Consider the following 115,343-nt stretch of genomic DNA (forward strand, 5'->3'; position numbering starts at 1 on the left):
CCTCGAGCCGTGCCAGGGCATTGCCCTGCTCGTCGACGAGCGCAACCACAGTGGCGCGATCCTCGAGTCGATCATAGCCGGTGAAGTCGGTCTGACCCTCGAGCTCCAGCGCCGCGCCATAGTCGACGCCGAACTGACTTGCCGCCCGGGCGCGCTGACGCTGGGCCTCCAGCTCGCGCTCGAAACCGGCCTCGTCGAGCGAGACGCCACGCTCGCGGCAGACATCGGCGGTCAGGTCATAGGGAAAACCATAGGTGTCGTAGAGCTTGAACACCGTCTCCCCGGGCAGCGTGTCCCCCTCGAGCGCATCCAGCGCCTCACCGAGCAGGCCCATGCCATGCTCCAGGGTCCGCGCAAACTGCTCCTCTTCCTTGAGCAGAACGCGCTCGATCTGCCCCCGGGCCTCGCGCAGCTCGGGATAAGCCTCGCCCATCTCGGCGTCCAGCGCCGCCACCAGCTTGTAGAAGAAGCAGCCCTGGGCACCGAGCTTGTGGCCATGGCGCACGGCACGCCGGATGATGCGCCGCAGCACATAACCGCGCCCTTCGTTGGAGGGCAGCACGCCATCGGCCACCAGGAAGGCACAGGAGCGGATATGATCGGCGATCACGCGCAGCGAAGGCGCCGTGGTGTCGTCATGCCCCGTCGCCTCGGCGGCAGCGGCCAGCAGATTCTGGAACAGATCGATCTCGTAGTTCGAATGCACGCCCTGCATGACCGCGGCGATGCGCTCCAGCCCCATGCCGGTATCGATGGACGGCTTGGGCAGCGGGTTCATGTTGCCGGCGGCATCGCGATCGTACTGCATGAACACCAGGTTCCAGACCTCGATGTAGCGATCGCCATCCTCCTCGGGACTCCCGGGAGGGCCGCCCCACACCTCGGAGCCATGGTCGTAGAAGACTTCGGAACTCGGCCCGCAGGGGCCGGTATCGCCCATCTGCCAGAAGTTGTCCTCGTCGAGCCGGGAGAAGCGCTCGGGATCGATGCCGACCTCGTCCTTCCAGATACGCTCGGCCTCGTCATCGCTGACATGGACGGTGACCCAGAGCTTCTCCCTGGGCAGACCGAGCACCTCGGTGAGAAAGTTCCAGGCGAAGTGAATGGCATCGCGCTTGAAGTAGTCCCCGAAGCTGAAGTTGCCCAGCATCTCGAAGAAGGTATGGTGCCGCGCGGTGTAGCCGACGTTGTCCAGGTCGTTGTGCTTGCCACCGGCGCGCACGCAGCGCTGGGCCGAGGTGGCACGCACGTAGGGGCGTGGATCGCGTCCCAGGAAGACATCCTTGAACGGCACCATGCCGGCGTTGGTGAACAGCAGGGTGGGGTCGTTGTCCGGTACCAGGGAGCTCGACGGGACGATGGAGTGCCCACGCTCCTCGAAGTAGCTCAGAAAGGCCTGTCTGATGTCTGCACTTTTCATGAAATATCCGTGACGATGAGCATGGAGGCCCTCCGGACAGGGCTCGCCGCCCGGGGCACTGGGAAGCACTGATCGAATGCCTGCGCGCGTCTTGCCGTGTCATTCGGCGCTCGCACCGAGGCCGATACCCGTTCGGCGCCTCCGATCGAGCTGGCGGCCATCGCACAGGGATCGAAACGCCGCGAGCCAAGCAGGCATTGCGGCAGCGCTTCCTCCGCAAAGGGAGCCATTATAGCGCAGAGATCAAACAACGACAGGGCAGGAGGGGCGGGGCTGCCTCGGGGCGATCTCAGTTTTCGTCCCAGGCATGCGCCAGAGCGTGGCGAAGCTGCTCGAAATCGAATCCTCTGCCCGCAAGGAAACGCTCTCGCCGAGCCCGCTCCCGCGGCGTCTCGCCCGGCCCCGGAAAGCGGCGCGACAGCACGTCGCCGGCCAGCTGGAACCAGTCGACCTCGGACGCCAGCTCGGCAAAGGCCTGGCGCGCGGTATCATCGTCGATGCCCCGGCGTTCGAGTTCGGCGCGCAACTTGATTGGCCCCTGCCCACGGGCGACCCGGGCACGCAGGAAGCTTTCGGCAAAGCGCGCGTCCGATTGCAGGCCTTGCTCTTCGAGTTCTAGCAGGCAGGCATCGACGTCCTCGCCGGCATGCCCTTTCGCGGTCAGGCGTTCGCGCAGCTCGCGTCGAGCATACTCCCGCCTCGCCAACAGGCGGATGGCGTCTTCCCGGGGTGTGCTCTCGGCCGTCTCGCGCATCGTTTAGAGCAGGCCGTCCTCACGCTCGCCGCCTTCACCGATCGGGGCCTCGGCCTCGGCTTCGCCTTCTTCCTCGCGAGGTTCCGGCGTCGCCAGCAACTGGGCGCGAATCTGACTTTCGATCTCCTCCATCATCTCCGGATTGTCCTCGAGGAACTGAGCCGCGTTGGCCTTGCCCTGGCCGATCTTGTTGCCCTGATAGCTGTACCAGGCCCCCGCCTTGTTGACCAGGCCGCACTGAACCCCCAGGTCGACCACCTCGCCGGCATGGTAAATGCCCTTGCCATAGAGGATCTGGAACTCGGCCTGGCGGAATGGCGGCGACACCTTGTTCTTGACCACCTTGACCCGCGTCTCGTTGCCGACGACCTCGTCGCCCTGCTTCACCGAGCCGGTGCGCCGAATGTCCAGACGCACGCTGGAGTAGAACTTCAGGGCGTTGCCACCGGTAGTGGTTTCGGGGCTGCCGAACATCACGCCGATCTTCATGCGAATCTGGTTGATGAACACCACCATGCAGTTGGCGTTCTTCATGTGGCCGGTCACCTTGCGCAGGGCCTGGGACATCAGGCGAGCCTGCAGGCCGACGTGGGAGTCGCCCATCTCGCCCTCGATCTCGGCACGCGGCGTCAGGGCCGCCACCGAGTCGATGATGATCACATCGACCCCTCCCGAGCGCACCAGCATGTCGCAGATTTCCAGCGCCTGCTCGCCGGTATCGGGCTGGGAGACCAGCAGGTCATCCAGATTGACGCCGAGCTTCTCGGCATAGCTGGGATCGAGCGCGTGTTCGGCATCGATGAAGGCACAGGTCTTGCCCTGTTTCTGCGCCTCGGCGATGACCGCGAGCGTCAGGGTCGTCTTGCCCGAGGATTCAGGGCCGAAGACTTCCACCACACGACCATAAGGAAGGCCACCGATGCCCAGGGCGATATCCAGACCCAACGAGCCGGTGGAAACCGCTGGCATCGCCACACGCGGCGTGTCACCCAGCCGCATCACGGTTCCCTTGCCGAACTGTCGCTCGATCTGGGATAGCGCGGCGTTCAGCGCCTTGGAACGGTTTTCGTCCTGAGCCATGACAGGCCTCCTAAGCGATAGCGAATGATGGAGGGATGGCCGATGACCACACCCTCTTCACTGTATGATTGCACAGTAGTATGACGAAAAAAGCGCCGCTCGGCCAGCCCCGAAGGTCCGCTACCCATGCGGCGTCAGCCAGCGTATCAGGCCTACCAGCGCTTCGCGCACCGCCGCCTCGCGCACGGCATCGCGGTCGCCGGCGAAGTGTCGGCATTCGGCATCGCGCTGCCATCCATTCCCCCAGGCCAGCCAGACGGTCCCCACCGGCTTGCCGTCGGTGCCGCCTCCGGGGCCGGCGACACCACTGACGGCCACGGCCAGGTCGGCCCCGCTCTCGGCGCAGGCCCCGGCTACCATGGCCTCGACCACCTGCCGACTGACCGCACCATGTTCGGCCAGCACGGTCTCGGGAACCCCGAGCAGGCGCGTCTTGGCGGTATTGGCATAGGTGACGTAACCGGTTTCGAAGTAATCGGAGCTTCCGGCGACCCCGGTGATGGCGCTGGCCACGCCACCGCCGGTACAGGACTCCGCGGTACTGACCACGATGCCCCGTTCCCGGCACAGGCGTCCCAGGTATTCGGCAAGCCTTGCCGGATCAAGGGGCTCCGAGCTTTCGGCATGTACCGCCATGGCGTGTCCTCCAGGCCGCTGGTAACTGAGCGACGGCGCTCCTGACGCCGAACGTCCTTGAGCGTAGAATACTGGCTTTGTCCGCGACATGCATGACGTGTGCGTCGCCATGATTCCGCTGTCGTTCTTCGCTCCATCACCACCGGCAAGCCAAGGAAGCCCATGTCACAGGCCAGCGCTCAACATACTCCGATGATGGCTCAGTACCTGAAGATCAAGCGCGAGCATCCAGACGTGCTGCTCTTCTACCGGATGGGCGATTTCTACGAGCTGTTCTTCGATGATGCCAAGCGAGCCGCCGCCCTGCTTGATATCACCCTGACCCAGCGTGGCCAGTCGGCGGGCAAGCCGATTCCCATGGCCGGGGTGCCCTATCACAGCGCCGAGGGCTATCTGGCGCGACTGGTCGCTGCCGGTGAGTCGGTGGCCATCTGCGAGCAGATGGGCGACCCGAATACCACCAAGGGGCCGGTGGAGCGCAAGGTCGTGCGCATCGTCACCCCGGGCACCCTGTACGACGAGGCACTGCTCGATGCCCGTCGCGATAACCTGGTGGTCGCGCTGCACGCCGCCGGCGAACGCTGGGGGCTGGCCTGGCTGGAGCTCTCCAGCGGTCGCTTCAGCGTGCTCGAGGTCGAAGACGAGACCGAAGCCCTGGCCGAGCTGACACGCCTGGATCCGGCCGAGCTGCTGGTGTCCGAAAGCCTGACCCTGCCGCCCGGCCTGGAGGCACATCAAGGCCTTCGCCGGCAGAACGACTGGCTGTTCGACCTGGAAAGCGCCACCCGCACCCTGTGCGACCAGTTCGCCGTCCAGGACTTGAGAGGCTTCGGCTGTGCACACCTGGAATCCGCCATCACCGCCGCCGGCGTGCTGATCGACTACGCCCGCGACACCCAGCGCTCGCAACTGCCCCACGTCACCGCCATCGGCGTGGAAAGCCGCGACGACGCCGTGGTGATCGATGCCGCCAGCCGCCGCAATCTGGAGATCGGCGTCAACCTTGGCGGCGGCACCGACAACACCCTGGCCAGTGTGCTCGATACCACCTCCACCGCCATGGGCTCGCGCCTGCTCAAGCGCTGGCTCAACCGGCCATTGCGCGATCGCGCCCAGGTGTCGGGCCGCCAGGCCGCGGTTGCCGCCCTGCTCGACGGCGATGGCTTCGTCGCCCCCCGCGAGGCCCTCAAGGCAATCGGCGATGTGGAACGCATTCTGGCCCGGGTCGCCCTCTACAGCGCCCGCCCCCGGGATCTCGCCAGGCTGCGCGACGCCCTGAACGCCCTGCCCGAGCTCGAAACGGAGCTTGCCCGCTTCGAGGAAGGCACCGCCCTGGACGACCTCAAGCGGCGCATCCACCCCTACCCGACACTGGCCGATACGCTGAGCCGAGCCCTGGTGGAAAATCCGCCGGTGGTGATCCGTGACGGCGGCGTGATCGCCGAGGGATTCGATGCCGAGCTCGACGAGCATCGCGGCCTGGCCGAACACGCCGGCGACTACCTGATCGAGCTGGAAACCCGGGAGCGCGAACGCACCGGCCTGACCGGCCTCAAGGTCGGCTACAACCGGGTCCACGGCTACTATATCGAGATTCCCCGGGCCCAGGCCCGGGAGGCGCCGGTGGACTACATTCGCCGCCAGACGCTGAAGAACGCCGAACGCTTCATCATTCCCGAGCTCAAGGAATTCGAGGACAAGGCACTATCGGCCAAGTCCCGCGCACTGGCCCGCGAGAAGCTGCTCTACGACGGCCTGCTCGACGACCTCAACGCCGAGCTCGCCACGCTCCAGGCCACCGGCCAGGCCCTGGCGGCGCTGGACGTGCTCGCCACCCTGGCCGAACGCGCTCGGGCGCTGGACTTCGTGCGCCCCGAACTGCCCGAAACGGCAGGGTTCACCATTCGCGGCGGCCGCCACCCGGTGGTGGAACAGGTCAGCGACGCCCCTTTCGTGCCCAATGACCTGAACATGGACGATGAACGGCGCATGCTGGTGATTACCGGTCCCAACATGGGCGGCAAGTCGACCTACATGCGCCAGGCCGCCCTGATCACCCTGCTTGCCCACACCGGAAGCTTCGTGCCCGCCGATGCCGCCTCGATCGGCCCCGTGGATCGCATCTTCACGCGCATCGGCTCCTCGGACGACCTGGCCGGCGGGCGCTCCACCTTCATGGTGGAAATGACCGAGACCGCCAACATCCTGCATAATGCCACCGATCATAGCCTGGTACTGATGGACGAGATCGGGCGCGGCACCAGCACTTTCGATGGGTTGTCGCTGGCCTGGGCCAGTGCCGAACAACTGACCCGTAGCCGTGCATTCACGCTGTTCGCCACCCACTACTTCGAGATGACGACGCTGGCTGAACAGGCAGTAGGCGTGGCCAATGTCCACCTGACCGCCACGGAGCACAAGGACGGCATCGTCTTCATGCACCGGGTCGAGGATGGCCCGGCCAGCCAGAGCTACGGCCTGCAGGTCGCCCAGCTCGCCGGCGTGCCTCACAGCGTAATCGCTCGTGCGCGGGAAAAGCTTGCCAGCCTCGAGCAGCAGGAGATCGATCAGGGCCAGCGCCCCCAGCCCTCGGGCGAGGACGCTGCCTCGAACAGTGCCCCTCAACAGGCCGATCTCTTTGCCAGTGCCCCGCATCCCATGGTGGAAAGCCTCGGCAACCTGGGGCTGGACGACATGACACCGCGTCAGGCACTGGAATGGCTGTATCACTGGAAGGAAAGGCTCTAGCCGCCTTGCGGTCAGCGTGGCGGCCCGACTAGAATGGGGCCAATAAGCTCACTATATTATAAAAGTAACGGTTTTTATAACCTAAACTCATCATACGAGACCGATTGGCCGTGGCGCAAGCCGGCCCGAGGAAGGGAGACAGACATGACATTCGTCGTCACCGAAAACTGCATCAAGTGCAAGTACACCGACTGTGTCGAGGTCTGCCCGGTGGACTGCTTCTACGAAGGCCCCAACTTTCTGGTGATCCATCCCGACGAGTGCATCGACTGCGCCCTGTGCGAACCGGAGTGCCCGGCCGAAGCGATATATTCGGAAGACGAATTACCAGAGGGGCAGGAGCAGTTCATCGAGATCAACGCAGAGCTCTCCGAGACCTGGCCGAACATCACCGAGAAGAAGGATCCGCCGGAAGACGCCGAGCAGTGGGACGGCAAGGCAGGCAAACTGGAATACCTGGAACGCTGAGCCAGCACGGCAGGCGCGCCTGCCTGTGCCCCTGCGATAGTCGGCATGGACGACCGAGCACCGGCTCGCGTGCCCATGCCGATGGCGGAACACGAAGATGCCGGATGTCTCACGACATCCGGCATCTTTGCGTCTGCTGCCATGTCCAAGGAGAAACATCAGGCAAAAAAAGGCGGCCCGTAGGCCGCCCGCTCCTAGCCAATCCTTGAGCGAATCCCTTCGCTCTACATCCTGCGAGTGCAATCCTTGCTCGGAGGCGACCTCCTGTCACACCAAGCGCACTCGAGACTGCATCCCGTGGCATCCTGCCGGAAGAGCTCCGCTCTCCCTTGTCCCGAGTACATTGTGGCATGACTGAGAACCTTCTCAAGTGAGGCAAATTGCGCTGCCACTCTCGTGGCAGTGAATAGCCATGAGAAAATATCCTTTTATATCAATGGGATAAAAAAAGACCGATGCGCAAGGCACCGGTCTTCGTAGGAATTTTGTCGTCAATGTCTCCGGCCATCTGTAGGAAATCTCCTACAAGACGTCGAGCCAAAAACAACAGTGTTCGCTTATTGCCCCTTGATCGCACCACGCCCGGGGTAGTCCACACGCTCACCCAGATCGCGCTCGATCACCAGCAGGCGGTTGTACTTGGCCACCCGGTCACTGCGACACAGAGAGCCCGTCTTGATCTGGCCGGCACTGGTGCCCACGGCCAGGTCGGCGATGGTGGTATCCTCGGTCTCGCCGCTGCGATGCGAGATAACCGCGGTGAAGCCGGCATCCTGGGCCATCTTGATGGCATCCAGCGTCTCGGACAGCGAACCGATCTGATTGAACTTGATCAGAATCGAGTTGCCGATCCCTTCATCGACGCCACGCTTGAGAATCCGCGTATTGGTGACGAAGAGATCATCGCCGACAAGCTGCACCTTGTCACCGAGCTTGTCGGTCAATGCCTTCCAGCCCTCCCAGTCGGACTCGTCCATGCCATCCTCGATGGAGACGATGGGGTACTGGTCGCACAGTTCGGCCAGGTAATCGACAAAGCCTGCGGCATCATAAGACTTGCCCTCGCCGGACAGGGCGTACTGGCCATCCCGGTAAAACTCGCTGGAGGCGCAGTCCAGCGCCAGGGTGACGTCACGGCCGAGCTCATAGCCGGCATCCGCCACGGCCTGCTTGATCACCGCCAGCGCCTCGGCATTGGAGTCGAGATTCGGCGCGAAGCCGCCCTCGTCGCCCACGGCGGTCGCCAGGCCACGACCGGCCAGCACCTTCTTCAGGGCATGGAATACCTCGGCTCCCATGCGCAGGGCTTCGCGGAAGCTCTCGGCCCCCACCGGCTGGATCATGAATTCCTGGATGTCGACGTTGTTGTCGGCATGCTCGCCACCGTTGAGGATGTTCATCATCGGCACCGGCATCAGGTACTGGCCCGGCTGGCCGTAGAGCTCGGCAATGTGGGCGTAGAGCGGCATGCCCTTGGCATTGGCCGCCGCCTTGGCCGCTGCCAGGGACACGGCCAGAATGGCGTTGGCGCCGAGCTGTGCCTTGTTGTCGGTGCCATCGAGCTCGAGCATGGCGCCATCCAGGCCCCTCTGGTCACGCGCGTCCATGCCCACCAGGCGCTCGCGGATCTTGCCGTTGACCGCCGCCACGGCCTTCGACACGCCCTTGCCAAGATAACGGGACTTGTCACCGTCGCGCAGCTCGAGGGCCTCACGGGAACCGGTGGAAGCCCCGCTGGGCGCGCAGGCTTCGCCCACGGCACCACTCTCCAGGCGCACCTCGGCCTGTACGGTCGGATTGCCACGTGAATCGAGCACCTCGAGGGCGCGGATATCGACGATCTTGGTCATAGGTCGTGCCGTCCTTATACGAATCAGTCAGCGTTGAAGAAATCAGGCAATCTCGAGCGGGTCAAACCCCTTCACCAGGTCATCCAGTGCCTTGAGTTGCGCCAGGAAGGGCTCGAGCTTGTCCAGAGGCAAGGCGCAGGGACCATCGCATTTGGCATTGTCCGGGTCCGGATGCGCCTCCAGAAAGAGTCCCGCCAATCCCACGGCCACACCGGCGCGCGCCAGCTCGGCGACCTGGGCGCGGCGGCCATCGGCGCTATCGGCACGGCCGCCGGGACGTTGCAGGGAGTGGGTGACATCGAACAACAACGGATAGCCGGTCTGTTTCATGTCACCAAAGCCGAGCATGTCGACCACCAGGTTGTTGTAGCCGAAGCTCGATCCTCGCTCGCAGAGGATCAGGCGGTCGTTGCCGGCTTCCTCGCACTTGCGCAGGATGTGTCGCATCTCGTGGGGCGCGAGGAACTGCGGCTTCTTGATGTTGATCACCGCACCGGTTTCGGCCATGGCCACCACCAGGTCGGTCTGGCGGGCCAGAAAGGCCGGCAACTGGATGACGTCGGCGACTTCCGCCACCGGAGCGGCCTGCCAGGGCTCGTGCACGTCGGTGATCACCGGAACGCCGAAGCGTTCCTTGATCTCGGCGAGCATCGCCACGCCATCCTCCAGGCCGGGACCGCGGAAGGAGTGGATGGAGCTGCGATTAGCCTTGTCGAAGCTGGCCTTGAACACATAGGGCATGCCGAGCCGGGAGGTGACCTCGACATAGGCCTCGGCGACTTCCAGGGCCAGCTCTCGGGATTCCAGCACGTTCATGCCACCGAACAGGGTCAGCGGCAGCGAATTGCCGACCCGAAGGCCGGCGAATTCGATGGGGCGTTCGGGATCGGTCATCGATCACTCCTGCGGGGTGGACTGAGCGCGGCTGCGTACCGCCTTGTGCTCCAGCGCCGCACTGACGAAACCGGTGAACAGCGGATGGCCGTCACGGGGCGTCGAGGTGAATTCCGGATGGAACTGACAGGCCACGTACCAGGGGTGGTCGGGCAGCTCGATCATCTCCACGAGGGAGCCATCGACGCTCTTGCCCGAGACCACCAGGCCGGCCTTTTCCAGCGCCTCGACGAACTGGTTGTTGACCTCGAAGCGATGGCGGTGACGCTCGACGATCTCGTCGTCGCCATAGGCCTCGCGAGCCCGCGTTCCCGCCGCCAAGCGGCAGACCTGCCCGCCCAGACGCATGGTACCACCCAAATCCGAGGCCTCGTCGCGCAGCTCGATCTTGCCTTCCGGGCTGATCCATTCGGTGATGAGGCCCACCACCGGGTGCTGGGTCTCGCGGGTGAACTCGGTGGAATTGGCGTCTTCCCAGCCGGCCATGTGGCGGGCGAACTCGATCACCGCCACCTGCATGCCAAGGCAGATGCCCAGGAAGGGAATCTTGTTCTCCCGGGCGAACCGGGCCGTGGCGATCTTGCCCTCGACCCCGCGTTCCCCGAAGCCGCCGGGCACCAGGATCGCATCCTTGCCGGCCAGGCGCTCGGGGCCATGGCGCTCGATGTCCTCGGAATCGACATAGTCGATGTTGACCTTGATGCGGGACTGGATGCCGGCATGGGTCAAGGCTTCATTGAGCGACTTGTAGGCGTCGAGCAGTTCCATGTACTTGCCGACCATGGCGATGTTGATCGACTTGAGTGGATTGAGCTTGGCGTCGAGCACGCTGATCCATTCGCCGAGATCGGCCTCGCCGGCCTCCAGACGCAGCTTGTCGCAGACGATCTCGTCCAGGCCATGTTCGTGCAGCATCAGCGGGATACGATAGATGGTATCGGCATCCTGCAGCGGCACGACCGCTCGTTCCTCGACATTGGTGAACAGCGCGATCTTGCGGCGCTCGCTTTCCTCGAGATCGACCTCGCTCCGACAGATCAGGATATCCGGCTGGATGCCGATGGAACGCAGTTCCTTGACACTGTGCTGTGTCGGCTTGGTCTTGGTCTCGCCGGCGGTCTTGATGTAGGGCACCAGCGTCAGGTGCATGAAGATTGCTCGGCTGGCGCCCAGCTCACTGCGAATCTGGCGAATCGACTCGAGAAACGGCAGCGACTCGATGTCGCCGACGGTGCCGCCGATCTCGACCAGCGCCACATCGAAGCCCTTGCCACCCTCATAGACACGGCGCTTGATCTCGTCGGTGATGTGCGGGATCACCTGCACGGTGCCCCCGAGATAATCCCCGCGACGCTCCTTGCGCAGCACGTGCTCATAGACACGGCCGGTGGTGAAGTTGTTGGCCTGGGACATCTTCGTGCGGATGAAACGCTCGTAGTGCCCCAGGTCGAGGTCGGTCTCGGCGCCATCCTCGGTGACGAATACCTCGCCATGCTGGAATGGGCTCATGGTGCCCGGATCCACATTGATATAGGGATCGAGCTTGAGCATGGTGACCTTGAGGCCGCGCGCCTCGAGAATAGCCGCCAGCGAGGCCGACGCGATGCCTTTGCCGAGTGAGGACACAACGCCGCCGGTCACGAAGATATATCGTGTCATGGAGAACCTGTCGAAACGTGATCGGTAGGCCCGGCAGGAAGCCGCGCCAGGATGGGACCACAGAGTAGCAGATGACGGCCTCGTGCTCAATTTTGTCCTGCCACGGCTTCCCGGCGGCAGTTCTACGCGGAGGCGCTGTAAACCCTTCCCTGGGCGCTACCTTTTCCATCCATGGAAAAGGACCTCCGCTCCTAACTGCCACCGGCGCCGCCGACCATCAGTGCTTCCGCCGCAAACGTCGAGTTACAGACTGCCAGCTCGGTGTTCGGGTTTTCTTCCCCCTTCCAGCCCGGACAACGTCCGGGCGTTCTTCCCTCTTTTTCCCCCTTCCCTCTCCTGAACAGCGTCCAGGGCTTACACATCCAGATAATCGAGGATGCCTTCGCCCGCCTGACGGCCTTCGAACACGGCAGTCACCACCAGGTCCGAGCCACGCACCATGTCGCCGCCGGCGAAGATCTTCTCGTTGGTGGTCTGGAAGGCGTAGGCACCTTCCTCGGGCGCCTTGACCCGGCCCTTCTCGTCGAGCTCGATGCCCACGGTCTCGAACCAGGGCGCCGGACTCGGCTGGAAACCGAAGGCGATGACCACCGCATCGGCAGGCACCACCTCTTCGGAGCCGGGCACGACCTCGGGACGCTGGCGACCGTTCTCGTCGGGCTCGCCGAGACGAGTGCGCACCACCTTGATGCCCTCGACTCGATCCTCGCCGATCACCGCCACCGGCTGGCGGTTGAACAGGAACTCCACACCTTCCTCGCGAGCGTTCGCCACTTCCTTGCGCGAGCCGGGCATGTTGTCCTCGTCACGGCGATAGGCGCAGGTCACGGACGCCGCGCCCTGGCGGATGGCCGTCCGATTACAGTCCATGGCGGTGTCGCCGCCGCCCAGCACCACGACCTTCTGGCCCTCGAGGGACACATAGTCCCCCGGGTCGTTCTCGAAGCCCAGGCAGTGGTTGACGTTGGCAATCAGATAATCGAGCGCCTTGTGCACGCCCGGCAGGTCCTCGCCAGGGAAGCCACCCTCCATGTACTTGTAGGTGCCCATGCCGAGGAAAACGGCATCGTACTCCTCGAGCAGTTGCTCGAAGGGCATGTCGCGCCCGATCTCGACACCGAGGCAGAACTCCACGCCCATCTCTTCGAACACCGCCCGGCGCCGCTCCATCACGGTCTTCTCGAGCTTGAACTCGGGAATGCCGAAGGTCAGCAGGCCACCGATCTCGGGATACTTGTCGAACACCACCGGCTTGACCCCGTTGCGCACCAGGATGTCGGCACAGCCTAGCCCTGCCGGGCCGGCCCCGATGATCGCCACTTTCCTGTCGGTCCACTCTACCTTGGACATGTCCGGGCGCCAGCCCATGGCAAAGGCGGTATCGGTGATGTATTTCTCCACCGAGCCGATGGTCACCGCGCCGAAGCCGTCGTTGAGCGTACAGTCGCCTTCGCACAGCCGATCCTGGGGACAGACCCGGCCACACACCTCCGGCAGCGAATTGGTGCGGTGGGAAAGCTCGGCGGCCTCCAGGATGTTGCCCTCGCTGACCAGTTGCAGCCAGTTGGGGATGTAGTTGTGCACCGGGCACTTCCACTCGCAGTAGGGATTACCGCAGTGCAGGCAGCGGTGCGCCTGGGCGGCCGCGTCCTGGGGCTTGAACGGCTCGTAGATCTCGGCGAACTGCTTCGCTCGAGTGCGAGCCGGCTTCTTCTCGGGGTCCTGACGACCCACGTCGATGAACTGGAAATCGTTGTTCAAGCGGTTGGCCATGTTCTGTGCTCCTCTGGTACGAACCTGATCGCCTCATTCACTCCGGCTGGCGCCGGGACTGGTCCAGCAGGCTGGCGAGACTCGCCGCCTTGGGTTTCACCAGCCAGAAGTGGCGAATGAAGTCGCTGAAGTCCTCGAGGATGTCGCGGCCGCGCTGCGAGCCGGTCTCGGCGACGAACTCTTCGATGACTTCCCTCAGGTGTCGACGATGGGCCTCCATGGCCTCGGTATTGACCCGGTGGATCTCCACCAGTTCGTGGTTGTACTTGTCGACGAAGGTTCGGTCCTCGTCGAGCACGTAGGCAAAGCCTCCCGTCATGCCAGCGCCGAAGTTGACACCGGTCTCGCCGAGCACGGCGACTAGACCACCGGTCATATATTCGCAGCAGTGATCGCCGGCGCCTTCGATTACCGCTTGGGCACCGGAATTGCGCACCCCGAAGCGCTCGCCGGCGGTACCGGCGGCAAACAGCTTGCCGCCGGTGGCGCCATACAGGCAGGTATTGCCGATGATCGCCGTCTTGTGGCTTTCGAAACGACTCTCGCGCGGCGGCACGATCACCACCCGACCACCGTTCATGCCCTTGCCGACGTAGTCGTTGGCATCGCCTTCCAGGTAGAGGTGGAGGCCACGGGCATTCCAGACCCCGAAGCTCTGGCCGGCCACGCCACGGAAGCGCGCGGTCACCGGCGCATCCTCGAGCCCCGCTTCACCATAACGCTTGGCGATGGTTCCGGAGGCCAGCGCTCCCACGGAGCGATCGCAGTTGGTGATGGAAAACGCGAACTCTCCGCCGGACTTGTCCTCGATGGCCGCCTTCAGAGCCTGAAGCACCTCCTGGTTCTTGGCCCCCGGATCATGGGGCACGTTGCGCTCGACGCGGCAGAACTGCGGCGCCTCGGCCGGCACGAAGTCGTTGGTCATCAGCGGCGACAGGTCCAGCCGGCGCTGGGAAGCCGTCACCCCCTCGATGGCCTCGAGCAGGTCGGTGCGTCCGATCAAGTCGGTGAGCTGGCGCACACCCAGCATAGCCATCAGCTCGCGCACTTCCTCGGCAATGAACCGGAAGTAGTGCTTGACCATGTCCACCGTGCCGCGGAAATGCTCGTCACGCAGGGCCTGGTGCTGAGTGGCGACACCGGTGGCGCAGTTGTTGAGGTGGCAGATACGCAGGTACTTGCAGCCCAGAGCAACCATCGGGGCGGTACCGAAGCCGAAGCTCTCGGCGCCGAGGATCGCCGCCTTGATCACGTCCAGTCCGGTCTTCAGGCCACCATCGGTCTGCAGGCGAATCTTGTCGCGCAGGCCATTGATGCGCAGCGCCTGGTGGACCTCGGGCAGGCCGAGCTCCCAAGGGCTGCCGGCGTGCTTGATCGAGGTCAGCGGGCTTGCCGCCGTGCCGCCATCATAGCCGGAGACGGTGATCAGATCGGCATAGGCCTTGGCCACGCCGGTGGCGATGGTACCGATGCCGGGCTCGGACACCAGCTTGACCGAGACCTGGGCATCGGGATTGACCTGCTTGAGGTCGAAGATCAGCTGCGCCAGGTCTTCGATGGAGTAGATGTCATGGTGCGGCGGTGGCGAGATCAGCGTCACACCGGGCACCGCATAGCGCAACCGGGCGATCAGCTCGTTGACCTTGCCACCGGGCAACTGACCGCCCTCCCCGGGCTTGGCGCCCTGGGCCACCTTGATCTGCAGTACTTCGGCATTGGCCAGGTAGGCCGGCGTGACGCCGAAACGCCCGGAGGCGATCTGCTTGATCTTGGAACTGCGGATGGTGCCGTAGCGGGCCGGATCCTCGCCCCCCTCGCCGGAGTTGGAGCGCCCGCCGGTCTCGTTCATGGCCTGGGCCAGGGCCTCGTGGGCCTCCGGCGACAGGGCGCCGAGCGACATGCCGGCACTGTCGAAGCGCGGTAGCAAGTTCTCGACGGGCTCCACCTCCTCCAGCGGCAGCGGCGTCTCGGCAGGCTTGAGCCGCAGCAGGTCACGAATGGTGGCCGGGTCGCGGTCGTTGACCAGCGACGCAAACTTCTTCCACTTGGCGTAATCGCCTTCCTGGACGGCCTCCTGCAGCGCCTTGATCACATCCGGGTTGTAGGCGTGATATTCGTGCCCGTGCACGTACTTCATCAAGCCACCGTGCGAGATGCTCTTGCGCGGCTTCCAGGCATCCTTGGCCAGCAACTCCTGCTGCAACTGCAGCTCGGCAAAGCCGGTGCCCTCGATGCGCGAGGCCATGCCGGCAAAGCACATGTCCATGACCTCGGAGGCCAGCCCCACGGCCTCGAACAACTGGGAGCCACGATAGGAGGCCAGCGTCGAGATCCCCATCTTGGAGAGAATCTTGAACAGCCCCTTCTGCAGCCCCTTGCGATAGTTCTCCCGGGCATCGGCAGGATTGCCGACCAGCTCACCGGTACGGTGCATGTCGGCCATGACCTGATAGGCCAGCCAGGGATAGACCGCCGTGGCCCCGACCCCGAACAGCACCGCCATCTGATGGGCATCGCGAGCATAACCGGTCTCGACGATCAGGTTGACGCGAGGCCGCAGCGCCAGGCGGCCAAGGTGATGATGCACCGCCCCCACTGCCAGAGCGGCGTGAATGGGCAGTTGCCCCTTCTCCAGACCGGCGTCGGACAGCACCAGCAGTACCTTGTCGCCGCGGGCAGCCTTCTCGGCCTCGGCGCAAAGCGCCTGCAAGGCCCCCTTCAGCCCCGTGGTCTCGGGGTCATAGGCCAACGACAGCGTATGGCTGGCAAAGGCCGGGTCTTCCTGGGAGACCAGCGCCGTGAACTTGCGCGGCGACAGCACCGGTGTGGTCAGGATCAGGCGATGCGCATGTTCCGGCGTTGCCTTGAAGACATTGCGCTCGGCGCCGATGCAACTTTCCAGCGACATCACGATCGACTCGCGCAGCGGGTCGATGGCCGGATTGGTGACCTGGGCGAACTTCTGCCGGAAATAGTCGGTCAACAACCGCTGCTTGCTGGAGAGCACCGCCATGGGCGTGTCGTCGCCCATGGAGCCCACGGCCTCCTGACCGCTTTCCGCCAGCGGACGCAGGATCTGATCGCGCTCCTCGAAGCTGATCTGGAACATCTTCTGCTGCACGGCCAGGGCGTCGGCATCCATGTTCTGGAACCGCGCCAGCTCGGTGAGCGCCGACTCCAGGTAGCTGGCCTCCTGCTTGAGCCAACGCTTGTAGGGATAGGCCGACTTGAGCCGCGAGTCGATATCCTCGGTGTGCAGGACTTCGCCGGTCGCGGTATCCACGGCCAGGATCTGTCCCGGACCGACCCGCCCCTTGGCCACCACGTCCTCGGGCTTGTAGTCGTAGGTGCCGATTTCCGAGGCCAGGGTGATGTAGCCGTTGCGGGTGATGACCCAGCGCGCCGGGCGCAACCCGTTCCTGTCGAGCATGCAGACCGCCTGGCGACCGTCGGTCATGACCACGCCGGCCGGCCCGTCCCAGGGTTCGGCATGCATGGAGTTGTACTCATAGAAGGCGCGCAGGTCGCCGTCCATGATCTCGACGTTCTGCCAGGCCGGCGGCACCATCATACGCACCGCGCGATGCAGATCCATGCCGCCGGTGAGCAGTACCTCGAGCATGTTGTCCATGCTCGAGGAGTCGGAACCGGTGGTATTGACGATCTCGTCGAGCTCGGCAATGTCGGGCAGCCTGTCGCTGGTGAAGTTTTCCTTGCGCGAGTTGGCCCAGCCACGGTTGGCCTGGATGGTATTGATCTCGCCGTTGTGGGCCAGCAGCCGGAACGGCTGGGCCAGGGGCCAGCGCGGTGCAGTATTGGTGGAGAAACGCTGGTGGAAGACGCAGATGGCCGTCTCCAGGCGCGCATCGCCCAGATCGTGATAGAAGGCGGGAAGATCCACCGGCATCACCAGGCCCTTGTAGGACACCACCTCGGGCGACAGCGAACAGACATAGAAGTCCTCGTCATCGCGCAACGCCTGCTCGGCATGACGGCGCGCCATGAACAGATCGACATCGAAGGTGTCACCGGTGGATTCGCCGGGCTCGACGAACAACTGCCGGATACGCGGCAGGCAATCCAGCGCCATGGGACCGCAGACACTGGGGTCCACCGGCACCTCGCGCCAGCCCAGCACCTTGAGCCCTCGCCGGGTCAATTCGGCTTCCAACGTCTCCCGGCCCCGAGCCTCCCGGGCATCGTCGTCGGGCAGGAAGATCGAGCCGACAGCGAAACGCTCGCCCAGCTCGATGCCAAGCACCTCCTGCGCCACCTCGCGCATGAAGGACTCGGGCATTTTCAACAACAGGCCGCAGCCGTCGCCGGTCTTGCCATCGGCGGCGATACCGCCGCGATGCGTCATGCAGGTCAGCGACTCGATGGCAGTCTTCAGCAAGTCGTGGCTGGCCTGCCCCTCCATGTGGGCGATCAAGCCGAACCCACAGTTGTCACGGAATTCGTCGGGCTGGTGGAGACCTCGGTTCATGGACGTGCCTCAGCTACGAAGAGTGTTTTATTGGCAGATTTTATGTGTTATATTTTAATGTTTTTCTTTTTACACAGAACCACTATTTGGCTCTTTATACTGCACGGCAAAAGGCCGACCAGAATAGCCAGCCCCCTCCCACGACGCAACGGCCTTCGCCCCTATATCTCCGCATTTTCTCCATCAAATCCGTGACTTGCACGGACGATCAACAAAAAACCCCTACCAACTCAACGGCTTGCAAAACACCTTGAGCACCCTTTGAGATACAAAATCACTAATAAGACTTTAGTCGCACAATGCCTCGAACCGCCATGCCGATATGGCATATGGCATGCGAATTCTTGCAAGTCACCACCTATACACTCCCCCATGACGACGACGCCCGCGCTATTCGCGCGGGCGTCGTCGACAGCACTCGGGCCAGTTCCTGCTTTATTGACGAGGAAAGGTCTCCAGCAACTCTTTCAGCATCTCGGGGGGCGTCTCGTCATGAACGCAGGCATCGCCGAGACGGCGCAACAGAATCAAGCGCAAGCGCGCATCCACATTCTTCTTGTCCAGGCGCATGAGCGACAGAAAGTCCGACTCGCCCATGTCAGCCGGTGCTGCCAGCGGCAATGCTGCAGCCTCGAGAATCGAACGAACCCGCGCTACATCGGCCTCCTCGAGCCAACCCAGCCGATGCGACAACCCCGCTGCCATCAGCATGCCGGCCCCCACGGCCTCACCATGCAGCCAGTTCCCATACCCCTGATGCGCCTCAATGGCATGACCGAAGGTGTGCCCCAGGTTGAGCAGTGCCCTCACCCCCTGCTCCGTCTCGTCCTCGGCGACGATCTCGGCCTTGAGACTGCAGCTTCTTTCGATGGCGGCTGTCAGGGAAGCGGCATCCAGGCCTCGCAGCGCCGGCATCCGCTCCTCGAGCCAGGACAGGAAGCCGGCATCCCGAATCAGGCCATACTTGATGACCTCGGCGAGCCCGGCAGACAGTTCACGAGGCGGCAGGCTCGCCAGGGTATCCGTGTCGATCAGCACCGCCCGAGGCTGCCAGAAGGCACCGATCATGTTCTTGCCACGAGGATGATTGACACCGGTCTTGCCACCGACCGAGGAATCCACCTGGGCCAGCAGGGTCGTGGGCACCTGGATGAAGGCCACACCACGCTGATAGCTGGCAGCGGCATAGCCGACCATGTCGCCGATCACGCCGCCCCCCAGGGCGATCAGGGTACAGCGCCGATTGAACCCGGCCGCCAGCAGAGCGTCCCAGATACGCTCGACACTCGCCAGCGTCTTCGTTGCCTCACCGTCCGGCAACACCAGCTCATGCACGTCCAGATCGTCCGGCAGGCCGCGCTTGCACGCGTCCAGGTACAAGGGCGCCACCGTCTCGTTGGTGACCACCATCACCTGGCGGCCGGCAAGATGGGGCGTCAGCCACCGGGAATCGCCCAGCAGACCCGGTCCTATGTGGATGGGGTAGCTGCGTTCGCCCAACGCCACCCGAAGGGTGCTCAGGGCATCATGGGATTGCGTGGCATCATGGGATTGCGTCATGGCATCAGGCCTTGCATTGGAGTGGATCGACCAGCCGCTCCACGCGACGCAGGATATCGCTGGCCACGGCACGCGGCCCCCGCCGGTCGGTACGCACGATGATGTCGGACGTGGCCCGGTAGAGCGGATCGCGCAGCACGAACATCTCCTCGAGCACCTGGCGGCGGTCGTCGCGCTGCAACAGCGGGCGATTGCGATCCTTCGCAGTCCGCCGAAGCTGCTGGTTCACGGTGGTATAGAGATAGATCACGGTACCGCTTTCGCGCAGCACCCGACGATTCTCCTCGCGCAGCACGGCCCCGCCGCCCGTCGCGATGACCACCTGTTCACGCTCGGCCAGCTCCCGGATCATCTGGGACTCGCGGTCGCGAAAGCCCGATTCGCCCTCCACATCGAAGATCCAGGGAATATCGGCGCCGCAGCGCGCCTGGATCTCGTGATCGCTGTCGAGGAAGTCTCGTGACAGGTCGGCCGCCAGCAGGCGGCCGATGGTACTTTTCCCGGCCCCCATGGGACCGACCAGGATCAGGTTGGGTAATGCCGGCATCAGTGAGTCGCCAGGTTGTCGTCCAGTATTCGGGGCGTAATGAATACCAACAACTCTACCTGATCGCTGCTGTTCTCGGTATAGCGAAATAAGTGGCCGAGCATCGGTAGATCCCCCAGCAGGGGCGTCTTGAACAACTGGCGCACCTGCTCGGTGGTGAGAATCCCGCCGAGCACCACGGTATCGCCGTCGTCGACCAGTACCTGGGTGGCAATCTGGTTGGTATCGATGGCCGGCGCGCCACCGAAGGTCTCTTGAGCCACGGTGTCGTTGTTGATCGCGAGTTCCATGATGATGCGATCATCCGGCGTGATCTGGGGCGTGACCTCCAGGGACAGCACGGCTTCCTTGAACTCGACATTGGTGGCGCCGCTGGACGTCGCCTCCTGATAGGGAATCTCGGTGCCCTGCTTGATCAGTGCAGTACGCTGATTGGCGGTGATCACCCGAGGCTGGGAGATAATGCGGCTCTTGCCCTCGCTTTCCAGGGCGCGCAATTCCAGGTCGAGCAGCACGTCCCCGGACAAGTAGCCGAAACCGAAGGTGGTGCCCGGAGAACGAGCGCTTCCAAGGTCCACGGCCAGTCCTCCATCCTCGGCAATGCCGCTGGAGGCACCAGCGGCATTGATCCCATTTGGAGAATGCCCTTCGTTGGCGGACACTCCCCAGTCGATGCCGAGCTCACGCGCCACACTATCCCGAGCGATGACGATGCGCGCCTCAATGCGCACCTGCCGCACCGCCACATCGAGACGCGCCAGCATCCGCCGAATCGCGGCAACGCGATCGGCGGTGTCCTGCACCAGCAGCGTATTGGTCCGTGCATCCACGGCGACCCGACCGCGCTGCGTCAACAGGCCGATCCCGGTCTCGCCCCGCAGCATGTCCGCCAGATCCATCGCCTTGGCATACTTGATCCGCAGGTGCTCGGTCACCAAGGGAGGCTCGATCGCACTCCCAGCCAGCGCTTCCTGCCGGCCCCGCCTGGCCAGCTCCGCAGCGGGCGCCACCATGATGACATTGCCCCGCCGACGACTGGCCAATCCATGACTTTCGAGAATCAAGGCCAAGGCCTGCTGCCAGGGCACATCCACCAGATTCAAGGTTACTCGCCCCGACACGCTGTCGCTGGCCACCAGGTTGAGGCCGGTGACATCGGCAATGGCCGCCAGCGCGGTACGTATCGAGACATCCCGGAGGTTGAGCGAAATCGGCGGCACGCCATCATCAACTGCCGCATCGGCAGCCGCCTCTGCCCACACCTGACGGGACAACGCCGCGGTGAGCATCATCACCAGCACGACAGCGCCCACCGCACCATTTCGCACTCTTGCCATATTGCCAGCCTCCATGCTGTCACCACGACGCCACCGTCACTCAACCCTCAGCTATCCAGTGCCAGAGTGACGTCACGCTCGCTCCAATCCCCGTTGCCATCGGGATGCCTCACCACCAGACGAACCTCCGCCTCGCCGATCGCGACGATGCGACCTCGATGTCGTCCGAGACGAGCACCAACCCCCACTCGGTGCACCCGCCCCTCCGGCGTTCTCACCAACGCCCAGGCCTCGTCCGCGATCCTCAGGATTCCCACCAGATTCAGCGCCTCGATTGTCAGATCCTCGAGCGGCGTCCGCGACACCTCCCGCGACGCCACCTCACCCACATCGGCACGCCCCTCCCCTGATTCCGGGACCGCAAAAGGGCTCGGAGCGTCGGCAAAGCGATAGCTCATGACCTCCTCTTCAGGCGCTGCCGGCAATGCCTGCCTGGCCGGGGCAACGGCATCGACACGCCAAGCCTCGAGGCGCCGTTCCAGGGCTTCGAGACCCGCGTCCTGACAGCCCGCCGACAATACCGCCAGCCCCAGCAGCCCCACTCGCCCCCATCGTGTCATTCACTCTTCTCCCCGCCGCCCGGCATGCGGGCACTGTAAGCCCGGGCATGTGCCGATAGCCTCGGCCGGCCATCGACTATCGCCAGCCGCACGTCATGCAGGGTCACCAGGCGTGGCAGATTGGCGACATCGCCGATGAAGCCGCCGAGCCGATGATAGGAGCCCGTCACGCGAATCGAGATGGGATGAACGACCACAAACGCCGCCTCTTCGGCGGCTCCGAGCCGTATCGCCTCGATATCCAACCGACGCTCCTGCGCCATTGTCCCGATGTCGTCGATCAGCGACGTCATGTCGGCCGACTCGGGAAAGAGGGGCGTCATATCGGCCAGCCGCTTCTCGAGCGCCGCCACTGTCTCACGCAGTTCCGGCAAGTGGGCCGCGCGCTCGGCATCATCGCGATAGGCTTCCAGCAAGGCGTGCTCCTCGCGACGCGCATCCTCCAGCGCCGTGATGGTCGGCACCGCCAGATACGCATAACTCACGCTCCCCAGCACGACCGCAATGATCCCGCAGCACACCCCCTGCAGGCCAAGGGGCCAATGGCCGGCGTCGCGAACGTCCAGCTCGCGCCACTCCAGGCTTTCCAGACGCTGCCTGACGGCTTTCCAGCTCATATCGAACGCTCTCCCCAGTTGGCGAGCACCACGCTCAACCGGAAACGCCATCCACCCGAGAAGGGCTCCACTTCCGACAAGGAGGGCGCTGCAAAGACAGAGGACGCCTCCAGGGCCTGGAGTTGCGTGGCGATCCGCCGATGGCTGTCGGCCGAGCCCCGTAATACCAGCAGCGCTTCCCGCTGTTCGAGGGCCGAATAGCGCACGCCATCCACCCGCGTGCCGGCCAGCCCATTGAAGATGTCCAGGACCTCCGCACGCCTGTCGAGGTGCTCTTGCAACGCCGCCTGGCGCTGCTCCAGGTCCGCGATGCGCCGGCGCTGACGCTCGGCGGCCAGGACAGCGGGGCGTAACGCCTGGGCATGACGCTCGATGAGGGCATGACGCTGCCGTTGTGCATCGAGAACAGAGGCGTAATAGCGCTCCGCTCCATACCCCGTCGCCACGCCGAGCAGCAGCGCGCACAACAGCATGACGCGCCAGCGTCGTTGGCGCCGCTCCCGACGCCAATCGCGCCACGGCAGCAGATTGATCTCGATGCTCATGCCCGCCCCCGCATCGCCAGGCCACGGGCGATCAACAGCTCCGGCGCATCCCTGGCCAGCGAACGGTCATCGACGCGCGGGTGCGGTCGCACGCCATCCAGCGGATTGAGCACCGTCACTTGCATGCCGCTTTCTTCCGCCAGACACTCCGCGACCCCCGGCAACATGCCGGCACGCCCCACCAGGGAAAGGCGACGCACGACACAGCACCGCCCCGCGGTGTAATAGAGTTGCAAGGCCCTCCCGACCTGCCGGGCCAGGGATGCGACAAAGTCCTCGGGGATACGCCTCTCTTCGATCAGCTCCCGCCCGTCCAGCGCCATATCATGGCGGTAGACGACGCGCCCACGATGCAGAATATAGAACGCGCTGCCGTCGGCGCCGACATCCACCAGCGCCATTCCCTCCGTGTCATCGGCAGGCGGTGCGAAGCCGGCCCCGAGCGCGGTCATTGCCCGTTCCACGGCAAAGGTATCGACATCCACGGCCACGGGCATGAGACCGGCACGGGTCAACAGCTCGGCGCGCTGCTCGACGGTAAGGCGACGGCAAGCGACCAGCAACACCGATTGCAGATCGGCATCGTCGTCGAGCCGCCCCAGCGGCTGAAAATCGAAGGCAACTTCACCGAACGGAAACGGAATATGCTTGTCGGATTCGAGTTGAAGGCGGGACTCGATATCGTCCTCGCCGAGCGAGGCGGGCAGGTTCAGGGTCTTGACGATGGCGGCCTCGGCCGGCACCGCGGCACAGGCTCGCTTGCCGAGGGGGGAGATATCTGCCAAGGCACGCGACAGGGCGTCGACGACGGCATCATCATCCTGAATACGATGCTCGATCACCGCACCCGCGCGCAAGGGTACGACACCATGGCCCGAAACCCGTGGCTCGCCACCCATGCAGCGCAACTCGACGAGCCTGACGGCCGTCGAGCCGATATCGACACCGATCAATCCCTTGACGGCTGTTTTGAAGTGCAACACTGCTCACACCCCCGGTGCGAGTCATGCCACGGACCTCCAGCGCCTCCCTGCGCCTCGGCGATCACCATCGCAAGCCCATTCTAGAAGGTTAGATGCAAATGGCAAATTTCGCACAAAGAGACTGTCGCCACCTGTCAACGCTGGTGGTCCCTGCATCGTCTTCCTATAATGGCCTTCGCATTGCACGACCACGCTTCGCACCTCGCTACGACGTTCTCGTTCTCAGCACGGATACCGCGTTTTCATGAAGTTCCTCAGAACCCTGGTTTTCTCAGCACTCTGGCTGCTGGTTTCACTTGCCACCGCCTCGGTGCTGGCCGTGGTCGGCGCGGCACTGTATTTCGCCCCGGGACTACCGGACGTCCGCCAGCTAGAGGACTTCGAGCTGCAGACCCCGCTGCGCATCTTCACCCGCGACGGCAAGCTGATCGGCGAGTTCGGTGAAGAACGACGCCTGCCAGTGGAGTTCGACGAAATTCCCCAGGGCATGGTCCAGGCCCTGCTGGCCGCCGAGGATTCCAGCTACTTCGACCACCACGGCGTCGACCCCAAGGGGCTGGCCCGCGCCGCCGTCGAGCTGGTCGCCAGCGGCGGTGCCATTCAGTCGGGCGGGTCGACCATCACCATGCAGGTCGCGCGCAACTACCTGCTGACCCTCGACCGCACCTATATCCGCAAGGTTCGCGAGATCCTGCTGTCGCTGGAGATGGAACAGATCCTCAGCAAGGAAGATATCTTCGAGCTCTACGTCAACAAGATCTTCCTCGGCCATCGCTCCTACGGCATCGCCGCTGCCGCCGAGGTCTACTATGATCGGCCGCTGGCCGAATTGACCTTGGCCGAGCAGGCCATGATCGCCGGCCTGCCCAAGGCTCCCTCTACCTTCAATCCGTTAGCCAACGCCGAGCGCGCCCTGATCCGCCGCAACTGGATCCTGTACCGCATGCGAGATCTTGGCTTCATCGATCAAGCCGCCTATGAGGAAGCCGTTCAGGCACCGATCACCGCGCGGCGCCATGTCGCCAAGGCCGAAGTCCGGGCCGACTATGTTGCCGAAATGGCGCGCCAGTTCGCCACCGAGCGTTTCGGCGACAAGGCCTACACCGGGGGCTACCGCATCACGACGACCCTCGACAGCAAACTCCAGCCCATGGCCCGGCAGGCCCTGGCCAACGGCCTGATCGCCTATGACACCCGTCACGGCTGGCGTGGTCCCGAACAGACCGACATCCCCCGCAGTATCGCGGAAGCCCAGGAACGCACGGAGCGCCAGGGACTGGAGGAAGAACTCTCCGAATCACCGGAAGTCATGCAGACCGCGCGTCGCGCCGCCGAACGCAGCCAGACCACGGTCGAAGGCATCGAAGGCGACGTCAGCAACTGGCTGCAGGTGCTCGAGCGCACTCCTGAGCTCGGTCCGCTACAACCGGCCATCGTGGTCGAGAGCGAGGGGCGCGAGATGCGCGTGCTGACCAGCGACAAGGAGATCAAGACCCTCGACTGGGACGGCCTCGACTGGGCCCGCCCCTACCTCAGTGCGCGCAGCCGCGGTGCCGCGCCCAACAGTGCCGCCGACATCGCCGCTCCCGGCTCGCTGGTGCGCATCATGCAACGCGAGGACGGCAGCTGGCGGCTTTCCCAGCAGCCCGACGCTCAGGGCTCGCTGGTCGTCATGGATCCTCGGACGGGGGCCATCCTGGCGCTCCAAGCCGGCTTTGACTTCGACGCCAGCAAGTTCAATCGCGCCGTTCAGGCCCGCCGCCAATCCGGCTCCATCTTCAAGCCGTTCATCTACCTGGCGGGGCTCGACAGCGGCGACGTGACCCCGGCCACCGTGATCAACGATGCCCCCGTGGTCATGCAGGACGGCAGCAACGAGCTGTGGCGTCCCAGCAACTCCAGCGGCGATTTTCTGGGTCCGACCCGGCTACGCGAAGGGCTGGCCCGTTCCCGCAACCTGGTCACGATCCGCCTGCTGCAGTCTCTGGGGCTCGATCGCACCCTCGAATTCCTCGATGAATTCGGCTTCAACCCGGAGCGCCTGCCTCACGGCCTCTCCCTTGCCCTGGGCAGCGCCAGCCTGACGCCCCTGGAGATGACCCGCGCCTATGCGACACTCGCCAACGGCGGCTTCCGCATCCAGCCCTGGTTCATCCAGCGCGTGACCCGCGGCGAACACCATTCCCTGGTGGAGAAGGCCGACCCCAAGGTGGCCTGCCGCGATTGCACGTCCGACCAGACGACCACCGAGATCGATGGCGAGACTTATCGGGTCGCACCGCGCGTCGCCGCTCCATCCTCGGTCTACATCCTCCGCGACATGCTTCGTGAAGTGGTCGAAAGCGGCACCGCACGAGGCGCCCTGGCCCTGGAACGAGAAGACATCGTCGGCAAGACCGGCACCACCAACGACCAGCGCGACGCCTGGTTCGCCGGTTTCAACATGGACCTCGCGACGACCGTCTGGGTGGGCAAGGACGACAACTCGCCCACCGCCGAATACGGCTCCCAGGCCGCCCTGCCGATCTGGGTCGATTTCATGGGACAGGCCCTCGACGGTCGCCCGGAGCGGATTCCCGAGCGCCCCGAGGATGTCGTCGAAAGACGCGTGGACCCCGACACCGGCCGCCTGCTGCGTGATGACCAGGGCGGCGGCATAACGGAGCTGTTCCGCGCCGACCACCTGCCCGGCTACCAGCCACGTCGCGTGGAACGGGAAGTCGAGCAGGAAAGCGGCTCACAGGGTACCGGCATCTACGAAGCCATCTTCTGATCCAACCATGGATGGGGCGGCAGGACGCCGCCCCTCTCATCGCCTGGACGTCACCCCGCTTTCATTCACGATGACCGGGAGATCATCATGCGTCTCAAGGTGCGCCATTTCCTGTGGGCCGGCCTGGGATTGCTGGCGCTCGTCGGCGATGCCAGCGCCCGCCCCTTCTATTCGCCACCGCCACCCGAGCAGGACGCCCCCACCTGGAGTGGTACGGCTGAGCTCGGCTACACCAGCCTTTCCGGCAACACCGATAGCCAGACACTGATCACCAAGGGCCACCTGGCCTGGCTGACAGGCCCCTTCACGCACAGCCTGCGCGGCGAAATACGCCACGTCACTCAGGACGACGAGACCAGTGCCGAACGCTATCAGGCGACCGCCCGCGAGCGCTACGATCTCAACGGCTCGGATTATCTGTTTGGTTTCACGCGCTGGGACAAGGATCGCTTCAGTGGCTACAACTACCAGATCACCGCCATCGCCGGTTATGGTCGCCGCATGCTGAACGACGACCGACAGACGCTGGCCCTGGAAGTCGGGCCGGGCTACCGTCACGACAGCTTGCCGGATACGGATGATCGCAACCTGGCCGTGGCCTACGGCGCCCTGGATTATCAGTGGAAGATTTCCGAGACGGCCTCCTTCGGCCAGGAGCTCTCCCTTGAACACACGCGCGAGAACCTCACATCGCGCGCCCTGTCCTCGCTGACCGCCAGTCTCAACGATCATCTGGCCCTCAAGCTCTCTCATGAGATCGAGCACAACTCTCGACCTCCCGAGGATGCAATGGCCAAGACCGATCACACCACCACCGCCTCGCTGGTCTACGACTGGTGAACCATAATGACGACGCCACCGGCCCTGGGGCCGGCGGCGTCGACATGCATTACACGGAATCACGGGTCAGCCGCCGCATGGAAATGCTGAATAAATAGCCGAGCGTCGCGAAGCACAAGGTGCCCGGAGCACAGAAAGCGAGACATAACATGTCGTTAGGCGAGCTTTCGCGCACCGCGTACCAATTCGCCAGGAACGAATTTGAACCGTCTTTTAGACGGGCTCGTAGGGTAGTCGCCAAGGATGGCGACTATAAACCAGTGATTTGCACGCGCAGGCGTTTAAGCAGTACTACCCATAGACATCATCCACCGTCTTCAGCGGATAATGGGCAGGATAAGGGCGACGTGCCACGCCGGAATCCACCGCCGCCTGCGCGACCGCCGAGGAAACCCGCTCGAGCAAGCGGACATCGACCGGCGTGGGAATGATGTAGTCACGACCAAACCTCATGGATTCCTTGTCGTAGGCCTCCAGCACCGCCTGAGGCACGGGCTCGCGGGCCAGGTCCTTCAACGCATGGACCGCCGCCACCTTCATTTCCTCGTTGATACGGGTCGCTCGCACATCCAGGGCCCCCCGGAAGATGAAGGGAAAGCCCAGCACGTTATTGACCTGATTGGGATAATCCGAGCGCCCCGTGGCCATGATCACGTCCGGGCGCGTCTCCCGTGCCAGATCAGGATGAATCTCCGGATCGGGATTGGTGCAGGCAAACACCACCGGATTGTCCGCCATCCGGCGGATATGCTCTTCGTTCATCAGACCAGGGCCGGACAGCCCGACAAAGACATCGGCCCCTTCAATGGCGTCATCCAGGGTGCGCTTGTCGGTATCGACGGCGAACATCGCCTTGTACTGATTGAGATCCTCGCGACCGCTGTGGATCACCCCCTTGCGATCCAGCATCACCAGGTTCTCGGCGTGCGCCCCGCAGGCAACCAGCAGCTTCATGCAAGCGATGGCCGCCGCACCGGCGCCCAGGCAGACGATCTTGGCGTTCTCCAGCGACTTGCCGGCGATGTCCAGGGCATTGAGCATTCCTGCCGCGGTCACGATGGCAGTGCCATGCTGGTCATCGTGGAATACCGGGATGTTGCACTGCTCGACCAGGGCGCGCTCGATCTCGAAACATTCCGGCGCCTTGATGTCCTCGAGATTGATGCCGCCCCAGCTATCGGCGATGCGTGCCACGGTATCGATGAAGGCCTGGGGGCTCTCGGCATTGACCTCGAGATCGATGGAATTGATGCCGGCGAAGCGCTTGAACAACACGCCCTTGCCTTCCATGACCGGCTTGCTGGCCAGGGGCCCGAGATTGCCCAGGCCTAGAATGGCGCTACCGTCGGAAATGACAGCAACGAGATTTCCCTTGCCGGTATAGAGATAGGCATTTTCCGGGTCTCGCGCGATCTCGCGGACCGGCTCCGCCACGCCCGGGCTGTAGGCCAGGGCGAGATCCCGTGCGGTAGCGGTGGGCTTGGTCAACTCTACCGACAGCTTCCCGGGAATGGGTTTCGCGTGATAGTCCAGCGCTGCCTGTCTCTTCGCGTCTGTCATGCTGAGGATCCGATCTGCGATTCAATGGATATCCAGATTATAGAAAAAACTTCCATTTCTCAACTTAATGAAACTAGGCAAGTTTTTCCGCCAATTCAGCGATGATGACATCCATTTGATGAAACTTATGACAAACAGCTTAGCCATAACGCATTCTTTATTGCTGCGCCGCAACCTGCCGACACGATGTCACCGGCAAAAAAAGAACCCGCCTCCAAGGGGCGGGTTCTTCTCGTCAATCGCGGCGGCAAGCGGCCGCAAAGGATCGGCTCAGCGCTTGAGAGCAGCACCAAAGCGCTTGTTGAAGCGCTCGACACGGCCACCGGTAGTGGCCTGCTTCTGCTTGCCCGTGTAGAAGGGATGGCACTGAGAGCAGACGTCCAGGTACAGCTCCTGGCCGGCAGTGGAGCCCACCTCGAAGGTGGCGCCGCAGGAACAGGTCGCGCTGACCGTCTTGTAATTCGGGTGGATACCTTGTTTCATCTTGAGCCTCGCAAAGCTGTATGCCGCCACCTGATCTTCTGCCAGGCACCGCATACGGTTTATCGGAACGTGCAAACCGGCTGCCCGCATCATCACAGGGTGACGCGGCGGCGGAGCATTCTAGCAGAGCCGGCACCGGAGGCCAATTGTCCGATTCTCCCCGCTCCATGCCCCGTGTATTGAGTGTCGCCATTCCTTCGCCATTGCGCCGGTTGTTCGACTATCGCCCGACGGGGCCGGCTCCGTCGGACGGCTGGCAACCGGGCCTGCGAGTACGCGTGCCCTTCGGGCGACGCCAGGTGGTCGGCGTGGTCATCGAATGTCGTGACGACAGCGAGCTCCCGTTGTCCGACCTCAAACCGATCGACGCCCGCCTGGACGACGTTCCCTTGCCCGACGACTGGCTATGGCTGTGCCGCTTCACCGCTCGCTACTATCAGCACGCCCCCGGCGATACCCTGCACCATGCCATGCCCGCCCTGCTGCGACAGGGCCGTGCCCTGACGGCACGCACCCGCGAGCGCTGGACCGTGACGCCGGCAGGGCAAGCCGACGCTCCGGCAGGACTCGAGCGCGCCCCGCGGCAGGCCGCCTTGCTGACCATGCTGCGCCAGCACCCGCATGGCCTGGTCACCCAGGCCGTACTGGCCCAGTCCTTCACCCGCGAGCAACTCAAGGCACTGGTCAACAAGGGACTCATCGAGCGTCACGAAGAGCCCGTCACCGGCAGCGGCCCACCGAAAGGTCCCTCGCTTGCCGAGCCGGCCTTGCCCTTGAACGGCGAGCAGGCCGCCGCCATGGCGGCGCTCCACGAAGGGCTGGACCGCTTCCACCCTTGCCTGCTGCACGGTGTCACGGGCAGCGGCAAGACCGAGGTCTACCTGCAACTGATCGAAGCGGTCGTCGGACGACAACGCCAGGCCCTGGTCCTGGTCCCTGAGATCGGACTGACGCCCCAGACCCTGGAACGCTTCCGGAAACGCTTTCAGGTACCGGTGGTGGCACTGCACTCCGGCCTCACCGATCATGAACGCCTGGATGCCTGGGAAGCCGCTGCCAGCGGTCGGGCGCCCATCGTCATCGGCACCCGCTCGGCGATCTTCACCCCCCTGGCCCGCCCCGGCGCAATCATTGTCGACGAAGAACACGACGGCTCCTTCAAGCAACAGGAAGGGCTGCGCTATCACGCTCGGGACCTGGCGGTGATCCGCGCCCACCACCACGGCATTCCGGTGGTGCTGGGCAGCGCCACGCCGTCTCTGGAGTCACTGCAGCGCGCGCGGGCCGGCGATTATCGCCACCTGCGCCTGACGCGCCGTGCCAGCCGCCACGCCCCGTCCCGCCTGGAACTGGTCGATCTGCGCGGCCGCCCTCGCCAAGGCGGCCTGATCGCTCCGGTGCTCGACGCCATCACGACGACACTGAACGCCGGCCACCAGGTGCTGGTATTCATCAACCGCCGCGGTTTCGCTCCCACGCTGGCCTGCCACGCCTGTGGCTGGCTGGCCGAGTGTACTCACTGTGATGCCCACATGACCCTGCATCGCCAGCCAGCGATGCTGGCCTGCCACCATTGCGACCATCGACAGGGCCTGCCCGACGCCTGCCCCGATTGTGGCAGCGCCGACCTCCGCCCGCTGGGCAGCGGCACCGAACGCACCGAGGAAACCCTGGCGCAACGCTTCCCCGACCTACCGGTGCATCGCATCGATCGCGACAGCACCCGGCGACGCGACGCCCTGGAGCGCACCCTCGGCGAAGTGCGCCGGGGCGAGCCCTGCCTATTGGTAGGCACTCAGATGCTGGCCAAGGGCCACCATCTGCCCCACGTCAACCTGGTGGTCGTGGTCAATGCCGACGCCGGCCTCTATGCCAGCGACTTCCGCGCCCTGGAGCACAGCGCCCAGCTTCTCGAGCAGGTCGCCGGCCGCGCCGGCCGGGCCTCCCATCCCGGCCGCGTCCTGGTGCAGACCCTGCATCCCGACGACCCCAATCTCAAGCTCCTGGCGGACCGGGGATACGACGCCCTGGCCGAACAACTGCTCGAGGAAAGGCGCGCCGCCAGCCTGCCCCCTTTTCGCTTTCTGGCCCTGCTGCGACTGGAGAGCCCACGCGACAGCGACGTCAACGCACTCGGCGAGCGAGTCGCCGAGGCGACCCGAGAGCATATCGAGCAACGCGGCCTGGACGTCGACTGTCTCGGCCCCGTCCCCGCGCCCATGGAGCGCCGCCAGAACCGCTACCACATGCAGGTAATGCTCGGCGCTGACAAGCGCAGCCGGCTCCATGAAGCCGGCGCCTGGCTCATCGCTTGGCTCGAAGCCGAACCCAGCGCAAGGCGCGTGCGCTGGTCGCTGGACATCGACCCGCAGACGCTGGCCTGAGGGAAGAAAGGCTGCCCCCCCCCAAGATGTCGAGATATTCCTTCTCTCTTAAAGGCGTCTGGCGCCGTTCTTCCAGCTTCTAGCTCCCGGCAAAGCCGGGACGAGGGTTTAAAGCCGCCCCACAATTGTCGATAATATGCGGCCAATTGCCCACAGACGGGCGAGCACCGAGGAGACACTGCACGCAATGCCCATACGGGCAATGCCTTCAGCCACTCCCTGACTGCCCGCGCCACAGGACATCGAAGACTTTCCATGAAAGACACCATCATCTCGCTTCTGGAGCGCGCCCTGGAAGACCTCCAGCGCCAGGCGGTATTGCCCTCCGAGCTCGCCCCGACCATCAAGGTCGATCCCGCCAAGGACAAGGCCCACGGTGACTACGCCACCAATCTGGCGTTGATGCTGGCCAAGCCAGCCGGCCTGAAGCCCCGCGAGCTGGCCGAGAAGCTGGTGGCTGCCCTGCCCACCAGCGAGGCCGTCAGCAAGGTCGAGATCGCCGGCCCCGGTTTCATCAACTTCTTCGCCGCCACCGACGCCGCCGCCCAGGTGGTCCGCGAGGTGCTCGACAGCGGTGATGCCTTCGGGCGCAATCTGGTGGGCCAGGGACAGAAGGTCCAGGTGGAGTTCGTCTCTGCCAACCCGACAGGACCGCTGCACGTCGGTCACGGCCGCGGTGCCGCGATCGGCGACTGCCTGAGCCGGCTGCTGGAAGCCTCGGGCTTCGATGTCACCCGCGAGTTCTACTACAACGACGCCGGCGCCCAGATCACCAACCTGGCCCTATCGGTGCAGGCCCGAGCCCGGGGCGTCACCCCCGAAGACGACGCCTGGCCCGCCGACGGCTACCGGGGCGACTATATTACCGACGTGGCCAAGGCCTACCTGGCCGGCGAGACCGTCCACGCCGATGACCGACATGTCACCGCCAAGGCCGACCCGGACGACCTGGACGCCATTCGCGACTTCGCCGTGGCCTATCTGCGCCGTGAACAGGATCTGGACCTGCGCGCCTTCGGCGTCGAGTTCGACGTCTACTTCCTGGAATCCTCGCTGTATCGAGACGGCAAGGTCGCGGCCACCGCCGAACGCCTGGCGGAGAAGGGGCATACCTACGAGCACGAGGGCGCCACCTGGCTGCGCACCACCGATTTCGGTGATGACAAGGACCGGGTGATGCGCAAGCGCGACGGCGACTACACCTACTTCCTGCCCGACGTCGCCTATCACCTGAACAAGTGGGAGCGTGGCTTCACCACCGTAATCAACGAGCAGGGAGCCGACCACCATTCCACGGTGACCCGGGTGCGTGCCGGGCTCCAGGCACTGGAAGCCGGCATCCCCGACGGCTGGCCCGACTATGTACTGCACCAGATGGTGCTGGTCACCCGCTCCGGCGTCGAGGTGAAGCTCTCCAAGCGCGCCGGCAGCTACGTCACGCTGCGCGACCTGATCGACGAGGTGGGACGCGATGCCACACGCTTCTTCCTCGCCGCGCGTCGCGCCGACTCCCAGTTGACCTTCGACATCGACCTGGCCCGTTCCCAGTCCAACGACAACCCTGTCTATTACGTCCAGTACGCCCACGCTCGGGTCTGCAGCATGCTGCGCAAGGCCGAGGCCGATGAGCGTCCCTTCGATCATGAACTCGCCATCGACAACCTGGCCCTGCTCGACGCCGAACAGGAAAAGACCCTGCTCAACCGGCTGGCCCGCTACCCCGAGGTCGTCGAGCGCGCCGCCCTTGCCCGGGAACCCCAGCAGATCGCCCAGTACCTCCAGGATCTCGCTGCCGAATTCCACACCTGCTACAACGCGGTGAAGGTGATGGTCGAGGACGATGCTCAACGCAACGCCCGCCTGGCTCTGGGCCTGGCCGCGCGCCAGGTACTGCGCAACGGACTCGACTTGCTGGGCGTCAGCGCCCCCGAGGAGATGTAATCCATGGCGACCCGCAAGAAGACCCCGCCACGCAAGCGCGGCGCCACCAGCCAACGCCGCTCGTCCAAGGGCAAGGCGCCACGTCGTGGCCTGCCGGGATGGCTATGGGGGCTGGCCGGTCTGGTGGCCGGCTTTCTGATCTCCCAGCACCAGCATGGCACCGCGCCCTGGCAGGAGGCGCCGGAGACGCCCCTGGCCAGGTCGGAGTCCCCGTCATCCGAGACGCCGCCGGAGGACGACACGTCCAAGGAACAGGACGCAAAATCGGACGAGTCGCCCATGCCGACCTTCGAATTCTATACCCTGCTGCCGGAATCCGAAGTAGTCGCGCCGGGCGGGCAGGTGCCCGACTCACCGCCGTCACGGCCGAAACGTAAAGAGTCGACGTCGCAGGACGAGGCCTCCGAGTCACAGGCCTCGGCGGACGATCCCATCGCCCAGGTCATCGCCGCCAATACTACCCAATCCTCGGAAGCCTCGGCCGACGAACCGGAGATCGAGGCCGATGGACGCTACATGCTTCAGGCCGCCTCCTTCCGCTCGACCGCCGACGCCAGGCAGCTCGCCGATCGCCTCAAGAACTTCGGCCTGCTGGCCAATATCACCGAGGTCAAGACTGGCGACGGCACCACCTGGCACCGCGTCCAGGCCGGTCCCTATACTGATCGCAACGAGCTCACCCGAGCCCAGGACCTGATGGTCACCCAGGGCATCGAGCCCTTGCTGATCCAACTGCAGAACTGAGTGGCGGCGGCTCTGCCGCCCCGCCAGGCGGTTGAATTTCCTCCCCCCCGCCCGCACCTACTCGGACAACGCATTCTCACGGCGCCAGCCAGCTGGCGCCGCAAGTCATCGGGAGCCCAGCTCCCCTAAGGAGTCCCCTCCATGACCACGATCGTTTCCGTGCGTCGCGGCGACCAGGTGGCCCTGGCCGGCGATGGCCAGGTTTCTCTGGGCAACACCGTGATGAAGGGCAACGCCAGCAAGGTGCGTCGCCTCTACCGTGGCCAGGTACTGGCCGGCTTTGCCGGCGGCACCGCCGATGCCTTCACCCTGTTCGAGCGCTTCGAGGCCCAGCTCGAGAAGTATCAGGGCAATCTGGTCAAGTCCGCCGTCGAGCTGGCCAAGGACTGGCGAACCGACCGCGCCCTGCGCCGCCTCGAGGCGCTGCTGGCGGTGGCCGACAAGCACGCCTCGCTGATCATTACCGGCAATGGTGATGTGGTCGAACCCGAGCGCGGCATCATCGCCATCGGCTCGGGCGGCAACTATGCCCTGGCCTCGGCGCGCGCCCTGCTCGACAACACCGACCTGCCGGCCCGCGAGATCACCGAGAAGTCGCTGGAGATCGCCGGCGACATCTGCGTGTTCACCAACCACCACGTCACGCTGGAAGAGCTCTGATCATGACCCAGATGACCCCCCGCGAGATCGTCCACGCCCTGGACCAGTACATCATCGGCCAGCAGGACGCCAAGCGTGCCGTGGCCAGCGCCCTGCGCAACCGCTGGCGCCGCATGCAGCTCGACGAAGAGCTGCGTCAGGAAGTCACGCCCAAGAACATCCTGATGATCGGCCCCACCGGCGTGGGCAAGACCGAGATCGCCCGCCGCCTGGCCAAGCTCTCCGGCGCCCCCTTCATCAAGATCGAGGCGACCAAGTTCACCGAGGTGGGCTATGTGGGCCGCGACGTGGAATCGATCATTCGCGACCTCACCGAGGCGGCCATCAAGCTGGTCCGCGAACAGGCCAAGGATGAAGTGCGCCATCGGGCCGAGGACGCCGCCGAGGATCGCATTCTCGACGCCCTTCTGCCGCCACCGCGCGGCCAGGAAGATCAACCACGCACCGACAACGCGACCCGTCAGACCTTCCGCAAGAAGCTTCGTGAAGGCCAGCTCGACGACAAGGAAATCGATATCGAGGTCACGCCTCAGGGGCAGGGCATCGACATCATGACGCCGCCCGGCATGGAGGAAATGACCAGTCAGCTGCAGAGCCTATTCTCCAACATGGGCAAGCAGAAGACCGAGACCCGCCGCGTCGCGGTCAAGGACGCCTTCGCCCTGCTGCGCGACGAGGAAGCCGCCAAGCTGGTCAACGAGGACGACATCAAGCAGCGCGCCATCGAGGCGGTGGAGCAGCATGGCATCGTCTTCCTCGACGAGCTCGACAAGGTCGCCAAGGGAAGCGGTCAATCCAGTGGAGGTGAGGTCTCCCGCGAAGGCGTGCAGCGCGACCTGCTACCGCTTATCGAAGGCTCCAGCGTCTCCACCAAGCACGGCATGGTGAAGACCGACCATATCCTGTTCATTGCCTCCGGTGCCTTTCACCTGTCGCGTCCTTCGGACCTGATCCCCGAACTCCAAGGCCGACTGCCGATCCGCGTCGAGCTCAACGCCCTGACGCCGGACGATTTCAAGCGCATCCTGACCGAACCCTCGGCAGCCCTGACTCGCCAGTACGAGGCACTGCTCGCCACCGAGGGCCTCAAGGTGGCATTCACCGACGACGGCATCGAGCGCATTGCCGAGATCGCCTGGAAGGTCAACGAAGGCACCGAGAACATCGGCGCCCGCCGCCTGCACACGGTGATGGAGCGACTCCTCGAGGACGCCTCTTTCAAGGGTTCCGACCTCGGTGAGACACTGACCATCGACGCCGCCTACGTCGACTCGCAACTCGGCGAACTCGCCGTCGACGAAGACCTCTCGCGGTATATCCTCTAAGCTGCGGCCGCGCCGCTTGGAGAAGGAAGATCGGCGCTTCGCGCCTTGAAGGAAGAAGAGGAGCCCTTCTTCTTCCTTCCCTCTTCCGTCTTTCCTCTCACCGGAGGTGCCCATGTCCGCTCCGATCCCCACCAAGATCCACTACCACAAGCAGGCCCGTGAGCTCGAACTCGGCTACGCCGACGGCACGAGCCACCGTCTGTCGGTGGAATATCTGCGCGTCTTCTCGCCGTCCGCCGAGGTGCGGGGCCACGGTGGCCCCGAGTCCGCCACCCTGCAGGTCGGCAAGAAGGACGTCGGTCTGGCCAACATTTCGCGGGTCGGCCGCTACGCGATCAAGCTGCACTTCGACGATGGCCACGACAGCGGCCTGTACAGCTGGGACTATCTGCACGACCTCATCCAGCACCGTGACGCCAACTGGGCCGATTACCTGAAACGCCTGGAGGAAGCCGGCGCCTCGCGAGAGCCGATGGGCATCGAGATCAAGCAACTGTAGGGACAAGCGAGGATGTTCTTGCCGCCCCCGGAACTCTTCCGCTTCCCCGGCTGGGTGACCGGCATCGGCGTCAAGACAAGGGCGGTCACGGGGCGCTACAATATCGCCCCATCGAGCGAGGCCTGGCCTCGCCTCCTTCAGTGCAGCTGATTCGGGAGCCCCTCGCATGACCAGCGACAAGCACACCACGCATTTCGGCTACCAGGAAGTCCCGGTCACGGAGAAGGCCTCCCGCGTGGCAGACGTCTTCCATTCGGTGGCATCCCGCTATGATGTGATGAACGACCTGATGTCCTTTGGCATTCACCGGGTCTGGAAACGCCTGACCATCGAGCGAGCCGGCGTACGACCCGGCCACAACGTGCTCGATATCGCCGGCGGCACGGGCGATTTGACCTTCAGGTTCTCGCGACTGGTCGGCCCACGTGGCCGCGTGGTTCTGGCCGACATCAACGAATCCATGCTGCGGGTCGGCCGTGACAAGCTGATCGATCGCGGCGTGGGCGGCAATGTCGAGTACGTGCAGGCCAACGCCGAGACCCTGCCCTTTCCCGACAACAGCTTCGACTGCATCACCATCGCCTTCGGCCTGCGCAACGTCACCGACCAGAACGCCGCCCTGCGTTCCATGACACGAGTGCTCAAGCCCGGTGGCCGACTGCTGGTCCTGGAGTTCTCCAAGCCCCGCAGCGCCCTGCTCAACCGAGCCTACGACGAGTATTCCTTCCGCCTGTTGCCCCGCATGGGCGAATGCGTCGCCGGCGACGCCGACAGCTATCGCTATCTGGCCGAGTCGATTCGCATGCACCCCGACCAGGAGACCCTCAAGGGAATGATGGAAACCGCCGGCCTGGAGCGCGTCGAGTACACCAACCTCACCGGCGGCATCGTCGCCCTGCATCGCGGCATCAAACTGTGAGGCCGAGATGACATCGACCCTCTTGCTGGCCGGCCTCGAACGCACCCTCAATGCCTTGCTCGCCCGCGACCCCGCCGCGCCCTCACGGTTGGCGCGACTGGCCGGAAAATGCATCCTGCTGCGCCTGGAAGCTCCCTCCCTGGCGCTGAGCGCCCACTTCCACCCCGGCGGCATCGACCTGTTGCGCCCGGACGAGCCCGATGAAGCCTCCTTCGATGCCATCGTCGAGCTCGACACCGAGACCCTCGGCGAGCTGCTCGGCGGCGCCTCCATCGAGCGCCTGATGTTTCAGGGCAAGCTCTCGGTCAGAGGCCGCGTCCACCTGCTGGAAGAAGTCCGCGACCTGCTGCTGGACCTCGACCTGGATTGGGAAGGCGAACTGGCACGCTGGCTCGGCGACGTGCCCGCCCATAGCCTGGCCGAGGGCATGCGCAGCGTCGGTCGCTGGGGGCTTCGCACCCAGCGCGAGTTACGCGCCGACGTGGCCGAGTATGTCTTCGAAGAGGCCAGGTGGTTGCCGGGACAGCATCAGTTCGAGGTGATGCGAGACCACCTCACCGAACTGGAACTCGCCACCGATCGCCTTGAGGCGCGCCTCGAACGGCTGCGCCGTCGGCTGACCGCCCCGGAGACCTCGGCATGATCTCGCGCCTGCTGCGCATCACCTGGGTCATCAGCCGCTATCGGCTGGATACCCTGCTGCCGTTGACGCGCATGCCCTGGTGGCTGCGCGGGCTCTTCCTGGTGTCGCCGCTGCGCCTGATCCCCACCGGCCCGCGCTGCCGCGGCGAGCGGTTGCGTCTGGCCCTGGAGACCCTCGGGCCGATCTTCATCAAGTTCGGCCAGGTGCTGTCGACGCGTCGTGACCTGTTGCCGCCGGATATCGCCGATGAGCTCAAGCGTCTCCAGGACCAGGTCCCGCCCTTCCCCGGCGAACAGGCCAGCGCGCTGGTCGAGCAGGAACTCGGCATGTCACTCGACGAGGCCTTTGTCCGCTTCGCCACCGAGCCCCTGGCATCGGCCTCCATCGCGCAGGTTCACGCCGCGACCCTTCACAGCGGCGAGGATGTGGTAGTCAAGATCATCCGCCCCGGCATCGAAAGAGTCATGCGCCAGGACATGGCGCTGCTGTACCGGCTCGCCGGCATCCTGGCACGGATTCCCGAGGCCCGCCGCCTGCGACCGGTCGAGGTGGTGCGCGACTACGAATCGACGCTGTTCGACGAGCTCGACCTGACCAAGGAAGCCGCCAATACTTCCCAGCTCAAGCGCAACTTCCAGTACTCGCCGCTGCTGTACGTACCGGCAATCCACTGGGACCTGACCCGCCATCGGGTCATGGTCCAGGAACGCATCCACGGCGTCCCCGTGGCCGATACGGCCGCACTCGAGGCCCAGGGCACCGACCTCAAGAAACTCGCCGAACGCGGTGTGGAAATCTTCTTCACCCAGGTCTTTCGCGACAACTTCTTCCATGCCGACATGCACCCGGGCAACATCTTCGTGGCCCGCGAGACACCCCGGGATCCGCAGTACATCGCCATCGACTGCGGCATCGTCGGCAGCCTGACCCGCGAGGACCAGGACTATCTGGCTCGCAACCTGCTGGCCTTCTTCCACCAGGACTACTACGAGGTCGCCGCTCTGCACATCGAGTCCGGCTGGGTCGGCGAGGACACCCGGGCCAACGAATTCGCCGCCGCCGTGCGTACCGTCTGCGAGCCGATTCTCGAGAAACCGCTGAAGGACATCTCCTTCGGCCAGGTACTGCTCGGCCTGTTCCAGACCGCACGGCGCTTCAACATGGAAGTCCAGCCGCAACTGGTGCTGTTGCAGAAGACCCTGCTCAATATCGAGGGCCTCGGGCGCCAGCTTTATCCAGACCTGGACTTGTGGGCCACGGCCAAGCCCTTCCTCGAGCAGTGGATGCGCGAGCGTGCCGGCGCACGCGGGTTCTGGGAATCTCTCAAGCGCCAGGCCCCGGAGCTCTCCCGCCAGCTACCGGAACTTCCCGTACTGGCCCACCAGGCGCTGGCCCGGGCCGAGCGCGGCCATCAGCATCAACGCCGCCAGTCCGAGGCCGTGGATGATATCCGCCAACGCCTCGGGCGGCAGAGCCGCCGTCATCGGCGCTTGCGCCTGGGCATATTGCTGGTGGCCGTGGCCCTGGCCTGGCAACCACTGGCCGAATGGGCCGACGGACAGCCCTGGCCGGTGCTCGGCGCCGCCCTGCTGGGCGCCTTGCTGTTGGCCTGGAACTGATCACCCTGTAACGGAATCTTAAACAATGAGCGATATTCTCGAACGCCTTCATGACGTGCTCGAACAGCGTCGCCATGCAGACCCGGAAGACTCCTACGTGGCCGCCTTGCATCACAAGGGCTTGAACAAGATACTCGAGAAAGTCGGCGAGGAAGCCACCGAGACACTGCTGGCGGCCAAGGACGCCGAGGGAGGCGGGGACGACCAGCGCCAGGCATTGGTCGCCGAGACCGCCGACCTGTGGTTTCATAGCTTGGTGATGCTCTCGCACCTGGACCTGGATCATCGCCAGGTGCTCGACGAACTGGCCCGGCGCTTGGGCGTTTCCGGGCACGATGAGAAGGCCGCTCGATAACGCCGACACCGTCGCCGTATCGACGCTCCCGATTCGCACTTTCGCTTCGGCAGCTCCGAAGCCAAAACCTGAGGAAGTCTCCATGTTAGGTGGTATCAGTATCTGGCAACTGCTGATCGTGCTCGGCATCATCATCCTGATCTTCGGCACCAAGAAACTGCGCAATGTGGGCGGCGACCTGGGCGGTGCCGTGAAAGGCTTCAAGAAGGCGATGAACGAGGACGAAAAGGGCAACGACAAGAGCACGGACGATCCTCAGGCGCGCGTCAGCCACGACGACGAAGGCACGACCTACGACGTCAAGGCCGAGCGCAAGGCAGAGGAACAGGACGAGCGCAAGTAAGCCGCCATGTTCGACATCGGCTTTCTCGAACTCCTGATCCTCGCCGTCGTCGGCCTGCTGGTGCTGGGTCCCGAGCGCCTGCCTCGCGCGGCCCGTACCGCTGGACTCTGGATCGGCCGCATCAAGCGTTCCGTCTCCGACATGCAGCGGGAGATCAACAGCCAGCTCGAGGCAGAAGAGCTGCGCCGCAAGCTCGACGAGCAGCAGAAAAAGCTCGACGAGAGTGTCGATCGCGTCAAGCGCGATGTGGAAGGCCTCGCCAAGACCGACACCCCCAGCACCGATGACGCCCCTTCCACGGGCCATGAGCCCTCCCACGACACAGGCATCGAGCGTCGCTCCGACGAATCCACTTCTAAAGATGCCGACAAGGACGCCGCCTCCCGATGAGCCAACAGGAGCAAAAGCACGCCCCGCTGATCGAGCACCTGATCGAGCTGCGCTCACGACTGATGCGCGCCGTGGTGGTCATCCTGGTGATATTCCTCGGGCTCTACGCCTTCGCCAACGACATCTACACCTTCGTTGCCACCCCCTTGATGGCGCTGCTGCCGGAAGGCTCGCAGATGATCGCCACCGAAGTGGCCTCGCCCTTCCTCGCGCCGTTCAAGCTGACCCTGATGGTGGCGGTCTTCATTGCCGTACCTTTCGTGCTCCACCAGGCCTGGGCCTTCATCGCCCCGGGCCTGTACGACAACGAAAAGAAGCTGGCCCTCCCGCTGCTGGCCTCGAGCATCGCGCTTTTCTACGCCGGCGCCGCCTTCGCCTACTACGTGGTCTTCCCGCTGCTGTTCCAGTTCTTTACCCAGGCCGGGCCCGAGAACGTCGCGGTGATGACCGACATCCAGCAGTACCTCAACTTTGTCCTCAAGCTGTTCTTCGCCTTCGGCGTGGCCTTCGAGATTCCCATCGCCACCTTCCTGCTGATCCTCTCTGGCGCCACCACCGTGGAGAGCCTGTCCCGCAAACGCCCCTACGTCGTGCTCGGCTGCTTCGTCATCGGCATGCTGCTGACCCCACCTGACGTCGTTTCGCAAAGCCTGTTGGCGATACCGATGTATCTGCTCTACGAAGTGGGGCTGCTGTTCGGCCGGCTGATCAAGCGAAAGCGCGACGCGGATGCGGCCGACGAGCCATAAGCTCTAAGCTCAAAGGCAAATGAATGCAAAGCGCCTCGATAGCAAAGCCATCGAGGCGCTGTTCCTCCCGCTTGAAGCTTCCAGGCGCGAAGCACCGCTCTTCCAGCTTAAAGATCCATCAGCTCATCGATACGGTCGACCAGCTTGAAGATCCCGGTGGCGGCTTCGCCGATGCGGGTTGCCAGCATGTAGGCCGGCGTGGTGACGACACGGTTCTCGAAATCCACGACGACATCCTCGACACCGCAGCTGCGGTGCAGCCCGCCCATGGCGCTGATCGCGCCGGCCACGCTCGGATCGTGACCGACGGTCACGGCAATCCCCGGCCCCAGCAGTCGCGGCACCATGACGGGAGCGATGCACATCAGGCCGATCGGCTTGCGATCCTCGTAGAAGTCCGCCAGCGCTTCCCCGAGCCCAGCCTGGATGACCAGATCGGCACCGTCTTCGGCAAAGGTGGAAAGGTTCTTGGCCACCCCGAAGCCACCCGGCAGAATCACGGCGTCGAACTCATCGGCCTCCAGCTCCTCGAGTGGCGCGACATCACCTCGGGCAAGCCGTGCCGATTCGACGAGCACGTTGCGACGCTCCTCGCTCTGGGACTCCCCATTGCGGTGGTCGATCACATCGTGCTGATCGATGTTCGGGGCGAAGCAGCGATATCCGATGCCCAGTTGGTCCAGACGCAGCAGGGTCAGGGTGGTCTCGTAGATCTCCGAGCCGTCCTGCACCCCGCACCCCGACAGAATCACTGCCACCTGCTTGCTCATGCTCGTCTCCTTGAACGCGTGCTCCCACCGGTTTCGCCGGGCGGGGTCAGTCAATGTGAACCCTTCACTCTAGAGAGTCGCCAAGGGTGCGACAAGACGCATCTTTCGAGACCCTGCCACGCTGATATACTCGAGGCATTGTCATCACAATGTCATCTCGGGCCGCCAGACTTCCCCTTGGCGGCCCAGGTCACCAGTCGGAGTAATCGCCTTGAGCCTCATGACCTCACGCCAGTTCCCTGCCACACGCATGCGGCGCATGCGTCGTGACGACTTCTCGCGTCGCATGATGCGCGAGAACACCCTGACGCCTGCCGACCTGATCTGGCCGGTATTCGTGCTCGAGGGCGAAGGCCAGCGTGAAGCGGTGCCCTCCATGCCCGGCGTGGAGCGGCTATCCCTGGACCTGCTGATCGAGGAGGCTCGGGAGGCCCGCGACCTGGGCATTCCCGTACTGGCACTCTTCCCGGTGGTGGAGTCATCGCTGAAGAGCGAGCTGGCCGAGGAGTCGTACAGCGCCAGCGGGCTGATCCAGCGCAGCGTGCGCGAACTCAAGCGCGCCGTACCGGAAATCGGCATCATGACCGACGTGGCCCTGGACCCCTATACCAGTCACGGGCAGGACGGCATCCTCGACAGCGAGGGCTATGTGCTCAACGACCGCACCGTGGAGACCCTGATCAAGCAGGCACTGTCCCACGCCGAGGCGGGCGCCGACATCATTGCCCCATCCGACATGATGGACGGGCGCATCGGTGCCATTCGTCAAGTGCTGGAGAAAGAGCAGTTGCACAATACGCGGATCATGGCCTATAGCGCCAAATACGCCTCGAGCTATTACGGTCCCTTCCGCGACGCCGTGGGGTCGGCCAGCAATCTGGGACGCGCCGACAAGGCCACCTACCAGATGGATCCCGCCAACGGTGACGAGGCCCTCCACGAAGCCGCCCTGGACCTGGCCGAAGGCGCCGACATGGTAATGGTCAAGCCCGGCATGCCCTACCTGGACGTGGTGCGTCGCGTGAGAGACGAACTCCGGGTGCCGACCTTCGCCTACCAGGTCAGCGGGGAGTACGCCATGCACATGGCGGCCTTCGACAACGGCTGGCTGGATGCCGACGCGGTCATGCTGGAGTCGCTGATGTGTTTCAAGCGCGCCGGTGCCGACGGCATCCTGACGTATTTCGCCAAGCGAGCGGCTCGCCTGCTCGCCGACGGTTCCGATAACACCTGAACGCCGGACGGGAGCCCCGCCGGCTGACGACAGCAGGGATCTCCCATGGAAGAATCGCATCGCCCAGAGGCCAAAAGCGAGCTGGACATCACCCCGAGCGGCGAGGCCCCGGTACCTCGACTCAACCAGACACGCACCGGCATCAAGCCCAAGGCGATGCCGGACCCGGAAGCCGATCTCACCGACCCGGGTCTGTACTTCAATCGCGAACTGTCGCATCTGCAGTTCAACGTACGGGTCCTCGAGCAGGCACTGGACGAGGCGCATCCGCTCCTCAATCGACTGATGTTCCTGCTGATCTTCTCGTCGAACATGGACGAGTTCTTCGAGATCCGGGTAGCGGGCCTCAAGAACCAGGTGGCCCTGGGCGACGAGACGACCGGCGCCGATGGCCGACCGCCCCGCTCGGTACTGGCCGAGATCTCCCAGATCGCTCATGAGCAGGTCGAGCGCCAGTATCGCATCCTCAACGAGCATCTCATCCCGGCACTGGAGCAGCAGGGCCTGAGGTTCCGGCGCCGCGGCGACTGGAGCGAGGCACAACGCGAATGGGTCCGTGACTATTTCGAGTCCGAGATCATGCCAGTGATCAGCCCCATCGGCCTGGACCCGTCACACCCCTTCCCGCGGCTGGTCAACAAGAGCCTGAACTTCATCGTCGAGCTGGAAGGCAAGGATGCCTTCGGCCGCGAGGGCGGCATGGCGATCCTGCCGGCGCCACGCTCCCTGCCCCGAGTGATCGCCCTGCCCGGTGAGCTGTGCGAGGAAGGCTTCACCGAGTACGTTTTCCTGTCATCGATGATCCACGCCCATGCCGAAGAGGTCTTCCCAGGCATGTCGGTGCGCGGTTGCTACCAGTTCCGGCTGACCCGCAATGCCGATCTCTCCGTGGATCCCGAGGACGTCTCCGACCTGGCCTCCGCACTGCGTGGCGAGCTACTGTCACGCCGTTACGGCAGCGGCGTGCGCCTCGAGGTAGCCGACAACTGTCCCGACGAACTCGTCGACTTCCTGCTCAAGCAGTTCGAACTGGGCGAGGCGGACCTCTACCGGGTCAATGGCCCGGTGAACCTGACCCGCATGATGTCGGTGCTCGGCGAAGTGGATCGTCCCGAACTGCTCTACCGCGCCTTCATCCCCGGCCAGACCAAGGCGCTGAGCAAGCGCGACAGCGTGCTGCACGCCATGGCCGAGGGCGACATCCTGCTTCATCACCCCTTCCAGTCCTTCGCCCCCGTGGAAGAACTGCTGCGCGAGGCGGCGCGGGACCCGGATGTACTGGCCATCAAGCAGACGCTCTACCGCACCGGCGCTGACTCGCCGATCGTCAATGCACTGGTGGAAGCCGCTGGCAACGGCAAGGAAGTAACCGTGGTGATCGAACTGCGGGCGCGGTTCGACGAAGCCGACAACCTGGCTCTCGCCTCGCGGCTGCAGGAGGCCGGCGCCATCGTCATCTACGGCGTGATGGCCTACAAGACCCACGCCAAGATGATGCACATCGTGCGTCGCGAGCGCGGCGAACTGCGCCACTACGCCCACCTCGGCACCGGCAACTACCACTCCAAGACCGCCAAACTGTATACCGACTACAGCCTGCTCACCGCCAACCCGGTATTGTGCGCCGACGTCCACAAGGTCTTCCAGCAGCTCTCCGGCATGGGCCGGGCACGCAAGATCGAAAAGCTGCTGCACGCGCCCTTCACCCTGCACGAGCGCCTGGTGGAAATGATCGATCGCGAAGCCGCGCATGCCCGCAAGGGCAAGCGGGCTCACCTGATCATCAAGTGCAATTCACTCACCGAGCCCAAGCTGATACAGGCGCTTTACCGCGCCTCCCAGGCCGGCGTGGAATGCGATCTGATCATCCGCGGCATGTGCTGCCTGCGCCCCGGCCTGCCCGGCATTTCCGAATCCATTCGCGTGCGCTCGATCATCGGCCGCTTCCTCGAGCACACCCGGGTGTTCCACTTCCACAACGACGGCAAGCCGGAAACCTGGGGGTCAAGCGCCGACTTCATGGCACGCAACATGTTCCATCGCGTGGAGACCTGCTTCCCGTTGCTCGACAAGAAACTGGCCGCACGGGTGCGCAAGGATCTCGAGACCTATCTGGTGGACAACTGCCAGAGCTGGCTGCTGCAGGGCGACGGCACCTACGTCAAGCAGACGCCCGGCGACGCCGCCCCGATCAGCGCCCAGGAGACGCTGCTTTACGCCTACGCGGCGCGTGCCTGAAAGCCGTAAGCCGGCATGCGGCCACCCAGGACGACGAGAAAAGTTTTACTTAAAGCTTACGGCTCTCAACTTCCAGCGCCGGGCGAAGCCCGGCGCAACTTCTCGGCCGCCGTCAGCAACAGGTGCTCGGTCGTCTCCCAGCCGATGCAGGCATCGGTCACCGAGACGCCATAGCGCAGATGATCGGGTTCGAGAGGCTGCTTGCCCTCGTGGATGTGGCTCTCGAGCATCAGGCCGATCAAGGCATCGTCGCCCGCCAGGCGTTGCCCCAGCACGTCGAGCATCACTTCGCTCTGGCGTCGATGGTCCTTGCGGGCATTGGCATGGCTGCAGTCCACCATCAGGCGCGGCGAGAGACCCGCGTCCACCAGGGCCCGGCGACTCGCCGCCACCTGGGGAGCCCGGTAATTGGGTTCACCGTGCCCGCCCCGCAGGACCACATGGGTGTGAGGATTGCCGGCAGTCTCGCGCACCACCGGGCTTCCATCCGGCGCCATGGCGAAATGCTGATGAGGGTGCCGAGCGGCATGCATGGCATCCAGCGCGACTCCGATGTCTCCGCTGGTGGCATTCTTGAACCCCACGACGGCCTCGAGCCCGCTGGCCAGTTCCCGATGCAGCTGGGACTCCGTGGTACGCGCCCCGATGGCGACCCAGGACAGCAGGTCGTCCAGATAGGCGGCCAGCATCGGCTGCAAGAGTTCGGTGGCGACCGGCAGCCCCAGTTCAGCGATGTCTCGCATCAGTCGGCGCGACAGCGAAAGGCCCCGCGCCATGTCACCGCGACCATTGAGATCCGGGTCATAGGCCAGCCCCTTCCAGCCCACGGTAGTGCGAGGTTTTTCTACATAGACCCGCATCACCGGCAGGATGCGATCGTCGATACGCGGTGCCAGCTCGGCCAGGCGGCGAGCATAGTCGAGGGCGGCGACGGGATCATGAATCGAACAGGGGCCGACGATCACCAGCAGACGGTCATCGCGGCCGGCAAGGATGTCACGGATGGCCTGGCGATGTTGCTGGATACGACCGGCGAGCGGCGTGGCAAGCGAGACGTCGTGACGAAGTGCTTCCGGGGTTGGCAAGACAGTCTCGCCGGTACGGTCGGTCAGGGCGTGTCGAGAAAGCGAGGAAACGGGGGCATTCATGAGCTTCAACTCCGTGAGCGTGAACATCGATTGGCTGTCGTCGTGCCACCGGCAAGCTCACGGTCGGAGGTGGCATCCAGGCCCGACCGCGCAACGCTAAATCGCCAGCCGTAACCGTAATAGTCCCGTCCCAGGATACGGCGGTCGGCATGGAAGCGATGGTTGACGGTCATGGTCGTTCTCCTCGATGAATGCATGGGACAAAACGCGAAACCCCCGGGCGGGGTTGCCGTCCGGGGGTTTCGTCGATGGAGGCAACCCTGGGTGGGGCGAGCCTCGCGGTGGTGTCCTTCGCTGTCTTGGCGTCAGGACACGACCGCCGGCACGCCGTCGCTAAACCAATAGCGATAGCCGGGCCACCGGCCCTCGAAACGCTGCCCACGACCATACGCCGCCTGCGGGGCGGAACGTAGGAATCGGGTGCAAGGGCTCGCGGGCATGGTCGTCTCCTGAAATCTCCCCAACATCCTGCCGTGTCGTGGCGCCGATGACAAGCGCTCATGTGCTCCACACCGTCGATGGCATCACTAGCGCAGGTGTCGGCCGCCATCCACCGGCAGTGTCGTCCCGGTCACATAGCGGTTGTCGAGCAGATAGCGCAGGCTCTCGTAGATCACGCCGGGGCCGGGAATCGTGGCCATCGCCGACTTGGCCCTGGCCTTCTCCGCATAGGCCTCATCGTCGTTCTCGCCCAGCATGATCATGGCCGGCGCGATGGCGTTGACCTGGATCGTGGGGGCATAGCGGGCGGCAAAGGACAGCGTCAGGTTCTCCAGCCCCGCCTTGGAAGCCGCATAGGCGATATGCTTGCGCGATCCTCGGGTCGCCACGTAGTCGGTCATGTGCACGATGTCGCGCAACGGCTCGCCGCACGCCTCGAGAAGCTCGCGCGCCTCGAGGTTGATCAGGTAAGGCGCCAGCATGTGCACCCGGAACAGGTGCTCGAAGTTGGTGCCGGCCTCACCGCCCTCGGCATCGGGTAACCAGTCGCTGGCATTATGGACGATGGCCCGCAGCGACGAGGTGGTTTCCCGAAGCCGCGCCATGAAATCGCGAATGCCCGCCTCGTCACCGAAATCGGCCTGCAGCGTCACGATGCCACGCTCGCGCAGGGCATCCAGTGCCGGCCGTTCGCGACGATAGGTGACGATCACCGGATGGCCATCGTCACACAACCGCTCGGCACAGTGCCGACCGAGTCGCTGTGCCCCGCCGGTGATCAGGATCGGTGCCGCGCTCATGCCCTTCTCTCCTTGACCAGACTCCCTACGGTCGGCACCAGAGGCTCTCTCGGCGCGTAGGCAAAGACATCGGAAAACACCCGGGACGGCACCAACCCAAGCGATGCCAGGACATCGACACAGGCATAGACCATGCCCGGCGAGCCGGACAGGTAGACATCGTGGGCGGAGACATCGGCAAGCCGCTGTGCCAGCACCTCGTCCACGCGCCCACGGTGTCCACTCACCCGTTCGTCATCGAAATCCGCCGCCACCCCGGCCTCGCTGACGCCGTGAAAGTGGACATGGGGATACGCCGCAGCCCACTCCCGGGGCAAGCGTTCCAGGTAGAAATCCCGACGCTCCTTGGCCGCCCACCACAGCTCGACATGACGCTCGGGGTCTTCGGCCAGGGCCGACTCCACGATGGCCTTCATCTGTGCGAAGCCGGTGCCGGCAGCCACCAGCAGCAAGGGGCGCCGACTGTCGGGATCGATGATGCAGTCGCCGCTGGGAAGGCGCAGCCTGAGCTGCTCGGCCTCCACCAGTAACTCACGCAGCTTGGCTGAGTTGCTGCGTTCCGGCCAATGCTGGATATGCAGCTCGATGCGCCCATCCCCGCCATGGGCATTGGCAATGGAGAAAGGCACCCATTCCCCCTCACCGATATCGAGTTCGAGATACTGGCCGGCCGCGTGGGCCACGGCCTCGGCACGGCCTTCCAGATAAACGCGAAAGACGTCGGGCGTGAGGTCCTCGACCTCTGCTACCCGGCAAGTCAGGGTTCTGGCTGTCATGCATGCCTCTTGTCGGTGTCGGGGAATTCGATGCCAAGCTCCGCCCAGCGCTCGCTGACCCTGGCCTTCACCGCCTCGTCCATGACGATGGGTCGGCCCCACTCGCGCTCGGTCTCACCTGGCCACTTGCTGGTGGCATCCAGCCCCATCTTGGAACCGAGCCCCGCCACCGGGGAGGCGAAGTCCAGATAATCGATGGGCGTGTTTTCGACCATCACGGTATCCCGGGCAGGGTCCATGCGCGTAGTGATCGCCCAGATGACATCCCGCCAGTCTCGGGCGTTCACGTCATCGTCGAGCACCACCACGAATTTGGTGTACATGAACTGGCGCAGGAAGCTCCACACGCCCATCATCACCCGCTTGGCATGGCCCGGATACTGCTTCTTCATGGTCACCACCGCCATGCGGTAAGAGCACCCTTCGGGCGGTAGATAGAAGTCGACGATCTCGGGAAACTGCTTGCGCAGGATGGGCACGAACACTTCATTGAGCGCCAGCCCGAGCACCGCCGGCTCGTCCGGAGGGCGTCCTGTATAGGTGGAGTGATAGATGGCGTCGCGTCGCATGGTCATGCGCGTCACGGTGAAGACCGGAAACTCCTCCACCTCGTTGTAGTAGCCGGTATGGTCGCCGTAGGGGCCTTCCGGCGCCGTGTCGTCGGGATGAATGACGCCTTCGAGGATGATCTCCGCCGAGGCGGGCACCTCGAGGTCGACATGCCCGCCCTTGACCAATTCGGTGCGCGACCCGCGCAGCAGGCCAGCGAAGGCGTACTCGGAGAGCGTATCGGGCACCGGCGTCACGGCGCCGAGAATGGTCGCCGGGTCGGCCCCCAGCGCCACCGCCACCGGGAAAGGCTCGCCGGGATGCGACTCGCGCCACTCCTGATAGTCCAGCGCACCGCCCCGATGGGACAGCCAGCGCATGATCAAGCGATTGCGCGAGAGCTTCTGCTGCCGATAGATGCCCAGATTCTGGCGCGACTTGTTCGGCCCCCGGGTCACCACCAGCGGCCAGGTGATCAGCGGCGCGGCATCGCCTGGCCAGCAATGCTGGATGGGCAAGCGGTCGAGATCGACCTCGTCGCCCTCATACACCAGCTCCTGGACCGGCGCCTTGCGAACCGTCTTGGGGCCCATGCGCATGACCTGCTTGAAGACCGGCAGCTTGTCCAGCGCATCGCGGAACCCCTTGGGCGGCTCGGGCTCCTTGAGGAAGGCCAGCAGCTCGCCCACCTCGCCGAGCGCGCTCACCGACTCCTGCCCCATGCCCATGGCCACCCGCCTCGGCGTTCCGAACAGATTGCCGAGCAGCGGCATGTCGTGTCCCTTGACGTTCTCGAACAGCAGCGCCGGGCCACCGGCACGCAGAGTGCGGTCACAGATTTCGGTGATCTCGAGATAGGGATCCACCTCGGCAGTGACGCGCGTGAGCTCGCCCTGTTGCTCCAGCACCGCGATGAACTCGCGCAGATCCTTGTACTTCATGCGGCCTTCCCGTTTCCCGAACGACACACAGCAAAAGGGGCAGCATATCATGCTGCCCCTTCGGGATGCTGCGCCTGGGCGCCATTGCCCGACACCCCTGCGCCGATCGACCCGAAAATGAAGAAGAGCGGCGAGGCGTTGAGAGCTGGCCGTTGCGAGCGAAGACGAGACAAGGCGGAAAACAGCGAAAGTGCGGAGTTTACTTTAGTAAATGAGCAGCTTGAGCTGTTTTCCAACGCCGCATCGTCGAGTGCTGCAGGCCAGAATCAACGTCTTTTCATGGCCTCGAAGAATTCCAGGTTGGTCTTGGTATCCTTCAAGCGATCGATCAGGAACTCGGTGGCCGCCACGTCTTCCATGGGATTGAGCAGCTTGCGCAGGATCCACATGCGCTGCATTTCCTCCTCGGAGGCAATGAGATCTTCGCGGCGGGTGCCGGAGCGACGGATGTTGAGCGCCGGATAGACACGCTTCTCGGCCAGCTTGCGGTCCAGGTGGGCCTCCATGTTGCCGGTGCCCTTGAACTCCTCGAAGATCACCTCGTCCATCTTGGAGCCGGTATCGACCAGCGCCGTGGCGATGATGGTCAGGCTGCCGCCTTCCTCGATGTTGCGCGCCGCACCGAAGAAGCGCTTGGGCTTCTCGAGGGCATGGGCGTCGACACCACCGGTCAGCACCTTGCCCGAGGACGGCACGACGGTGTTGTAGGCCCGGGCCAGGCGCGTGATGGAGTCGAGCAGGACCACCACGTCACGCTTGTGCTCGACCAGTCGCTTGGCCTTCTCGATGACCATTTCGGCGACCTGCACGTGACGTGCCGGCGGCTCGTCGAAAGTCGAGGCCACCACCTCGCCACGCACCGTGCGCGACATCTCGGTGACCTCCTCGGGCCGCTCGTCGATCAGCAGCACGATCAGGTGACACTCGGGATTGTTGCGGGTGATGGACGTGGCGATGTTCTGCAACATCAGCGTCTTGCCCGCCTTGGGCGGAGACACCAGAAGGCCACGCTGTCCCTTGCCAATGGGCGAGGTCAGGTCGATGATCCGCGCCGTCAGATCCTCAGTGGAGCCGTTGCCGATCTCCATGCGCAGTCGTTCCTGGGGGAACAGCGGCGTGAGGTTCTCGAAGAGGATCTTGTGCTTGGCGTTTTCCGGCTTGTCGAAGTTGATCTGACTGACCTTCAACAGCGCGAAGTAACGCTCCCCTTCCTTGGGCGGACGAATCTTGCCGGAAATGGAGTCGCCCTTGCGCAGATTGAAGCGCCGGATCTGAGAAGGCGAGACGTAGATGTCATCGGGGCCGGCCAGATAGGAACTGTCGGCGCTACGCAGGAAGCCGAACCCGTCCTGCAGGATCTCCAGCACACCATCCCCGTAGATGGCCTCGCCGCTCTTGGCGTGCTTCTTGAGAATGGCAAAGATGATGTCCTGCTTACGGGAGCGCGCCAGATTGTCGATGCCCATTTCGCGGGCAATCTCCAGGAGTTCCGGCACGGGCTTTTGCTTGAGTTCGGTAAGATTCATCGGTGTGTTCAGACGTTGCTCTTGAAAGCCGGGCGATATGCGCCGTGATGGACAGAAGGCGAGACGGAAACGCCATAGTTGGGTGCGTTCAGAGCCCGGACAGGCTGCTCTCGTTTGCGCGGATCCTATGGCCATGGAGGGACAACCGCCAAGTACGGGGATGTCGACCATGAACGTATATCGAGGGAGCAGGTTAGTTTCGCCTGAATCAGCGGATCTGGCCGAAGACCAATATCACGGGCTGATGCAGTGGGCTATCTGACGACTTGGAGTTTGACCGCGGCGCAGTCGCCGTTGAGCGGTCGGAAAGCATTCGGAACAGGCGAACGCCCCGATACTAGTCAACGCCGCGGCGAAACGCAAGCCCCCATGCGCTCGACGATTGACAAGCTCCACGGGGGCCCGCAACCTTTGACCTGTCACCCTGAAGGACCCGTCATGACAGCGCTCAAGGACAGACCGGACGCCGCCCCGAGCGGCACGACGACACAGGAAGAGCCGCGACGCCTCGCCGCCATCGACCTCGGCTCCAACAGCTTCCACCTGCTGGTCGCCAACTATCAGCATGACCGGCTGCAGGTGGTTGCCCGCAAAGGAGAAAAGGTGCAGCTGGCCGATGGCGTCGGCGAGGACGGCCTGCTCGACGAGGCCGCCATGACGCGAGCCCTGGACTGCCTGGCCCGCTTCGCGCCCTTTCTCGAAGACATCACGCCACGCAACCTGCGGGTCGTCGGCACCAACGCCCTGCGCAGCGCCGACAACAGCCAGGCGTTCATCGATCGGGCCGAGGCCCTGCTGGGCACCCGCATCGAGATCATCGCCGGTCGCGAGGAAGCGCGTCTGATCTACCTTGGCGCGGCGCACGCCCTGGCCGAGGACGGTCGCCGGCTGATCGTCGACATCGGCGGTGGCTCCACGGAACTCATCATCGGCGAGCACTTCGACCCCCTGGCCCTGGAAAGTCTCAGCATGGGGTGCGTGACCTTTACCCGCCGCTTCTTCAACAACGGCGAACTCAGCGAGAAGCGCATGCGACGCGCCGAGCTGGCCGCGCTCTCGGAGCTCGCCAACATCCGCCGCCCCTACCAGAAGATCGGCTGGCTGGATCCGGTCGGTTCCAGTGGCACCATCAAGGCGGCCGCCGCCGTGATCGCCGCCGCCGGCAAGTCTCCCGAAGGGGTGATAACCCGCCAGGGCCTGCTCGACCTGCGCAAGCGCCTGATCAAGACCAAGCGCCTGGACAAGGTTTCCCTGACCGGACTCAAGGCGGACCGCGCACGCGTCTTTCCCGCCGGGGTGGCGATTCTCGTCGCCATCTTCGAAGCCTTCGACCTTGAGGAAATGCGCTATGCCGACGGCGCCCTGCGCGAAGGTGTGCTCTACGACCTCGTCGGCCGTAACAGCCCGGAAGACCCACGCCTGAAAACGCTGGATGCCCTGATACAACGTTACGACGTCGACCGCCGGCAGGCCGACAACGTCGCCGCCACGGCCCTGGGACTGCTGGCGCAGGTCCGCGATGCCTGGGCGCTGGACGATGACCAGGCTCGCTTCCTTGAATGGGCAAGCCGGCTGCACGAGATCGGGCTGGCCATCTCGCACAGCCAGTTCCATCGACATGGCGCCTACCTGCTGGAACACTCCGATCTGTCAGGGTTCTCGCGTCCCGAACAGCGGCTGCTCGCCTTTCTCGTCCGCGCCCACCGACGCAAGTTCCCGACCAAGGAATGGCAGGCCCTGCCCTCGTCCGAGCAGGTTCCCCATGGACGCCTGGCCCGCCTGTTGCGCCTGGCGGTGCTGCTCAACCACTCGCGTCCCGAGCAGCCGCCCGCCCAACCCGAGCTTCGCGCCTCGGGCGAGGCGCTGACCCTGCACTGCGACGAGAGTGACGATCTCAACCTGTTGCTGGCCGATCTCGAGCAAGAAGTCGCCTACCAGCATGCCGCCGGCCTGGAACTGACGCTGATCTGAGCTCAGGGCGCTCGCCATCCCTCGGCGAGCGCCAGCCACCCCGCGGGGCCGCCTACCGCCACCACGCATTCGCCCTGCCAGACCACCCATGCTCGCGCCCTCTCCCAGGGAGGCACTCCGCGCTCCTGCAGCACGCGCTTGAGATCGCGCGCCCCCCGCCCCGGCAGTCGCAAGTGCTCTCCACCGAGACGAGGCGCCAGCGTCAGGCGCGCGGGTGAGCCATCCTCGCGAACGAGCCCCATGCGGAATTCACCCAGCGGCGTCACCAGCGGCGACCGACCGTCCCATTCGCCTCGCCAGTCAGGCGGCAGCGACACGGGAGGTGCCATCAAGTACAGCGTCTTGCGCCAGATCCGAGCCTCACCTCCCGACCAGGCGACCCGCACCTCGGCATCGCGGCGCGCCTCGAGCTGGTCGAGCAGGCTATCCAGTCGCCTGGCCGGCGGCGCTGGCAACCCCTGGCGACTCAGGCAATGGCGAATCAACAGGCGACAGCGCGGCGCCGAGAAGGCTTGCAGGGCATCGACAGCCAGACAGCCCGGATTCCCGCCCAAGCGCGCCAGATCCTCACTGGCGAACTCATCGAGCAGGCCATCGGCCTCGCCGGCCAATTCGGCACTGCGCGCCAGCGACGCACTGGCTTCGGGCCAGCGCCGCGCCAGTACCGGCATCACGCGATGACGCAGAAAGTTGCGATCCTGGTGAGTCTCGGCGTTGCTCGGATCCTCGACCCAGGCAAGCGCTCGGCGCGCCGCCTCGGCCTCCAGGGCTGCCCGGGAAACCCCGAGCCAGGGGCGTGCCAGCCGCGCCCCGGCCTGCTCACGCTCGACAGGCATGGCGGCCAGGCCGCGCAGGCCAGCACCACGCAGTGCCGCCAGCAGGAAGGTTTCAGCCTGATCGTCACGATGCTGGGCCAACCAGAGGGTATCGCCCTCTCCCACGCAACGCGCAAAGGCTGCATAGCGGGCGCGCCGTGCCGCACCTTCCAGGCCCTCGCCACTCGACACCTCGACATTCACCCACTCGACGCACAGCGACACGCCCAGGCGCTCGCAAAGCTCGCGACAATGGCACTCGAAGTCGTCGGCAGCGGCCTGCAGGCCATGATGAACGTGCAAGGCACGCAGCGGCCGTGGATGGCGTCGGCTCGCCTCCACCGCCAGCGTCAACAGAAGGGAAGAATCGAGTCCTCCGGACAGCGCCACCCAGACCGTACGCCCCGGCGGCGTCGCCGCCAGGGCATCGTCGATCAAGGCTTGCAGGGAAGAAGGCTCGGCGCTCATGGGCAGGGAAACCGCTCGGACGAAACGAAGCGATGAATGGGCTCGCTGAACCTTGCTCCAAGCATCGCGACCATCCAGCGACCCCGTGGCCTCTTCGAGCGACAATCAGGGCTAGGCCCGTTCCCGACGGGCCAACGCACTTCCCACATCCCTGTGGGTCGCAAGGCGGTGAAGACCGAAGCCGCGGCGTTCACAGGCGGGCAGAGGAGCAGGCTGAGGTCGTCTCCAACGCCGCCTGGTCGAGCGCCGAAAGGCTCGATATCAAACAGGGGCGCCGTAAGACATCAACCGCTCATACCGCCGCTCCAGCAGCACATCGGTCTCCATGGCCTCGAGGCGATCCAGGCTCTCCAGCAGCGCGGTCTTGATCCGGTCGGCGGTGACCGCTGGCTGACGATGGGCGCCGCCCAGAGGCTCGGGAATCAAGGTATCGACGAATCCCAGCTCCTTGAGGCGTTCGGCCGTGATGCCCATGGCCTGGGCCGCTTCCGAAGCCTTCTCGGCGCTCTTCCACAGGATGGAAGCACAGCCCTCCGGCGAGATCACCGAATAGGTGGAATACTGCAGCATGGCCAGTTCATCGCAGACACCGATGGCCAGCGCGCCACCGGAACCGCCCTCGCCCACCACCGTGGAGATGATCGGCGTCCTGAGGCGCGACATCACGCCCAGGTTATAGGCGATGGCCTCGCTCTGCCCCCGCTCTTCCGCATCGATGCCGGGATAGGCGCCCGGGGTATCGATGAAGGTCAGCACCGGCATGCGGAAGCGCTCGGCCATTTCCATCAGGCGACATGCCTTGCGGTAGCCTTCAGGGCGCGGCATGCCGAAGTTGCGACGCACCTTCTCGTGCACGTCACGGCCCTTCTGATGGCCAATGACCATGACCGGCTTGTCATCCAGACGCGCCACACCACCGACGATGGCGGCGTCGTCGGCGAAGCGACGATCGCCGTGAAGCTCGTCGAAGTCGGTGAAGACGTGCTCCAGATAATCCAGGGTATAGGGACGCTGCGGATGCCGGGACAATTGCGAGACCTGCCAGGCGCTCAGGTCCTTGAAGATCGACTCGGTGAGCTTGCGGCTCTTTTCCTCGAGCCGGCCGATCTCATCGCTCAGGTTGACCTGGCTGTCGTTGCCGACCATGCGCAGTTCTTCGATCTTGGCCTGAAGCTCGGCGATGGGCTGTTCGAAATCTAGGTAATTCGGATTCATGGGCTAGCCTTGTCTCGTCGGCCGCGGGATGACCGAGGGAAAAATCGTCGAATGGCGGGCATTATCGCACCCTGACAATCCCACGCAAGACGGGCCCTGTACACGGTACGCGGGCCCGCCACCTGATCATCGGTACTTGAGGCGCACGCCATCCTGCCCCTGCACCTCGCGCAAGGCGAGCAGCAGTTCGTCGCTGGGCTGGACTCGCCACTGCTCGGCCAGTTCCAGCCAGCCGGTGGCTTCGGCATTACGGTAGCGTAAGCGAACCGGCAACCCGCCATCATCGCAATATGGCGCGAGGCTGTCACGCAGGCTGTCGACCAGCCGGCCGTTGACCCCGGCCCCATCGAGCGACAGCTCCACCGCCTGGCCAAAGCGAGTCCGGGCATCGACCATCGGGGTGACGTCCTTGCCGCGCAGCCGCAGGCCACCGGAATAGTCATCGGTGGAGACCTCGCCCTCGATGATCAACACCTGGTCGGTATCGATGCGACCGCGCAGGGAATCGAACAGCTCACCGAACAGTGAGGCCTCGATGCGGCCGGTGCGGTCATCCAGGGTCACGAAGGCCATGGTATCGCCGCGCTTGGATTTCATGGTACGCACGTTCACCACCAGCCCGGCTACCCGCTGCGGCTCACGAGATGGCTTGAGATCGACAATCCGGGTCGAGACGAAGCGCGACAGTTCCTGCTCGTACTCGTCGATCGGATGTCCGGTGAGATAAAGCCCGAGGGTGTCCTTCTCGCCGGCCAGCCGCTCCTTGTCGGACCAGTCGCGAACGCGACGATAATCGGCATAGACGTCAGCCTCGTCGTCACCCGGATCGTCGAAGAGGGCATCGCCGAACATGTCCATCATGCCGAGGTTCTGGTTGGCCTGATTCTGGGCGGCAGCCTTGAGGGCATCGTCCAGCGCCGCGGTGAGCACCGCCCGGCTGGGCCCCAGGTTGTCCAGCGCGCCCGCGCGGATCAATGCCTCGAGGGTCCGCTTGTTCATGCGCTGGGGGTCGACGCGACGGCAGAAGTCGAACAGGTCACGGAACTCGCCCTCCGACTCCCGCGCCTCGACGATGGCCCCGATGGGCCCTTCGCCCACACCACGGATCGCCCCCAGGCCATAGATCACCCGGCCATCGGCATCGACGGTGAACTTGAAGCCACCGACATTGACGTCCGGCGGTGTCACGGTAAGCCCAAGATGCCGACACTCCTCGATCAAGGGCACCACCTTGTCGAGGTTGTCCATCTCGGTGGAGAGAACCGCCGCCATGAAGGGGCCGGGATAATGCGCCTTCAGCCAGGCGGTCTGGTAGGACACTAGGGCGTAAGCGGCCGAGTGCGACTTGTTGAAGCCGTAGCCGGCGAATTTTTCCACCAGATCGAACAGGTTGCCGGCCAGGTCGCGATCGATGCCGTTGGCCTCGCAGCCCTCGAGGAAGCCGGTACGCTGCTTGGCCATCTCCTCAGGCTTCTTCTTGCCCATGGCCCGGCGCAGCAGGTCGGCCTGGCCCAGGCTGTAGCCGGCCATCACCTGGGCGATCTGCATCACCTGCTCCTGATACAGGATGATGCCGTAGGTCGGGCCGAGCACCGGCTTGAGCAGCTCATGCTGGTAGTCGGGGTGAGGATAGGCGACCTCGGCCCGGCCGTGCTTGCGGTTGATGAAGTCGTCGACCATGCCCGACTGCAGGGGACCCGGACGGAACAAGGCCACCAGGGCGATCATGTCTTCCAGCGAGTCGGGCAGCAGACGCTTGATCAGCTCCTTCATGCCGCGCGATTCCAGCTGAAAGACCGCCGTCGTCTCGGCCTTCTTGAGCATGTCGAAGGTCGCCACATCATCGAGCGGGATGGTGTCGATATTCAGCGGTCCCTCGCCCTTGGCGGCCCGCACCTTGTCGACCATCTCCAGCGCCCAGTCGATGATGGTCAGGGTGCGCAACCCTAGAAAGTCGAACTTGACCAGGCCGGCGTCTTCGATGTCGTTCTTGTCGTACTGCACCCGCAGGCCGCTGCCATCCTCGTCGCACAGCAACGGCGAGAAGTCGGTCAGCTTGGTCGGCGCGATCACCACACCGCCGGCATGCTTGCCGGTACCTCGGGTGATCCCCTCGAGCTTGAGCGCCATGTCCCAGATTTCCTGGGCATCTTCGTCAGCCTCGAGAAATTCCTGAAGCTGGGGCTCGTCCTCGATCGCCTTGCCGAGTGTCATGCCCACCTCGAAGGGAATCAGCTTGGAAAGCTTGTCCCCCAGGGAATAAGGCTTGCCCTGCGCCCTGGCCACGTCGCGCACCACCGCCTTGGCGGCCATGGTGCCGAAGGTGACAATCTGCGAGACCGCATTGCGTCCGTATCGTTCGGCCACATACTCGATCACTCGATCACGCTTCTCCATGCAGAAGTCGACGTCGAAGTCGGGCATGGAGACACGTTCCGGGTTGAGGAAGCGCTCGAACAGCAGATCGTACTCGAGGGGGTCCAGATCGGTGATCTTCTGTGCATAGGCCACCAGCGAGCCGGCACCGGACCCCCGCCCGGGGCCGACCGGGACATCGTTGTCCTTGGCCCACTGGATGAAGTCCATCACGATCAGGAAGTAGCCGGGAAAGCCCATCTGCAAGATGATGTCGAGCTCGAAGTCGAGGCGCTCGCGATAACGCGCGTCGATCTCGGCATATTCCGCGCCATCCCGGGGATAGCGTTCGGCCGGATAGAGGAAGTCCAGGCGTTCGGTGAGGCCGTCGTGGGACACCTTGCGGAAGAATTCCTCCTGGGTCATGCCCTCGGGAATCCCGTACTCGGGCAGGAAGATCTCACCCAGGCGAACATCGACGTTGCAGCGCGCCGCGATCATCACGCTGTTCTCGAGCGCCTCGGGGATATCGGAGAACAGCTCGGCCATCTCCTCGGGGCTCTTGAGGTACTGCTCCTCGGTGTAATGACGCTCGCGCCTCGGATCATCCAGCGCCTTGCCTTCACCGATCGCCACCCGTGTCTCGTGGGCCCAGAAATCCTCGCGCTCGAGGAAGCGCACATCATTGGTGGCCACCACCGGCGTGCCCGTCTCGACGGCGAGATCCACCGAGAGGTGCACGCATTCTTCTTCCAGGGCGCGGCCGGTGCGCGTCAGCTCCAGGTAATAGCGACCGGGAAAGGCCGCGTTCCACTCGTCGAGCAAGGCGCGTGCCTCGGCGTGGTGATCGGACAGCAGATGACGGCCGATGTCTCCCTCGCGGCCACCGGAAAGCGCGATCAACCCCTCGCTCTGGGCCATCACCCAGGAGCGATCGAGCAACGCCCGGCCCTGTCGCTGGCCTTCCACCCAGCCGCGCGAAATCAGCTCGGTGAGGTTGCGATAACCGGTCCCGTCCATCGCCAGCAGCGTCAGGCGATACGGGTGCTCATCGTCATGCGGATTGGTCAGCCACAGGTCGCTGCCGATGATCGGCTTGAGGCCGGCCCCCTGGGCGCCGGTGTAATACTTGACCAGGGCGAAGAGGTTGGCTTCGTCGGTCAGCGCCAATGCCGGGGTTCCCTGATCCACCGCCGCCTTGATCAACGGCTTGAGGCGTATCAGACCGTCGACCAGGGAAAACTCACTGTGAACGCGCAGATGGACGAAGGGTGTGGTCATGATGAACTCGGGGCTTGGTGGATCAGAACAGCGCCAGCTGACGTTTCACCGGCGCAAATGAACGCCGATGCTCGGGCAGTGGCCCCAGGCGCTCCAGGGCGGCCAGATGCTCGCGAGTCGGATAGCCCTTGTGACGAGCGAAACCATAATCGGGATATCGGGCATCCAGGGCCTGCATGCCGGCATCGCGAGCCACCTTGGCCAGGATCGAGGCGGCGGCAATCGCCGCGTGACGGGCATCGCCCTTGACCACCGCCTGTCCCGGCACATGATGCCCGGGCAGGCGATTACCGTCCACCAGCAGATACTCGGCAGCGGGACTCAGGGCATCGATGGCTCGCCGCATGGCCAGGTGCGTGGCGTGATAGATGTTCAGCGTGTCGATTTCCTCGGCCGTGGCCTCGGCAACCGACCAGGCCATTGCCCGTTCGCGAATCTCGGCATCGAGCGCCTCGCGTCGCCGGGCGGTCAGCTTCTTGGAATCGGTCAGTCCGGTGATGGCATCGGCGGGGTCGAGAATCACCGCCGCCGCTACCACGGACCCGACCAGGGGGCCTCGCCCCACCTCGTCGACACCGGCCAACCGCTCGCCGTGGTAATCGATGACCAGAGGTGGCAATGTCTTGGCATTCATGAACCGGTCTCCTCCCGCAGCGCCCCTTCCGGCGCCACCGAGGCCGGCAACGCCCGTCCTTCCACCAGTGCCTCGATGGCATCGCAGGCACGCCGGCTGGCACCCCGACGGAGCTCCGCGTGCATGGCGGCAAAGCGTTCCTCCAGAGCCGCACGTGCCTCGTCATCATCGAGAAACTCAGCCAGTCGGGCGGCAATGGCATCTGCACTGGCCGCGTCCTGAATCAATTCGGGGACCAGCGTCTCACGGGCGATCAGGTTAGGCAGCGAGATCCACTCGGTCTTGACCAGACGCTTGGCCAGAAAGTGCGTCATGGGGGCCATGCGATAGGCCACCAGCATGGCGCGGTGACACAGCATCGCCTCCAGGGCTGCGGTGCCCGAGGTCAGGAGCACCAGGTCGCTGGCGACCATGGCCTCCCGCGAGCGTCCCTCGACCAGGGTCACGCGACCGCTCAGGGCCTCGCGCTCGGCCAGCAGAGCTTCCAGCTCTTCCCGACGAGCCGCCGTGGCGGCGGGAATGACGACGTTCAGTTCCGGGCGTTCGGTGCATAGCCGCTCGGCAGCCTCCAGGAAGGTCGCCCCCAGGAAGCGTATTTCATTGGATCGCGACCCTGGCAACACCGCCAGCAGCGTGCCATGGGCCGGGAGACCCAGCGCTTCACGAGCCGCCGCCCTATCGTTGGTCAGCGGCAGCTCATCGGCCAGGGGATGCCCGACATAGGCCACCGGAACCCGGTGGCGCGCATAGAAGGCCGCCTCGAAAGGCAGGAAGGTCAACATGGCATCCACGGCGCGCGCGATGCCCTTGACCCGCCCTTGGCGCCAGGCCCAGACAGAGGGGCTGACATAATGCGCCGTGGTCAGGCCGGCCTCGCGCAACTGGCGCTCCAGCTCCAGGTTGAAGTCGGGAGCATCGATGCCGATCATGATGTCGGGCTGCCAGTCGAGTGCGTCTCGCCGCAGGGTCCGGCGCACACCCACGAGCCTGGGCAGGTGCTTGAGCACCTCGACCAGCCCCATCACGGACAGAGTCTCCAGGGGGAAGCGACTGTCGACGCCCTCGGCGATCATGCGCGGCCCGCCGATGCCACGAAATTCCGCCTCGGGATGACGCGCCTTGAACTCACGTACCAGCCCGGCACCGAGGATGTCGCCGGAAAGCTCCCCGGCGACGACATAGATGCGTTGCATGCCCATGGCACCGCCTCGCTCAGCGAATGATGCCCCGTGACGACGCTTCGATGGAGGCCGCGAAGGTCTCGGTCTCCGGCAGGGAATAGCGCGAACGTATAGTGGTCAGCGCCTGTTCGACGGTCAGCCCCTGGCGGTAAACCAGGCGATAGGCATCGCCCAGCGCCTTGAGCGACTCGTTGCTGAACCCGCGGCGCCGCAGCCCCACCAGGTTGAGGCCGTGAACCTGGGCGGGATTGCCGTTGATCATCACGTAGGCCGGGGTGTCCTTGGTGATGATCGAGCCTCCGCCCGCCATGGCATGCTCGCCGAAATGACAGAACTGGTGCACGGCCGACAGACCACCGAGTATGGAGAAATTGCCCAGCGTCACATGACCGGCCAGGGTGACCTGGTTGGCCAGGATGCAGTCATCGCCGATCACGCAGTCATGCCCGACGTGGGCATAGGCCATGAACAGGTTACGCGAGCCGATGGTCGTCTCCCCCCGATCCTGGACAGTACCGCGATGCAGGGTGACGCCTTCGCGCACCACGTTGTCATCGCCCATGACCAGGCGGGTCGGCTCGCCCGCATATTTCTTGTCCTGACAGTCCTCGCCGACCGAGGCGAACTGAAAGATGCGCGTACGTTCGCCGAGTACCGTGGGGCCCTTGAGCACGACATGAGGCCCGATACGGGAACCGGCGCCGATCTCGACATCCGGGCCGATCACCGAGAAGGGACCGACCTCGACGTCATCGGCCAGGCGAGCTCCGGGGTCGACGATGGCGGTGGGATGAATCAAGCGACCTTCCTCTCGGCACAGATGATCTCGGCCTCGCACGCCACATCGCCGTCCACGGTGGCCTTGCAGGCAAACTTCCAGATACCCCGCTTCTCGCGTTCCACCAGTGCCTCCAGGCGCAACTGGTCACCGGGCATCACCGGGCGCTTGAAGCGAACATTGTCACTGCCGACCAGATAATACACATAGCCATCGGCCGGCAGCTTGTTCACAGTCTTGAATCCGAGAATACCGCATGCCTGGGCCATCGCCTCGATCACCAGCACACCCGGCATGATCGGGTGATGCGGGAAATGGCCGTTAAAGAACGGCTCGTTGATGCTGACATTCTTGTAGGCAACGATGGATTCGCCAAGGGCAAGTTCCGTCACCCTGTCCACCAGCAGAAAGGGGTAGCGGTGGGGCAGATATTCACGAATTTCATTGATGTCCATTACCATCGTAGCGACCTCTGACATGACAGGTGGCCCGCCCCACGCGACGGGCATGACCATCGGCTCCAGGCCGACGGGAGGGCGGGGATTATACCGCCCCGCAACACGGCCTCAAGCGTCACGCCCGGCTTTTTCCAGGCGGCTCAAGCGTCGCGCGATATCGTCCAGTTGCTTGAAGCGCACGGCGTTGCGCCGCCACTGAGCGTTGTCCATCGCACCGGTACCCGAGGAATAGATCCCCGGCTCATGGATGGAATTGGTGACCAGGCTCATGCCGGTAACCTGTACGCCGTCACAGATCGTCAGGTGGCCCGACAGCCCGACGCCGCCGCCCAGCATGCAGTGACGTCCGACTCGCGTGGAGCCGGCGATGCCGACGCAACCGGCCAGGGCACTGTGCTCGCCGATCTGCACGTTGTGCGCGATCTGCACCTGACTATCAATCTTGACGTCGTCGCCGATCACGGTATCGCCGAGAGCACCTCGGTCGATACTCGAACAGCTGCCGATCTCGACATCATCGCCGAGCACCACACCGCCCAGTTGGGCGATCTTGTGCCATTCCCGGCCATCGTGAGCGAAGCCGAACCCATCACCTCCGATCACGCAGCCGCTGTGCAGTATGGCCCGTGCGCCGACGATCACTCCGTGATAGAGCGTGACATTGGCATGCAACCGGGAATGGGCGCCGACTCGAGTATCGGCGCCGATCACGCTCCCTGGCCCGACGATCACCCCGTCACCGAGGCTCACGCCGGACTCGATGACCGCCTGGGGACCAATGCTCACCCCCTCGCCCAGTCGGGCGGTTTCGGCGACCACCGCCGTGGGATGCACGCCACCCGACTCGCGGTTAGCCAGCGGGTCGAACAGCCGTGACAGCTCGGCATAGCCGAGATAGGGATTGTCCAGCGTCAGGCTGGCCACCGGACAGGTTGCCGCATGGCTGGGATGAAGCAGTACGGCAGCGGCCCGAGTGTCCGCCAGATCCTTGAGATAGGCCCGATTGGCCAGGAAAGTGATGTGCTCCGGCCCGGCATCACGCAACGTTGCCAGGCCACTCACCCGCTGGGTACCGTCGCCTCGGAGCTCAGCTCCAAGGCGTGCGGCAATCTCGGTGAGTGTCAGGGAGTGGGCGTCTTGGTTCATGGAATTCCGGTTCTGGCAGGCTGGGCCCGGTCAGTTGAGCGAGTTGAGTAGCTCGGTTACCTCACCGGTGAGGTCGGGGAGGTCGCCCTCGGCATGCACCACCCCCTGCGGAGCCACCAGTACTTGGACATCGTGACGATCGATGACTTGTTGAATGGCCCGGTCGAGCTTGGGCTTGGCGCCCTCCATGAAGCGCTGTTCCGCCTCCTGGCGCGCCTGGAGGATTTCCTGGCGCAGTTGCTCGAAACGCTGCCCCTTGTCCCGAAATGCCTGTTGCTCTTCCGGGCTCGGTTGCCCGCCATCCTGGAACTTCTGCTGCATCGCCTGCAGGGATTGCCCCAGCGACTCGGCTTCCTGCTGCTTGGCATGAATGCCGTTGCGGAACTGATTCATCGCACGCTGGGCGGCATCGGTCTCGAGCAGCGCCTTTTGCCAATCGAGCATGGCCACATCGGCGGCCTGGACCTGCAGGGATCCGAAGATCCCCATCGCCCCGAGGCACAGAGCAGCAGTCAGCTTGCGCATGTCATCGACTCCTTGTGTCGTGCCTCGGGGATCAGAAGGTCTGACCCAGCGAGAACTGGAAGAACTGGGTATCGTCGCCGCTCTTGTCGTTGATCGGCTCGGCCAGGCTGAAGGTCAGCGGCCCCACTGGCGTCAACCAGGAGACACCGACACCGACACTGTAACGCAGCTCGCCAAGATCGACGCCGGAATCACACTGGGAGCTGTCTCCCTCCAGAACCGGGTAGCACTCGGTGAGGAAGGTGTTACCGGCATCCACGAAGACCGACGGCTGTACCGAACGCTTGTCATCGACGAAGGGCATGGGGAAGATGAGTTCGGCACTGCCCTCGACCAGCACGTTCCCGCCGAGCGTCTTGTCATCGCCCTGATTGCGCTCCGTGGTCGCCGTGCCCAGCGTATTGGTGGTGAAACCACGCACCGACCCCAGGCCACCGGCCAGATAGTTCTCGTAGAACGGATAAGGGTCGTCGCCTCCCAGAGTATCGGCGTAGCCGACCTCGCCACGGAACTTGAGCGACCAGGTCTGCTCCTCGTTGAGCGGGAAGAAGTGGCGCGCCTGGGCCCGTGCCTTGTAGTACTCGGCATCGCTGCCCGGCGCCGACGCCTCCAGCGACAGACGCTGATAGTTGCCCGCGGTGGGCATGATGCCCCGGTTGAGCTCGTTGCGTGTCCAACTCGCGGACAGCTTCAACGCCTGGGCATGATCGCCCTCATCCTGGACATAGCGTTCGATCTCGGAAGGCGTATCCCGGTAGGTCTTGACCGTGAGGTCCTCGACGGTCGCCCCGAAGTTGAGGCGGGTCAGCTCGTTGATCGGGTAGCCGAAGTTGATGCCGGCCCCCAGCGCATCCGTCGAGTAGGTCGAGATGTCGGAATCTTCATAATCGGTCTCGCGGTAGTACAGATTGTAACCGCGCGAGATGCCGTCGAGGGTCCAGTAGGGGTCGGTGAAGCCGAAGTTGACGTTGGTGTAGGTGTCACTCTTCTGCGCACCGATATTCACGCGATTACCGGTCCCCAGGAAGTTGTTCTGGGACAGCGAGGCACCGTAGATCACCCCGGCGCTCTGGGAGAAGCCGAGGCTTGCGGAGATCGAGCCGGAAGGCTGCTCCTCGACCTCGTAGGTGACATCCAACTGGTCATTGGCGCCCGGCACCGGCTCGGTCTGCACCTCGACCTGCTTGAAGAAGCCCAGACGCTCCAGACGCTGGCGGGACTGGCTGATCGACTCGGTGGAGGCCGGCGCCCCCTCCATCTGGATCATTTCGCGACGCAGCACTTCGTCCTGGGTGGTGGTGTTGCCGACGAACTCGATGCGTCGCACATAGGCACGACGTCCCGGCTCCACCTGGAAGGTCAGGTCCACCGTCTCACCGTCGTTGCTGACTTCGGGAATGCTGTCGACATTGGCGAAGGCGAAGCCTTCGGCCCCCAGCCGCGAGCGGATCGCCTCGGAAGAGGCAATGGCATCGCTGCGCGAGAAGACCTCGCCGCTCTGGACCTGAAGCAACTCCCGCGCCTCGTCCTCGGGGATGCGCAAGTCACCGGCGAAGCGAACGTCGCCCACTCGGTACCGTTTGCCTTCATTGACGTTGATGGTGATGAAGATCCGCGACTTGTCCGGCGCCACGGAGACCTGGGTGGAATCGATGTCGAAGTTGACGTAGCCACGATCCATATAGAAGGAACGCAGACGTTCCAGGTCCCCGGACAATGCCTCACGGGAATAGGAATCGTTGGTGAACCAGCCGAAGAACCAGCCGGGCTGATCCTCCAGCTCGAAGACATCGCGCAGCGTCTCGTCGTCGAAGGCTTCGTTGCCGACGATATTGATCTGGCGGATCTTGGTCACATCGCCCTCATCGATGTCGATGTTGACCTGCACCTGCCCCGCGCCGACCTGCTCGACCTCGGTATCGATGGTGGCGTTGTAGCGCCCCTGGGACTGATAGAGCCCGGCCAGCTCACGCTGGATCTCCTCGAGAGTGGAAAGCTGCAGGACCTGGCCTTCGACCAGCCCGGCCTGACTCAACCCATTCCGCAGGTCCTCGTCCTGGATCTGCTGGTTGCCCTCGATGTTGAGGCGGGAGATGGTCGGCCGCTCTTCCACCTGGATGATCAGCACATCGCCTTCGCGTGCCAGGTGAATGTCGTCGAAGAGCCCGGTCGCGAACAGGTCGCGCGCTGCCTCCGCCAGCTCGCGGTCATCGACCCGCTCCCGGGCGCTGACAGGAAAGGCATTGAACACCGAAGCGGCCGAGACCCGCTGCAGGCCTTCCACCCGGATGTCGGAAACTTCAAAGGATTCGGCCTGTGCCGTATTGGCACCGGCAAGCAGCAGCGCCGCCATTCCGATGGTCTTGATCTTCATGCAGTCATTCGCTCGCGTTGATCTGCCTACCTGTCCAGACAGGCACCTTATACATTTGTACGGGCAACTGACAAGCCGCAGCGCGGTTTTACCAGAGCCGCATCAGGTCGAAATACAGCGCCATCAGCATCAGGGTCCCGACCAGGGCCAATCCGATCCGCAGACCGAGGGCCTGTGCACGTTCGGAGACGGGCCGGCCACGTACCACCTCGACGATGTAGTAGAGCAGATGCCCACCATCCAGCACCGGAATGGGCAACAGGTTGAGTACTCCCAGGCTGATCGACAGATAGGCCAGGAAGCTGACGAAACTTTCCATCCCGGAACGCGCCGAGTCGCCAGCGATACGCGCGATGGTGATGGGACCGGAAAGATTGGAGGGAGAGATGAGTCCCACCAGCATCTTGCGGATGGCATCCAGGGTCAACAACGTCATGTCGCCGGTGCGATTCGCCGCCTGCCCCAATGCCGCCAGAGGGCCGTAACGGATATCACGGCGATATTCCTCCGGCCAGGCGACCGGTGCCACGCCGGCGCCGATATAACCGACGCGCGTGCCATCCTCCTGCTCCCTGGCCCGCGGTGTCAGGGGTAATGTCAGCGTCTCGCCATCGCGCGCCACCTCGATGTCGAGGCGCTCCCCAGGGCGGGCCTGCACTTGCTCGACGAAGTGCGACCAGGAATCCACCGGTTGGCCGTCGAGCGACAGGATCTTGTCGCCGCTCGCCAGGCCGGCCTCAGCGGCCGGTTCGCCATCGGCAAGGCGATCGATCACCGCCGGCACCTCGGGACGCCAGGGCGCAATACCCAGCGTCTCCAGCGGACGGGGCGGGTCCTGGCGCACCAGCCAATCCTGCACGGGCAGGCGATGCTCGCGGGCGACACTGTCACCCTCATCCCGAGCGGCGACGGTCAAGTCGCCACTGGCGCCGATCACCGAGACCAGCTCGAGGTTGACCTCTTCCCAGGAGCGCACGGCCTCGCCTTCGATCGCTGTGATCTCCTGGCCGGTCGCAAGCCCGCCCTCGGCAGCCGGCGAGCCGGGCGTCACCTCGCCGATCACCGGAACCACGGTCGTGGTGCCAACGACGAACAGCGCCCAGTAGGCGACCAGCGCCAGCAGAAAATTGGCCAAGGGGCCGGCAGCCACGATGGCGATACGCTGCCAGACGTTCTTGTGATTGAACGCACGGTGCCGCTCCTCGGGTGGCACCGGCCCCTCGCGCTCGTCGAGCATCTTGACATAGCCGCCCAGGGGAATCGCCGCCACGGCGAATTCGGTCCCATGACGGTCGTAGCGCGACCACAACGGCTTGCCGAACCCGACCGAAAAACGCAGTACCTTGACGCCACAGCGGCGCGCGACCCAGAAGTGGCCGAATTCATGGAAAGTGATCAACAGGCCGAGCACCACGATCACGGCCAGCACATTCTGGATCAGGCCCACGGCAGTCTCCTGTCAGCCTGGCAGCCCAGGCAATCATCCCGATCTCTCGGATTACCGACGGCGCCCTTCCGGCGCCGGAATCCACCGACATGACAAGGGCACGCACCGGCCAGGCGGTCAGACAGTGGCATCAACGGCATGCCAGCCACTCCCGCGCTTCACGTCGCGCCCGTTCATCAGCCTCGAGGATGCCACCGAGTTCACTGGCCGGCTCCACCGGGCAGATATCCCGAACTCGCGCCACCAGCTCGCCAATTCCGGCAAAGCCCAGTTGTCCATCGAGAAAGGCCTCGACGGCAACCTCATTGGCCGCATTGAGCACCGCCGGCGCCGTCCCGCCGGCAGCAATGGCCTCACGGGCCAGACGCAGGCAAGGAAACGCCGCTTCATCGGGCCGCTCGAAGTCGAGGCGCGCCACGTCGAACAGGTCCAGTGCCTGCACGCCGGACTCGATGCGCTCCGGCCAGGCCAGCCCGTGGGCGATCGGCGTCCGCATGTCGGGATTCCCCAACTGGGCGATCACCGAGCCGTCGTTGTAGGCGGCCATGGAGTGGATCACGCTCTGCGGGTGCACCACGACCTGCACCTGGTCCGGGCGCGCGTCGAACAACCAGCATGCCTCGATCAACTCGAGCCCCTTGTTCATCAGAGTGGCGCTGTCGACCGAGATCTTGCGTCCCATCGACCAGTTGGGATGGGCACAGGCCTGCTCGGGCGTCACGTCTGCCAGTCGCGCCACACTCCAGCCACGGAAAGGGCCACCGGAGGCCGTCAGCAAGAGTTGCGTGACGCCATGTTGCGCCAGCCCTCCGCGATGCTCGGTGGGTAGACACTGATAAATGGCATTGTGTTCGGAATCGATGGGCAACAAGGTGGCCCCGGAGCGGGCCACCGCTTCCATGAACAGCCCCCCCGACATCACCAAGGCTTCCTTGTTGGCCAGCAGGACCCGCTTGCCGGCCCGCACCGCCGCCAGGGTCGGCAGCAGGCCGGCGGCCCCGACAATGGCGGCCATCACCACATCGACCTCGCGCGCCTCGCTGATCTCGACCAGCGCCTCGGCACCGGCGCGCACCTCGGTATCCAGCCTTGCGTCGGCGAGCTGTTCACGCAACCAGGCGGCGTCCTCTTCCCGTTCCAGCACGGCCAGCCGTGGCCGGTGCGCCCTGCACTGCTCCAGGAGACGATGCCGGGCCCGGTTCGCCGACAGTGCATGAATCCGATAGCGGCTCGGGTGGCGGGCGATGACATCGAGGGTGCTGGTCCCGATGGAACCGGTAGCCCCCAGCACGGTGACGGCAAGCGGCGAGGCGTTGGACATGGTCAGGAGACTCCCAGGTGCAGCAGGGCAAACAAGGGCACGGCAGCGGTTAGGCTATCGATGCGATCCAGAACACCGCCATGGCCGGGCAACAGCTGACTGGAGTCCTTCAGGCCCTGATGGCGCTTGAGCATGCTTTCCAGCAGATCGCCCAGCACGGAAGCCAGGGTCACGATGATCGTCACGGCAAGCAGCCCCAGGCCGCCGACCGCTCCCAGGCCCTGCCAGATGGCGAATGCCACCGCCAGCAACGAGCTGACCAGCACGCCACCCGCCACGCCTTCCCAGGATTTACCGGGACTGACGCTCGGGGCCAGCTTACGCCGCCCCAACGCCCGCCCGACGAAATAGGCACCGATATCGGCGCCCCAGACCAGGAGCAGCACGAACAGCAGCCAGACCGCCCCGCTTTCGCGCAGCACATTGAAGCCCACCCAGGTCGGCAGGAGCACCCAGGCGCCCATGGCCAGCCGCACGCCAGTGGAACGCCACTGCGCCAGGCGTGCTGGATAGCCCGTCACCCAGTAGAGATTGAGCAGCCAACCCGCGGCACCGAGATACAGCGGCCAGACGGCATGGGTGGCGCCCACCAGGCCGAGCAACAAGAGGGCAACTCCCAGGCCGGCGATCGCCAGCCCACGGCAGCGCAGCGACGTCAGGCCGGCCAGCCGGGTCCACTCCCAACCGGCCAGCAGCACCACGAATGCCGTGAACAGCGCGAAGGCGATGCCCTCGAGGCCAAACAGACCCGCCAAGGTCAGCGGTGCCAGCCAGGCAGCGGTGATGACACGTTGTCTAAGCACCTTGCGCCTCGACCTGTTCATCGGTCATGCCGAAGCGCCGCTGCCGACCGGCGAAATCCGCCAGGGCCTCGTCGAAGGCTTCGCCCCCGAAGTCGGGCCACAGCACCGGTGTGAAATAGAGTTCGGCGTAGGCCATCTGCCACAGCAGAAAGTTGGAGATGCGACACTCGCCACTGGTGCGAATGCATAGATCCACCGGCGGAGCATCGCCGAGGCACAGCTCCGTTTCCATGGCCGACTCATCGATGTGACTCGGATCCAGCTCACCGGCACTGACACGTTCCCCGAGCCGCCGTGCGGCCCGCGTGACATCCCAGCGACCGCCGTAGTTGGCGGCGACCACCAGGTGCAGTCCGGTATTGTCGGCGGTCAAGGCCTCCGCCGCCTCGATATGCTTCTGGATCGTCGACGAGAATCCTTCGCGCTCCCCGATGACCGACAGGCGGATGTCATGCTCGTGAAGCTTCTTGACTTCACGCTTGAGCGCCATCAGGAACAGCTCCATCAAAGCCTGGACCTCGGTGGCCGGCCGCCGCCAGTTCTCGCTGGAGAAGGCAAAGAGCGTCAGGGTGCCCACGCCCCGCTCGGCGGCTCGGCGGATGACGGCGCGCACGGCCTCGACACCGGCATGATGGCCACGCACGCCGGACAGGCCATGCGCCTTGGCCCAGCGATTGTTGCCGTCCATGATGATGGCCACGTGACGTGGCAGGGGGGCGTCCCCGGAGAGCGGGAGATGAAGGGACTGCGGTGACGTCATGATGTCTCGCATGGCGAATGGAATACAAGCGTGCGGTGGCGGCGGCGCCCTTGCAAGGCACCGCCACGCCCTCAGACCTGCATCAGGTCATGCTCCTTGGACTCCAGTGCCTTGTCGATCTCTCCGACGATCTTGTCGGTGAGTTTCTGAATCTCGTCCTCACCCTGACGTTGATCGTCCTCGGTGATTTCCTTGTCCTTGAGCATCGCCTTGAGCTCATGGTTGGCATCGCGACGCACATTGCGCACTGCCACCCGAGCATTTTCGGCTTCCTGGCGCGCCTGCTTGATGTAGCCCTTGCGGGTTTCCTCGGTGAGCATCGGCATCGGCACCCGGATGACGTTGCCGGCGCTGGCCGGATTGAGGCCCAGCTCGGCCGTCATGATGGCCTTTTCCACCTTCGGCACCATGCTCTGCTCCCAGGGAACCACGGTCAGGGTCCTGGCGTCCTCGACATTGACCGATGCCACCTGGTTGATCGGCATCTGGCTGCCGTAATACTCAACGGTCACCGCATCCAGGATGCTCGGGTGAGCCCGACCGGTGCGGATCTTGTTGAAGTTGTGGTGAAGAGCGTCGAGGCTCTTCTTCATGCGGCTTTCCGCATCCTTCTTGATATCGTCAATCACGATGTCACCCTCTATCAATCAGCGTGCCTTCCCTGCCGCCCACCACCAGGTTCAGCAGCGCCCCAGACTTGTTCATGTTGAACACGCGAACCGGCATGTCATGGTCCCGCACCAGGCAGATGGCGGTCAAATCCATGACACCGAGCTTCTGGTCCAGCGCGTCATCATAGGAAAGCTGTTCGTACTTGACCGCATCGGGGTGCCGGACCGGGTCCTTGTCGTAGACACCGTCCACCTTGGTGGCCTTGACCACGACATCGGCATCGATCTCGATCCCGCGCAGACAGGCCGCAGAATCGGTGGTGAAGAAGGGATTGCCCGTTCCCGCGGAGAAGATCACCACATCGCCGGATGTCAGGTAGCGGATGGCCGTCCGACGATCATAATGTTCCACCACACCGCTCATGGGAATCGCCGACATCACGCGCGAACGGATGTTGGAGCGCTCGAGGGCATCACGCATGGCCAGGGCATTCATGACCGTGGCCAGCATGCCCATGTGGTCGCCGGTGACACGCTCCATGCCGGCTTCATGCAAGGCGGCGCCACGGAACAGGTTACCACCGCCGACCACGATGCCGACCTGAACCCCGATACCGACCAGCTGCCCGATCTCCAGGGCCATGCGGTCCAGCACCTTGGGATCGATGCCGAACTCGGCGTCGCCGGTCAGGGCCTCGCCGGAAAGCTTGAGCAGGATGCGCTTGTACTTCGAGACGTCGGCGCGGGGCTTGTCGGACTTGGCTGAAGCGGTTTGCTCGGCACTGCTCATGCGTGGATCTCCCGGAACTCGGCGAATGGACGTGGGTGGCCGGATACACCGACCGGATACGCGATGGCGTGCGCCATCGCGCACGCCATCGTCATGCTGGAACCTCTGACCTCAGCTACGCTTGGCCTGTTCCATCACTTCCTGGGCAAAATCGACTTCTTCCTTCTCGATGCCCTCGCCCACCTCGAAGCGGGTGAAGCTGACCACTTCGCCACCGGCAGCCTTGACATACTCAGCGACGGTCTGGTTCGGATCCTTGACGAAGGCCTGTTCGGTCAAGCTGTTCTCGGCCAGGTACTTCTTCAGACGGCCCTGGACCATCTTCTCGGCGATCTGCTCCGGCTTGCCGGCCATGTCCGGCTGAGCCAGGATGATCGCTTTCTCGGCGTCCAGCTTTTCCTGAGGCATGTTCTCGGGAAGTGCGACGGTCGGGTTGAGTGCTGCGACGTGCATGGCCACATCCTTGGCGGTCTCGTCATTGCCGCCGTTGAGCACGGTCAGCACGCCGATACGGCCGCCATGGACATAGGCGCCGACCAGGCTGCCACCCTGGGATGCCGCTTCGACGACCACACTGCGGCGCACGCCGATGTTCTCGCCGATCTTCTGTACCAGCTGCTCGCGATCAGCCTCCAGCTCACCTTCCATGATGGCGGCGACGTCTTCGCTCTTGGCGGCGAAGAAGGCATCGGCCACCTTGTCGGCGAACGCGGTGAAGTTGTCGTCACGAGCCACGAAGTCGGTCTCGGAGTTGATCTCGACCATCACGCCATAGCTGCCGTCTTCCGCGACGCGGGTGACGATGGCGCCTTCGGCGGCGGTACGACCGGCCTTCTTGGCGGCCTTGAGACCGGAGTTCTTGCGCAGGTTCTCGATGGCGGTGTCGATGTCGCCACCGGCTTCGGTGAGTGCCTTCTTGCACTCCATCATGCCGAGCCCGGTACGCTCGCGCAGTTCCTTGACCTGAGAGGCGCTGATAGCTGCCATGGTAGTGTCCTCTGAATGGTTCGACCTGGAAGATGGGGGCCGGGCAAGGCCCGGCGCATCCCGTTTCCGCCCCGGGGCGCAAGCAAGGGGGCCGGAGCCCCCTTGCACCGTCACGGCGACGGATCGCCGGCAAGCGGCGCGATATTCACGGCCCTGCCGGGCCCTCGATCACTCGGCAGCGGCGGCGTCGTCGCCAGCGCTTTCCTCGGTGACCTCGACGAATTCGTCGGGACGACCTTCCTTCGCACGGGCGCAGGCGTCGGCGACGGCCTTGACGTAGATCTGAATGGCGCGGATGGAGTCATCGTTGCCCGGGATCACGTAGTCGACGCCATCCGGATCGGAGTTGGTATCCACCACGCCGATGACCGGAATGCCCAGCTTGTTCGCCTCGTTGATGGCGATCCGCTCATGGTCGACGTCGATCACGAACAGCGCATCGGGCAGACCACCCATGTTCTTGATACCACCGATGGAACGCTCGAGCTTGTCCTGCTCGCGAGTCGCCATCAGCACTTCCTTCTTGGTCAACTTCTCGAAGGTGCCATCCTCGTGCATGGACTCGAGTTCGCGCAGGCGCTTGATGGACTGACGAATCGTCTTGAAGTTGGTCAGCATGCCGCCCAGCCAGCGATGGTTGACGAACGGCTGGCCGACGCGATTGGCCTCTTCCTTGATGATCTTGCTGGCGCTGCGCTTGGTGCCCACGAACAGGATCTTGTTGTTCGCGGCCGCCATCTTCTCGACCACATCGATGGCCTCGTTCAGGGCCGGAAGGGTATGCTCGAGGTTGATGATGTGAATCTTGTTACGTGCGCCGAAGATGTACTTGCCCATCTTCGGGTTCCAGTAACGGGTCTGGTGACCGAAGTGAGCGCCTGCCTTCAGCAGGTCACGCATATTGACGTGTGCCATGGATGACTCCTGAAAAATCGGGTTAGGCCTCCATGCACCCCATGGATCCGACCGCCGGTCGCGCCGACGGCACCCGGGACCATGTGCCGGTGCATGTGTGTTTTCAAGGCGTTGCATTTGCATTCACACCTTCCGACCGTACCTCCGCCCGACACCTTGGGGACGAACGGGATCGGCGATTGCAGGAAGGCGCGCAGCTTTATACCATGGATTACCTTCGAGATGAAGTCGCCGACGCGCCTCCACCGTGACCGACGCGTTGATCGGCGGCGATGCCACCCCTGAATCCGAGCTTCCATGAACGTACCCATCAAGACGCCCGACGAGATCGAGAAGATGCGCGAGGCGGGCCGACAGGCCGCCAGTGTGCTGGAAATGATCACCCCTCACGTGCAGGCCGGTGTCAGCACCGGCGAACTCGACCGGCGTTGCCACGACTATATCGTCAACGAGCTGGGCTCCACCCCTGCCCCGTTGAACTACCACGGCTTTCCCAAGTCGATCTGTACCTCGATCAATCACGTGGTCTGCCACGGCATTCCCGATGACGCCAAGAAGCTGAAGAAAGGCGACATCATGAACATCGACATCACGGTGAAGACCGCCGACGGCTATCACGGCGATTCCAGCATGATGTTCATCATCGGCGAGACCATCCAGGGCGAGCGGCTGTCGCGCGTCACCCAGGAGTGTCTGTACAAGAGCATCGCCGAGGTTCGCCCGGGCGTGCGGCTCTCGACCCTCGCCCGGGTCATCGAGCAGCACGCCGAGGCCAACGGCTATTCGGTGGTGCGCGACTTCTGCGGGCACGGCATCGGTGCCGGTTTCCATGAGGAGCCGCAGATCCTCCACTACGATGGCTATGCCCCCGAGGCGGATATCACCCTCGCGGAAGGCATGTGTTTCACCATCGAGCCGATGATCAACGTCGGCGATCATCGCACCAAGGTTCTCCGGGATGGCTGGACCGCCGTGACCAAGGACAAGGGACTCACCGCCCAGTGGGAGCACACCCTGCTGGTCACCGCCAACGGCGTGGAGGTCCTCACCGCTCGTCGCGACGAAGACCTCTCGTTCCTCGACCGCTGAGCCGGCCATCATGCTGCTCCACCACTACCGTTTCGAGCCCGACGAGACGCTGTTCGACATCGAGAAGTTCCGTACCGAGCTCGGCGGCAGCCGCTCGCCCATCGCGCCCTTCAAGGCCGCGCTGGGCGAGATCCAGGCACGGCTCGACGAACGCTTCCGCGCCGGCGCCGACATTCGCGACCTGGTGCATGGGCGCGCCCACTGCCTGGATCGCCTGCTGGCGATCGCCTGGGAGCAGCATGACTGGCCCGACGACGGCATCGCCCTGCTGGCCGTGGGCGGCTATGGCCGGGGCGAACTGCACCCCCATTCGGACATCGACCTACTGCTGCTGCTCGAACGGGACGACGACACCCCCTACCGCGAACCCCTGACCGCTTTCATCACCTTCCTGTGGGACATTGGCCTGGAGATCGGCCACAGCGTGCGCTCGCTCTCGGACTGCTCCCACGAGGCCGCCGCCGATGTCACGGTGATCACCAACCTGATCGAGTCCCGCACCCTGGCCGGCCCCGAACGGCTGCGCGAGGCCATGCAGCACCGTCTGTCACCGGAACGGTTGTGGCCGGCGGACCATTTCTTCGAGGCCAAGTGGCAGGAGCAGATCAGCCGCCACTATCGCTTCAACAACTCCGAGTACCACCTGGAGCCCAACATCAAGAGCTCCCCGGGCGGGCTGCGCGATATCCAGATGATCGGCTGGGTGGCCAAGCGCCATTTCGCCACCCAGCGCTACGAAGATCTGGTGGCCCACGGCTTCATGAACGATGCCGAACTGCACATCCTCAGCCAGGGCCAGGCCTTCCTCTGGCAGGTGCGCTATGCACTGCACATGCTCAGCGTACGCGCCGAGGACCGGCTCCTGTTCGACCACCAGCGCACCATCGCTGAACTGTTCGGCTACCACGATACGCCGGAACGTCTGGCCGTCGAACAGTTCATGAAACGCTACTACCGGCACGTCACCGCGCTCGCCAGGCTCAACGACATGCTGCTGCAGCACTTCGACGAAGCCATCCTGCGTGGCGGCGAGTCGCTCGAGACCGTGCCTCTCAACGAGCGCTTCGAGATCAAGGGCGGCTACATCCAGGCCCGCTCACGGACGCTGTTTCAGGAATCTCCCTCGGCACTGCTCGAGCTCTTCCTGTTGATGGCCGAACATCCCGAGATCGAGGGCGTGCGTGCCGACACCATTCGCCTGATCCGCGATCATCGCCATCTGATCGACGACCGCTACCGAGCCGACCCTCACCACAAGCGCCTGTTCATGGCGCTGCTGCGCTCCAGGGGCAACGTGGCCCGTCAGCTCCGGCGCATGAACCGCTACGGCGTGCTCGGCAAGTACCTGCCGGTCTTCGGGCAGGCGGTCGGACTGATGCAGCACGATCTCTTCCACATCTACACCGTGGACGCCCATACCCTGCGACTGCTGAAGTGCATCCATGGTTTCCGCAAGCCCGAGGCGCGTGAGAACTTCCCCGTCGCCGCCGACCTGGTCCAGCAACTGCCCCGACTGGACCTGCTGTGGATCGCCGGCCTGTTCCACGACATCGGCAAAGGACGCGGCGGAGACCATTCCCTGATCGGCGCCCGGGACGTCGAGGCCTTCGCCTGGGAGCACGACCTTTCGGAGCGCGATACCCGCCTGGTGAGCTGGCTGGTCGAAAATCACCTGCTGATGTCCATGGTGGCCCAGAAGCGCGACATCACCGATCCCGAAGTCATCAGCGACTTCGCCCGCAGCGTCGGCGACGAGACACGGCTCGACTACCTCTACGTGCTGACGGTGGCCGACATCAATGCCACCAACCCGACACTGTGGAACGGCTGGCGCGCCTCCCTGCTTCGCCAGCTCCATGGCGAAACCCGGCGCGCCCTGCGTCGCGGTCTCGAGAACCCCATGGAACGCGACGACTCGGTGCGTGAGACACGCGACGAGGCCCACTCCCTGCTGACCACGGTCGGGGCCGACATGGCGCGGGTGGACCGTCTGTGGGCCTCGCTGGGCGAGGACTACTTCCTGCAGTACGCCCCCAGCGAGATTGCCTGGCAGACCCAGGGCATCCTCGCCCACGACGGTAGCGAACTGCCGCTGATCCTGCTCAGCGCCCCCACTGCCGACATGGCCGAAGGCGGCACCAAGGTCTTCATACATACCCGCTCGGTGGACGATCTTTTCGCTGCCACCTCGGCGGCCATGGAACAACTGGGGCTGTCGATCCACGACGCCCGCATCGCCACCTCGAGCAACAACTGGACCCTCAACACCTTCATCGTCCTCGACGATCATGGCCATGCCATTCGCGAGCCCGGCCGGCTGGAGGAAATTCGCCGCCACCTGGTGGAAGAGCTCGACGATCCCGACGACTACCCGCAGATCGTCACCCGACACACACCGAGGCAACTCAAGCATTTTCGCGTACCCACCGAGGTCATCATCCGGCAGGACCCGGCCAACGAACGCACCCTGCTCGAGCTGACCGCCCCGGACCGCCCCGGGCTGCTGGCGCGCGTCGGTCGTATTTTCATGGAGCAGGACATCGCGCTCTCGGCGGCCAAGATCGCCACCCTGGGCGAGCGCGTCGAGGACGTCTTCTTCATCACCGACAAGGCCGGAGCGCCGCTCATCGATCCCGAGCGTCAGCGTCGCCTGCGCGAGCGCCTGATCGAGGTGCTCGACGTGCGAGGCTGACCGGCGCGTTTGAGGCCCTACCGGGGCTTCCCTATAATCGACCTCCTGCCCGCGCGACGCGAAACAACACAACGACGCCGATCAAGGCTCCGACTGGACACTCATGAATCCCGACCTCGACGCGCTCCAGCCCTATCCGTTCGAGCGACTCGCCGCCCTCAAGGCCGGCATTGCACCGCCCGAGTCGCTTCCCCCTATCCCGCTGACCATCGGAGAGCCTCGCCATGCCCCCTTCGATGGCGCACTGCGAGCCCTCGTCGATCACCGTCATGAGATGGCCAGCTACCCGGCCACCGGAGGCCTCGCCGAGCTACGCGAGGCCATTGCCGACTGGGCGTGCCGGCGTTTCGAGCTCGACGCCCTCGACCCCGACCATCAGGTACTGCCGGTCAACGGCACGCGGGAGGCGATCTTTGCCTTCGTTCAGGCAGCCTTGGACCGGACACGCCCAGCCCGAGTCGCCGTACCCAATCCCTTCTACCAGATCTACGAGGGCGCCACTCTGCTGGCCGGCGGCACGACGCTCACCCTGGACTGCCGTGCCGAGCACGACTTCCGACCGGACCTGGAAGCCGTCTCGGCCGAGACATGGCGCGAGGTACAGATCGTCTTCGTCTGCTCGCCGGGCAATCCCACCGGCGCGGTGACCCCGCTCGAGGAGCTCGAGCGCCTGATCCGGCTGGCGGACGAACATGACTTCATCGTCGCCGCCGACGAGTGCTACTCGGAACTCTACCTGGACGAATCCGCCCCGCCGCCAGGACTTCTGCAGGCCTGCGCGCGTCTCGGGCGCCATGACTATCGGCGCTGCCTGGTTTTCCATTCGCTCTCCAAGCGCTCCAACCTGCCGGGACTGCGCTCAGGGTTCGTGGCCGGCGACAGCGATCTGATCTCGGCCTTCCGCCGCTATCGCACCTACCATGGCTGTGCCATGTCGCTGCCGCTGCAACGCGCCTCCATCGCCGCCTGGCGCGACGAGACGCACGTTCGCGCCAACCGCGATGCCTATCGGGAGAAGTTCGCCGCCGTCACCGAGATCCTCGCTCCGGTGATGGACTTTCCCTCGCCTGAGGCCAGCTTCTATCTCTGGCCGGCGGTGCCCGGTGGCGATGACGAAGCCTTCACCCGAGCACTCTATGCCGAGCAGCACGTCAGCGTGCTGCCGGGCAGCTACATGGGCCGGCCTGGCACCGACGGCCACAACCCTGGCGCCGGTCGAGTGCGCCTGGCCCTGGTCGATGACCTCGACGCCACCACACAAGCGGCGCAGCGCATGCGCCACCTGATCGAACAAACCGTCGGATGGGAGACGAGTCCATGATGACGCTGATGATGATCAAGAACTGCGATACCTGCCGCCGCGCCCGCAAGGCTCTCGAAGGCAAGGGCATTCCCTTCCAGACCCATGATCTGCGCGAGGATGGCCTTTCCGCCCCATTGCTCGAGCACATCCTCGAGCACGTGCCGGTCATGACCCTGCTCAACAAGCGCAGCACCACCTGGCGGCAGCTCGACGACGCCGACAAGGCCGACATCGATGCCAACAAGGCCCGCGAGTTGATGCTGGCCAACCCCACTCTGCTCAAGCGCCCGCTGCTGGACACCGGCGACGATATTCTCGTCGGCTTCCGCGATGGCGACTACGACAATCTGTAAGGCGCTCCGGCGCCTCTTCATTCGAGAGGACCCCACATGCTCAGCTTTGCACTCGGAATCGGCACCCAGAACACTCAGGGCGACTGGCTGGAAATCTATTATCCGGCGCCCCTGCTGAACCCCGATGCCAGCCTGGTCGAAGCCGCCGCCAAGGTGCTCGATGCCCCCGCCGGCAACGCCGCTGTCAGTTTCCTGCCGGAACACTGCGCCGAGCTTGCCGAGGCATTCAAGGCCGCTGGCCACGAGGCCCAGGCCGAGCTCGCCGAATCCCTGGCCGCCAGCCAACGGCCGTTGGTCGCCACCTTCATCGCCGAGGACGACGCGCCTCAGAGCGCGCCTGAGGTCTATCTCAAGCTGCATCTGCTTTCTCATCGCCTGGTCAAGCCACATGGCACCGACCTGACCGGGATGTTCGGGCTGCTGCGCAACATCGCCTGGACCAACGAAGGCCCTATCGACATCGAGGAGTTGCCGGCACGGCGTCTCAAGGCCCGTCTCGAGGGGCGCACCCTCTCGGTGGACTGCGTCGACAAGTTCCCCAAGATGACCGACTACGTGGTCCCCAGTGGCGTGCGCATCGGCGATACCGCCCGGGTGCGCCTCGGCGCCTACCTCGGCGAAGGCACCACGGTGATGCACGAAGGTTTCGTCAACTTCAACGCCGGTGCCGAAGGTCCCGGCATGGTCGAGGGTCGGATCTCCGCCGGCGTGGTGGTCGGCAAGGGCTCCGACCTTGGCGGCGGCTGCTCCACCATGGGCACCCTGTCCGGCGGCGGCAACATCGTCATCAAGGTCGGTGAAGGTTGCCTGATCGGCGCCAACGCCGGCATCGGCATCCCGCTGGGGGATCGCTGCACGGTCGAAGCCGGGCTCTACATCACCGCCGGCGCCAAGGTCACCCTGCTCGACGACCAGGGCAAGGAGGTCCGCTCTGTGGCGGCACGCGAGCTGGCCGGCCAGGACGACCTGCTGCTGCGTCGCAACTCCCTGAACGGCCGCATCGAGTGCCTGACCAACAAGAGCGCCATCGCCCTGAACGAAGCGCTACACGCCCACAACTGAGTCGCTCCCCGGGCGCTGACGCGCCCGGGGCCGGCCCGCCGGAATCCCGCATGACCTCATCCGAGACCGCCAAGACCCTGTCCCCCACGCTCGAACTCGCCATGGAGCTCATGCGACGTCCCTCCGTCACCCCCGATGATCAGGGATGTCAGGCACTGATGATCGAGCGACTCGCTCGCCTCGGCTTCCAGATCGAGCGACTGCCGTTCGGCGATGTCGAGAACTTCTGGGCCGTGCACGGCCATCATGGCCCGGTACTGGCATTCGCCGGCCATACCGACGTGGTACCCAGCGGCCCCGAGGTACACTGGCAATATCCGCCCTTCGAGCCCCGCATCGACGACGACGGCATGCTGTGCGGACGCGGCGCGGCAGACATGAAGGGTAGCCTGGCCGCCATGCTCACTGCCGTGGAGCGCTTCGTCACCGAGCACCCGGATCATCCCGGCCGTATCGCCTTTCTGATCACCTCCGACGAGGAAGGCCCGGCCGTGGATGGCACCCGCGCGGTGGTCGAGCACCTGCGCGAGTCTCACGACCGCCTGGATTACTGCATCGTCGGCGAGCCCTCCTCCACCGAGCAGCTGGGCGACGTCATCAAGAACGGCCGTCGCGGCTCGCTCGGCGGCGTGCTGCATGTTCGTGGTATCCAGGGCCACGTGGCCTACCCTCACCTGGCCCGCAACCCCATCCACCAGGTCGTACCGGCGCTGGACGCTCTGGTGCGCGAGCACTGGGACGGTGGCAACGCCTTCTTCCCGGCCACCAGCTTCCAGATCTCCAACCTGCGCGCCGGCACCGGAGCCACCAACGTGATTCCCGGCGATGTGGAAGCGACCTTCAACTTCCGCTACTCCACCGAGGTCACGCACGAGGCGCTGCGTCAGCGCACCGAAGCCATCCTCGAGGCACACGGCCTGGACTTCCACATCGACTGGACCCTCAACGGCGAACCTTTCCTGACCGCCGAGGGCGAGCTGGTGGATGCCGCTCTGGCCAGCGTCGAGGACGTCATGTCACGTCGGCCCGAGCTTTCCACCTCCGGTGGCACCTCGGATGGTCGCTTCATCGCCACCCTCGGCAGCCAGGTGGTCGAGCTGGGCCCCCTGAACGCCACCATCCACAAGGTAGACGAACGCGTCAGGGCCGCCGACCTCGACGATCTGAGCCGGATCTACGAGGCCGTGCTCGCTCGCCTGTTCATCAACGGCGCATCACGGTCCTGAGCCGGAGGTAGTCATGGAAGCGTATCCCGATATCGAGATTTACCTGGCCAATGCCGACCTCGAGGCACTGAATGCCTGGCTGGGCCATGCCCTCGGCGCCCCGCCCCTGGCCTCGGCCGGCAAGCACCGCTGGCGCACACAGGCCCAGCATGACGGCCATGCCATCGCTATCCTGCTCGTCGTCAAGGCCGCCGACGGCTTCGCCAGCCTGTGGTTCGACAGCCCCGACACGCCCTGGACGACGGATAGCGACTGCGCTCGCGAGGCGGCGAGCAAGCTTGGCTGCGAGGTCCGCTGCTCCCTTGGCGGCTGGCAGCCCGGCGACGATCCGGACCGCTTCCTCCAGGTCCTGCCCGATGGCCAGGAAGCGACCATCGACTGGCCGGATTCAGGGCAGTAAGAGGGAAGAAGGGGAAGGAAAGAAAGCAAAAAAGAGGGAAGATATTTCTCCCCCTCTTTCAGCAACGCTGGTTCAGGTGGAAGACAAACCGCGCCGAACGAAGATCAGACAAGGCGGAAGGTCGTCGAGAGAGCGGAGTTTGCTAGCTGCTAAATGAGCATCTCGAGACGACCTTCCAACACAGTATGATCAAGTGCAGGCCGGTTTTCAGGTAATCACGGTGACATCGTCGGCCTGCAAGCCCCGCTCATTGCGCGACACCTGGTACTTCACCTTCTGGCCCTCGGCCAGGGTGCGATGCCCACGGCCGCGAATGGCTCGAAAATGCACGAACACGTCCTCGCCACTGTCGCGAGTGATGAAACCGTACCCCTTGTTGACATTGAACCACTTGACCTCGCCGATCTCGCGATCATCGTCCTCGACCTCGGCCAGGTTGACCAACTGAGGCGTCAGGGCATTGACTGCCAGGGTGGCGATCAGCAAAAGAACGAAAACCGCCAGAGCCACGGCCAGATAGACGATGCCCACGCCCCCTATCTCGAGACTGGCGGCTATCTCCCTGGACATGGCGCCACCGGCGAGATAAACGAACAAGGCCACCAGTAACGGTGACGGCGCGGCCAGCAACAGGCTGATGAGACTGCAACGCAACACGACCTTTCGATTCATAAACGTCTGATGCTCTCTTTGTCGTAATAGAAAGGAAGGAATAACGCGGTAACGAGGCACTTCACGGCGCGATGCACCGCCCCCGAACCGAGACCGATGCCACGATGAACGGTGGCATGCAGCACAAGGATTCTATCATGAAGCAAGATGACACGCTTTCCGATCTCCAGGCACGCCTGACCGCCCTGGAAAGCCGATACGCCTATCAGGAGGACTGGCTGGACACCTTGGACCGCAGCGTGGCACAGCAGGAAAAACGCCTGGCCCAACTCGAGCGACTCAACGAACTGATGCAACGCAAGATTCGTGACCAGCAACAAGCCCTGCAGGAAAACGACATGGCGCTCCCTGGCCCCGAGGACGAACTGCCGCCGCATTATTGAGACCCAAGAAGGAAGAAGAAAGACAGGTTAGCTCCAGGACTTAGGGGCGGGGTCGTCTTCTCCCTTCCAGACGCGCAGCGCCGGTCTTCATTCTTCTGGCAGCGTCAGCCACACGCTTCTAGCTTTCGTCGAGATACCGCTCGGCATCCAGGGCTGCCATGCAGCCACTGCCCGCGGAGGTCACGGCCTGGCGATAGACGTGGTCCATGACATCGCCGGCGGCGAAGACGCCGGGGACGCTGGTGGCGGTAGCGTTGCCCTCGAGCCCCGACTGGACCTTGATATAGCCGCCGGCCATGTCCAGCTGCCCCTCGAAGATGCCGGTGTTGGGGCTGTGGCCGATGGCGATGAACACGCCCGGAGCGTCGACCTCGCGGGTGCTACCGTCCTCGGTGGACTTGAGCCGCGCCCCGGTCACACCGGTATTGTCGCCGAGCACTTCGTCGAGGGTATGGTTCCAGATCACCTCGATATTGCCGTTCTCGACCTTGTCGAACAGCTTGTCCTGCAGGATCTTCTCGGCACGCAGGCTGTCACGGCGGTGCACCAGGGTCACCTTCGACGCGATGTTGGAGAGATACAGCGCCTCCTCGACAGCGGTATTGCCGCCACCGACCACCACGACATCCTGATTGCGGTAGAAGAAACCGTCACAGGTTGCGCAGGCCGACACGCCCTGCCCCATGAAGCGGCTCTCGGATTCCAGCCCCAGATAACGGGCGCTGGCGCCCGTGGAGATGATCAGCGCGTCGCAGGTATAGGTGCCGTTGTCGCCCTTGAGCGTGAAGGGGCGCTCCCTCAGCTCGACCTCGTGGATGTGATCGAACATCACCTCGGTCTCGAAACGTTCGGCATGCCGCTTCATCCGCTCCATCAGCTCAGGCCCCTGGACCCCAGCATCATCACCGGGCCAGTTGTCCACATCGGTGGTGGTCGTCAACTGGCCGCCGGCCTGGATGCCGGTGATCAACAACGGCTTGAGGTTGGCCCGGGCCGCATAGACGGCGGCCGTGTAACCGGCCGGCCCGGACCCGAGAATGATCAGGCGTTCGTGGCGCGCTTCGCTCATGGGATACCTCGCAACTCTGGCAATGGGTAACGCAACGGACTGGGCGATGCCGACGCACCATCGGCATGGCGCAGGCCACTACGGTCGGGCCGCTGCCGGGAGCGGCAACCGCCGCCCCCGAACTTGCCCTGCGGCGCTCAGAGCGCCTCGGCGTGGGTGCCCAGGTACTTGGCGACCCCCTCGGCGGTGTCTTTCATGCCTTCCTGGCCTTCGTCCCAGCCAGCCGGGCAGACTTCGCCATGCTGCTGGTGGAACTTGAGCGCCTTGACCATGCGCAGCATCTCGTCGACGTTGCGGCCCAGCGGCAGGTTGTTGACCACCTGGTGCTGGACGACGCCATTCTCGTCGATCAGGAAGGAAGCACGCATCGCCACGCCGGCATCCGGATGCTCGATGCCGTAGGCATTGGTGACCTCGTGCTTGACATCGGCCACGATCGGGAAGCCAACCTCACCGATGCCACCCTTCTCGGGAGAGGTCCGGCGCCAGGCGTGGTGGGTGAACTGAGAATCGATGGACACGCCGATCACCTCGACACCGAGCTCCTTGAACTGCGCCAAACGATTGTCATGGGCGATGATCTCGGAGGGGCAGACGAAGGTAAAGTCCAGCGGCCAGAAGAACAGCACGCGCAACTTGCCGTGGCTGTCGGAAAGCTTGAAGTTCTCGACGATCTCGCCGTTGCCGAGGACAGCCGCGGCTTCGAAATCGGGCGCTTGACGTCCAACCAGTACGCTCATTGGAGCTCCTTGCAGTCGTAGAAGTGTCAACGATGATGAAAAAGGGGATATCACACTAGGCCAGCCACGACCGCCGAACCATTGGCTCGACGCTATGGCATGCATAGCCGCAACCTATTGTGCCGTGCACAACAGGGATTCACCAGATCGGCACGCCTCACAGTACATCATCGTCGCGCCCCAGGGTGACCGACACGATGTCCCCGCTGATCGACGACACCTCGATACGTACCTGGATCGGGGCACAGCAGCGCGGGCAATCCTCCCAGGTCGCGTGGCTCCCCTGGGAGGCATCGACCAGCAACGCAAAGGGCGTGTCGCAGTAGGGACAACGAACCGATCGGCTCTCCAGCGCGTCCTCGTGCACGGCTCCTCCGACCAACATTCAATCCAACGGAAATGGGGATGACAGGCGCCGTTTCAAGGCCAACGCCCTGGCGCAATGGTTGAAAACCCCTTCTATCATGACCATGTAAGACTACGAACCCAGGATGGTTCGACACTCCCCGTGACAGGAGGATAGCAATGAGCACCGAGTCCACACCGGATACCTTGCAGACCTTCGAGGCCGCAGGCACGACCTACCACTATTACAGCCTGCCGAAAGCCGCCGAAGCCCTTGGCAACATCGACCGCCTGCCGATGACGCTCAAGATCCTGCTCGAGAACCAGTTGCGCTTCGCTTCCGACCCCAGCGTCGCCCGCGAAGACATGCAGGCACTGGTCGACTGGCAGCAGAACGCCTCATCCGACCGCGAAATCGGCTACCGCCCGGCCCGGGTCCTGATGCAGGACTTTACCGGCGTGCCCGGCGTGGTCGACCTCGCCTCCATGCGTGCCGCCGTCGAGGGTCTCGGCGAGGATCCCTCGCGCATCAACCCGCTGTCGCCCGTCGATCTGGTCATCGACCACTCGGTGATGGTCGACAAGTTCGGCAACCCCACGGCGTTTCGCGACAACGTGGCCATCGAGATGGAGCGCAACCGCGAGCGCTACGAGTTCCTGCGCTGGGGTCAGCAGGCCTTCGACAACTTCCGGGTGGTACCGCCGGGTACCGGCATCTGCCACCAGGTCAACCTCGAGTACCTGGGCAAGACGGTGTGGACCAAGGAAGAAGACGGCAAGACCTTCGCCTATCCCGACACCTTGGTGGGCACCGATTCCCACACCACCATGATCAACGGCCTGGGCGTGCTCGGCTGGGGCGTGGGCGGCATTGAGGCCGAGGCCGCCATGCTCGGCCAGCCGGTCTCGATGCTGATTCCCGAGGTCGTCGGCTTCAAGCTCACCGGCAAGCTTCGCGAAGGCATCACCGCCACCGACCTGGTGCTGACGGTGACCCAGATGCTGCGCGAGCGCGGCGTGGTAGGCAAGTTCGTCGAATTCTACGGCGACGGCCTCGCCGATCTGCCGTTGGCCGACCGCGCCACCATCGCCAACATGGCCCCCGAGTACGGCGCCACCTGCGGCTTCTTCCCGGTCGACGACGAAACCCTCAATTACCTCCGGCTGACCGGCCGCGAGGACGCCCAGGTCGAGCTGGTCGAAGCCTACTGCAAGGCCCAGGGCCTGTGGCGCGAACCCGGCCACGAGCCGATCTTCAGCGACACCCTGCACCTCGACATGGACGAAGTGGAGTCCAGCCTGGCGGGTCCCAAGCGCCCCCAGGACCGCGTCGCCCTCAAGGACATGCCGACGGCCTTTGCCAAGGTGATGGAAGAGGACGGCAAACCGTTGCCGGCCACCGAGAAGGGTCGCCTGTTCTCCGAAGGCGGCCAGACCGCCGTGGGCGTCGAGGAAAGCTACGAGCATCACGACAGCCAGGAAGTCGACATGGAAGGCGAGGCTTTCCGGCTCGACCCCGGCGCCGTAGTGATCGCTGCCATCACCTCCTGCACCAACACCTCCAACCCCAGCGTGATGATGGCTGCCGGTCTACTGGCGCGTAACGCCCTGGCACGCGGCCTCAAGACCAAGCCCTGGGTCAAGACCTCGCTGGCCCCCGGCTCCAAGGTGGTGACCGACTACCTCGCCGCCGGCGGCGTCCAGGATGACCTGAACGAACTGGGCTTCAACCTGGTGGGCTATGGCTGCACCACCTGCATCGGCAACTCCGGACCGCTGCCGGAGGCCATCGAGAAAGCCGTCGAGGCCGGCGACCTGACCGTGGCTTCGGTGCTGTCGGGCAACCGCAACTTCGAGGGGCGGGTACATCCGCTGGTCAAGACCAACTGGCTGGCCTCACCTCCCCTGGTGGTGGCCTATGCCCTGGCCGGCAACGTGCGCAAGGACCTCGCCAACGAGCCGCTCGGCACCGGCGACGATGGCCAGCCGGTATATCTCAAGGACATCTGGCCCAGCCAGGCGGAGATCGCCGAGGCGGTGGAGAAGGTCAAGACCGAGATGTTCCGCAAGGAATACGCCGAGGTCTTCGACGGCGACGACGTCTGGAAGGCCATCGACGTACCCGAGAGCCAGGTCTACCAGTGGTCCGATGACTCAACCTACATCCAGCATCCGCCCTTCTTCGAAGGCATGGGGCGTGAGCCCGCCGCCACCGAGGATGTCGAGGGGGCCCACATCCTGGCCCTGCTCGGCGACTCGGTGACCACCGACCACATCTCGCCGGCCGGCGCCATCAAGCCCGACAGCCCCGCCGGTCGTTACCTCCAGGAGCGCGGCGTCAAGCCAGTGGACTTCAACTCCTACGGCTCGCGTCGCGGTAACCACGAGATCATGATGCGCGGCACCTTCGCCAACGTGCGCATCAAAAACGAGATGCTCGACGGTGTGGTCGGCGGCGAGACCCGCCACGTGCCATCCGGCGAACAGATGTCCATCTATGACGCGGCCATGAAGTACCAGCAGGAAGGCACGCCGCTGGTGGTCATCGCCGGCAAGGAGTACGGCACCGGCTCCTCGCGTGACTGGGCCGCCAAGGGCACTCGACTGCTCGGCGTGCGTGCCGTGCTGGCCGAATCCTTCGAGCGCATCCACCGCTCCAACCTGATCGGCATGGGCGTGGTACCGCTGCAGTTCACCGAGGGCGACACCCGAGAGACCCTGGGTCTGACCGGCGACGAGCGCATCTCCATCGCCGGCCTCTCGGAGCTGACACCGGGCGGCAAGGTCGAGGTGACCATCGCCAGTCCCAAGGGTGAGAAACGCATCGAGGCTCTGTGTCGCATCGATACCGCCAACGAGCTGGAATACTACCTCCACGGCGGCATCCTGCACTATGTTCTGCGCAAGATGATCGGCGCGGCCTGATCGCCGCCTTTCCCCCTTGACGCAAAAGCCCCCGCCGGTTCACCGGCGGGGGCTTCTTTGTGGCGGGTCGCTATCTTGCGAGCAACGCCAACGCGCAGCAGGGGCACATCACCGCACGCCGACGATGTCAGAAGGAACGGCGCCGATAATCCCGATACTCCGGATACCAGAAGTGGCGCTCGATGGCGGCACGGATGGCCTTTTCATCGCTTTTCAGGGCCACTTCCTCCTTCTGCGCCTGGGCGGCCACTTCGAAGGCGATCGCCTTGGACAGATCCCGGATCTTCGACAGGGCCGGCAACACCGCCCCTTCACCGGTCTTGGCCACCGGCGCTTCCGCCGCCAGGGCACGGGAAGCCGCCATCAGCATGCCGTCGGTGACCCGGCGCGCACCGGCGGCCACCACACCGAGCCCGATGCCCGGAAAGATATAGGCGTTGTTACACTGGGCGATGGGATACTGGCGTCCCTGATACTCTACCGGCGCGAAGGGGCTGCCCGTGGCCACCATGGCCTGGCCGTCGGTCCAGCGGATCACGTCTTCCGGCAACGCTTCGGCTCGGGAGGTCGGGTTGGAAAGCGGCATCACCAGCGGCGAAGGGCAACCGGCATGCATGGTGCGGATCACCTCTTCGGTGAACAGGCCCTGTTGGCCGCAAACACCGAGCAGCACCGTCGGACGCACCTGCTTGACCACCTCGAGCAGCGCCTGCCCGTCCCAGCCCTCGACCAGCGAGGGGTCCTGCGCCAACCGCCGCTGGAAATCGCGTAGCCAGGACTGTTCCGAGGTCACCAGCCCCTCGCGGTCGACCATGAAGACGCGCGCCCGGGCCTCCTGTTCCGACAGGCCCTCGGCTTGCATGGCCACCACCACTTGCTCGGCGATGCCGCAACCGGCGGACCCTGCTCCCACGAAGACCACACGCTGATCGGCCACGCCTTCGCCCCGAGCCTTGCACGCCGCCATCAGGGTGCCCACGCAGACCGAGGCAGTTCCCTGGATGTCGTCATTGAAGCAGCACAGCTCGTCGCGGTAACGCTCCAGCAGCGGCATGGCATTGGCCTGGGCGAAGTCCTCGAACTGCAGCAGCACCTGAGGCCAGCGACGCTTCACGGCCGCGATGAAGTCTGCCATGAAGGCATCGTACTCTTCCTGGGAGACACGCGGATGTCGCCAGCCCATGTACATCGGGTCGTCGAGCAGAGCCTGGTTGTTGGTGCCCACATCGAGCGTGATCGGCAGCGTATAGGCCGGGCTGATGCCGCCACAGGCGGTGTACAGGGAAAGTTTGCCGATGGGAATTCCCATGCCGCCGATCCCCTGATCGCCCAGCCCCAGGATACGCTCACCATCGGTGACCACGATCACCTTGACCTTGTCCTTGGTGGCGCTGCGCAGGATATCGTCCATGCGGTCCCGATCGGGATAGGAAATGAACAGGCCACGATGGTTGCGATAGATGTTGGAGAATTCTTCGCAGGCCTGCCCCACCGTGGGGGTATAGATGATCGGCAGCATCTCCTCGAGATGCTCGGAGACCAGACGAAAATAAAGTGTCTCGTTGTCGTCCTGGATGGCGCGCAGATAAATGTGCCGGTCCAGATCGTTCTGGCACTGGCGATACTGGCGATAGGCCCGCTCGACCTGTTCCTCGATGGTCTCGACATTCTGCGGCAACAGGCCGATCAGGTTGAACTCGAGGCGTTCCTCGCGAGTGAAGGCACTCCCCTTGTTGAGCAGCGGCATCTCGAGCAAGGGGGGCCCGGCGTAGGGAATATAGAGGGGGCGCTTGGCTTCTCTGGTCATCGGTTCGTCTCTGCTGTCTCTGGAATCCGGGCCGTGACGCTCTGCGGCGACTTGGGCGCTACTCTACCACGTCGGCGCACCGCCCATGGAGACCAAGCCTCCTGGAAGCACCGTTCAGCGTGGCGAATCAGACGAAACGTCCCAGACCTACCGCCTGGCGCAGCCGATCCATGAAAGGCGCGGCCTCGGCACGGGCACGCTCGGCCCCCTGGCGAAGCACGTTCTCGATGTGAGCAGGATCTTCCAGCAGCGCCTGGTAGCGCTCCCTCGGCTCGCGAAGTTGTTCATTGAGGTATTCGAAGACCCGGTTCTTGGCCTCGCCCCAGCCGATCCCGTTCTCGTATTCGGTACGCATCTCGGCCGCCTCTTCCTGACTGGCGAAGGCCGAGTAGATCTGGAACAGCGTGCAGCTATCCGGATCCTTGGGCTCGCCGGGTTCCAGCGAGTTGGTCTTGATCTTGCGCACCAGCTTGAGCAGCTTCTTCTCGGAGACGAACAGCGGGATGGTGTTGTCGTAGCTCTTGGACATCTTGCGTCCATCGAGCCCGCCCAGAACCTCGACCCGCTCGTCGACCACCGCATCGGGCAGGGTGAAGTACTGGCCCTTGAAGAGGTGATTGAAGCGGCCGGCCATGTCGCGCGCCATCTCGATGTGCTGGATCTGGTCGCGTCCCACCGGCACGCGCTGGGCGTTGAACATCAGGATGTCGGCAGCCATCAGCACCGGATAGCCGAACAGCCCCATGGTCACGCCCTTGTCCGGGTCCGGATGACCGGCCTGCTCGTTGTCGGCCACCGCCGCCTTGTAGGCATGGGCACGATTCATCAGGCCCTTGGCGCAGACGCAGGACAGCATCCAGGTCAGCTCGGGAATCTCGGGAATGTCCGACTGCCGATAGAAGATGGCATTATCGGTATCCAGCCCCAGGGCCAGCCAGGTGGCGGCGATCTCCAGGCGCGACTGCTGGACCCGCTTCGGGTCCTGGCTCTTGATCAGCGCATGCAGGTCGGCGAGGAAATAGTAGGACTGGACGCTCGGGTCCTGGCTCGCGGCGATGGCGGGCTTGATGGCGCCGACATAGTTGCCCAGGTGGGGAGTACCGGTGGTGGTGATGCCCGTGAGCACACGGGTCTTGTCGGATGATGCAGTCATGAAAGCGGGACTCTGCTGACTCTGGAATGCCCGCCATGGTAACGCGAGGCCCCGGTCAAGGCGACCTGCCGGGAACAAGTCGCAGGGCTAGTGCAGAGAGTCGTATCTGCCCGGGGCTGATCGCGAGGAAGTGCTGTGAATACCTCCTTGTACACTACCGACGCCCAGCGGCGCTCTCGTAGTATCCTGCTCCGCTTGCAGGACCAGTGCTGGCCATCCATGGCCAGCCCGTTCGGAGCAGTGCTTCTCACCCTTGGCGTCGGATCTCCTCTTCGGCTTGGTCCCGTCGCCCCTCGTCAGGAGCTCCCTGACGAGGCATCGCAGTCGTCGCCAGGGAAAGAAACCAACCTCAGATCGAGAAAAGGCCAGGACTCCACGCGGCAGCCCTGGCCTTTCGTCAACGAGTCGGCCCCGTCTCAGCCGATCAAGGTGGCGGCTTCCACATACTCCAGCCCGAAGGCTTCGGCCACGGCACGGTAGGTGAGTTTGCCGTCGTGAACATTGAGCCCCGCGGCGAAGTGGTCGTCGTCGGCCAGCGCCTTCTGCCAGCCCTTGTCGGCAAGCGACAGCACGAACGGCAGGGTGGCGTTGGTCAACGCCTGGGTGGAGGTGCGTGCCACCGCGCCTGGCATGTTGGCCACGCAATAGTGCACCACGCCATCCACCACATAGGTCGGTTCGGCATGAGTCGTGGGCCTGCTGGTCTCGAAGCAGCCACCCTGGTCGATGGCCACATCCACCAGCACGCTGCCAGGCTTCATGTCGGACAGCATCTCCCGCGTGATCAGCTTGGGCGCGGCGGCCCCGGGCACCAGCACGGCGCCGATGACCAGATCCGACTCGCGCACCGCTTCCTCAAGCGCATCGGCCGTGGAGAATACCGTCTTCATGCGGCCCTGATAGCGGTCGTCCAGGGTCTCGAGGCGCGGAATGGACTTGTCCAGCACCGTCACTTCGGCACCCAGCCCCAAGGCCATGCGAGCGGCGTTCTCGCCGACCACACCGCCACCGATGACCGTGACCCTGGCCGGCGCCACGCCCGGCACGCCCGGAAGCAGCACACCGGAACCGCCTTGGGCCTTCTCGAGACTGTGCGCACCGGCCTGGACGGCCATGCGGCCTGCCACGGTGCTCATTGGCGCCAGCAACGGCAGGCCGCCTTCGGAGGCGGTGATGGTCTCGTAGGCAATGCAGGTGGCACCGCTTTCGAGCAGCCCCTTGGTCAGCGCTTCCTCGGCCGCCAGGTGCAGATAGGTGAACAGGGTCTGCCCGCGGGTCAGCCTGGCGACTTCCTCGGCCTGGGGTTCCTTGACCTTGAGAATCAGCTCGGCCTCATCCCACAGCCTGGCCACATCGGCCTCCAGTCGAGCGCCGGCCGCCTCGAAGTCGGCGTCGCTGAAGCCGGCGCCTTCACCGGCGGCGGCCTGGACAATGACCTCGTGGCCACGGCCGACCAACTCGCGAGCCCCGCTGGGGGTCAGGGCTACGCGATATTCGTGGTTCTTGATTTCCTTCGGCACGGCGATCTTCATGGGATTCCTCCGATGAGCGAACGGTGGACAACAGCGTACTCATCCCATTACAGCACAACAGTGCATACACGCAGAGATCACGGAAGAAAAACAAAAAAAACGCGGACAAGACCGCCGCGACATCGAAAATACATCTGCCAAAAGAAGATCAGACAGAAAGACTTGCGCCCACCGGTCACTCGCTGACCAGAGCCGCTCCGTAGCAACGCCGAAACTCATCCGGCAGGCGCCGAGGGCGGCCACTGGAAAGCTCGATGCAGGCGAAACGAGTGCGGGCACGCAATAACGTCTGGCCACCCTCGCGCTGCCTGAGCTGAAAACGGCGCGTCAGCGTCAGGCGGCCGTCACAATCGACGATCCAGGTCGCCAGTTGCAGCCTGTCGCCTTCGAAAGCCGGCGCCAGGTAGTCAAGCTCGTGCCGGTGCACCGCCATGGCACGATCCAGCTCGCGATAGCGGGCCAGGCTGAGCCCCAGATGCTCCGAGTGACGCCAACTGATGCGCTCCACCCAGCGCAGGTATTCGGCGTTGTTGGCATGGCCATAGTCGTCGATACTCGACGGCGCGACGTCAAGATCAATGATGAAAGGATCGGGCAGGTCCCAGGACATGACGGCATACTCCCTGTCGCTTGTTGGGGTCGAGATCCAGGCTGGTGGCGACATCATGGTCGATCGCGGCCGCACCTCCAGCAACCATCGAAGACACCTTCGAGCACTTCGCCACAACCGGGACAGACCCAATCGGGACGCGCTTCGCCCTGCCGGCTCGCCCGGATCAGGTCCTCGGCCTGAGCGCGATTGTGAGGCGCCACCCACACTTCGGGCTCGCACTCGACAGGCGGCAGCTCTCCCGAAGCGCCGCCCAGCGTCATGTTGCGACGCTCCACCGGGATGCCGGCCGACTCGAGCAGATTGGCCACATGGCTGACCAGCAGTGGATTCGAGTGCGCGAAGACGCGGACGAAATCGATATCCCTCACGACGCGACCTTCCTCATGATGAGCACTCCTCAGCACCATCGACGGGGCCAGGCACTTTTCACAGGCCCCAAGCACTGTCTGAAAAGTCGACGCGCGAAGGTTAGACAAGGCGAAAATCTGCGAAAAAGCGGAGTTTACAAGGAGTAAATGAGCATTTTGAGCAGATTTTCAACGCCGTATAACCGAGCGCAGGCACTTTTCACAGAAACTAGTCGCGGAAGACCCGCACCCCCAGCGCCTTCAGATAAGAGGTCTCGGGAATGGCGGGATGCACGGGATGGTCCGGCCCCTGATGCCCCTGGAAGATCACCTGGCCATGTCGGTCCTGATGACGAGCGGCGCCACGCACCACATCCGTGAGACGATCCATGCCCAGATGCATGGAGCAGGAAGCCGAGACCAGCAGACCATCGCGCCCCAGCAGGCGCATCGCCTCGCGGTTGAGCCGGCCATAGGCACGCTCTCCGGCGGCCGTGTCCTTGCGTTTCTTGATGAAGGCCGGCGGGTCGAGGATCACCACGTCGAAGCGCTCGTCGTCGGCCTTGAGAGCGGCCAACGCCTCGAAGGCATCTCCCTCGCCCACCGCGACGCGCTCCTGGAGACCATTCAACTCGGCGTTCTCGGCTACGCCCTGAAGTGCGCGCTCACTGGCATCGACGCACAGGACTTCGCTGGCGCCGTGTGCGGCCGCCTGAATGCCCCAGCCACCGACATAGCTGAACAGATCCAGCACCCGCTTGCCAGCCACCAGGCCGTTGAGCCAAGCCCGGTTGGCGCGATGATCGAAGAACCAGCCGGTCTTCTGACCATCCAGCACCGGTGCGATGAAGCGCACGCCGTTCTCTTCCAGCTCGACGTTCTCGGGCGGCTCGTCGCCGAGCACCTCGACGCCGCCCTCGAGTCCTTCCATGCGGCGACCGCTGGTATCATGGCGCAGCACCACCACGCGCGGCGACAGCACCTTGTCCAGGGCATCGAGCAACGGCTCGCGTACGGCCTCCATGCCGGCGGTATTGAGTTGCACCACCAGGACATCGTCGAAACGATCGATCACCAGCCCGGGCAACAGGTCGCCTTCACCGTGCACCAGGCGATAGTAGGGCTTGGCGAACAGGCGCTGGCGCAGCGACAGGGCCTGATTGAGACGGTGCACCAGCAGCGAGCGATCGAGGACGGTGCCGGCATCGCGGGAGACCAGGCGCGCGCAGATCAATGAGTGAGCATTGACGTAGGCCACGCCCATGGCCTTGCCGTTCGCGGCTTCCACCACCGCCTGCTCGCCCGGCGCGAAGTCCTTGAGCGGTGTGGCGCCGGTATCGATCTCGTTGGAATACAGCCAGAGATGGCCGGCCTTCAGCCGCCGGTCGGCGTTCTTCTTGAGGCGCAGTGAGCGTAGAGCGGTCATCGGAAATCTCGTGATTGATGTAGAAATGGGCAGGGCCACCAGCTCAGCGCTGGCACCCGGCACAGAAGACGCTGGCACGCTGCCCCAGGGTCACCAGACGCAACTCGGCGCCACAGCGTCGGCAGGGCTCACCGTCGCGGCCATACACATTGAGCCGCTGGGCGAAGTACCCCGGCTCGCCGGTGCCGCTGACAAAATCCCTCAGCGTCGTTCCCCCCTGCGTGATCGCGGCGGCCAGCACCTCTCGGATGGCATCGGCCAGGCGCGTATAACGCTTGCGCGAGATGCGCCCCGCTTCACGGCGCGGGTCGATACCCGCCAGGAACAGGGCCTCGGCGGCATAGATGTTGCCGACGCCGACCACCACGGCGTTATCCATCAGGAAGGGCTTGACCGCCAGCCGTCGCTTCCGGGACATGGCATAGAGCCGCTCGCCATCGAAGGCCTCCGAGAGCGGCTCCGGCCCTAGCTTCGCCAACCGCCGATCCTGCTCGGCATCGCCGTCCAGCCAATCGATGAAGCCGAAGCGACGCGGATCGTGGTAGCGCAGGATACCGCCGTCATCGAACACCAGGTCGACATGATCATGCTTCTTGGGCAGCTCGCCCAGCCGTGCGATGCGTAGGCTGCCGGACATGCCCAGATGACACAGCAGGGTCCCGCCCTGCTCCCCGACCACCGGCACCAGCAGATACTTGGCGCGACGCTCCAGCCGGCCCAGGCGCGCCCCGACCAGGCGATCGACGAGATCCTCCGGCACCGGATGGCGCAGGCGCGACTGCCGCACGATCACCTCGCGGATCTCGCGCGCCTCGACATGAGGGGCAATGCCTCGACGTGTGGTTTCGACCTCGGGAAGCTCGGGCATGACGGGAGTTCCGGCATCGGGATGACATACGCAAGAACCCGACCATCGGGCCGGGTTCAGGCGGACAGGCTCTAACTACCTGCGGAAGGAAGCCATCGAACGACCCGGCACGCTGTTGCGAACGGGGCCGACGGCCAGGATGCCGCGCATCAGCGCAGCGGCATCGCGATCACTTGATCTTGGCTTCCTTGTAGATGACACGCTTGCGGACCACCGGGTCGAACTTCTTCATTTCGAGCTTGTCCGGGGTGTTCCGCTTGTTCTTGTCGGTGGTGTAGAAGTGGCCGGTACCGGCGCTGGACACCATTCTGATCTTGTCACGCATGACTCTTCTCCCTGATGGATCGGGCGCTGGGGTGTCTTAAACGGTCTCGCCGCGCTTACGGATATCGCTGAGCACCGCATCGATACCCTTCTTGTCGATGATGCGCATACCCTTGGTGGAGACGCGCAGCTTGACGAAGCGCTTCTCGGCTTCCACCCAGAAACGGTGGGTGTGCAGGTTCGGCACAAAACGACGCGTGGTCTTGCGCTGAGAGTGAGATACGTTGTGACCAGTCACCGGGCGCTTGCCGGTAACCTGACATACTTTGGACATGAGAGCCTCCAACCGCTTGGCCAGGATATTATCCTGAGTGTTCAAAACCTGTCGGGCAAACCGGGGCGACCCCGTGTCATTTGACCCAAGGGAATTCAAAGGCTGCACTTTATACCAGAGTTGGCCGGGCCAGACAAGCGAGACGCGAGATTATAGCAGGCCTTGCTCGGTAAAGGATACTACCTCGCCATCCCCGACCACGAAGTGGTCCAGCACCCGAATCTCGAACAACGCGAGCGCCTGCCTGAGCCGCTCGGTGATCCGCCGGTCGGCGTCGCTCGGCTCGGCTACCCCGGAGGGATGGTTGTGCGCGAAGATCATCGCGCCGGCGCCCAGCTCCAGGGCTCGGCGTGCCACTTCACGAGGGTACACCGAGGCACTGTCCAGCGTTCCCCGGAACAGCGACTCGTAGCGGATCACCCGGTGCTGGCTGTCGAGAAAGAGAGCGGCGAATTCCTCATGCCCGAGGTGACGCAATCGCGACGACAGGTAGTCGCGGACCAGTCCCGGCGAGGTCAGGGCTGCCTCGCGATCCAGCCGGCTGGCCAGATGGCGCCGCGCCAGCTCCAGCACCGCCTGCAACTGTACGTACTTGGCCTGCCCCAACCCGCGCTCGGCACAGAAGGTCCGTTGATCGGCCTCCAGCAAGGGGCGCAGGCCGCCAAAGCTCGACAACAGATCCCGCGCCAGATCCACGGCGGAGCGCCCCGGCACCCCGACGCGCAGGAAGATCGCCAGCAACTCGGCATCAGAGAGCGCCTCCGAGCCCAGCGCCAGTAGTTTTTCTCGGGGGCGTTCGCCCTCCGGCCAGTCGCGAATCGACATCCTTGCCTCCACATGCATGTCCATCGTCCTTGCCTTGGCCATGCACGCCGCCCCTGCCGCTTCAACGGCACCCCTTCGCCCCTAGTGTAGTCACCATGGCGCTGACGCGGGATCACCGATCGGCGCCGGCTACGCAAGCCACCCTGCGAGTGGTAAGGTAGACGACCGGATTCACGCTTGGACACCACCATGTCTGCACTGCCCGGAAAACGCATCCTGCTCGGGATCGGCGCCGGTATCGCCGCCTACAAGAGCGCACACCTGGCCCGTCTGCTCAAGCAGGCAGGCTTCGAAGTGCGCGTGGTCATGACCGAGGGCGCCCAGGCCTTCATCGCGCCCCTGACGCTCCAGGCCCTGACCGGCGAGGCGGTGCGCACCTCCTTGCTCGACCCCGAGGCCGAAGCTGGCATGGGCCACATCGAGCTGGCCCGCTGGGCCGACCGCATCCTGATCGCCCCGGCGACTGCCGACTTGATGGCGCGCCTGGCACAGGGTCACGCGGACGACCTGCTCACCACCTTGTGCCTGGCCAGTCATGCCGAAAAGTTCATGGCGCCGGCCATGAACCAGGCCATGTGGGGCCACCCCGCTACCGCACGCAACGCCCGTCAGCTCACCGAAGATGGCTGGCGCCTGCTGGGCCCCGACAGCGGCGACCAGGCCTGCGGCGACGTGGGGCCTGGTCGCATGCTCGAGCCGGAGGCCATCATGGCCATCATGGCCGGCTTGTCCGGAGCGGTGGAGCGCCCTGCCGAGGGCCTGAAGGTAGTGATCACCGCCGGGCCGACCCGCGAGGCCCTCGACCCGGTTCGCTATCTCTCCAACCACAGCTCCGGCAAGATGGGCTACGCGCTGGCCACTGCCGCCGCGGCTCTGGGCGCCGAGGTACACCTGATCAGCGGCCCGGTCGCCCTGTCCACGCCGGCCGGCGTGGCCCGGCACGATGTGGAAAGCGCCGACGACATGCTGGCGGCCGCCGAACGCCTCGCCGACGATTGCGACCTGTTCATCGGCTGTGCCGCCGTGGCCGACTATCGCGCCGAGGCGCCAGCCGAGCACAAGCTCAAGAAGCGTGACGACGAAGACGCCATGACCCTGCGCCTGGTGAAGAACCCCGACATCATCGCTCGCATCGCCGCGCGGGACACACGTCGCCCCTTTGTCATCGGCTTCGCCGCCGAGACCCGTGACCTCGAGCGCTATGGCCGGGACAAGCTGACACGCAAGCAACTCGACATGGTGGTGGCCAACGATGTCTCCCGGGCCGGACTCGGCTTCGGTGCCGACGACAACGCCGCCGTGCTGCTCTGGCGCGACGGCGACGCCATCGACCGCGATCCCCAGCCCCCGCAACCCAAGTCACGACTGGCCGAGGCCATTCTGCGACGGGCACTGACCCGACTGGCTCCCCTTCACCACGCCTGACACCTCGATTCCGGAAGACACCCGATGCCGACATTTCCCGACCGCCCCCGTCTCGCCGTCAAGCTGCTCGACGAGCGCATGCGCGATCACCTGCCCCATTACGCCACTGCCGGCTCCGCGGGCATGGACCTGCGAGCCCTGCTCGACGCTCCCCTGACACTCGAGCCAGGCGACTGCGAGCTGGTACGCACCGGACTCGCCATCCACATCGCCGACCCGGGACTCGCCGGCATGGTCCTGCCCCGCTCGGGGCTCGGCCACAAGCACGGCATCGTGCTCGGCAACCTGGTGGGGCTGATCGACTCCGACTATCAGGGCGAGTTGATGGTCTCGGTCTGGAATCGGGGCCACACGACCTTCACGCTGGAGCCCTTCGAACGCCTGGCCCAGTACGTCCTGGTGCCGGTGGTGCAGGCCGACCTCGAGGTCGTCGATGACTTCGATGCCAGCGCACGGGGCATGGGCGGCTTCGGCAGCTCCGGCCGTCACTGATCCCGGCGACGCCATTGACCTCTTTCACGATCAAGGACCGATGACATGACGACAGACAGCACCCACTCTGCGCCCGCCTCCATCTTCCGCGCCTATGACATCCGCGGCGTGGTCGACGACACCCTCACCGAACCCGGCGTCGAAAGCATCGGCCGGGCCATCGGCAGTGCCGCCAGAGCGAAGGGCGAGTCCCGGGTGATCGTCGCGCGTGACGGTCGCCTCTCCGGCCCTCGCATGCTCGCGGCCCTGACGCGCGGCCTGACTGCCTCGGGCTGCGACGTGATCGACATCGGCATGGTGCCGACACCGGTGCTCTACTTCGCCACCCACGTCGTGGAGGGCACGGCTTCCGGCGTGATGGTCACCGGCAGTCACAACCCGCCCGACTACAACGGCTTCAAGATCGTGCTCGGCGGCGAGACGCTCTCCGGCGACACCATCACCGACCTGCACCGCCGCCTCGAGGAAGGCGACCTGACCGAAGGCCAAGGGCAGGTGAGCCAGCAGGATCTGCGCGATGCCTACCTGGAGCGCATCCTCGGCGATGTCGTCCTGACGCGACCGATCAAGGCCGTGGTGGATTGCGGCAACGGTGTGGCCGGCGAGCTCGGCCCGAAGCTCGTGGAACGCCTCGGCGCCGAGACCATCCCGCTCTATGCCGAGATCGACGGCACCTTCCCCAATCACCACCCGGACCCCGGCAAGCCGGAAAACCTCAAGGACCTGATCGCCGAGGTCCAGGCAAGGGGGGCCGACATCGGCCTGGCCTTCGATGGCGACGGCGACCGGCTCGGCGTGGTCACGCCCTCGGGCCAGCTGATCTATCCCGACCATCTGATGATGGCGTTCGCCGAGGACATGCTGGAGCGCAACCCCGGCGCCCGGGTGATCTTCGACGTCAAGTGCACCGGCAACTTGGGCAGGGTGATCGAGCAGGCAGGCGGCACACCGGAAATGTGGCGCACCGGCCACTCACTGATCAAGGCGCGCATGAAGGAAACCGGCGCACTGCTCGCCGGTGAGATGAGCGGCCACATCTTCTTCAAGGAGCGCTGGTTCGGCTTCGACGACGGCCTCTACGGCGCCGCTCGCCTGCTGGAGGTGCTGTCGCGCCAATCTCTCGACGCCGACGCCTTCTTCGCGCGCTATCCTCAGGATATCGGCACTCCCGAAATCAACGTCACGGTGACCGACGAGACCAAGTTCGACCTCGTCGCGCGCCTGGCTCGGGAAGGCGACTTCGGTGACGACGGCGTCAAGACCACCCTGGACGGCATTCGCGTCGACTACCCGGACGGCTGGGGACTGTGCCGTGCCTCCAACACCACCCCGGTGCTGGTGCTGCGCTTCGAGGGCAAGAGCGAGGCAGCACTGGCACGCATACGCGCCCGTTTCGCCGACGCCCTCAAGCAGGTAGACCCGACACTCGAGATTACGCTCTGACGCCTCGCTCCTCGACACGGAACCCGACATGACCGAACAGACCCGTGACCCACGCCAGGTAGTGGAAGTGCTTTCCGAGGCACTTCCCTACATTCAACGCTTCTCCGGCAAGACCGTGGTGGTCAAGTACGGCGGCAACGCCATGACCGAGGACCCGCTGATCGATTCCTTCGCCCGCGACATGGTGCTGATGAAGGAAGTCGGCATCAATCCGGTGGTCGTTCACGGTGGTGGCCCGCAGATCGGCGAGCTGCTCGGGAAGCTCAACATCGAGTCGCGCTTCGTCAACGGCATGCGCGTCACCGACGCCGAGACCATGGACGTCGTCGAAATGGTGCTCGGCGGGCTGGTCAACAAGGGCATCGTCAACCTGATCAACCAGTGCGGCGGCAAGGCCATCGGCCTGACCGGCAAGGATGGCGCCCAGATTCGTGCCCGCCAGTTGAAGGTCGAGCACCAGAGTCCGGAGATGACGGCGCCGGAAATCATCGACATCGGCCACGTGGGCGAAGTGGAGCACATCTCCACCGATCTCATCGAGATGCTCGCCGGCCGAGACTTCATCCCGGTGATCGCACCGATCGGTGTCGACGCGTCAGGCCGCAGCTTCAACATCAATGCCGACCTGGTGGCCGGCAAGGTGGCCGAGGCACTGGATGCCGAGAAGCTGATGCTGCTGACCAACGTGGCCGGACTGATGAATGCCGACGGCGAGGTGCTGACCGGTCTCAGCACCGCCCAGGTCGACGCCATGATCGCCGATGGCACCATTCATGGCGGCATGCTGCCGAAGATCCGCTGCGCCCTGGAGTCCGTGAAGGGCGGCGTGGCCAGCGCCCATATCATCGACGGCCGAGTCCCCCACGCCACCCTGCTCGAGATCTTCACCAACGCCGGCGTGGGCACCCTGATCACCAATGCCGGAGACGAGGCGACGCACGACGCTTGACCCTTTCCCATCGACTGACAAGAAAAGCACATCATGACGCAGGAAACCCCGACCTCCAGCCGCCGCGACCAGATTCTGCAAGGGCTGGCGCTGATGCTGGAGGAAGACAGCGGCAAACGCATCACCATCGCCGCCCTGGCTCGCCAGGTCGGCGTCTCGGAAGCGGCGCTCTATCGCCACTTCCCCAGCAAGGCGCGCATGTTCGAGGGGCTCATCGAATTCATCGAACAGACGCTGTTCGAGCGCATCGGTCGCATCCTCGAAGAGGTGCCCGAAACGGTGCCACGCTGTGGCCAGATCCTCACCCTGCTGCTCGGTTTCGCCGAGAAGAATCCCGGCCTGTCGCGCCTGCTCGGTGGCGATGCCCTGACCGGCGAGACTGCCCGGCTGCGCAAGCGCATCCATCAGCTCTTCGAGCGCCTGGAAACCCAGCTCAAGCAGATACTGCGTGAGGCCGAACTGCGTGAAGGACGACGCCCCGTACTACCGATCCCGGCCGCCGCCAACATGCTGCTGGCCCAAGTCGAGGGGCGTATCTCCCAGTACGTGCGCAGCGATTTCAAGCGTCTGCCCACGGAGCACTGGGACGACCAATGGCAGGCGCTCTCCGCTCGCCTGCTTCGAGAAACGCCCCAGACCGTTTGACGCTCCCGGCAACAGCCACCAACGCAAAAGCCCCGGCCATTGGCCGGGGCTTTCTTGTGCATGCTGAATCGCCGGATGCCTGAAGTCGCCTCAATAGCTGACTCATGGGCATTTCACGCGAAGCTGGTCACGCCGCCAGGGTATCGCCGATGTGCTGACGAATCTTCTTCATGGCGTTCTTCTCGAGCTGGCGAATGCGCTCGGCCGACACGCCATAGACATCGGCCAGATCGTGGAGCGTCGACTTGCTGTCGCTCAACCAGCGGCGCTGGAGGATATCGCGGGAACGCTCATCCAGCTCGGACAGGGCCGCCTGCAGACGCTGGGTGGAGTCTTCCTCCCAGTCGCTGTCCTCGAGCTGCGTGGCCGGATCCTGGGAAGCGTCGTCCAGGTAGTGCACCGGCGCCTGATAGGCGGATTCCTCGTCCTCGCCGGGCGCGGCATCGAAGCCGGCATCATGGGCCGACAGACGCCCCTCCATCTCGCGCACCACCTCGGGTTTGACGTCGAGGTCCTTGGCGATGGCCTCGACCTCATTGCTGTTCAGCCAGGCCAGGCGCTTCTTGGCGCCACGCAGGTTGAAGAACAGCTTGCGCTGGGCCTTGGTGGTGGCAACCTTGACGATCCGCCAGTTGCGCAGCACGAATTCGTGGATCTCGGCCTTGATCCAGTGGACCGCGAAGGACACCAGACGCACGCCCTGATTGGGGTCGAAGCGCTTGACCGCCTTCATCAGGCCGACGTTGCCCTCCTGGATCAGGTCCGCCTGAGCCAGGCCATAGCCGGAATAGCTCCGCGCGATATGCACGACGAAGCGCAGGTGAGACATCACCAGACGGCGCGCCGCCTCGAGGTCGCCCTCGTCATGGAGGCGAAAGGCCAGCTCACGCTCCTCGTCCACGGTGAGCATGGGAATCCCGTTCACCGCCTGGATGTAACCATTGAGGTCGTGGCCCGGTGAAAGGTGGCCCACCGGCAGAAGACTGGTGCTCATGTGCAGGTTGTCTCCCTCGAAACCCATGTGTGGAATCGGTAATCGCTGCCTTTGACGACACGGGACCGATTTGGTTCCGGCTTGCGATGAATTCGCCATGAAACTTTCGTGACCCATGGCATCAGCGGGGGCGGATCTGCGCCAGATGACGACTGACCGCGATCCAGGCCCCCAGCCAGCCAAGTAGTGTACTACATGCGAGAAGTATTGCCGACCCCCCGAATCCAAGGGCAGGCAGGGCGAAACTGGCGCCGTAGCTGGCCGCCAAGGCCGAGACCGGCCCGGACAGCCAATCGCCGCCGAGCGTCAGCAGCCCGCAGGCCAGAATGCCGCCTCCCAGGCCGTACCAGGCGCCGCTGTACAGGAAAGGACGCCGCACGAACGGATGGGTAGCGCCGATCAGGGTCACCACCTCGATCTCCTGACGGCGATTCTCGACGGCCAGGCGAATGGTATTGCCCACCACCAGCAGCACGCCCATACCGAACAGCACGGCCAAGGCCAGCGTGACCCTCTGGCCGAGTTCCGCCAGATGACGCAGGCGCTCCAGCCAGGCGAGGTCGAGTCTCACCTCCTCGACGCCACTCACGGCCTCCAGCTCACCTGCCAGTCGACGCACGGACTCGGGCGACGTATCGGCGGGCGTGACCACCACGCTGGCCGGCAACGGATTGCCGGGCAAGCGCGCCAGGGCATCCTCGAGCCCCAGCGATTGTTGAAACTCGGCCATGCCTTCGGCAGCGGTGATCAAGCGGGTCTCCGCCACGCCCTCGTGCGCCGAGAGCGCCTCCTCGATGCGCCCGGCCTCGCCGTCGTCGACCCGATCGGCGAGATAGGCTGTCAGGGTAGCGCTCTCGTCGAGCTCGGCATCGAGCAGCCGAGCCCCGTCCAGGGCCAGCCAGAGCCCCGCCGGCAGCACCAGCGCAATCGCGATGGCCAGCATGGTCAACAGGCTGCTCAGCGGATAACGCAACAGCCGCTGGGCACTGTCCAGGCTCATGGCCCGATGGTGGCGGCCCCAGCTGCGCCATCGCCCCCCGGCGCTGGCGCGATGGGTCCGGGCGCCGCGTCGGCTCCGCTCCTGTCCTTGAGAGCTCATACGGCCTCCTCGTCGGCCACCAGACGCCCTTCATGCAAGCGAAGGGTACGATGCCGCAGGCGCGCAATCAGCGCCAGGTCGTGACTGGCCACCATCACCGTGGTGCCGATCCGATTGAAGTCTTCGAACAGCGACATGATATCGGCCGACAGCTGAGGATCGAGGTTCCCCGTCGGCTCGTCGGCCAGCAGCAGGGCGGGCTTGTTGACCACCGCGCGGGCGATGCCCACCCGTTGCTGTTCGCCGCCCGACAGCTCGATGGGCAGTGCACGTTCACGATGCAGCAGCCCGACCTTATCGAGCGCCGCCCTCACCCGGCGCGAGGCCTCCCGCGGCTCCATGCCCTGAATCTCCAGCGGCAGCGCCACGTTATGATAGATCGAGCGGTCGAACAGCAACTGATGGTCCTGGAAGACCACCCCGATCTGACGCCGATAGAAGGGCACCTGGGTATGATGCAGGCGATCGATGTCATGGCCTGCTACCAGGATACGCCCTCGGCTGGGGCGCTCGAGACGGATGATCAAGCGCAGCAGCGAACTCTTGCCGGCCCCGGAATGCCCGGTGAGAAAGACCATCTCGCCACGCTCGACCCGGAAGTTGAGGTGGGCCAGGGCATCGAAGCGCCCGCCATAGCGCTTGCCGACATGCTCGAAGGCGATCATGCCGCGGCATCGTCCCTGTCGAAGAGCGCATCGACGAACTCGCGGGCCGCGAACGGACGCAGATCATCCAGCGTCTCGCCCACACCAATGAAGCGGATCGGCGTGCCGAGCTGCTGCGCCAGGGCAAAGATGATGCCGCCCTTGGCGGTGCCATCGAGCTTCGTCAGGGTGATACCAGTGACCGGCACCGCCTCGTTGAAGGTCGACGCTTGAGACAGGGCGTTCTGGCCGGTGCCGGCATCGAGCACCAGCATCACCTCGTGCGGGGCCTCGGCATCGAGCTTGCCCATCACTCGCCGCACCTTCTTCAACTCCTCCATCAGGTGCGACTTGTTATGCAGGCGCCCAGCCGTGTCGGCGATCAGCACGTCGATGCCACGCGCCCTGGCCGCCGCCAGGGCATCGTAGACCACGGAGGCGCTGTCGGCACCGGTATGCTGGGCCACCACTGGCACGTCGTTGCGCTCGCCCCAGATCTTGAGCTGCTCCACGGCGGCGGCACGGAAGGTGTCGCCGGCGGCCAGCATCACGCTGCGCCCCTCGCGCTGGAAGCGCTGCGTCAGCTTGCCGATGGTGGTGGTCTTGCCGACACCGTTGACGCCGACCACCAGGATCACGAAGGGGCCTTCCCCCTTGGGCGGCAGTTCCAGGGGCTGGGTGACCCCCTCGAGCAAGCTCGAGAGCTCCTCCTGGAGGGCCTTGTAGAGCGCCTCGGGATCCTTGAGCTCCTTGCGCGAGACCCGATCGGTAAGTCGATCGATGATCTCGGTGGTCGCCTCGATTCCCACATCGGCCATCAGCAACTGGGTCTCGAGCTCTTCCATCAGATCATCGTCGATCTGTTTGCGGCCGAGGAACAGCCCCGCCAGACCATCGGTCAGATTGGCACGTGTCTTGCCCAGCCCGTCCTTGATGCGTGCGAACCAGCCCTTCTTCGTGCCACGGGGCTTTTCCCGGGGGGCGACAGCAACTGGCGCCGACTCGGACGCCGGCTCGGGCTCGGTTTCGGGCACGGGTTCCGGCTCGATCTCCGGCGCCGGCTCGGGCTCGACTTCGGGCGCGGGCTTCGGCTCGATCTCCGGCGTCGGTTCGGGCTCGACTTCAGGCGCGGGCTCCGGCTCGATCTCCGGCGTCGGCTCGGGCTCGACTTCGGGCGCGGGTTCCGGTTCGACCTCAGGCGTCGGCTCGGGCTCGACTTCGGGCGCAGGTTCTGGTTCGACCTCAGGCGTCGGCTCGGGCTCGATCTCGGGGGCCGACTCGACCTCGGACGGCGCCGTCTCGTCGTCGACAGGCGCTGCCTCGTCGCGCTCGACTTCCTGTTCAGGCGTCCGGGACGCCTGTTCTTCCTGCTTTTTCTTACGCTTGAAAAAACCGAACATGGGGGGATTCAGCCTCGCGGGTGAACGAATCGTCACATCCTACCATCGCGCACCATGACTGTGGACAAGGCGCCAGCTACAATCGGCGCCCATGACTCGACGCCGTTCCCCTTCCCGCCCCTCGCGCACGCCCCGCCGAAAAGACGGCGCCCGTGGCCAGGGCCAATTGCGCATCATCGGTGGCGAATACCGCCGCCGCCGGCTTCCCGTACTCGACCTGCCGGGCCTGCGTCCCACGCCCGACCGGGTCCGGGAGACCCTTTTCAACTGGCTGGGCCCCACCCTGTCCGGTGCGCGGGTCCTGGACCTGTTCGCCGGCACCGGCGCCCTTGGCCTGGAAGCCCTGTCACGCGGCGCCCACGACGCTACCCTGGTCGAGCTCGACGGTCGAGCGAGCCGCGCCCTGGAAGGCAACCTGGCCACGCTAGGCATCACCCGCGCCCGGGTGATCAACGCCGATGCCATGCGGTTTCTCGCCACCGACCCGACACCGCATTCGCTCGTCTTCCTTGACCCGCCCTTCCGCCAGGACCTGGCGGCCGCTTGCTGCGCGGCCCTCGAACAAGGTTGGCTGAGCGACGACGCCAGCATCTATCTGGAGACCGAATCGACCCTCGCTCCGGAGGTACCCGCCGGCTGGCTCCTGCATCGGGAGGTCCGCGCGGGCGACAGCACCGGGCGACTGTATCGGCGGCGGCCCACGGGTAAGGACTCACCCACCGAAGACGCTTGCTGAGCCCCGTCGGTAGCGTTACGCTGCCGATGGCAGGACGCTTTCGGCGGGCCGGACCCGACTCAGCAGGACATCATCAGGAGAAACGGATGAGCATCGAACTCTTCAACCAGCTCGAACAGAAAGTCTCCAGCGCCGTCGAGGCCCTGGAGTTGATGAAGATGGAAGCCGAGGAGCTGCGCGAGGAAAACGCCCGCCTCAAGCAGGAACGCGAGGAATGGGAGCGGCGCTTGTCCGCACTGCTGGGCAAGTTCGACGATATCGAGACCGAGTCGTCGTCACAGCAACAGCAAGAGCAGCCGGCGCCCCAGCAGCAGCCCGGCTGAGTCCCGGATCACGCCCCACCCAGGCGGCGTGACATCAGCAAGGCGTCCTCCCGCCCGGCGCCGTCCAGCGAGGGATAGTAGTCGCGACGGCGCCCATCCTCGGCAAACCCCATGCGCCGGTAGAGCGCGATCGCCGGCGCATTGCCTTCCCTGACTTCCAGCAGCAGCCGCTCGCTCTTCCAGGCCCGCGCCTGATCGATCACCGCCTGCATCAGCGCAAATGCCAAACCACGACGACGTGCATGGCGCGCCACCAGAATGGCCTGAAGCTCGGCATCGAACGGCTGGCGCGAGAGGATGGCATAACCGATCAACTCGCCCTGCTCCTCGAGACCGAACACCACATCGGCATCATCCCTCAACGCCGCCCTCAACCTGGCCGCCGACAAGGGATACACCTGGGAAACACGCTCCAGCTCGAGCAGCGCCGCCAGGGCCGACGGCCTCAGAAGGACCACCGAAGAAGGATCAGACATATCGGCTCAGCTCGCTTCGTCGCCGACTCGCCAGTCGCGCCGCCAGCCCTGCACGCGGGGCCATAGCGCCCGCTTGGCCTCGGCGCTACCGGCAAGCTCACTCAGGTCGGGGCCCTGCCATACGGGCATCGCCAGCAAACCGCTGCGTCCATCGGCAAGCACCAGCAGGTCGCCCAGGACAGCATCGTCACCGAATACCAGAAGCCTCTCCGGCCCCCAGCCCCGCTGTCGACGGCCGTTCAGGAAGGCTCGCAGCCCTTCCTGTGCTTCTTCTAGAGGCGCCTCGACCGCCAACCCTTCGAGCGGAGGCCAGCGGAAGGTCTCGAAGCCCAGCGGTCGAGCGGGTATCACGCCCGCCGCCCGCAGCAAGTTGCCGAGCAGACGATACTCCACGTCGCTTGGCCCGGCATCGCGCGGCAGCACCAGCAGCCAGCGACCGTCCAGGCAAGCCACCTGCCAGGTGAAGCGCAGTGCCTCGCCGGCCGGCTCGACCGACGAGGAGCGCGCCGGTTCGGAGGGCATCTCGACCGGAGCGGAGGCGTCTTCCGGCACCAGATCCCCCAGCAGGGCGCGCGCCTTGCCCTGTCCCGGCGGGAGCCGGGAGGCGGTCGGCTCCTTCGACGAGGGGGCCGTCGACGGCGCCTCGGCCGCATCCTCCAACAGCGCATGCAGGCGCTCGCCGGGCGCCCTAGCGCCTTCGGCGGCCGGCTCCGGCTCCCACTCGCAGGCGTCGGTGGGACAGGCGTTGGGCAGGCGATAGCGCGCCACCCAGGCCGTCAGCCCCATGGCCTCGAGGTATTGCAGCCGATGCGGCTCGGTGGTCACGAGGCCCCGCCGCCCCGGCAGTTCGGCGAATCAGGGCGCGCCTCTCCTCGCGACTGCCATTCTTCAGGCGTATAAGGGTGCAGCGCCAGGGCATGTACCGGCCCGGCCAGTTCATCGGCCAGCAAGGCGTAGATCTGCTGGTGTCGCTTCACTGGCATCATGCCCTCGAAGCGCGACGACACCAGCGTCACCTTGAAGTGAGTCTCGGCGTTCGGCGGTACATTGTGCATGTGGCTCTCGTTCTCCACCGTCAGGAAGGTGGGCTCGAGGGCCTGGAGCTTTTTCTCGATGGTCGACTGGGTGCTCATGTCGGCTCCCCGATGGTGAATGTCGTCCTCATTGTACGCGTTCGCTGGCGGCACGACGACGTATACGCGCCGCCTCGCCTGCCCGGGACACCCGACCGAGACTCGCCAGCAATGCCAGCATCCCGGCTGCGGCGCCACCCCAGAGCGCCATCTGGACTGGCGCGCCGATCGACAGGCAAGCGCCGACCAGGGCAACGCCCATGGCCTGCCCCACGGTACGGGTGGTACTCATCACGCCAGACGCATTGGCACTGCGCTCGGCCGGTACACTGGCCATCAACTCGCGATTGTTGGGCGGCTGAAACATGCCGAAGCCGAGCCCGCACAACGCCGTTCGCCACAGGCAATCGGCCACGCCGGCCTCGGCCTCCAGGCCGGCGAGCGCGACCATCCCCACGATCAGTACCACCAACCCCAGGCAGGACAGCAGGCTGGGGTTGACCCTGTCGGCGAGACGCCCGGCCAGCGGCCCCGCCACCATGATCGCCAACGGCCAGGGCGTGAACAGCCAGGCCGTTTCCAGGGGCGAGAAGCCCATGTCCTGCTGATAGAGAAACGACAGGGCCACGAAAGCCAGCCCCTGCCCGATGAAGGCCAGCCCAGAGGCCGACACCGCCAGACTGAAACGACGCTGGCGGAACAGCGTCAAGGGCAACAGGGGATGAAGCGCACGCCGCTGACGCCACAGGAACAAGCCGCCGGCCACGAGGCTCAACGCCAGCCAGCCCAGGGATTGCCAGACAGGCGTCTGATGCCCGACGCCATCCATGGCCAGGAAGAGCGCACCGAGCGCAAGAATCGAGCAGCCGGCCCCCACCGCGTCGAAGCCTCCGCGGCGCCCCGGCTCCCGAGGCAGTGCTCGCCAGGCCAGCCCGACGGCCACGACGCCGATCGGCACCGGCAGGGCGAACAACCAAGGCCAGTCGGCCACGGAGAGCACCAGACCGCCGATGGCCGGCCCTGCGGTATATCCCGTGGCCACCACCAGGGAGCTCAGCCCCAGGGCGCTGCCCAGCAGTCGGGAAGGAAAGATGGTGCGGTACAGCGATGGTCCGATCGACAGGGTCGCCGCGGCCCCCAAGCCCTGCAGGGCACGAAACACCAGCAGGGTGTCCAGGTCGCGCGACAGGGCACAGCCTGCCGCCGACGCCGCGAACAGCGCCAGCCCCGCGACATAAAGGCGGTGGCGCCCGATCACCTCGCTCAGCCCGGAGAAGACCAGCAGAAAGGCGGCACACGCCACCTGGAAGATGTTGGTGACCCAGACGGCGCTGGCCGGCGTTACCTCGAGATCGGCGGCAATGGAAGGCAACGCCAGATTGATCATGGTGGCATCCACCACCGCCATGGTGGTACCGAAGATCAGCGCCAACACGGCCAGACGACGCTCGGGGCCGGGCAGACCATCATCACCCTCTCGGGTCGCGAAGAGTCGACTCATGAACCAGGATCCATTCCACGGAAAAACCGGCGCGGGGACAGGGCTAACGCAGGAAATGAACCACCCGGGGCTGATCCGGGGACAAGCCTGCGAGGAGGCGCTGTAAATACCTACCTGTACGCTACCGACGCCCAGCGGCGCTCTCGCATCCTGCTCCGCTTGCAGGACCGGTGCTGGCCATCCATGGCCAGCCCGTTCAGAGCAGTGCTCCTCACCCTTGGCGCCGGACCTCCTCTCCGGCTTGCCCCCGGCGCCCCGCTGGTCTTGTACGAAAAGTCAGTGAGAGCAGGCGCTTCTCGTCAAGAATTCAGCACCGTGGAAACGCTGGATAAATCGCCGAGCGTAGTGAAGCGCAAGGCGCCCGGAGCACAGAAAGCGAGACATAACAATTAGTTAGGCGAGCTTTCGAGCACCGAGCAACGAAGCGATTTGCACGCGCAGGCATTTAAGCAGCGTTTCCTCAGTCTTGGTCGGTCTCCAGCAGCATCGAATCATCCACCTCAGCAACCTCCAGGGCCGCCTCGTCGTCGAGGTCGATGGCCAGATAACTGTGCTCGATGCGCAGGAAACGCTGGAAGAGCGACCAGTCGAGCGTCTCGGGCCATTGACGTTCATCCTCTTCCCAGGCGCGCAGCTCGGTCTCGAGGATCTCGAGATAGCGCTCGCGCACGAAGGCTTGGAGGTTTTCGGGTGTGTCCATCTCCGGGATCAGGTAGACGGTACTTTCCCGTTCGACGTCCTCCAGGGCCAGGTCGTCGTCGCCCACGGTGGGCTCCAGGGCGTTGATCCAGTCGACGAAAGACTGGGTCGGCCTGACACTCAGGGCGGAGCGGTTGAGCAGTTTCATCACGGTCTCCTCGACGTCGAAACGCTGACCATTATGGGCGCCAGGAGCGCCCCTTACCAACATTTCCCGACCGATCTGCCGATTCGCCCATGAGCCGCCACCCCAAGGCATGCGAAAGGTGGCGAGCTAGGCCCAGGCTAGGCGCACAGGGATTCGCTGGCGGAATGTACGAGTTTGTACATGAGCAAAGCGAGTCCCCGCGCAACGCCGCCTGGCCGACGCGCAACGCCTTCAATCTCCAGAAGGCCGCATGGCCGGGAACAACAGCACATCACGGATCGAGGCGCTATCGGTCAGCAGCATCACCAGACGGTCGATGCCGATGCCCTCACCCGCCGTGGGCGGCAGGCCATACTCCAGGGCACGCACATAATCAGCATCGTAGTACATGGCCTCGTGGTCGCCGGCATCCTTCTCGGCGGCTTGGGCAGCGAAGCGTTCGGCCTGGTCCTCGGCGTCGTTGAGCTCGGAGAAGCCGTTGGCCAGCTCGCGACCGCCGACGAAGAACTCGAAGCGCTCTGTGACGAAGGGATCGGTATCCTTGCGGCGTGCCAGCGGGCTGACCTCGGTAGGATAGTCGATGATGAAGGTCGGCTGCTGCAGGCGATGCTCGACGGTCTTCTCGAAGATCTCGATCTGGACCTTGCCGAGTCCCCAGCCATCCTTGACGTCGATGTCCAGGCGCTCGGCGATCTGCCGTGCCGCGGCTTCGTCGGCCAACGCCTCGGCGGTGATGTCCGGGTTGTAGGCCAGGATGGCATCGAACACGCTGAGGCGCTCGAATGGCTTGCCGAAGTCGTACTCGAAGGTTTCGAGCACCTCGCCCTCGCTGTCGCGCACGGTGCTGACCACGGTGGTATCGCCCAGCACTTCCTGGGTCACGGTGCGCAGCATGGCCTCCGTGAAGTCCATGAGATCCCGGTAGTCGGCATAGGCCTGATAGTACTCGACCATGGTGAACTCGGGATTGTGGCGGGTGGACAGCCCCTCGTTACGGAAGTTGCGGTTGATCTCGAAGACCTTCTCGAAACCGCCCACCACCAGGCGCTTGAGATAGAGCTCAGGGGCGATGCGCAGGTACATATCGATGTCCAGCGCATTATGGTGGGTGATGAAGGGACGAGCCGTCGCGCCGCCGGGAATCGGCTGCAGCATCGGCGTCTCGACCTCCATGAAACCATGGTTCTCGAAGAAGCGACGCATGGCACTGATCACGCCGGCACGCGTCTCGAAGACACGCCGCGAGTCGGGATTCATGATCAGGTCGACGTAGCGCTGGCGATAGCGAGCTTCCATGTCGGTCAGGCCGTGGAACTTGTCGGGCAGCGGCCTCAGGCTCTTGGTCAGCAGGCGCGCCTCTTCCATCATCACGTAGAGATCGCCCTTGCCCGACTTGTGCACAGGACCGCGCCCGGCCACGATGTCGCCGATGTCCCAGCCCTTGATGTCATCGAGGACCTCGGCAGGCAACCCCTTCTTGTCGACGTAGAGCTGAATCTGGCCGGAGGCGTCCTGGATGACGATGAAAGGGCCACGCTTGCGCATGATGCGCCCGGCCACGGCGGCCGGACGCCCCAGCGACTCGAGCTCGGCCTTGTCCTTGTCGCCCAGTTCGGCCTGTAGCTCGGCGGCGGTGCTGTCGCGGCGGAAATCATTGGGAAAGGCGCTGCCACCACCGGCGGCGGCGCGCTCCCGGCGCTCGGCCAGTTTGCCGCGCCGCTCCGCGATCAGGTGGTTTTCGTCCTGGGAAGGGTCCTGGTTAGCCATGTCGCTACCTGTTGAAATCATGGTGTCGAATAACAGACATCTCACCTAGAGCCGCGCAAGCGACGCCGAGACAAGGCGCCCCTCAGCTCAGCGGCGTCGACGAGTCGTCAAGAGGCCGCTCACGCTGAGGGGCAACGCCGTATCGGCGAGCGCAGCAGGCTATAGGCCTTGTTTGAGGCTCGCCTCGATGAACTGGTCCAGATCGCCGTCCAACACCTTCTCGCAACTGCTCGACTGGACGCCGGTACGCAGGTCCTTGATGCGCTGGTCGTCCAGCACATAGGAGCGAATCTGGCTGCCCCAGCCGATGTCCGCCTTGGAGTCCTCGGCGGCCTGCTTGGCGGCGTTGCGCTTGTCCATCTCGTGTTCCCACAGCTTCGCCCGCAGCTGTTTCATGGCGAAGTCACGGTTGGCATGCTGGCTGCGCTGGCTCTGGCAGGCCACCACGATGCCGGTCGGCTCGTGGGTGATCCGCACCGCCGAGTCGGTGGTGTTGACGTGCTGGCCACCGGCACCACTGGAGCGATAGGTGTCGACACGCAGATCCGACGGATTGATCTCGACCTCGAAGCTGTCGTCGACTTCCGGCGAAAGAAAGACCGAGGCGAAGGAGGTGTGCCGTCGCCCACCGGAGTCGAAGGGACTCTTGCGCACCAGCCGATGCACGCCGGTTTCGGTGCGCAGCCAACCGAAGGCGTA

At 64.7% G+C, this 115,343-nt stretch carries 105 protein-coding genes (2 of these 105 cut by a window edge); 37 read left to right on the forward strand and 68 right to left on the reverse strand.

The annotated features are described in order from the left end of the window. The 4 genes from alaS to HSDC_RS09040 all read right to left on the reverse strand — a co-directional run. Positions 1–1,420 carry the 5' portion of an alanine--tRNA ligase gene (alaS, locus tag HSDC_RS09025; protein WP_064699596.1) on the reverse strand. Its footprint begins 1,187 nt before the window's first position, so only the first 1,420 of its 2,607 coding nucleotides appear in the window; its start codon is at positions 1,418–1,420; its stop codon lies beyond the left edge, outside the window. Positions 1,421–1,709: 289 nt separating this feature from the next. Continuing rightward, positions 1,710–2,174, reverse strand: coding sequence for a regulatory protein RecX (locus tag HSDC_RS09030; RefSeq protein WP_064699597.1), 465 nt, complete (start codon positions 2,172–2,174; stop codon positions 1,710–1,712). A gap of 3 nt (positions 2,175–2,177) precedes the next feature. Next, positions 2,178–3,254 (reverse strand): recombinase RecA, encoded by a 1,077-nt coding sequence (recA, locus tag HSDC_RS09035; protein WP_064699598.1) that lies wholly within the window; start codon positions 3,252–3,254, stop codon positions 2,178–2,180. A 120-nt stretch (positions 3,255–3,374) separates the two neighbouring features. Then, positions 3,375–3,890: a CinA family protein gene (locus HSDC_RS09040; protein WP_064699599.1), complete on the reverse strand. Its 516-nt coding sequence runs from the start codon at positions 3,888–3,890 to the stop codon at positions 3,375–3,377. A 162-nt stretch (positions 3,891–4,052) separates the two neighbouring features. On the opposite strand from HSDC_RS09040, the gene mutS reads away from it, so the two are divergent. Both mutS and fdxA read left to right on the forward strand, forming a co-directional pair. Beyond that, positions 4,053–6,638, forward strand: coding sequence for a DNA mismatch repair protein MutS (gene mutS, locus HSDC_RS09045; protein ID WP_064699600.1), 2,586 nt, complete (start codon positions 4,053–4,055; stop codon positions 6,636–6,638). Positions 6,639–6,782: 144 nt separating this feature from the next. Next, on the forward strand, positions 6,783–7,106 hold the full coding sequence (fdxA, locus tag HSDC_RS09050; RefSeq protein WP_064699601.1) for a ferredoxin FdxA: 324 nt from the start codon (positions 6,783–6,785) through the stop codon (positions 7,104–7,106). A gap of 557 nt (positions 7,107–7,663) precedes the next feature. Here fdxA and eno read toward each other — a convergent pair. The 12 genes from eno to pilM form a co-directional block, all read right to left on the reverse strand. Next, a complete protein-coding gene (gene eno / locus HSDC_RS09055) occupies positions 7,664–8,956 on the reverse strand; it encodes a phosphopyruvate hydratase (protein ID WP_064699602.1) in 1,293 nt (430 codons plus the stop codon). A gap of 42 nt (positions 8,957–8,998) precedes the next feature. Beyond that, on the reverse strand, positions 8,999–9,850 hold the full coding sequence (gene kdsA, locus HSDC_RS09060; RefSeq protein ID WP_064699603.1) for a 3-deoxy-8-phosphooctulonate synthase: 852 nt from the start codon (positions 9,848–9,850) through the stop codon (positions 8,999–9,001). A gap of 3 nt (positions 9,851–9,853) precedes the next feature. Then, positions 9,854–11,509 carry a CTP synthase gene (gene pyrG / locus HSDC_RS09065; RefSeq protein ID WP_064699604.1) on the reverse strand — a complete coding sequence of 552 codons (1,656 nt, stop codon included), beginning with the start codon at positions 11,507–11,509 and terminating at the stop codon, positions 9,854–9,856. Positions 11,510–11,863: 354 nt separating this feature from the next. Beyond that, positions 11,864–13,282, reverse strand: a complete 1,419-nt coding sequence (locus tag HSDC_RS09070) for an FAD-dependent oxidoreductase (protein ID WP_064699605.1) — start codon at positions 13,280–13,282, stop codon at positions 11,864–11,866. A gap of 37 nt (positions 13,283–13,319) precedes the next feature. Further along, a complete protein-coding gene (gltB, locus tag HSDC_RS09075; protein WP_064699606.1) occupies positions 13,320–17,768 on the reverse strand; it encodes a glutamate synthase large subunit in 4,449 nt (1,482 codons plus the stop codon). Between the two features lie 435 nt (positions 17,769–18,203). Then, entirely contained in the window at positions 18,204–19,328 is a 1,125-nt protein-coding gene (aroB, locus tag HSDC_RS09080) for a 3-dehydroquinate synthase (RefSeq protein WP_064699607.1), read from the reverse strand. Between the two features lie 4 nt (positions 19,329–19,332). Then, entirely contained in the window at positions 19,333–19,875 is a 543-nt protein-coding gene (gene aroK, locus HSDC_RS09085; protein ID WP_064699608.1) for a shikimate kinase AroK, read from the reverse strand. After that, complete coding sequence (locus HSDC_RS09090) at positions 19,875–21,212, reverse strand: type IV pilus secretin PilQ (protein WP_064699609.1); 1,338 nt, start codon at positions 21,210–21,212, stop codon at positions 19,875–19,877. Before HSDC_RS09090 ends, aroK begins: the two co-directional genes overlap by 1 nt. A 47-nt stretch (positions 21,213–21,259) precedes the next feature. Then, on the reverse strand, positions 21,260–21,772 hold the full coding sequence (locus tag HSDC_RS09095) for a pilus assembly protein PilP (protein WP_064699610.1): 513 nt from the start codon (positions 21,770–21,772) through the stop codon (positions 21,260–21,262). Next, positions 21,769–22,389: a type IV pilus inner membrane component PilO gene (locus tag HSDC_RS09100; protein WP_064699611.1), complete on the reverse strand. Its 621-nt coding sequence runs from the start codon at positions 22,387–22,389 to the stop codon at positions 21,769–21,771. Before HSDC_RS09100 ends, HSDC_RS09095 begins: the two co-directional genes overlap by 4 nt. Further along, a complete protein-coding gene (locus HSDC_RS09105; protein WP_064699612.1) occupies positions 22,386–22,934 on the reverse strand; it encodes a PilN domain-containing protein in 549 nt (182 codons plus the stop codon). Before HSDC_RS09105 ends, HSDC_RS09100 begins: the two co-directional genes overlap by 4 nt. Continuing rightward, a complete protein-coding gene (gene pilM, locus HSDC_RS09110; protein ID WP_244883830.1) occupies positions 22,931–23,917 on the reverse strand; it encodes a type IV pilus biogenesis protein PilM in 987 nt (328 codons plus the stop codon). The genes HSDC_RS09105 and pilM overlap by 4 nt, the downstream gene beginning before the upstream one ends. A 244-nt stretch (positions 23,918–24,161) precedes the next feature. On the opposite strand from pilM, the gene HSDC_RS09115 reads away from it, so the two are divergent. Next, positions 24,162–26,690: a penicillin-binding protein 1A gene (locus HSDC_RS09115; RefSeq protein ID WP_064699613.1), complete on the forward strand. Its 2,529-nt coding sequence runs from the start codon at positions 24,162–24,164 to the stop codon at positions 26,688–26,690. Positions 26,691–26,777: 87 nt separating this feature from the next. Beyond that, the gene (locus HSDC_RS09120; protein WP_064699614.1) at positions 26,778–27,530 is read left to right on the forward strand and encodes a DUF481 domain-containing protein; all 753 of its coding nucleotides are present in this window, start codon (positions 26,778–26,780) and stop codon (positions 27,528–27,530) included. 291 nt (positions 27,531–27,821) lie between these two features. Here HSDC_RS09120 and HSDC_RS09125 read toward each other — a convergent pair whose 3' ends face one another. Continuing rightward, on the reverse strand, positions 27,822–29,090 hold the full coding sequence (locus HSDC_RS09125; RefSeq protein ID WP_064699615.1) for a malic enzyme-like NAD(P)-binding protein: 1,269 nt from the start codon (positions 29,088–29,090) through the stop codon (positions 27,822–27,824). A gap of 270 nt (positions 29,091–29,360) precedes the next feature. Further along, positions 29,361–29,573: a 50S ribosomal protein L31 gene (gene rpmE, locus HSDC_RS09130; RefSeq protein ID WP_064699616.1), complete on the reverse strand. Its 213-nt coding sequence runs from the start codon at positions 29,571–29,573 to the stop codon at positions 29,361–29,363. 167 nt (positions 29,574–29,740) lie between these two features. Here rpmE and HSDC_RS09135 point away from each other — a divergent pair, with 167 nt between their 5' ends. From HSDC_RS09135 to tatC, 14 genes are all read left to right on the forward strand, one after another. Beyond that, positions 29,741–31,957 (forward strand): primosomal protein N', encoded by a 2,217-nt coding sequence (locus tag HSDC_RS09135; RefSeq protein ID WP_170862765.1) that lies wholly within the window; start codon positions 29,741–29,743, stop codon positions 31,955–31,957. A gap of 255 nt (positions 31,958–32,212) precedes the next feature. Next, positions 32,213–33,898 carry an arginine--tRNA ligase gene (gene argS, locus HSDC_RS09140; RefSeq protein WP_064699618.1) on the forward strand — a complete coding sequence of 562 codons (1,686 nt, stop codon included), beginning with the start codon at positions 32,213–32,215 and terminating at the stop codon, positions 33,896–33,898. A 3-nt stretch (positions 33,899–33,901) separates the two neighbouring features. Beyond that, complete coding sequence (locus HSDC_RS09145; protein ID WP_064699619.1) at positions 33,902–34,642, forward strand: SPOR domain-containing protein; 741 nt, start codon at positions 33,902–33,904, stop codon at positions 34,640–34,642. 141 nt (positions 34,643–34,783) lie between these two features. Beyond that, entirely contained in the window at positions 34,784–35,302 is a 519-nt protein-coding gene (gene hslV / locus HSDC_RS09150; RefSeq protein ID WP_064699620.1) for an ATP-dependent protease subunit HslV, read from the forward strand. Positions 35,303–35,304: 2 nt separating this feature from the next. Then, a complete protein-coding gene (gene hslU, locus HSDC_RS09155; RefSeq protein ID WP_064699621.1) occupies positions 35,305–36,627 on the forward strand; it encodes an ATP-dependent protease ATPase subunit HslU in 1,323 nt (440 codons plus the stop codon). Between the two features lie 112 nt (positions 36,628–36,739). Next, positions 36,740–37,126 carry a gamma-butyrobetaine hydroxylase family protein gene (locus tag HSDC_RS09160; protein ID WP_064699622.1) on the forward strand — a complete coding sequence of 129 codons (387 nt, stop codon included), beginning with the start codon at positions 36,740–36,742 and terminating at the stop codon, positions 37,124–37,126. A gap of 12 nt (positions 37,127–37,138) precedes the next feature. Then, positions 37,139–37,276, forward strand: coding sequence for a hypothetical protein (locus HSDC_RS16860; RefSeq protein WP_170862758.1), 138 nt, complete (start codon positions 37,139–37,141; stop codon positions 37,274–37,276). A 16-nt stretch (positions 37,277–37,292) separates the two neighbouring features. Continuing rightward, a complete protein-coding gene (gene ubiE, locus HSDC_RS09165; protein WP_064699623.1) occupies positions 37,293–38,045 on the forward strand; it encodes a bifunctional demethylmenaquinone methyltransferase/2-methoxy-6-polyprenyl-1,4-benzoquinol methylase UbiE in 753 nt (250 codons plus the stop codon). Between the two features lie 7 nt (positions 38,046–38,052). Next, the gene (locus HSDC_RS09170) at positions 38,053–38,688 is read left to right on the forward strand and encodes a ubiquinone biosynthesis accessory factor UbiJ (protein WP_064699624.1); all 636 of its coding nucleotides are present in this window, start codon (positions 38,053–38,055) and stop codon (positions 38,686–38,688) included. After that, positions 38,685–40,307, forward strand: a complete 1,623-nt coding sequence (ubiB, locus tag HSDC_RS09175; RefSeq protein ID WP_064699625.1) for a ubiquinone biosynthesis regulatory protein kinase UbiB — start codon at positions 38,685–38,687, stop codon at positions 40,305–40,307. Before HSDC_RS09170 ends, ubiB begins: the two co-directional genes overlap by 4 nt. Before the next feature lie 25 nt (positions 40,308–40,332). Beyond that, positions 40,333–40,662, forward strand: a complete 330-nt coding sequence (locus HSDC_RS09180; RefSeq protein ID WP_064699626.1) for a phosphoribosyl-ATP diphosphatase — start codon at positions 40,333–40,335, stop codon at positions 40,660–40,662. Positions 40,663–40,744: 82 nt separating this feature from the next. After that, on the forward strand, positions 40,745–41,005 hold the full coding sequence (gene tatA / locus HSDC_RS09185; protein WP_064699627.1) for a Sec-independent protein translocase subunit TatA: 261 nt from the start codon (positions 40,745–40,747) through the stop codon (positions 41,003–41,005). Positions 41,006–41,011: 6 nt separating this feature from the next. Continuing rightward, positions 41,012–41,395 (forward strand): Sec-independent protein translocase protein TatB, encoded by a 384-nt coding sequence (gene tatB, locus HSDC_RS09190; protein WP_064699628.1) that lies wholly within the window; start codon positions 41,012–41,014, stop codon positions 41,393–41,395. Beyond that, positions 41,392–42,144 carry a twin-arginine translocase subunit TatC gene (gene tatC, locus HSDC_RS09195; protein ID WP_064699629.1) on the forward strand — a complete coding sequence of 251 codons (753 nt, stop codon included), beginning with the start codon at positions 41,392–41,394 and terminating at the stop codon, positions 42,142–42,144. The genes tatB and tatC overlap by 4 nt, the downstream gene beginning before the upstream one ends. Positions 42,145–42,251: 107 nt before the next feature. On the opposite strand, the gene elbB is transcribed toward tatC, so the two are convergent. Next, positions 42,252–42,914 carry an isoprenoid biosynthesis glyoxalase ElbB gene (gene elbB, locus HSDC_RS09200; RefSeq protein WP_064699630.1) on the reverse strand — a complete coding sequence of 221 codons (663 nt, stop codon included), beginning with the start codon at positions 42,912–42,914 and terminating at the stop codon, positions 42,252–42,254. Between the two features lie 220 nt (positions 42,915–43,134). On the opposite strand from elbB, the gene hemB reads away from it, so the two are divergent. Continuing rightward, a complete protein-coding gene (gene hemB, locus HSDC_RS09205; protein ID WP_425292851.1) occupies positions 43,135–44,148 on the forward strand; it encodes a porphobilinogen synthase in 1,014 nt (337 codons plus the stop codon). A 45-nt stretch (positions 44,149–44,193) separates the two neighbouring features. Further along, positions 44,194–46,386: a polyphosphate kinase 1 gene (gene ppk1, locus HSDC_RS09210; RefSeq protein WP_064699632.1), complete on the forward strand. Its 2,193-nt coding sequence runs from the start codon at positions 44,194–44,196 to the stop codon at positions 46,384–46,386. Positions 46,387–46,451: 65 nt separating this feature from the next. Here ppk1 and HSDC_RS09215 read toward each other — a convergent pair whose 3' ends face one another. The 6 genes from HSDC_RS09215 to rho all read right to left on the reverse strand — a co-directional run bounded on the left by HSDC_RS09215 (position 46,452) and on the right by rho (position 52,567). Further along, positions 46,452–47,534, reverse strand: coding sequence for a 3-deoxy-7-phosphoheptulonate synthase (locus tag HSDC_RS09215; protein WP_064699788.1), 1,083 nt, complete (start codon positions 47,532–47,534; stop codon positions 46,452–46,454). Between the two features lie 5 nt (positions 47,535–47,539). After that, the gene (locus tag HSDC_RS16865; RefSeq protein WP_170825692.1) at positions 47,540–47,707 is read right to left on the reverse strand and encodes a hypothetical protein; all 168 of its coding nucleotides are present in this window, start codon (positions 47,705–47,707) and stop codon (positions 47,540–47,542) included. 354 nt (positions 47,708–48,061) lie between these two features. After that, positions 48,062–48,775, reverse strand: a complete 714-nt coding sequence (gene folM / locus HSDC_RS09220) for a dihydromonapterin reductase (RefSeq protein ID WP_064699633.1) — start codon at positions 48,773–48,775, stop codon at positions 48,062–48,064. After that, positions 48,772–49,551 (reverse strand): NAD(P)H-flavin reductase, encoded by a 780-nt coding sequence (locus HSDC_RS09225; RefSeq protein WP_064699634.1) that lies wholly within the window; start codon positions 49,549–49,551, stop codon positions 48,772–48,774. The genes folM and HSDC_RS09225 overlap by 4 nt, the downstream gene beginning before the upstream one ends. Beyond that, on the reverse strand, positions 49,548–51,041 hold the full coding sequence (gene ubiD / locus HSDC_RS09230) for a 4-hydroxy-3-polyprenylbenzoate decarboxylase (protein WP_064699635.1): 1,494 nt from the start codon (positions 51,039–51,041) through the stop codon (positions 49,548–49,550). The genes HSDC_RS09225 and ubiD overlap by 4 nt, the downstream gene beginning before the upstream one ends. 266 nt (positions 51,042–51,307) lie before the next feature. Then, positions 51,308–52,567 carry a transcription termination factor Rho gene (gene rho / locus HSDC_RS09235; RefSeq protein WP_064699636.1) on the reverse strand — a complete coding sequence of 420 codons (1,260 nt, stop codon included), beginning with the start codon at positions 52,565–52,567 and terminating at the stop codon, positions 51,308–51,310. A gap of 438 nt (positions 52,568–53,005) precedes the next feature. Here rho and ppx point away from each other — a divergent pair, with 438 nt between their 5' ends. Beyond that, complete coding sequence (gene ppx, locus HSDC_RS09240; RefSeq protein ID WP_064699637.1) at positions 53,006–54,538, forward strand: exopolyphosphatase; 1,533 nt, start codon at positions 53,006–53,008, stop codon at positions 54,536–54,538. A gap of 2 nt (positions 54,539–54,540) precedes the next feature. On the opposite strand, the gene tilS is transcribed toward ppx, so the two are convergent. The 18 genes from tilS to rpsB all read right to left on the reverse strand — a co-directional run bounded on the left by tilS (position 54,541) and on the right by rpsB (position 75,402). Beyond that, a complete protein-coding gene (tilS, locus tag HSDC_RS09245; RefSeq protein WP_064699789.1) occupies positions 54,541–55,821 on the reverse strand; it encodes a tRNA lysidine(34) synthetase TilS in 1,281 nt (426 codons plus the stop codon). 261 nt (positions 55,822–56,082) lie between these two features. Next, on the reverse strand, positions 56,083–57,036 hold the full coding sequence (gene accA / locus HSDC_RS09250) for an acetyl-CoA carboxylase carboxyl transferase subunit alpha (RefSeq protein WP_064699638.1): 954 nt from the start codon (positions 57,034–57,036) through the stop codon (positions 56,083–56,085). A gap of 126 nt (positions 57,037–57,162) precedes the next feature. Further along, positions 57,163–60,672, reverse strand: coding sequence for a DNA polymerase III subunit alpha (dnaE, locus tag HSDC_RS09255; RefSeq protein WP_064699639.1), 3,510 nt, complete (start codon positions 60,670–60,672; stop codon positions 57,163–57,165). Between the two features lie 22 nt (positions 60,673–60,694). Further along, entirely contained in the window at positions 60,695–61,306 is a 612-nt protein-coding gene (gene rnhB / locus HSDC_RS09260) for a ribonuclease HII (protein WP_064699640.1), read from the reverse strand. Continuing rightward, the gene (gene lpxB / locus HSDC_RS09265; protein ID WP_064699641.1) at positions 61,303–62,505 is read right to left on the reverse strand and encodes a lipid-A-disaccharide synthase; all 1,203 of its coding nucleotides are present in this window, start codon (positions 62,503–62,505) and stop codon (positions 61,303–61,305) included. The genes rnhB and lpxB overlap by 4 nt, the downstream gene beginning before the upstream one ends. Before the next feature lie 13 nt (positions 62,506–62,518). Further along, positions 62,519–63,286 (reverse strand): acyl-ACP--UDP-N-acetylglucosamine O-acyltransferase, encoded by a 768-nt coding sequence (gene lpxA / locus HSDC_RS09270; protein ID WP_064699642.1) that lies wholly within the window; start codon positions 63,284–63,286, stop codon positions 62,519–62,521. Beyond that, complete coding sequence (gene fabZ, locus HSDC_RS09275; protein WP_064699643.1) at positions 63,283–63,726, reverse strand: 3-hydroxyacyl-ACP dehydratase FabZ; 444 nt, start codon at positions 63,724–63,726, stop codon at positions 63,283–63,285. The genes lpxA and fabZ overlap by 4 nt, the downstream gene beginning before the upstream one ends. A 105-nt stretch (positions 63,727–63,831) precedes the next feature. Further along, positions 63,832–64,869, reverse strand: coding sequence for a UDP-3-O-(3-hydroxymyristoyl)glucosamine N-acyltransferase (gene lpxD / locus HSDC_RS09280; protein WP_064699644.1), 1,038 nt, complete (start codon positions 64,867–64,869; stop codon positions 63,832–63,834). A 30-nt stretch (positions 64,870–64,899) separates the two neighbouring features. Next, on the reverse strand, positions 64,900–65,394 hold the full coding sequence (locus HSDC_RS09285; protein ID WP_064699645.1) for an OmpH/Skp family outer membrane protein: 495 nt from the start codon (positions 65,392–65,394) through the stop codon (positions 64,900–64,902). A 31-nt stretch (positions 65,395–65,425) separates the two neighbouring features. Beyond that, positions 65,426–67,768, reverse strand: a complete 2,343-nt coding sequence (bamA, locus tag HSDC_RS09290; protein ID WP_369691728.1) for an outer membrane protein assembly factor BamA — start codon at positions 67,766–67,768, stop codon at positions 65,426–65,428. Positions 67,769–67,856: 88 nt separating this feature from the next. Next, positions 67,857–69,215 (reverse strand): sigma E protease regulator RseP, encoded by a 1,359-nt coding sequence (gene rseP, locus HSDC_RS09295; protein ID WP_064699646.1) that lies wholly within the window; start codon positions 69,213–69,215, stop codon positions 67,857–67,859. Positions 69,216–69,345: 130 nt separating this feature from the next. Continuing rightward, positions 69,346–70,536: a 1-deoxy-D-xylulose-5-phosphate reductoisomerase gene (gene ispC, locus HSDC_RS09300; protein WP_064699647.1), complete on the reverse strand. Its 1,191-nt coding sequence runs from the start codon at positions 70,534–70,536 to the stop codon at positions 69,346–69,348. A gap of 2 nt (positions 70,537–70,538) precedes the next feature. After that, positions 70,539–71,339 (reverse strand): phosphatidate cytidylyltransferase, encoded by an 801-nt coding sequence (locus HSDC_RS09305; protein WP_064699648.1) that lies wholly within the window; start codon positions 71,337–71,339, stop codon positions 70,539–70,541. Then, positions 71,332–72,099, reverse strand: coding sequence for a polyprenyl diphosphate synthase (uppS, locus tag HSDC_RS09310; RefSeq protein WP_244534431.1), 768 nt, complete (start codon positions 72,097–72,099; stop codon positions 71,332–71,334). The genes HSDC_RS09305 and uppS overlap by 8 nt, the downstream gene beginning before the upstream one ends. A gap of 71 nt (positions 72,100–72,170) precedes the next feature. After that, positions 72,171–72,728 (reverse strand): ribosome recycling factor, encoded by a 558-nt coding sequence (gene frr, locus HSDC_RS09315; RefSeq protein ID WP_064699791.1) that lies wholly within the window; start codon positions 72,726–72,728, stop codon positions 72,171–72,173. Between the two features lie 4 nt (positions 72,729–72,732). After that, entirely contained in the window at positions 72,733–73,500 is a 768-nt protein-coding gene (pyrH, locus tag HSDC_RS09320; RefSeq protein ID WP_064699650.1) for a UMP kinase, read from the reverse strand. A gap of 111 nt (positions 73,501–73,611) precedes the next feature. After that, a complete protein-coding gene (gene tsf / locus HSDC_RS09325) occupies positions 73,612–74,487 on the reverse strand; it encodes a translation elongation factor Ts (protein WP_064699651.1) in 876 nt (291 codons plus the stop codon). Positions 74,488–74,655: 168 nt separating this feature from the next. Then, positions 74,656–75,402, reverse strand: coding sequence for a 30S ribosomal protein S2 (gene rpsB, locus HSDC_RS09330; protein ID WP_064699652.1), 747 nt, complete (start codon positions 75,400–75,402; stop codon positions 74,656–74,658). Between the two features lie 297 nt (positions 75,403–75,699). Between rpsB and map the strand changes: the two genes are divergently transcribed. The 7 genes from map to HSDC_RS09365 all read left to right on the forward strand — a co-directional run bounded on the left by map (position 75,700) and on the right by HSDC_RS09365 (position 83,527). Further along, positions 75,700–76,491, forward strand: coding sequence for a type I methionyl aminopeptidase (map, locus tag HSDC_RS09335; protein ID WP_064699653.1), 792 nt, complete (start codon positions 75,700–75,702; stop codon positions 76,489–76,491). Between the two features lie 10 nt (positions 76,492–76,501). Continuing rightward, complete coding sequence (locus HSDC_RS09340; RefSeq protein ID WP_064699654.1) at positions 76,502–79,183, forward strand: [protein-PII] uridylyltransferase; 2,682 nt, start codon at positions 76,502–76,504, stop codon at positions 79,181–79,183. Positions 79,184–79,286: 103 nt separating this feature from the next. After that, positions 79,287–80,504, forward strand: a complete 1,218-nt coding sequence (gene dapC / locus HSDC_RS09345; RefSeq protein WP_064699655.1) for a succinyldiaminopimelate transaminase — start codon at positions 79,287–79,289, stop codon at positions 80,502–80,504. After that, positions 80,501–80,839 carry a Spx/MgsR family RNA polymerase-binding regulatory protein gene (locus HSDC_RS09350; protein WP_064699656.1) on the forward strand — a complete coding sequence of 113 codons (339 nt, stop codon included), beginning with the start codon at positions 80,501–80,503 and terminating at the stop codon, positions 80,837–80,839. Before dapC ends, HSDC_RS09350 begins: the two co-directional genes overlap by 4 nt. A gap of 36 nt (positions 80,840–80,875) precedes the next feature. Further along, complete coding sequence (dapD, locus tag HSDC_RS09355; RefSeq protein ID WP_064699657.1) at positions 80,876–81,901, forward strand: 2,3,4,5-tetrahydropyridine-2,6-dicarboxylate N-succinyltransferase; 1,026 nt, start codon at positions 80,876–80,878, stop codon at positions 81,899–81,901. Between the two features lie 50 nt (positions 81,902–81,951). After that, a complete protein-coding gene (dapE, locus tag HSDC_RS09360; protein ID WP_064699658.1) occupies positions 81,952–83,127 on the forward strand; it encodes a succinyl-diaminopimelate desuccinylase in 1,176 nt (391 codons plus the stop codon). 13 nt (positions 83,128–83,140) lie between these two features. Continuing rightward, positions 83,141–83,527, forward strand: coding sequence for a hypothetical protein (locus HSDC_RS09365; RefSeq protein WP_064699659.1), 387 nt, complete (start codon positions 83,141–83,143; stop codon positions 83,525–83,527). A 207-nt stretch (positions 83,528–83,734) separates the two neighbouring features. Here the strand turns inward: HSDC_RS09365 and HSDC_RS17030 are convergent, their stop codons facing one another. Further along, complete coding sequence (locus HSDC_RS17030; protein WP_064699660.1) at positions 83,735–84,199, reverse strand: cold-shock protein; 465 nt, start codon at positions 84,197–84,199, stop codon at positions 83,735–83,737. Between the two features lie 137 nt (positions 84,200–84,336). On the opposite strand from HSDC_RS17030, the gene HSDC_RS09375 reads away from it, so the two are divergent. After that, on the forward strand, positions 84,337–84,582 hold the full coding sequence (locus HSDC_RS09375) for a SlyX family protein (protein WP_064699792.1): 246 nt from the start codon (positions 84,337–84,339) through the stop codon (positions 84,580–84,582). 118 nt (positions 84,583–84,700) lie between these two features. Here HSDC_RS09375 and trxB read toward each other — a convergent pair whose 3' ends face one another. The 3 genes from trxB to HSDC_RS09390 all read right to left on the reverse strand — a co-directional run bounded on the left by trxB (position 84,701) and on the right by HSDC_RS09390 (position 86,758). Then, the gene (gene trxB, locus HSDC_RS09380; RefSeq protein WP_064699661.1) at positions 84,701–85,651 is read right to left on the reverse strand and encodes a thioredoxin-disulfide reductase; all 951 of its coding nucleotides are present in this window, start codon (positions 85,649–85,651) and stop codon (positions 84,701–84,703) included. Between the two features lie 137 nt (positions 85,652–85,788). After that, positions 85,789–86,391: a peroxiredoxin gene (locus HSDC_RS09385; protein ID WP_064699662.1), complete on the reverse strand. Its 603-nt coding sequence runs from the start codon at positions 86,389–86,391 to the stop codon at positions 85,789–85,791. A 157-nt stretch (positions 86,392–86,548) separates the two neighbouring features. Beyond that, positions 86,549–86,758, reverse strand: a complete 210-nt coding sequence (locus tag HSDC_RS09390) for a zinc ribbon domain-containing protein (RefSeq protein WP_064699793.1) — start codon at positions 86,756–86,758, stop codon at positions 86,549–86,551. 158 nt (positions 86,759–86,916) lie between these two features. On the opposite strand from HSDC_RS09390, the gene acnA reads away from it, so the two are divergent. After that, positions 86,917–89,661, forward strand: a complete 2,745-nt coding sequence (gene acnA, locus HSDC_RS09395) for an aconitate hydratase AcnA (RefSeq protein WP_064699663.1) — start codon at positions 86,917–86,919, stop codon at positions 89,659–89,661. A 127-nt stretch (positions 89,662–89,788) separates the two neighbouring features. Here the strand turns inward: acnA and HSDC_RS09400 are convergent, their stop codons facing one another. From HSDC_RS09400 to radC, 10 genes are all read right to left on the reverse strand, one after another. Then, entirely contained in the window at positions 89,789–91,468 is a 1,680-nt protein-coding gene (locus HSDC_RS09400) for an NAD-dependent malic enzyme (RefSeq protein WP_064699664.1), read from the reverse strand. 127 nt (positions 91,469–91,595) lie between these two features. Then, complete coding sequence (locus HSDC_RS09405) at positions 91,596–92,621, reverse strand: tryptophan--tRNA ligase (RefSeq protein WP_064699665.1); 1,026 nt, start codon at positions 92,619–92,621, stop codon at positions 91,596–91,598. A gap of 416 nt (positions 92,622–93,037) precedes the next feature. Further along, on the reverse strand, positions 93,038–94,153 hold the full coding sequence (gene ald / locus HSDC_RS09410) for an alanine dehydrogenase (RefSeq protein WP_064699666.1): 1,116 nt from the start codon (positions 94,151–94,153) through the stop codon (positions 93,038–93,040). A 175-nt stretch (positions 94,154–94,328) separates the two neighbouring features. After that, entirely contained in the window at positions 94,329–94,763 is a 435-nt protein-coding gene (locus HSDC_RS09415) for an acyl-CoA thioesterase (RefSeq protein ID WP_064699667.1), read from the reverse strand. Positions 94,764–94,816: 53 nt separating this feature from the next. Beyond that, positions 94,817–95,134 carry a putative signal transducing protein gene (locus HSDC_RS09420; RefSeq protein WP_082920008.1) on the reverse strand — a complete coding sequence of 106 codons (318 nt, stop codon included), beginning with the start codon at positions 95,132–95,134 and terminating at the stop codon, positions 94,817–94,819. Positions 95,135–95,342: 208 nt separating this feature from the next. Beyond that, positions 95,343–96,539 carry a class I SAM-dependent rRNA methyltransferase gene (locus HSDC_RS09425; RefSeq protein ID WP_064699669.1) on the reverse strand — a complete coding sequence of 399 codons (1,197 nt, stop codon included), beginning with the start codon at positions 96,537–96,539 and terminating at the stop codon, positions 95,343–95,345. 43 nt (positions 96,540–96,582) lie between these two features. Continuing rightward, entirely contained in the window at positions 96,583–97,407 is an 825-nt protein-coding gene (gene mutM, locus HSDC_RS09430; protein ID WP_064699670.1) for a bifunctional DNA-formamidopyrimidine glycosylase/DNA-(apurinic or apyrimidinic site) lyase, read from the reverse strand. 169 nt (positions 97,408–97,576) lie between these two features. Continuing rightward, positions 97,577–97,732 carry a 50S ribosomal protein L33 gene (gene rpmG, locus HSDC_RS09435; RefSeq protein ID WP_064699671.1) on the reverse strand — a complete coding sequence of 52 codons (156 nt, stop codon included), beginning with the start codon at positions 97,730–97,732 and terminating at the stop codon, positions 97,577–97,579. Positions 97,733–97,768: 36 nt separating this feature from the next. After that, positions 97,769–98,005: a 50S ribosomal protein L28 gene (rpmB, locus tag HSDC_RS09440; protein ID WP_064699672.1), complete on the reverse strand. Its 237-nt coding sequence runs from the start codon at positions 98,003–98,005 to the stop codon at positions 97,769–97,771. A gap of 150 nt (positions 98,006–98,155) precedes the next feature. Next, positions 98,156–98,830, reverse strand: coding sequence for a RadC family protein (radC, locus tag HSDC_RS09445; protein ID WP_064699673.1), 675 nt, complete (start codon positions 98,828–98,830; stop codon positions 98,156–98,158). 189 nt (positions 98,831–99,019) lie between these two features. On the opposite strand from radC, the gene coaBC reads away from it, so the two are divergent. Genes coaBC through slmA form a run of 5 tightly spaced genes read left to right on the forward strand, consistent with a single transcriptional unit; the run spans position 99,020 to position 103,784 of the window. Further along, positions 99,020–100,255, forward strand: coding sequence for a bifunctional phosphopantothenoylcysteine decarboxylase/phosphopantothenate--cysteine ligase CoaBC (gene coaBC / locus HSDC_RS09450; protein WP_064699794.1), 1,236 nt, complete (start codon positions 99,020–99,022; stop codon positions 100,253–100,255). A 24-nt stretch (positions 100,256–100,279) separates the two neighbouring features. Next, on the forward strand, positions 100,280–100,747 hold the full coding sequence (gene dut, locus HSDC_RS09455; protein WP_064699674.1) for a dUTP diphosphatase: 468 nt from the start codon (positions 100,280–100,282) through the stop codon (positions 100,745–100,747). 45 nt (positions 100,748–100,792) lie between these two features. Further along, positions 100,793–102,190, forward strand: a complete 1,398-nt coding sequence (locus HSDC_RS09460) for a phosphomannomutase/phosphoglucomutase (protein WP_064699675.1) — start codon at positions 100,793–100,795, stop codon at positions 102,188–102,190. Between the two features lie 28 nt (positions 102,191–102,218). Further along, the gene (argB, locus tag HSDC_RS09465; RefSeq protein WP_064699676.1) at positions 102,219–103,139 is read left to right on the forward strand and encodes an acetylglutamate kinase; all 921 of its coding nucleotides are present in this window, start codon (positions 102,219–102,221) and stop codon (positions 103,137–103,139) included. A gap of 33 nt (positions 103,140–103,172) precedes the next feature. Beyond that, a complete protein-coding gene (gene slmA / locus HSDC_RS09470) occupies positions 103,173–103,784 on the forward strand; it encodes a nucleoid occlusion factor SlmA (RefSeq protein ID WP_064699677.1) in 612 nt (203 codons plus the stop codon). A gap of 127 nt (positions 103,785–103,911) precedes the next feature. Here the strand turns inward: slmA and rpoH are convergent, their stop codons facing one another. From rpoH to ftsY, 4 genes are all read right to left on the reverse strand, one after another. Next, a complete protein-coding gene (rpoH, locus tag HSDC_RS09475; RefSeq protein WP_064699795.1) occupies positions 103,912–104,778 on the reverse strand; it encodes an RNA polymerase sigma factor RpoH in 867 nt (288 codons plus the stop codon). A 121-nt stretch (positions 104,779–104,899) separates the two neighbouring features. Then, the gene (gene ftsX / locus HSDC_RS09480; RefSeq protein WP_064699678.1) at positions 104,900–105,877 is read right to left on the reverse strand and encodes a permease-like cell division protein FtsX; all 978 of its coding nucleotides are present in this window, start codon (positions 105,875–105,877) and stop codon (positions 104,900–104,902) included. Continuing rightward, the gene (gene ftsE, locus HSDC_RS09485; RefSeq protein ID WP_064699679.1) at positions 105,874–106,542 is read right to left on the reverse strand and encodes a cell division ATP-binding protein FtsE; all 669 of its coding nucleotides are present in this window, start codon (positions 106,540–106,542) and stop codon (positions 105,874–105,876) included. Before ftsE ends, ftsX begins: the two co-directional genes overlap by 4 nt. Continuing rightward, positions 106,539–107,921, reverse strand: a complete 1,383-nt coding sequence (gene ftsY / locus HSDC_RS09490) for a signal recognition particle-docking protein FtsY (RefSeq protein ID WP_064699680.1) — start codon at positions 107,919–107,921, stop codon at positions 106,539–106,541. The genes ftsE and ftsY overlap by 4 nt, the downstream gene beginning before the upstream one ends. Positions 107,922–108,012: 91 nt before the next feature. On the opposite strand from ftsY, the gene rsmD reads away from it, so the two are divergent. Continuing rightward, positions 108,013–108,657 (forward strand): 16S rRNA (guanine(966)-N(2))-methyltransferase RsmD, encoded by a 645-nt coding sequence (gene rsmD / locus HSDC_RS09495; RefSeq protein ID WP_064699681.1) that lies wholly within the window; start codon positions 108,013–108,015, stop codon positions 108,655–108,657. Positions 108,658–108,743: 86 nt separating this feature from the next. Further along, the gene (locus HSDC_RS09500) at positions 108,744–108,980 is read left to right on the forward strand and encodes a cell division protein ZapB (protein WP_064699682.1); all 237 of its coding nucleotides are present in this window, start codon (positions 108,744–108,746) and stop codon (positions 108,978–108,980) included. Positions 108,981–108,988: 8 nt separating this feature from the next. On the opposite strand, the gene rimI is transcribed toward HSDC_RS09500, so the two are convergent. The 7 genes from rimI to prfB form a co-directional block, all read right to left on the reverse strand. Further along, positions 108,989–109,456: a ribosomal protein S18-alanine N-acetyltransferase gene (gene rimI, locus HSDC_RS09505; RefSeq protein WP_064699683.1), complete on the reverse strand. Its 468-nt coding sequence runs from the start codon at positions 109,454–109,456 to the stop codon at positions 108,989–108,991. 6 nt (positions 109,457–109,462) lie between these two features. After that, positions 109,463–110,281, reverse strand: coding sequence for a hypothetical protein (locus tag HSDC_RS09510; RefSeq protein ID WP_064699684.1), 819 nt, complete (start codon positions 110,279–110,281; stop codon positions 109,463–109,465). Further along, a complete protein-coding gene (locus tag HSDC_RS09515) occupies positions 110,278–110,589 on the reverse strand; it encodes a BolA family protein (RefSeq protein WP_064699685.1) in 312 nt (103 codons plus the stop codon). Before HSDC_RS09515 ends, HSDC_RS09510 begins: the two co-directional genes overlap by 4 nt. A 28-nt stretch (positions 110,590–110,617) precedes the next feature. Continuing rightward, positions 110,618–112,030, reverse strand: a complete 1,413-nt coding sequence (locus tag HSDC_RS09520; RefSeq protein WP_064699686.1) for an MFS transporter — start codon at positions 112,028–112,030, stop codon at positions 110,618–110,620. Between the two features lie 460 nt (positions 112,031–112,490). Next, positions 112,491–112,877 carry a hypothetical protein gene (locus HSDC_RS09525; RefSeq protein WP_064699687.1) on the reverse strand — a complete coding sequence of 129 codons (387 nt, stop codon included), beginning with the start codon at positions 112,875–112,877 and terminating at the stop codon, positions 112,491–112,493. Between the two features lie 231 nt (positions 112,878–113,108). Then, positions 113,109–114,644, reverse strand: coding sequence for a lysine--tRNA ligase (lysS, locus tag HSDC_RS09530; protein ID WP_064699688.1), 1,536 nt, complete (start codon positions 114,642–114,644; stop codon positions 113,109–113,111). Positions 114,645–114,803: 159 nt separating this feature from the next. Continuing rightward, the gene (prfB, locus tag HSDC_RS09535) for a peptide chain release factor 2 (protein ID WP_122983291.1) occupies positions 114,804–115,343 on the reverse strand (it continues 559 nt past the right edge of the window). Within the gene, positions 114,804–115,343 belong to an annotated coding region that runs on past the window's edge; the region does not span the whole gene.

Origin of the sequence: Halomonas caseinilytica (genome assembly GCF_001662285.1) — a bacterium.
Taxonomy (GTDB): Bacteria; Pseudomonadota; Gammaproteobacteria; order Pseudomonadales; family Halomonadaceae; genus Halomonas; species Halomonas caseinilytica.

What these genes read in the sequence shown, in the direction of transcription:
- HSDC_RS09365 (WP_064699659.1), top strand. Translation starts at nt 83,141, where the DNA reads ATGGAAGCGTATCCCGATATCGAGATTTACCTGGCCAATGCCGACCTC.
- HSDC_RS09170 (WP_064699624.1), top strand. Translation starts at nt 38,053, where the DNA reads ATGACATCGACCCTCTTGCTGGCCGGCCTCGAACGCACCCTCAATGCC.
- lpxD (WP_064699644.1), bottom strand. Translation starts at nt 64,869, where the DNA reads ATGAACCAAGACGCCCACTCCCTGACACTCACCGAGATTGCCGCACGC.
- eno (WP_064699602.1), bottom strand. Translation starts at nt 8,956, where the DNA reads ATGACCAAGATCGTCGATATCCGCGCCCTCGAGGTGCTCGATTCACGT.
- HSDC_RS09525 (WP_064699687.1), bottom strand. Translation starts at nt 112,877, where the DNA reads ATGAAACTGCTCAACCGCTCCGCCCTGAGTGTCAGGCCGACCCAGTCT.
- HSDC_RS09375 (WP_064699792.1), top strand. Translation starts at nt 84,337, where the DNA reads ATGAAGCAAGATGACACGCTTTCCGATCTCCAGGCACGCCTGACCGCC.
- lysS (WP_064699688.1), bottom strand. Translation starts at nt 114,644, where the DNA reads ATGGCTAACCAGGACCCTTCCCAGGACGAAAACCACCTGATCGCGGAG.
- hslU (WP_064699621.1), top strand. Translation starts at nt 35,305, where the DNA reads ATGACCCAGATGACCCCCCGCGAGATCGTCCACGCCCTGGACCAGTAC.
- HSDC_RS09120 (WP_064699614.1), top strand. Translation starts at nt 26,778, where the DNA reads ATGCGTCTCAAGGTGCGCCATTTCCTGTGGGCCGGCCTGGGATTGCTG.
- ftsE (WP_064699679.1), bottom strand. Translation starts at nt 106,542, where the DNA reads ATGATCGCCTTCGAGCATGTCGGCAAGCGCTATGGCGGGCGCTTCGAT.
- uppS (WP_244534431.1), bottom strand. Translation starts at nt 72,099, where the DNA reads ATGACGTCACCGCAGTCCCTTCATCTCCCGCTCTCCGGGGACGCCCCC.
- rnhB (WP_064699640.1), bottom strand. Translation starts at nt 61,306, where the DNA reads ATGAATGCCAAGACATTGCCACCTCTGGTCATCGATTACCACGGCGAG.
- HSDC_RS09160 (WP_064699622.1), top strand. Translation starts at nt 36,740, where the DNA reads ATGTCCGCTCCGATCCCCACCAAGATCCACTACCACAAGCAGGCCCGT.
- ald (WP_064699666.1), bottom strand. Translation starts at nt 94,153, where the DNA reads ATGAAGATCGCCGTGCCGAAGGAAATCAAGAACCACGAATATCGCGTA.
- kdsA (WP_064699603.1), bottom strand. Translation starts at nt 9,850, where the DNA reads ATGACCGATCCCGAACGCCCCATCGAATTCGCCGGCCTTCGGGTCGGC.
- tsf (WP_064699651.1), bottom strand. Translation starts at nt 74,487, where the DNA reads ATGGCAGCTATCAGCGCCTCTCAGGTCAAGGAACTGCGCGAGCGTACC.
- recA (WP_064699598.1), bottom strand. Translation starts at nt 3,254, where the DNA reads ATGGCTCAGGACGAAAACCGTTCCAAGGCGCTGAACGCCGCGCTATCC.
- argS (WP_064699618.1), top strand. Translation starts at nt 32,213, where the DNA reads ATGAAAGACACCATCATCTCGCTTCTGGAGCGCGCCCTGGAAGACCTC.
- tatC (WP_064699629.1), top strand. Translation starts at nt 41,392, where the DNA reads ATGAGCCAACAGGAGCAAAAGCACGCCCCGCTGATCGAGCACCTGATC.
- HSDC_RS09040 (WP_064699599.1), bottom strand. Translation starts at nt 3,890, where the DNA reads ATGGCGGTACATGCCGAAAGCTCGGAGCCCCTTGATCCGGCAAGGCTT.
- HSDC_RS09145 (WP_064699619.1), top strand. Translation starts at nt 33,902, where the DNA reads ATGGCGACCCGCAAGAAGACCCCGCCACGCAAGCGCGGCGCCACCAGC.
- pyrG (WP_064699604.1), bottom strand. Translation starts at nt 11,509, where the DNA reads ATGACACGATATATCTTCGTGACCGGCGGCGTTGTGTCCTCACTCGGC.
- HSDC_RS09070 (WP_064699605.1), bottom strand. Translation starts at nt 13,282, where the DNA reads ATGGCCAACCGCTTGAACAACGATTTCCAGTTCATCGACGTGGGTCGT.
- fabZ (WP_064699643.1), bottom strand. Translation starts at nt 63,726, where the DNA reads ATGGTAATGGACATCAATGAAATTCGTGAATATCTGCCCCACCGCTAC.
- rpoH (WP_064699795.1), bottom strand. Translation starts at nt 104,778, where the DNA reads ATGAGCACCAGTCTTCTGCCGGTGGGCCACCTTTCACCGGGCCACGAC.
- HSDC_RS09115 (WP_064699613.1), top strand. Translation starts at nt 24,162, where the DNA reads ATGAAGTTCCTCAGAACCCTGGTTTTCTCAGCACTCTGGCTGCTGGTT.
- HSDC_RS09215 (WP_064699788.1), bottom strand. Translation starts at nt 47,534, where the DNA reads ATGAATGCCCCCGTTTCCTCGCTTTCTCGACACGCCCTGACCGACCGT.
- slmA (WP_064699677.1), top strand. Translation starts at nt 103,173, where the DNA reads ATGACGCAGGAAACCCCGACCTCCAGCCGCCGCGACCAGATTCTGCAA.
- mutS (WP_064699600.1), top strand. Translation starts at nt 4,053, where the DNA reads ATGTCACAGGCCAGCGCTCAACATACTCCGATGATGGCTCAGTACCTG.
- ubiD (WP_064699635.1), bottom strand. Translation starts at nt 51,041, where the DNA reads ATGAAGTACAAGGATCTGCGCGAGTTCATCGCGGTGCTGGAGCAACAG.
- hemB (WP_425292851.1), top strand. Translation starts at nt 43,135, where the DNA reads ATGACCTCACGCCAGTTCCCTGCCACACGCATGCGGCGCATGCGTCGT.
- ppk1 (WP_064699632.1), top strand. Translation starts at nt 44,194, where the DNA reads ATGGAAGAATCGCATCGCCCAGAGGCCAAAAGCGAGCTGGACATCACC.
- HSDC_RS09400 (WP_064699664.1), bottom strand. Translation starts at nt 91,468, where the DNA reads ATGACCAGAGAAGCCAAGCGCCCCCTCTATATTCCCTACGCCGGGCCC.
- HSDC_RS09460 (WP_064699675.1), top strand. Translation starts at nt 100,793, where the DNA reads ATGACGACAGACAGCACCCACTCTGCGCCCGCCTCCATCTTCCGCGCC.
- HSDC_RS09515 (WP_064699685.1), bottom strand. Translation starts at nt 110,589, where the DNA reads ATGAGCACCCAGTCGACCATCGAGAAAAAGCTCCAGGCCCTCGAGCCC.
- HSDC_RS09125 (WP_064699615.1), bottom strand. Translation starts at nt 29,090, where the DNA reads ATGACAGACGCGAAGAGACAGGCAGCGCTGGACTATCACGCGAAACCC.
- rsmD (WP_064699681.1), top strand. Translation starts at nt 108,013, where the DNA reads ATGACTCGACGCCGTTCCCCTTCCCGCCCCTCGCGCACGCCCCGCCGA.
- HSDC_RS09105 (WP_064699612.1), bottom strand. Translation starts at nt 22,934, where the DNA reads ATGAGCATCGAGATCAATCTGCTGCCGTGGCGCGATTGGCGTCGGGAG.
- HSDC_RS16865 (WP_170825692.1), bottom strand. Translation starts at nt 47,707, where the DNA reads ATGACCGTCAACCATCGCTTCCATGCCGACCGCCGTATCCTGGGACGG.
- HSDC_RS09500 (WP_064699682.1), top strand. Translation starts at nt 108,744, where the DNA reads ATGAGCATCGAACTCTTCAACCAGCTCGAACAGAAAGTCTCCAGCGCC.
- ubiE (WP_064699623.1), top strand. Translation starts at nt 37,293, where the DNA reads ATGACCAGCGACAAGCACACCACGCATTTCGGCTACCAGGAAGTCCCG.
- HSDC_RS09135 (WP_170862765.1), top strand. Translation starts at nt 29,741, where the DNA reads ATGCCCCGTGTATTGAGTGTCGCCATTCCTTCGCCATTGCGCCGGTTG.
- lpxB (WP_064699641.1), bottom strand. Translation starts at nt 62,505, where the DNA reads ATGGGCATGCAACGCATCTATGTCGTCGCCGGGGAGCTTTCCGGCGAC.
- radC (WP_064699673.1), bottom strand. Translation starts at nt 98,830, where the DNA reads ATGTCGATTCGCGACTGGCCGGAGGGCGAACGCCCCCGAGAAAAACTA.
- HSDC_RS09520 (WP_064699686.1), bottom strand. Translation starts at nt 112,030, where the DNA reads ATGAGTCGACTCTTCGCGACCCGAGAGGGTGATGATGGTCTGCCCGGC.
- ftsX (WP_064699678.1), bottom strand. Translation starts at nt 105,877, where the DNA reads ATGAGCTCTCAAGGACAGGAGCGGAGCCGACGCGGCGCCCGGACCCAT.
- rpmG (WP_064699671.1), bottom strand. Translation starts at nt 97,732, where the DNA reads ATGCGTGACAAGATCAGAATGGTGTCCAGCGCCGGTACCGGCCACTTC.
- pyrH (WP_064699650.1), bottom strand. Translation starts at nt 73,500, where the DNA reads ATGAGCAGTGCCGAGCAAACCGCTTCAGCCAAGTCCGACAAGCCCCGC.
- HSDC_RS09180 (WP_064699626.1), top strand. Translation starts at nt 40,333, where the DNA reads ATGAGCGATATTCTCGAACGCCTTCATGACGTGCTCGAACAGCGTCGC.
- dnaE (WP_064699639.1), bottom strand. Translation starts at nt 60,672, where the DNA reads ATGACCACACCCTTCGTCCATCTGCGCGTTCACAGTGAGTTTTCCCTG.
- trxB (WP_064699661.1), bottom strand. Translation starts at nt 85,651, where the DNA reads ATGAGCGAAGCGCGCCACGAACGCCTGATCATTCTCGGGTCCGGGCCG.
- tatB (WP_064699628.1), top strand. Translation starts at nt 41,012, where the DNA reads ATGTTCGACATCGGCTTTCTCGAACTCCTGATCCTCGCCGTCGTCGGC.
- HSDC_RS09340 (WP_064699654.1), top strand. Translation starts at nt 76,502, where the DNA reads ATGCTGCTCCACCACTACCGTTTCGAGCCCGACGAGACGCTGTTCGAC.
- mutM (WP_064699670.1), bottom strand. Translation starts at nt 97,407, where the DNA reads ATGCCCGAGCTTCCCGAGGTCGAAACCACACGTCGAGGCATTGCCCCT.
- HSDC_RS16860 (WP_170862758.1), top strand. Translation starts at nt 37,139, where the DNA reads ATGTTCTTGCCGCCCCCGGAACTCTTCCGCTTCCCCGGCTGGGTGACC.
- acnA (WP_064699663.1), top strand. Translation starts at nt 86,917, where the DNA reads ATGAGCACCGAGTCCACACCGGATACCTTGCAGACCTTCGAGGCCGCA.
- HSDC_RS09100 (WP_064699611.1), bottom strand. Translation starts at nt 22,389, where the DNA reads ATGAGCTGGAAAGCCGTCAGGCAGCGTCTGGAAAGCCTGGAGTGGCGC.
- HSDC_RS09385 (WP_064699662.1), bottom strand. Translation starts at nt 86,391, where the DNA reads ATGAGCGTACTGGTTGGACGTCAAGCGCCCGATTTCGAAGCCGCGGCT.
- HSDC_RS17030 (WP_064699660.1), bottom strand. Translation starts at nt 84,199, where the DNA reads ATGAATCGAAAGGTCGTGTTGCGTTGCAGTCTCATCAGCCTGTTGCTG.
- rpsB (WP_064699652.1), bottom strand. Translation starts at nt 75,402, where the DNA reads ATGGCACACGTCAATATGCGTGACCTGCTGAAGGCAGGCGCTCACTTC.
- aroB (WP_064699607.1), bottom strand. Translation starts at nt 19,328, where the DNA reads ATGACGCAATCCCATGATGCCACGCAATCCCATGATGCCCTGAGCACC.
- aroK (WP_064699608.1), bottom strand. Translation starts at nt 19,875, where the DNA reads ATGCCGGCATTACCCAACCTGATCCTGGTCGGTCCCATGGGGGCCGGG.
- argB (WP_064699676.1), top strand. Translation starts at nt 102,219, where the DNA reads ATGACCGAACAGACCCGTGACCCACGCCAGGTAGTGGAAGTGCTTTCC.
- coaBC (WP_064699794.1), top strand. Translation starts at nt 99,020, where the DNA reads ATGTCTGCACTGCCCGGAAAACGCATCCTGCTCGGGATCGGCGCCGGT.
- dut (WP_064699674.1), top strand. Translation starts at nt 100,280, where the DNA reads ATGCCGACATTTCCCGACCGCCCCCGTCTCGCCGTCAAGCTGCTCGAC.
- bamA (WP_369691728.1), bottom strand. Translation starts at nt 67,768, where the DNA reads ATGAAGATCAAGACCATCGGAATGGCGGCGCTGCTGCTTGCCGGTGCC.
- HSDC_RS09425 (WP_064699669.1), bottom strand. Translation starts at nt 96,539, where the DNA reads ATGACCGCTCTACGCTCACTGCGCCTCAAGAAGAACGCCGACCGGCGG.
- gltB (WP_064699606.1), bottom strand. Translation starts at nt 17,768, where the DNA reads ATGAACCGAGGTCTCCACCAGCCCGACGAATTCCGTGACAACTGTGGG.
- ubiB (WP_064699625.1), top strand. Translation starts at nt 38,685, where the DNA reads ATGATCTCGCGCCTGCTGCGCATCACCTGGGTCATCAGCCGCTATCGG.
- elbB (WP_064699630.1), bottom strand. Translation starts at nt 42,914, where the DNA reads ATGAGCAAGCAGGTGGCAGTGATTCTGTCGGGGTGCGGGGTGCAGGAC.
- ppx (WP_064699637.1), top strand. Translation starts at nt 53,006, where the DNA reads ATGACAGCGCTCAAGGACAGACCGGACGCCGCCCCGAGCGGCACGACG.
- rho (WP_064699636.1), bottom strand. Translation starts at nt 52,567, where the DNA reads ATGAATCTTACCGAACTCAAGCAAAAGCCCGTGCCGGAACTCCTGGAG.
- dapD (WP_064699657.1), top strand. Translation starts at nt 80,876, where the DNA reads ATGCTCAGCTTTGCACTCGGAATCGGCACCCAGAACACTCAGGGCGAC.
- dapE (WP_064699658.1), top strand. Translation starts at nt 81,952, where the DNA reads ATGACCTCATCCGAGACCGCCAAGACCCTGTCCCCCACGCTCGAACTC.
- ftsY (WP_064699680.1), bottom strand. Translation starts at nt 107,921, where the DNA reads ATGTTCGGTTTTTTCAAGCGTAAGAAAAAGCAGGAAGAACAGGCGTCC.
- HSDC_RS09090 (WP_064699609.1), bottom strand. Translation starts at nt 21,212, where the DNA reads ATGGCAAGAGTGCGAAATGGTGCGGTGGGCGCTGTCGTGCTGGTGATG.
- HSDC_RS09285 (WP_064699645.1), bottom strand. Translation starts at nt 65,394, where the DNA reads ATGCGCAAGCTGACTGCTGCTCTGTGCCTCGGGGCGATGGGGATCTTC.
- rimI (WP_064699683.1), bottom strand. Translation starts at nt 109,456, where the DNA reads ATGTCTGATCCTTCTTCGGTGGTCCTTCTGAGGCCGTCGGCCCTGGCG.
- rpmB (WP_064699672.1), bottom strand. Translation starts at nt 98,005, where the DNA reads ATGTCCAAAGTATGTCAGGTTACCGGCAAGCGCCCGGTGACTGGTCAC.
- HSDC_RS09030 (WP_064699597.1), bottom strand. Translation starts at nt 2,174, where the DNA reads ATGCGCGAGACGGCCGAGAGCACACCCCGGGAAGACGCCATCCGCCTG.
- ispC (WP_064699647.1), bottom strand. Translation starts at nt 70,536, where the DNA reads ATGTCCAACGCCTCGCCGCTTGCCGTCACCGTGCTGGGGGCTACCGGT.
- dapC (WP_064699655.1), top strand. Translation starts at nt 79,287, where the DNA reads ATGAATCCCGACCTCGACGCGCTCCAGCCCTATCCGTTCGAGCGACTC.
- HSDC_RS09095 (WP_064699610.1), bottom strand. Translation starts at nt 21,772, where the DNA reads ATGACACGATGGGGGCGAGTGGGGCTGCTGGGGCTGGCGGTATTGTCG.
- map (WP_064699653.1), top strand. Translation starts at nt 75,700, where the DNA reads ATGAACGTACCCATCAAGACGCCCGACGAGATCGAGAAGATGCGCGAG.
- hslV (WP_064699620.1), top strand. Translation starts at nt 34,784, where the DNA reads ATGACCACGATCGTTTCCGTGCGTCGCGGCGACCAGGTGGCCCTGGCC.
- HSDC_RS09225 (WP_064699634.1), bottom strand. Translation starts at nt 49,551, where the DNA reads ATGACAGCCAGAACCCTGACTTGCCGGGTAGCAGAGGTCGAGGACCTC.
- folM (WP_064699633.1), bottom strand. Translation starts at nt 48,775, where the DNA reads ATGAGCGCGGCACCGATCCTGATCACCGGCGGGGCACAGCGACTCGGT.
- HSDC_RS09405 (WP_064699665.1), bottom strand. Translation starts at nt 92,621, where the DNA reads ATGACTGCATCATCCGACAAGACCCGTGTGCTCACGGGCATCACCACC.
- accA (WP_064699638.1), bottom strand. Translation starts at nt 57,036, where the DNA reads ATGAATCCGAATTACCTAGATTTCGAACAGCCCATCGCCGAGCTTCAG.
- tatA (WP_064699627.1), top strand. Translation starts at nt 40,745, where the DNA reads ATGTTAGGTGGTATCAGTATCTGGCAACTGCTGATCGTGCTCGGCATC.
- HSDC_RS09350 (WP_064699656.1), top strand. Translation starts at nt 80,501, where the DNA reads ATGATGACGCTGATGATGATCAAGAACTGCGATACCTGCCGCCGCGCC.
- fdxA (WP_064699601.1), top strand. Translation starts at nt 6,783, where the DNA reads ATGACATTCGTCGTCACCGAAAACTGCATCAAGTGCAAGTACACCGAC.
- rpmE (WP_064699616.1), bottom strand. Translation starts at nt 29,573, where the DNA reads ATGAAACAAGGTATCCACCCGAATTACAAGACGGTCAGCGCGACCTGT.
- HSDC_RS09415 (WP_064699667.1), bottom strand. Translation starts at nt 94,763, where the DNA reads ATGTCCTGGGACCTGCCCGATCCTTTCATCATTGATCTTGACGTCGCG.
- tilS (WP_064699789.1), bottom strand. Translation starts at nt 55,821, where the DNA reads ATGAGCGCCGAGCCTTCTTCCCTGCAAGCCTTGATCGACGATGCCCTG.